The 112389-nt window shown below is 67.1% G+C and carries 104 protein-coding genes and 1 tRNA gene; 67 read left to right on the top strand and 38 right to left on the bottom strand.

All coding sequences use genetic code 11. From position 1 onward, the window contains the following. The 4 genes from ASC93_RS03255 to pyrB all read right to left on the bottom strand — a co-directional run. Positions 1-3015: calcium-binding protein (locus ASC93_RS03255; protein ID WP_307188955.1), on the bottom strand; the 3015-nt coding region annotated here is incomplete at its 3' end. 18 nt (positions 3016-3033) lie between these two features. Beyond that, positions 3034-3567, bottom strand: coding sequence for a hypothetical protein (locus tag ASC93_RS29410; RefSeq protein WP_200958259.1), 534 nt, complete (start codon positions 3565-3567; stop codon positions 3034-3036). Positions 3568-4097: 530 nt separating this feature from the next. Next, entirely contained in the window at positions 4098-4280 is a 183-nt protein-coding gene (locus ASC93_RS31590; protein WP_200958258.1) for a hypothetical protein, read from the bottom strand. Positions 4281-4377: 97 nt separating this feature from the next. Continuing rightward, positions 4378-5349 (bottom strand): aspartate carbamoyltransferase, encoded by a 972-nt coding sequence (pyrB, locus tag ASC93_RS03250; protein ID WP_056436778.1) that lies wholly within the window; start codon positions 5347-5349, stop codon positions 4378-4380. Positions 5350-5602: 253 nt separating this feature from the next. Here pyrB and ASC93_RS03245 point away from each other — a divergent pair, with 253 nt between their 5' ends. The 3 genes from ASC93_RS03245 to ASC93_RS03235 all read left to right on the top strand — a co-directional run bounded on the left by ASC93_RS03245 (position 5603) and on the right by ASC93_RS03235 (position 8090). Continuing rightward, positions 5603-5800 carry a hypothetical protein gene (locus tag ASC93_RS03245; RefSeq protein ID WP_056436776.1) on the top strand — a complete coding sequence of 66 codons (198 nt, stop codon included), beginning with the start codon at positions 5603-5605 and terminating at the stop codon, positions 5798-5800. Between the two features lie 96 nt (positions 5801-5896). Next, positions 5897-6991, top strand: coding sequence for a type IV pilus twitching motility protein PilT (locus ASC93_RS03240; protein ID WP_056436773.1), 1095 nt, complete (start codon positions 5897-5899; stop codon positions 6989-6991). A gap of 115 nt (positions 6992-7106) precedes the next feature. Next, entirely contained in the window at positions 7107-8090 is a 984-nt protein-coding gene (locus tag ASC93_RS03235; RefSeq protein WP_082547724.1) for a pectate lyase, read from the top strand. 44 nt (positions 8091-8134) lie between these two features. Here the strand turns inward: ASC93_RS03235 and ASC93_RS03230 are convergent, their stop codons facing one another. The 12 genes from ASC93_RS03230 to sctU all read right to left on the bottom strand — a co-directional run bounded on the left by ASC93_RS03230 (position 8135) and on the right by sctU (position 16892). After that, complete coding sequence (locus ASC93_RS03230) at positions 8135-8359, bottom strand: hypothetical protein (protein WP_056436767.1); 225 nt, start codon at positions 8357-8359, stop codon at positions 8135-8137. Between the two features lie 46 nt (positions 8360-8405). Beyond that, entirely contained in the window at positions 8406-8861 is a 456-nt protein-coding gene (locus ASC93_RS03225) for a CesT family type III secretion system chaperone (protein ID WP_056436764.1), read from the bottom strand. A gap of 103 nt (positions 8862-8964) precedes the next feature. Further along, positions 8965-9114, bottom strand: coding sequence for a hypothetical protein (locus ASC93_RS31585; RefSeq protein ID WP_200958257.1), 150 nt, complete (start codon positions 9112-9114; stop codon positions 8965-8967). Positions 9115-9215: 101 nt separating this feature from the next. Further along, on the bottom strand, positions 9216-9449 hold the full coding sequence (locus tag ASC93_RS03220; protein ID WP_056436761.1) for a hypothetical protein: 234 nt from the start codon (positions 9447-9449) through the stop codon (positions 9216-9218). A gap of 9 nt (positions 9450-9458) precedes the next feature. Further along, the gene (gene hrpD5, locus ASC93_RS03215; protein ID WP_056436757.1) at positions 9459-10442 is read right to left on the bottom strand and encodes an HrpD5 family protein; all 984 of its coding nucleotides are present in this window, start codon (positions 10440-10442) and stop codon (positions 9459-9461) included. 43 nt (positions 10443-10485) lie between these two features. Further along, entirely contained in the window at positions 10486-11334 is an 849-nt protein-coding gene (locus ASC93_RS03210; protein ID WP_056436753.1) for a hypothetical protein, read from the bottom strand. Continuing rightward, positions 11331-11591 carry a type III secretion system export apparatus subunit SctS gene (gene sctS, locus ASC93_RS03205; RefSeq protein ID WP_056436750.1) on the bottom strand — a complete coding sequence of 87 codons (261 nt, stop codon included), beginning with the start codon at positions 11589-11591 and terminating at the stop codon, positions 11331-11333. Before sctS ends, ASC93_RS03210 begins: the two co-directional genes overlap by 4 nt. Before the next feature lie 4 nt (positions 11592-11595). Continuing rightward, complete coding sequence (gene sctR / locus ASC93_RS03200; RefSeq protein WP_056436747.1) at positions 11596-12243, bottom strand: type III secretion system export apparatus subunit SctR; 648 nt, start codon at positions 12241-12243, stop codon at positions 11596-11598. Next, on the bottom strand, positions 12227-13270 hold the full coding sequence (gene sctQ / locus ASC93_RS03195) for a type III secretion system cytoplasmic ring protein SctQ (RefSeq protein ID WP_056436745.1): 1044 nt from the start codon (positions 13268-13270) through the stop codon (positions 12227-12229). The genes sctR and sctQ overlap by 17 nt, the downstream gene beginning before the upstream one ends. Positions 13271-13278: 8 nt before the next feature. Then, the gene (sctP, locus tag ASC93_RS03190; RefSeq protein WP_056436742.1) at positions 13279-13896 is read right to left on the bottom strand and encodes a type III secretion system protein SctP; all 618 of its coding nucleotides are present in this window, start codon (positions 13894-13896) and stop codon (positions 13279-13281) included. Between the two features lie 12 nt (positions 13897-13908). Continuing rightward, positions 13909-15825 (bottom strand): FHIPEP family type III secretion protein, encoded by a 1917-nt coding sequence (locus tag ASC93_RS03185; protein WP_056436739.1) that lies wholly within the window; start codon positions 15823-15825, stop codon positions 13909-13911. Positions 15826-15839: 14 nt separating this feature from the next. Further along, complete coding sequence (gene sctU / locus ASC93_RS03180; RefSeq protein WP_056436736.1) at positions 15840-16892, bottom strand: type III secretion system export apparatus subunit SctU; 1053 nt, start codon at positions 16890-16892, stop codon at positions 15840-15842. Positions 16893-17105: 213 nt separating this feature from the next. Here sctU and ASC93_RS03175 point away from each other — a divergent pair, with 213 nt between their 5' ends. The 10 genes from ASC93_RS03175 (at position 17106) to sctC (ending at position 26372) form a co-directional block, all read left to right on the top strand. Continuing rightward, a complete protein-coding gene (locus tag ASC93_RS03175) occupies positions 17106-17576 on the top strand; it encodes an HrpB1 family type III secretion system apparatus protein (RefSeq protein ID WP_082547723.1) in 471 nt (156 codons plus the stop codon). A 9-nt stretch (positions 17577-17585) separates the two neighbouring features. Further along, entirely contained in the window at positions 17586-17993 is a 408-nt protein-coding gene (locus ASC93_RS03170) for a hypothetical protein (protein ID WP_056436730.1), read from the top strand. A 1-nt stretch (position 17994) separates the two neighbouring features. Continuing rightward, positions 17995-18762, top strand: a complete 768-nt coding sequence (sctJ, locus tag ASC93_RS03165; RefSeq protein WP_056436727.1) for a type III secretion system inner membrane ring lipoprotein SctJ — start codon at positions 17995-17997, stop codon at positions 18760-18762. Further along, a complete protein-coding gene (locus ASC93_RS03160; protein ID WP_056436724.1) occupies positions 18759-19367 on the top strand; it encodes a type III secretion protein HrpB4 in 609 nt (202 codons plus the stop codon). Before sctJ ends, ASC93_RS03160 begins: the two co-directional genes overlap by 4 nt. Beyond that, positions 19364-20146, top strand: coding sequence for a type III secretion system stator protein SctL (gene sctL / locus ASC93_RS03155; RefSeq protein ID WP_162251786.1), 783 nt, complete (start codon positions 19364-19366; stop codon positions 20144-20146). The genes ASC93_RS03160 and sctL overlap by 4 nt, the downstream gene beginning before the upstream one ends. Continuing rightward, complete coding sequence (gene sctN / locus ASC93_RS03150; RefSeq protein WP_082547721.1) at positions 20143-21465, top strand: type III secretion system ATPase SctN; 1323 nt, start codon at positions 20143-20145, stop codon at positions 21463-21465. Before sctL ends, sctN begins: the two co-directional genes overlap by 4 nt. Next, positions 21462-21959 (top strand): hypothetical protein, encoded by a 498-nt coding sequence (locus tag ASC93_RS03145; RefSeq protein WP_056436718.1) that lies wholly within the window; start codon positions 21462-21464, stop codon positions 21957-21959. The genes sctN and ASC93_RS03145 overlap by 4 nt, the downstream gene beginning before the upstream one ends. Continuing rightward, entirely contained in the window at positions 21956-22786 is an 831-nt protein-coding gene (sctT, locus tag ASC93_RS03140; protein WP_056436715.1) for a type III secretion system export apparatus subunit SctT, read from the top strand. Before ASC93_RS03145 ends, sctT begins: the two co-directional genes overlap by 4 nt. A gap of 208 nt (positions 22787-22994) precedes the next feature. Beyond that, complete coding sequence (locus ASC93_RS03135) at positions 22995-24443, top strand: helix-turn-helix transcriptional regulator (RefSeq protein WP_082547720.1); 1449 nt, start codon at positions 22995-22997, stop codon at positions 24441-24443. Between the two features lie 12 nt (positions 24444-24455). Further along, positions 24456-26372 (top strand): type III secretion system outer membrane ring subunit SctC, encoded by a 1917-nt coding sequence (gene sctC, locus ASC93_RS03130; protein ID WP_229412583.1) that lies wholly within the window; start codon positions 24456-24458, stop codon positions 26370-26372. 64 nt (positions 26373-26436) lie between these two features. Here the strand turns inward: sctC and ASC93_RS03125 are convergent, their stop codons facing one another. Together ASC93_RS03125 and ASC93_RS03120 are read right to left on the bottom strand one after the other, a co-directional pair. Continuing rightward, complete coding sequence (locus ASC93_RS03125; RefSeq protein WP_157201718.1) at positions 26437-27429, bottom strand: hypothetical protein; 993 nt, start codon at positions 27427-27429, stop codon at positions 26437-26439. Positions 27430-27728: 299 nt separating this feature from the next. Next, positions 27729-28232 carry a hypothetical protein gene (locus tag ASC93_RS03120; RefSeq protein WP_056436705.1) on the bottom strand — a complete coding sequence of 168 codons (504 nt, stop codon included), beginning with the start codon at positions 28230-28232 and terminating at the stop codon, positions 27729-27731. A gap of 320 nt (positions 28233-28552) precedes the next feature. Between ASC93_RS03120 and ASC93_RS03115 the strand changes: the two genes are divergently transcribed. Continuing rightward, the gene (locus tag ASC93_RS03115; RefSeq protein ID WP_056436702.1) at positions 28553-29452 is read left to right on the top strand and encodes a hypothetical protein; all 900 of its coding nucleotides are present in this window, start codon (positions 28553-28555) and stop codon (positions 29450-29452) included. 2 nt (positions 29453-29454) lie between these two features. Next, a complete protein-coding gene (locus tag ASC93_RS03110) occupies positions 29455-30549 on the top strand; it encodes a type IV pilus twitching motility protein PilT (RefSeq protein WP_056436699.1) in 1095 nt (364 codons plus the stop codon). On the opposite strand, the gene ASC93_RS03105 is transcribed toward ASC93_RS03110, so the two are convergent. Both ASC93_RS03105 and ASC93_RS31275 read right to left on the bottom strand, forming a co-directional pair. After that, a complete protein-coding gene (locus ASC93_RS03105; protein ID WP_056436696.1) occupies positions 30546-31856 on the bottom strand; it encodes a diguanylate cyclase in 1311 nt (436 codons plus the stop codon). The two genes, ASC93_RS03110 and ASC93_RS03105, sit on opposite strands and share 4 nt — an antisense overlap. Beyond that, complete coding sequence (locus tag ASC93_RS31275; protein WP_162251785.1) at positions 31853-35041, bottom strand: hypothetical protein; 3189 nt, start codon at positions 35039-35041, stop codon at positions 31853-31855. Before ASC93_RS31275 ends, ASC93_RS03105 begins: the two co-directional genes overlap by 4 nt. A gap of 253 nt (positions 35042-35294) precedes the next feature. Between ASC93_RS31275 and ASC93_RS03095 the strand changes: the two genes are divergently transcribed. The 4 genes from ASC93_RS03095 (at position 35295) to ASC93_RS03080 (ending at position 42477) form a co-directional block, all read left to right on the top strand. Next, entirely contained in the window at positions 35295-37091 is a 1797-nt protein-coding gene (locus ASC93_RS03095; RefSeq protein WP_056436690.1) for a hypothetical protein, read from the top strand. A 51-nt stretch (positions 37092-37142) separates the two neighbouring features. Further along, positions 37143-41297: a hypothetical protein gene (locus ASC93_RS03090; RefSeq protein ID WP_056436688.1), complete on the top strand. Its 4155-nt coding sequence runs from the start codon at positions 37143-37145 to the stop codon at positions 41295-41297. 80 nt (positions 41298-41377) lie between these two features. Beyond that, the gene (locus ASC93_RS03085) at positions 41378-41836 is read left to right on the top strand and encodes a toxin co-regulated pilus biosynthesis Q family protein (protein WP_056436685.1); all 459 of its coding nucleotides are present in this window, start codon (positions 41378-41380) and stop codon (positions 41834-41836) included. A 107-nt stretch (positions 41837-41943) separates the two neighbouring features. Further along, on the top strand, positions 41944-42477 hold the full coding sequence (locus ASC93_RS03080) for an RNA polymerase sigma factor (RefSeq protein ID WP_056436682.1): 534 nt from the start codon (positions 41944-41946) through the stop codon (positions 42475-42477). Positions 42478-42492: 15 nt separating this feature from the next. On the opposite strand, the gene ASC93_RS03075 is transcribed toward ASC93_RS03080, so the two are convergent. Further along, complete coding sequence (locus ASC93_RS03075; RefSeq protein ID WP_056436679.1) at positions 42493-43230, bottom strand: response regulator transcription factor; 738 nt, start codon at positions 43228-43230, stop codon at positions 42493-42495. Between the two features lie 255 nt (positions 43231-43485). Between ASC93_RS03075 and ASC93_RS03070 the strand changes: the two genes are divergently transcribed. The 7 genes from ASC93_RS03070 to ASC93_RS03040 all read left to right on the top strand — a co-directional run bounded on the left by ASC93_RS03070 (position 43486) and on the right by ASC93_RS03040 (position 49788). Further along, entirely contained in the window at positions 43486-44355 is an 870-nt protein-coding gene (locus tag ASC93_RS03070) for an STAS domain-containing protein (protein ID WP_056436676.1), read from the top strand. A 9-nt stretch (positions 44356-44364) separates the two neighbouring features. Continuing rightward, positions 44365-44721 carry an STAS domain-containing protein gene (locus ASC93_RS03065; RefSeq protein WP_036230674.1) on the top strand — a complete coding sequence of 119 codons (357 nt, stop codon included), beginning with the start codon at positions 44365-44367 and terminating at the stop codon, positions 44719-44721. Next, on the top strand, positions 44721-45188 hold the full coding sequence (locus tag ASC93_RS03060) for an anti-sigma regulatory factor (RefSeq protein ID WP_082547715.1): 468 nt from the start codon (positions 44721-44723) through the stop codon (positions 45186-45188). Before ASC93_RS03065 ends, ASC93_RS03060 begins: the two co-directional genes overlap by 1 nt. Beyond that, positions 45176-46204: an ATP-binding SpoIIE family protein phosphatase gene (locus ASC93_RS03055; protein ID WP_056436673.1), complete on the top strand. Its 1029-nt coding sequence runs from the start codon at positions 45176-45178 to the stop codon at positions 46202-46204. The genes ASC93_RS03060 and ASC93_RS03055 overlap by 13 nt, the downstream gene beginning before the upstream one ends. Continuing rightward, positions 46201-47526, top strand: a complete 1326-nt coding sequence (locus ASC93_RS03050) for a sensor histidine kinase (protein ID WP_056436670.1) — start codon at positions 46201-46203, stop codon at positions 47524-47526. The genes ASC93_RS03055 and ASC93_RS03050 overlap by 4 nt, the downstream gene beginning before the upstream one ends. A gap of 10 nt (positions 47527-47536) precedes the next feature. Further along, a complete protein-coding gene (locus ASC93_RS03045; RefSeq protein WP_229412581.1) occupies positions 47537-49438 on the top strand; it encodes a response regulator in 1902 nt (633 codons plus the stop codon). A 161-nt stretch (positions 49439-49599) separates the two neighbouring features. Beyond that, entirely contained in the window at positions 49600-49788 is a 189-nt protein-coding gene (locus tag ASC93_RS03040) for a hypothetical protein (RefSeq protein ID WP_056436957.1), read from the top strand. A gap of 75 nt (positions 49789-49863) precedes the next feature. On the opposite strand, the gene ASC93_RS03035 is transcribed toward ASC93_RS03040, so the two are convergent. Then, complete coding sequence (locus ASC93_RS03035) at positions 49864-50052, bottom strand: insulinase family protein (RefSeq protein WP_056436665.1); 189 nt, start codon at positions 50050-50052, stop codon at positions 49864-49866. Positions 50053-50505: 453 nt separating this feature from the next. On the opposite strand from ASC93_RS03035, the gene ASC93_RS03030 reads away from it, so the two are divergent. From ASC93_RS03030 to ASC93_RS03020, 3 genes are all read left to right on the top strand, one after another. Continuing rightward, entirely contained in the window at positions 50506-51267 is a 762-nt protein-coding gene (locus tag ASC93_RS03030) for a DUF2807 domain-containing protein (protein WP_056436663.1), read from the top strand. 44 nt (positions 51268-51311) lie between these two features. Continuing rightward, positions 51312-51926: a tetratricopeptide repeat protein gene (locus ASC93_RS03025; protein WP_056436660.1), complete on the top strand. Its 615-nt coding sequence runs from the start codon at positions 51312-51314 to the stop codon at positions 51924-51926. Between the two features lie 170 nt (positions 51927-52096). After that, entirely contained in the window at positions 52097-52423 is a 327-nt protein-coding gene (locus tag ASC93_RS03020) for a KGG domain-containing protein (protein ID WP_056436657.1), read from the top strand. A gap of 155 nt (positions 52424-52578) precedes the next feature. Here ASC93_RS03020 and ASC93_RS03015 read toward each other — a convergent pair whose 3' ends face one another. Continuing rightward, positions 52579-53109 carry a hypothetical protein gene (locus tag ASC93_RS03015; protein WP_157201717.1) on the bottom strand — a complete coding sequence of 177 codons (531 nt, stop codon included), beginning with the start codon at positions 53107-53109 and terminating at the stop codon, positions 52579-52581. Positions 53110-53402: 293 nt separating this feature from the next. Between ASC93_RS03015 and ASC93_RS03010 the strand changes: the two genes are divergently transcribed. From ASC93_RS03010 to ASC93_RS02875, 29 genes are all read left to right on the top strand, one after another. Further along, positions 53403-54389, top strand: a complete 987-nt coding sequence (locus tag ASC93_RS03010; protein ID WP_056436651.1) for an NAD(P)H-quinone oxidoreductase — start codon at positions 53403-53405, stop codon at positions 54387-54389. Positions 54390-54491: 102 nt separating this feature from the next. After that, complete coding sequence (gene tpiA / locus ASC93_RS03005; protein ID WP_082547714.1) at positions 54492-55238, top strand: triose-phosphate isomerase; 747 nt, start codon at positions 54492-54494, stop codon at positions 55236-55238. 186 nt (positions 55239-55424) lie between these two features. Next, a complete protein-coding gene (secG, locus tag ASC93_RS03000) occupies positions 55425-55871 on the top strand; it encodes a preprotein translocase subunit SecG (RefSeq protein ID WP_056436648.1) in 447 nt (148 codons plus the stop codon). A 210-nt stretch (positions 55872-56081) separates the two neighbouring features. After that, positions 56082-56166: transfer RNA gene (locus tag ASC93_RS02995), tRNA-Leu, on the top strand. 296 nt (positions 56167-56462) lie between these two features. Continuing rightward, positions 56463-56822, top strand: coding sequence for an NADH-quinone oxidoreductase subunit A (locus ASC93_RS02990; RefSeq protein WP_056436645.1), 360 nt, complete (start codon positions 56463-56465; stop codon positions 56820-56822). A 3-nt stretch (positions 56823-56825) separates the two neighbouring features. After that, positions 56826-57302, top strand: coding sequence for an NADH-quinone oxidoreductase subunit B family protein (locus tag ASC93_RS02985; protein WP_036230641.1), 477 nt, complete (start codon positions 56826-56828; stop codon positions 57300-57302). Between the two features lie 18 nt (positions 57303-57320). Further along, a complete protein-coding gene (locus tag ASC93_RS02980) occupies positions 57321-57914 on the top strand; it encodes an NADH-quinone oxidoreductase subunit C (protein WP_056436644.1) in 594 nt (197 codons plus the stop codon). After that, positions 57914-59167 carry an NADH-quinone oxidoreductase subunit D gene (locus ASC93_RS02975; RefSeq protein WP_056436641.1) on the top strand — a complete coding sequence of 418 codons (1254 nt, stop codon included), beginning with the start codon at positions 57914-57916 and terminating at the stop codon, positions 59165-59167. The genes ASC93_RS02980 and ASC93_RS02975 overlap by 1 nt, the downstream gene beginning before the upstream one ends. Before the next feature lie 18 nt (positions 59168-59185). Next, on the top strand, positions 59186-59662 hold the full coding sequence (gene nuoE, locus ASC93_RS02970) for an NADH-quinone oxidoreductase subunit NuoE (RefSeq protein ID WP_056436638.1): 477 nt from the start codon (positions 59186-59188) through the stop codon (positions 59660-59662). Continuing rightward, positions 59659-60954 carry an NADH-quinone oxidoreductase subunit NuoF gene (gene nuoF, locus ASC93_RS02965; protein ID WP_056436635.1) on the top strand — a complete coding sequence of 432 codons (1296 nt, stop codon included), beginning with the start codon at positions 59659-59661 and terminating at the stop codon, positions 60952-60954. The genes nuoE and nuoF overlap by 4 nt, the downstream gene beginning before the upstream one ends. A 21-nt stretch (positions 60955-60975) precedes the next feature. Next, entirely contained in the window at positions 60976-63306 is a 2331-nt protein-coding gene (gene nuoG / locus ASC93_RS02960) for an NADH-quinone oxidoreductase subunit NuoG (protein ID WP_056436632.1), read from the top strand. A 20-nt stretch (positions 63307-63326) separates the two neighbouring features. Next, entirely contained in the window at positions 63327-64412 is a 1086-nt protein-coding gene (gene nuoH / locus ASC93_RS02955; protein WP_056436629.1) for an NADH-quinone oxidoreductase subunit NuoH, read from the top strand. A 13-nt stretch (positions 64413-64425) separates the two neighbouring features. Next, a complete protein-coding gene (nuoI, locus tag ASC93_RS02950) occupies positions 64426-64914 on the top strand; it encodes an NADH-quinone oxidoreductase subunit NuoI (protein WP_029757430.1) in 489 nt (162 codons plus the stop codon). A gap of 25 nt (positions 64915-64939) precedes the next feature. Beyond that, entirely contained in the window at positions 64940-65590 is a 651-nt protein-coding gene (locus ASC93_RS02945; RefSeq protein ID WP_056436626.1) for an NADH-quinone oxidoreductase subunit J, read from the top strand. Continuing rightward, positions 65587-65895 carry an NADH-quinone oxidoreductase subunit NuoK gene (gene nuoK / locus ASC93_RS02940; RefSeq protein ID WP_029757428.1) on the top strand — a complete coding sequence of 103 codons (309 nt, stop codon included), beginning with the start codon at positions 65587-65589 and terminating at the stop codon, positions 65893-65895. The genes ASC93_RS02945 and nuoK overlap by 4 nt, the downstream gene beginning before the upstream one ends. Before the next feature lie 45 nt (positions 65896-65940). Further along, complete coding sequence (nuoL, locus tag ASC93_RS02935; RefSeq protein ID WP_056436623.1) at positions 65941-68088, top strand: NADH-quinone oxidoreductase subunit L; 2148 nt, start codon at positions 65941-65943, stop codon at positions 68086-68088. 16 nt (positions 68089-68104) lie between these two features. Further along, a complete protein-coding gene (locus tag ASC93_RS02930) occupies positions 68105-69631 on the top strand; it encodes an NADH-quinone oxidoreductase subunit M (protein ID WP_056436620.1) in 1527 nt (508 codons plus the stop codon). A 24-nt stretch (positions 69632-69655) separates the two neighbouring features. Then, positions 69656-71182 carry an NADH-quinone oxidoreductase subunit NuoN gene (nuoN, locus tag ASC93_RS02925; RefSeq protein WP_056436617.1) on the top strand — a complete coding sequence of 509 codons (1527 nt, stop codon included), beginning with the start codon at positions 69656-69658 and terminating at the stop codon, positions 71180-71182. 7 nt (positions 71183-71189) lie between these two features. Beyond that, positions 71190-71510 (top strand): DUF2818 family protein, encoded by a 321-nt coding sequence (locus tag ASC93_RS02920; protein ID WP_056436614.1) that lies wholly within the window; start codon positions 71190-71192, stop codon positions 71508-71510. Between the two features lie 22 nt (positions 71511-71532). Beyond that, the gene (locus ASC93_RS30325) at positions 71533-71706 is read left to right on the top strand and encodes a hypothetical protein (protein WP_157201716.1); all 174 of its coding nucleotides are present in this window, start codon (positions 71533-71535) and stop codon (positions 71704-71706) included. 64 nt (positions 71707-71770) lie between these two features. Then, on the top strand, positions 71771-72328 hold the full coding sequence (locus tag ASC93_RS02915; protein WP_056436611.1) for an NUDIX domain-containing protein: 558 nt from the start codon (positions 71771-71773) through the stop codon (positions 72326-72328). Between the two features lie 326 nt (positions 72329-72654). Continuing rightward, positions 72655-73359: a 2-C-methyl-D-erythritol 4-phosphate cytidylyltransferase gene (gene ispD, locus ASC93_RS02910; RefSeq protein WP_056436608.1), complete on the top strand. Its 705-nt coding sequence runs from the start codon at positions 72655-72657 to the stop codon at positions 73357-73359. Between the two features lie 31 nt (positions 73360-73390). Then, positions 73391-73903, top strand: a complete 513-nt coding sequence (gene ispF / locus ASC93_RS02905) for a 2-C-methyl-D-erythritol 2,4-cyclodiphosphate synthase (protein WP_056436605.1) — start codon at positions 73391-73393, stop codon at positions 73901-73903. Between the two features lie 118 nt (positions 73904-74021). After that, positions 74022-75245 (top strand): MFS transporter, encoded by a 1224-nt coding sequence (locus ASC93_RS02900; protein ID WP_056436602.1) that lies wholly within the window; start codon positions 74022-74024, stop codon positions 75243-75245. Between the two features lie 5 nt (positions 75246-75250). Beyond that, positions 75251-75559 (top strand): hypothetical protein, encoded by a 309-nt coding sequence (locus ASC93_RS02895; RefSeq protein ID WP_056436599.1) that lies wholly within the window; start codon positions 75251-75253, stop codon positions 75557-75559. A gap of 79 nt (positions 75560-75638) precedes the next feature. Beyond that, the gene (locus tag ASC93_RS02890; RefSeq protein WP_056436595.1) at positions 75639-76193 is read left to right on the top strand and encodes an NADPH-dependent FMN reductase; all 555 of its coding nucleotides are present in this window, start codon (positions 75639-75641) and stop codon (positions 76191-76193) included. Beyond that, positions 76183-76626 carry a VOC family protein gene (locus ASC93_RS02885; RefSeq protein ID WP_056436592.1) on the top strand — a complete coding sequence of 148 codons (444 nt, stop codon included), beginning with the start codon at positions 76183-76185 and terminating at the stop codon, positions 76624-76626. Before ASC93_RS02890 ends, ASC93_RS02885 begins: the two co-directional genes overlap by 11 nt. Beyond that, positions 76623-77516, top strand: coding sequence for an ion transporter (locus tag ASC93_RS02880; RefSeq protein ID WP_056436589.1), 894 nt, complete (start codon positions 76623-76625; stop codon positions 77514-77516). Before ASC93_RS02885 ends, ASC93_RS02880 begins: the two co-directional genes overlap by 4 nt. A gap of 90 nt (positions 77517-77606) precedes the next feature. Further along, positions 77607-79556: a bifunctional diguanylate cyclase/phosphodiesterase gene (locus ASC93_RS02875; RefSeq protein ID WP_056436587.1), complete on the top strand. Its 1950-nt coding sequence runs from the start codon at positions 77607-77609 to the stop codon at positions 79554-79556. An 8-nt stretch (positions 79557-79564) separates the two neighbouring features. Here the strand turns inward: ASC93_RS02875 and ASC93_RS02870 are convergent, their stop codons facing one another. Together ASC93_RS02870 and ASC93_RS02865 are read right to left on the bottom strand one after the other, a co-directional pair. Next, the gene (locus ASC93_RS02870; RefSeq protein ID WP_056436584.1) at positions 79565-83569 is read right to left on the bottom strand and encodes a hybrid sensor histidine kinase/response regulator; all 4005 of its coding nucleotides are present in this window, start codon (positions 83567-83569) and stop codon (positions 79565-79567) included. A 14-nt stretch (positions 83570-83583) separates the two neighbouring features. Next, positions 83584-86322: a TonB-dependent receptor gene (locus ASC93_RS02865; protein ID WP_162251784.1), complete on the bottom strand. Its 2739-nt coding sequence runs from the start codon at positions 86320-86322 to the stop codon at positions 83584-83586. Positions 86323-86581: 259 nt separating this feature from the next. Here ASC93_RS02865 and ASC93_RS02860 point away from each other — a divergent pair, with 259 nt between their 5' ends. Beyond that, entirely contained in the window at positions 86582-87115 is a 534-nt protein-coding gene (locus ASC93_RS02860) for a phasin family protein (protein ID WP_229412580.1), read from the top strand. Between the two features lie 23 nt (positions 87116-87138). Here ASC93_RS02860 and ASC93_RS02855 read toward each other — a convergent pair whose 3' ends face one another. Continuing rightward, entirely contained in the window at positions 87139-88380 is a 1242-nt protein-coding gene (locus ASC93_RS02855) for an acyltransferase family protein (RefSeq protein ID WP_056436574.1), read from the bottom strand. 377 nt (positions 88381-88757) lie between these two features. On the opposite strand from ASC93_RS02855, the gene ASC93_RS02850 reads away from it, so the two are divergent. Further along, positions 88758-90908, top strand: a complete 2151-nt coding sequence (locus ASC93_RS02850; protein WP_082547713.1) for a hypothetical protein — start codon at positions 88758-88760, stop codon at positions 90906-90908. 63 nt (positions 90909-90971) lie between these two features. Then, on the top strand, positions 90972-91907 hold the full coding sequence (locus tag ASC93_RS02845; RefSeq protein ID WP_056436566.1) for an SMP-30/gluconolactonase/LRE family protein: 936 nt from the start codon (positions 90972-90974) through the stop codon (positions 91905-91907). A gap of 6 nt (positions 91908-91913) precedes the next feature. On the opposite strand, the gene ASC93_RS02840 is transcribed toward ASC93_RS02845, so the two are convergent. After that, positions 91914-93023: a Gfo/Idh/MocA family protein gene (locus tag ASC93_RS02840; RefSeq protein ID WP_056436952.1), complete on the bottom strand. Its 1110-nt coding sequence runs from the start codon at positions 93021-93023 to the stop codon at positions 91914-91916. 188 nt (positions 93024-93211) lie between these two features. On the opposite strand from ASC93_RS02840, the gene ASC93_RS02835 reads away from it, so the two are divergent. Continuing rightward, positions 93212-94819: a protease pro-enzyme activation domain-containing protein gene (locus ASC93_RS02835; RefSeq protein ID WP_056436564.1), complete on the top strand. Its 1608-nt coding sequence runs from the start codon at positions 93212-93214 to the stop codon at positions 94817-94819. Positions 94820-94831: 12 nt separating this feature from the next. Here ASC93_RS02835 and ASC93_RS02830 read toward each other — a convergent pair whose 3' ends face one another. Beyond that, positions 94832-95542: a LytTR family DNA-binding domain-containing protein gene (locus tag ASC93_RS02830; protein WP_056436560.1), complete on the bottom strand. Its 711-nt coding sequence runs from the start codon at positions 95540-95542 to the stop codon at positions 94832-94834. Then, positions 95530-96609, bottom strand: coding sequence for a sensor histidine kinase (locus ASC93_RS02825; RefSeq protein ID WP_229412579.1), 1080 nt, complete (start codon positions 96607-96609; stop codon positions 95530-95532). Before ASC93_RS02825 ends, ASC93_RS02830 begins: the two co-directional genes overlap by 13 nt. Positions 96610-96699: 90 nt before the next feature. On the opposite strand from ASC93_RS02825, the gene ASC93_RS02820 reads away from it, so the two are divergent. Then, the gene (locus tag ASC93_RS02820; RefSeq protein ID WP_056436552.1) at positions 96700-97011 is read left to right on the top strand and encodes a hypothetical protein; all 312 of its coding nucleotides are present in this window, start codon (positions 96700-96702) and stop codon (positions 97009-97011) included. 3 nt (positions 97012-97014) lie between these two features. Here ASC93_RS02820 and ASC93_RS02815 read toward each other — a convergent pair whose 3' ends face one another. The 4 genes from ASC93_RS02815 to ribA all read right to left on the bottom strand — a co-directional run bounded on the left by ASC93_RS02815 (position 97015) and on the right by ribA (position 100835). Beyond that, positions 97015-97662, bottom strand: coding sequence for a dihydrofolate reductase family protein (locus ASC93_RS02815; RefSeq protein ID WP_056436549.1), 648 nt, complete (start codon positions 97660-97662; stop codon positions 97015-97017). 69 nt (positions 97663-97731) lie between these two features. Continuing rightward, entirely contained in the window at positions 97732-98700 is a 969-nt protein-coding gene (locus ASC93_RS02810; protein WP_056436546.1) for an FHA domain-containing protein, read from the bottom strand. After that, positions 98697-100127 carry a serine protease gene (locus tag ASC93_RS02805; RefSeq protein ID WP_056436543.1) on the bottom strand — a complete coding sequence of 477 codons (1431 nt, stop codon included), beginning with the start codon at positions 100125-100127 and terminating at the stop codon, positions 98697-98699. The genes ASC93_RS02810 and ASC93_RS02805 overlap by 4 nt, the downstream gene beginning before the upstream one ends. A 60-nt stretch (positions 100128-100187) precedes the next feature. Beyond that, on the bottom strand, positions 100188-100835 hold the full coding sequence (gene ribA / locus ASC93_RS02800) for a GTP cyclohydrolase II (protein ID WP_056436540.1): 648 nt from the start codon (positions 100833-100835) through the stop codon (positions 100188-100190). 273 nt (positions 100836-101108) lie between these two features. On the opposite strand from ribA, the gene ASC93_RS02795 reads away from it, so the two are divergent. After that, positions 101109-103394 (top strand): ATP-binding protein, encoded by a 2286-nt coding sequence (locus tag ASC93_RS02795; RefSeq protein WP_056436538.1) that lies wholly within the window; start codon positions 101109-101111, stop codon positions 103392-103394. On the opposite strand, the gene ASC93_RS02790 is transcribed toward ASC93_RS02795, so the two are convergent. Beyond that, entirely contained in the window at positions 103367-105544 is a 2178-nt protein-coding gene (locus tag ASC93_RS02790) for a bifunctional diguanylate cyclase/phosphodiesterase (RefSeq protein WP_056436535.1), read from the bottom strand. The genes ASC93_RS02795 and ASC93_RS02790 overlap by 28 nt on opposite strands. Before the next feature lie 69 nt (positions 105545-105613). Beyond that, entirely contained in the window at positions 105614-107242 is a 1629-nt protein-coding gene (locus ASC93_RS02785) for a family 43 glycosylhydrolase (RefSeq protein WP_056436532.1), read from the bottom strand. Between the two features lie 197 nt (positions 107243-107439). Between ASC93_RS02785 and ASC93_RS02780 the strand changes: the two genes are divergently transcribed. Continuing rightward, entirely contained in the window at positions 107440-109500 is a 2061-nt protein-coding gene (locus ASC93_RS02780) for a beta-galactosidase (RefSeq protein ID WP_229412578.1), read from the top strand. Between the two features lie 7 nt (positions 109501-109507). Here ASC93_RS02780 and ASC93_RS02775 read toward each other — a convergent pair whose 3' ends face one another. The 3 genes from ASC93_RS02775 to ASC93_RS02765 all read right to left on the bottom strand — a co-directional run bounded on the left by ASC93_RS02775 (position 109508) and on the right by ASC93_RS02765 (position 110989). Then, positions 109508-109888 carry a response regulator transcription factor gene (locus ASC93_RS02775; protein ID WP_056436525.1) on the bottom strand — a complete coding sequence of 127 codons (381 nt, stop codon included), beginning with the start codon at positions 109886-109888 and terminating at the stop codon, positions 109508-109510. A 76-nt stretch (positions 109889-109964) separates the two neighbouring features. Further along, positions 109965-110666: a pirin family protein gene (locus ASC93_RS02770; RefSeq protein ID WP_056436522.1), complete on the bottom strand. Its 702-nt coding sequence runs from the start codon at positions 110664-110666 to the stop codon at positions 109965-109967. Between the two features lie 101 nt (positions 110667-110767). Beyond that, a complete protein-coding gene (locus ASC93_RS02765) occupies positions 110768-110989 on the bottom strand; it encodes a DUF3820 family protein (protein WP_056436519.1) in 222 nt (73 codons plus the stop codon). Between the two features lie 61 nt (positions 110990-111050). On the opposite strand from ASC93_RS02765, the gene ASC93_RS02760 reads away from it, so the two are divergent. Together ASC93_RS02760 and ASC93_RS29385 are read left to right on the top strand one after the other, a co-directional pair. Continuing rightward, on the top strand, positions 111051-111473 hold the full coding sequence (locus ASC93_RS02760) for a DUF1810 domain-containing protein (protein WP_056436517.1): 423 nt from the start codon (positions 111051-111053) through the stop codon (positions 111471-111473). A gap of 92 nt (positions 111474-111565) precedes the next feature. Continuing rightward, the coding region (locus tag ASC93_RS29385) for an NYN domain-containing protein (RefSeq protein ID WP_157201728.1) at positions 111566-112389 on the top strand (824 nt) is incomplete at its 3' end.

Genomic DNA, 112389 nt, shown 5'->3' with positions numbered 1-112389 from the left:
GGTGTCGTTGCCGGAGCTGCCATTGAGGCTGTCGCTGCCTGTGCCGCCGGTGATCGTATCGTTACCACTGCTGCCGTAGATGGTGTCGTTGCCCTCCAGCCCGTTGATGCTGCCAGCGTAACCACCTGTGGCGCTTAGTGTATCTGCTCCGGCGGTGCCAATGATTGGCTTGCTGATTACTGAGGCAAAATCCCACGTCGTACCGTCGGCAAAGCGAATTTGCTCTACGCGGTTCTGGCCGAAGTAGTTAGAAATCCGAACCGTGTCACCGGTATTAAAGGCAAGTACCAGATCCAGGTTCTCGGCATTAATGCGCGTGTTGCTCGGATCGAGGCCCGCTCCCAACTGCAGCACATCGACGCCTGCGTTCGCGTTCTCGTAGACAACGTCGTGTCCATCACCAGCGTGGAAAATATAAAAATCGTTGCCATTTCCGCCGCCTAAGGTGTCATTGCCGCCACCGCCGAACAACAGGTCGTCGGTATCACCCCCGTTGAGCAAGTTACCGTTCGCCCCGGCGATATGAACGTGCAGTGCATTGAGCGTGTCCGTTGTAATGGCACTGCTGCGCAGGGTAGTTTCGAGCGGTGACCACGCGTCGAAACCGGCGCCGGCCAAGATCGGTTGCGCGTACTTCGCAATGTCGATCCAGTCGGTCAGGCCGTTGATCGCGTTGTCGGCTACGCGCGCCTTGAGTGCGGCGTTAAGCTGATCGAGATTAAGGTGCGCACCATCGGCGTCGAGATCGATGTGGATGGTGTCGAGCAGAGGTTGTAGGCGGGTTTGCAATACAATCGGACCATATACTGAATCCTTCAATGCATCAAACGATTGCTGCAACTGGTTTGTCTGGCCGCCAACCAGGTTCACGGTCGCGGTGCGAACGCCCTGTGAATCGGGTGCGCTCAACGTAATGCCGGTCGCGCCTGTTTGCGATTCGCCGGGCAGTGCGAAGAAATAGTGGCCATTAAAGGCTTCAAGGATATGCAGTTTGGTTTCCCACTGCGCTTGCTGCGCGGCGCTGGCCCATACGACCTTGATTTGCGCCGGGTTGCGGTCCTGCATATATGGGATCAATGGCGAAGTATCGGCCCACGCCAGCAGCAGGTCGTCGAGCGCAGCTTGCTGTTCGGCGCCTGTGTGGGCAGCGGCAAACGCAGCGAGCTTCGCCTTTAACGTATTGCGTGCCGCCGTATCAAGGCTGGCTGCCTGTCGTAGTTCGCGTACCAGTCCCGAACCTCGCACGCTGGGCAGTTGCTGCGCGTCTGCGTCGATCGGAATGGCATCGGTGAATTGGGAATGGAAGGTATCTTGTGCAAGGTTGACGTCACCTAATCGGCTGGTTTCGCTCAATGTGCCGGTCGCGCCATCGGTTTTGATGTAAGTGCCAAGGTCGGCGACCACATTGCCATTGGCTAATCTCACACTGTTGACGGTCTTGGCGGCATTGAAGCTGGCGATGTCGGCGTCAGACATCGTGAAAAGTTCATTCGCTTGCGAAATGCCGTCCTGGTTGAGATCGCGCCAGATGCGCAGCTTGCTCCAGTTGGCATCTGTGCTATCGACTTTTCCGTCGCCGTTTGTATCTTCCTGCACCAGCGCGGCAAAGCCGTCAGCGGCAAAACCTCCAACATACAAAGGCGTGGCGTCGCCGAAGAGTTCGTGGCCGTTGTCGATCACGCCGTTGTTGTTGCGGTCCATGACGAGAAATCCATCATCGGGCTTGACCCAACCGGAGATTGTCTTGATGCCACCGCCGTTGTGGTCGAATTTGACGTTCGATTGCGCCGGACCGATGGTTTCCAGCCCGTCGCCGTCGAGATCCAGGATCAGGGGATCGCGGGTGACAGTTCGGGCCGATGAAAAGCTTGAACCGACAAGGTCGGAGATAAGTATTTCGGCACCGGTTGCAGCCAGCATTGCGGCACCGACGCTGGCCCCTATTGTCAGTACCGCGGCTACGCTGGCACCTAGCGGCCCGGTAAGATAAAGGGGCGCAAGTGCCGATCCGACAATTTCACCGGCCAGCAGACCGGCGCTCATGCTCGCGCCGAATGTAGCCGTCCATTCGGCCAGCAGCGAACCAGCCTTGGCGGTGTCGCCTGCTTGCACGGCCGCGCTGGCGTCGTTGACAGTTAAAAGGAAATCCACGACGGCCGCAGCCGTACTGAGCTTGGATAATCCTTTTGCCGCCAGGTCGATCTTGGACAGATAATCGATGTTCGCGAGCAATGCCGTCTTGTTTACTTCGGCCAGGCTGCCCATCGCTGCGGCACCGGACAATTTTCCCGGCATGTCGTCCGGGAATGCCGGTGCCACCGGGCTTAAGCCATCGGAGAGGAATTTGCCTGCGTCGACGAGCAAGGTGCCGTCCGCATTTTTGATGATATCCAGATCGGCGGTCGCTTTCCACGACAAAAGGCCAGTGGCACCTTGCAGCTTTAAAAGAGCATCGCTATTCACGGCACCGCCCAAATCGTGATAAAGAGCGGTGAGCGCCTCGCGCGGCACACCGTTGACGGTGGTAACGTGCGTGTTCTCCAGCAGGGCTGGCAATTCGATCTGGGCAAAAGTGCGGTTCGGGCTGGCGAACGGCGTCAGGGTTTTGACCTCGCCGGTGGTGGCGCTGACAAAACGACCCGAGGCGTCGGCCCAAGGGCCAGACTTGGCGTCATATAGCCAGTCGGCGGCGGGGCCCCGGTAGGTAGGCGCTTGGAGTTCGATTAAATCAATCCCATGTGCATCTGCCACCTTGGCAAGAAACGCATCGGATTTCAAAAATTTTGCAGCTTCAGTGTTGTCAATTACACGAATATCCTCACCATTTGCAAGCATCCCATTGATAATTCCGGTGGATGAAATGCCCGGGGCGATAGGTCCACTATAAAGAACTGTAACTTTGCCTGTTGCTGATACATCCACTTGGGTGGCAAGGGCTCGTAATGAGTCAAGTGTAATATAGGCATCCGGATTGGTATTAAGCAGTGAGATTGCTTGTGCGGAGGTCAGGATCATGTTAGTTGGTTTTCCGCATCAAACGTCCAAAGTCACCGAATATTCCGTATTGCGCGCGTAAACGCCTCCACCTTTGTACGCCGTTAGCGAATTCTTCAAGTCGGTCAGAATATCATTGCGTCTGGCTTCAAGATGCGGAGGAATGTAAATATGATGAAGCTTCCAATGTGCCCAGCCTGATTCACCTCTTCTTCCTCCTGCGTCTAGTAAGTGAAGCTCTATGGTTATGAGTTCCCTCTCCCAATATAACGTCCATGTCGATTCATTTCGGAACTCGTCGCGTCCCCTTGCAACGCAACGCAAATAAACGTCGCGATCGCGATCAATTGTCCATTGATCGGAGTTGGTTCCCCCTGCGATGTATTTTTTATTGACTTCTTCGATGCCGTATTTCTTGATGTCCGCTTCGGGGATAAATTCATTGATAAATGCCATATTGACTTTCTTTTTCTGTTTTTTAAACGTTGAAGATCGATGGATTTTTTTTGCGGAGACGAAAACGTCGTCATGTTTTTGTGTTGCCAGGTTCTCTGCAGCACGATTGAAATGCACTTGCGTCCTTTTTTAGGTGCGAGGAGCGAGCAGTACGAAATTTCATTTTTGATCGGCCGCACCTGGTTTTTCACCTCTTGGTGAGTGGCGTTTTATGGAAAGTCGCTCTTCCAATACGGCCGTCATTCCAGGGCCCTCAATACCTAAAGAAGGACTGTGACTTTGCCGGTTGCCGATACACCCACTTGATTGGCAATAGTACGCAATGAGTCAACGGTTGTATAGGCGTCTGGATTGGTGTGTAGGAGTGTAATGGCTTCTGTGGAAGTCAGGCTCATGTAACGTTAGTCTCCGCATCAAACGTCAAGAGTGACGGAATATGTCGTGCTGGCTGAATACACGCCGCCATCTTTGTACGCGATTAAAGCATCCTTCAGATCTGCCAGAATAACGTCTCGCATATTTTGAAGATGCGGAGGAATATGGATAAGGTGAAGCTTCCAATGCGTCCAGCCTGGCTCGCCTCTTTTTCCGCCACCTCCAATCATGTGCAATTCTTTTGGAATCAATTCCCCGTCCCAGTAGAATGTTCACGTCGATTCACTTCGATATTCTTCTCTCCCGCGTGCTACGCAACGCAAATAGATATCGCGATCTCGATCGATCGTCCATTGGCCCGACTTCGTCCCTCCAACGATGTACTTCTTATTGATTTCCTCAATACCGTACTTCTTAATATCCGCTTCGGGAATGAATTCGTTGATGAATGCCATATTATTCCTCTCCTCTTGATTTGTGGAATTGTAAGGATCAAGAGCGGCCCGTGTAATTCGGTTTGGTTTGCCCGCTTCTTTACATGATTCATGGTAACTACATTTCTGGAACAAGAGACTTGTCGAAGTCCGTCTCCTTGCCCAGCACCAATAGCAATAGCGCCATCCTGATCAGGATACTGTTCGCCGCCTGGCGAAAATAGGCGGCGTTCGGCAGGCTGTCGACGTCGGTGTGCAGCTCGTCGATGCGGGGCAGGGGATGCAGGATTACCACGTCCTTCCGGCAGCAGGACTCCAGTTTGGCGCGGGTTAATACATACTTGCCGCGCACCGCTGCCAGCACGTCCCTGTCGTCGATCCGCTCGTCCTGGATGCGCGTCCAGTAGACCACATCGGCCTCCTTCAGCGCGGAGTCCAGGTCGCTCGTCCGGATCGCTTCGAATCCCTGGTCGCGCACGCTGCGGAGAATCGGATCGGGAATCTGGAGTTCGGGCGGCGCGACGAACAGGAAACGCACGCCCGCATGGAGGCATAGCAGGATCACGAGCGAAGGCACGCATCGGCCAAACTTCAAATCGCCCACCAGGGCGATCGTCACCCCGTTGACGCCGCGACCGGGCCGTTCCTCGATGATGGTGAACAAATCCTGCAGCGCCTGCGTGGGATGTTCGCCGGAGCCGTCACCGGCATTGATGACCGGCACGCTGGAATACGCGGCCGCATCCCTGGCGGCGCCGAGCTGGTGATGGCGCATCACGATCACGTCGCAATAGGACTGGATCATGGTAATCGTGTCGGCCAGCGTCTCGCCTTTGGCCAGCGACGAGTTGACGGTCCCGGTCGTACTGTTGACCTGGCCGCCCAGGCGCATGAACGCGCTGGCGAAACTCATCCGTGTCCGCGTGCTGGGCTCGAAAAACAGATTGCCGAGGATGTAGCCGTCGAGAATTTTGCTCCTGGCCTTCCGTGCGGCGACGGGCTTCATCCGGCGCGCCAGGTCGAACAGGGTATCCAGCCCGGCAAGGTCGAATTGATTCACTGAAACGATACTGCGGTTCTCGAATTCCAAGGCATTCTCCGTTGTCCAGCAGGCCGGTCAACCGCGCATCCTAGAAGAGAACCTGGCAAAGATCCAGACGCCACCTCGGAGAAATATTCACTGTGCATCGCTTTGAAAGCAGGTTGACGGCATATCGACAGCAAACTGCAAGCTTGTCGGGCCGGGCGCGGCACGGAACCGCCTCCGACCTGGTGGCCACTCACGGTACGACGCGCGCCAGACCCGATGCGGCGCGGTGCGTAACCATGGACGAGGAGAAGACATGTTCAAGTTGTATTGCGTGGCACGCCGGGCGCTGATCCACTGGCAAATCCACCGGCTCGAGCGGAAGGCGGATCATATCGTCGCAGCACGCCAGGCCGCGCTCGACCGGCTCAAGGAGATCCAGCGCGCCTGCGTCGAAAAGCAGGTGCGGTTGCGCGGGTATGCCTACCACCTGGGCGCGCGCGACGCATGGTGATGGCGGTCCGCGCCACCTGGCTCGACCGCCGGACGTCTGGTCAGCCAAAGGCAGCCGCGCTATACTCGAACAAGTCCTACATTACCCAGGTGCACCATGTCCGACGATTTTTCGATATCCCGTGAATTACTGGAGGAGCTGATCTCCCTCGTCAATTCCGGCCAGAGCTTCTCGGATATTCATATCGAGCAGGACATGCCCGTGATGATCAAGTCGCCGCGCGGGTGGCGCCAGGTCGGCACCGAACCGGTCACGCTCGAGGACATGCTGCCCGTGCTGAACGCCATCGACGAGGATTGGGAGGACAAGATCGTCGAAAGCGCGATCGACCGGCCGTTCATCCTCACCGACTACCGGCTGCGCTGCAACGTGTTCCGCTCCTCGTCCGGCTCGAAGACCACCATCTCGATCCGGCGCCTGCCGCTGCGGCCCATCGCGCTGGAGCACACGGGCCTGCCGCATTACGTCAAGACCGTGCTCGAGGCGACGCGCGGCGTCATCCTGATCACGGGGCCGACCGGCTCGGGCAAGACGACGACGATCGCCTCGATGCTCGACCAGATCAACGCGACGCGCAGCGCCCACATCATCACGATCGAAGAGCCGATCGAATATCAGCTGCGGCGCAAGCAGTCGATCGTCTCGCAAAAGGAAGTCCCGACCGACACCGCCACGTTCTCGTCCGGCCTGCGCGAGGCGCTGCGCCAGAAGCCGGACGTCCTGATGGTGGGCGAGATCCGCGATTTCGACACCGCCGACACCGTCCTGCACGCGGGCGAATCCGGCCACCTCGTGCTCGCGACGATGCACACGAACAGCGCCGTCAGCGCGATCTCCAAGCTGCTGGGTTTCTTCCCCGCCGAGCAGCGCGAGCAGCGCGCGGCCGCGCTGTCGAATTCGCTGGTCGCGGTGGTTTTCCAGACCCTGCTGCCGACCGAGCAGGGCGACGACGTCGTGCTCGCCTACGAAATGGTGTTCAACAACAACCAGCAGGTGGCGCAGTACGTCGCCGACCCCGGCAAGCTGCACCTGATCGCCGACTTCATGCGCCGCAAGGAAGACAGCATGTCGCGCAGCCTGAACGACGTCCTGGCCCAGCTGATCGCGAAGAAGGCGGTCAACGTCAAGGATGCCATGCGCGCCGCCTACAACCGTCTCGAGCTGCACGAGATGGTCAACGCCAAGCGCTGACACCCGCACCCGCTTCGCACGCGGGCGCGCCGCTTCGCCGGCCCCGCCCGCCGGCGGCGCATGTGCCGTCATCCTGTAGAGGGACCCTCCCTCAACCAACCGTACAGGTACCGACATGAGCACGTGCGTGCATGCCCATTATCCCCCACAGAGTCTTCCCGACTTCCCCAGGCCCCCGGCCGGGCCGTCCCCGCAGCAGCAGACGGACGAATGGGTCAGGCGGCTCGACCACTTGTCCGTCAAGCTGAAGCAGCAGGCCAGGGACGACGACCACGAACACCGGCCCAAGCGCACGGCCAGTGTGCCGGCGGCGCCCTATAACGATGCGGACGGCGAACCTGAAACCAAGCGGAAGAAGACGTCCCGGCCGCCGGTGCACACCCACGTGCCCGACGGCGCCAGGCCGGAACGCGGCCAGCCGATGCCGAAGCCGACCGGCGTCGTCGACGTCGACAAGCCCATCATCGTGAAGGCCGGCGAGACCTTCGACGGCGGCGGCAAGTACTACCGGCCGACGAAGGCGCTCGGCGACGGTTCCCAGGGCGAGCACCAGCAGCCGGTGTTCATCCTCGAACCGGGTGCGACGCTGAAGAACGTCCAGTACTCGGGCGCCGACGGCATCCACCTGATCGGCAGCGCCAACCTCGACCACGTCGTCAACCGCGACATCGGCGAGGATGCCATCACGATCGACGGCGCGAAGAACCGCATCCACGACGCGAAGCTGTCCGGGATGTCGGTCGACGACATTCCGAAAGGGCCGGCGCAGGTCGTCATCACGAACAGTTCGTTCTACAACGGTTCCGACAAGGTGGTGCAGGACAATGGCGACGCCGAGGTGCTGATGAGGAACGTCTACGTCAACGGCGCCGGCAAGGTGTTCCGCACGAACGGCGGCCAGCCGATCACGACGAAGCTGACGGTGGAGGATTCGACGTTCGAGAACGTCAAGGAATCGCTGTTCCGCACCGATTCGAAGACGTCGAGCGCCAGTTTCTCGGGCATCGACGATGGCGGCATGAAGATGGATGCACTGACGCCGGATGCCGCCCGGATCAGTGGCACCGACAAGGTCTCGTACAAGCCATATTCGGGGTGAGGTGAAAGCGGGCGGCGCGGCAGCGTCGCCCGTGCCGGGCGGGATCAGAAGGCGTCGGGATCGTCTTCGTTCATTTCGGCGCGGCGCCGCTTGGCGCCTTGCAGGACCTTCTGCAGCATCATGATGCCGAGCGTGCCGATGGCCTGGTCCAGGGCGTCCTGGTCGGCCTTGTCCTTGTCCTTGTCTTTGTCCTTGCTCTTGTCCTTCGTCTTGTCGGTCTTCTCCGGCGGCGAAGGCGGTTTGCTCCCGGTCCTGCTCGTGGATGTCATGTCGTTCTCCTGAAAGTGTCGGTTGCCGGTGGAGGGGAAAGGCGGCTCATGCGCGCAGCCAGACGTAGTCGCCGCGTGCGAGGTTCTCGAACATGTCGTCGCGCGCCTTGAAGATGTTGTCGCGCCAGTAGCGCCCGTGTTCGACGTAGTGCTCGATCATGGCGAGCAGCCACTTGCCGTCGACCTCCTCGTTGAGTGCCACGCGGGCAATCAGGACGATGGCGCCGGTGTCGACTTCCAGGCCGAGCTGCGCCTGGTCCTGGGCGTAGACGGCCAGGTTGGCTTCGAGCAGCAGGCGGAACACCCGCAGCGTCCGGCCCGCCGTGACGACGCCGTACTGGAACGTCACGTACACCGCGTCGCCGTCTTCCTCGAAATGGTCGATCGCCACGTCGAAGCTGTCGATGTCGAGCACGCCGCGCGCGAGCACCTCGTCGGCGCCGGGCACGTCGCGCAGCGCGCAGATTTCGTGGATCAGTTGATCGCGTCGTTCGAGGCTCATCGTTCTTTTCCGTCGCACCGGTGAAATAAAAAAAGGCCGGCCGGGAGCGGGTTGCGGCTCCCGGCCGGCGCGCCATGCGCGGCCCGATGGCGCGCCGTCGACCTTACTGGACGATGTCCTTGGCCGCCTTCAGGCCCATGGTGCTGATCTTGGCATGCAGGGTGGCCAGGTTGATCGCATTTTCGGCTGCGGCGGCGGCCTCGATCGCTGCGATCTGGGCGCCGGTGTTCAGAGTGACGGGTGCGTCTGCCATGATGTTTCTCCTGAAAGTAAGTGGATTACTGCTGGATATGTGTGCGGTATTGCCGCACACGCTGGTTTGCCGGCCGTGCGCTTGGCACATGGCTGGCGGAACTACTGGATCGCCAGGCGGCACAACTGGGCCGCGGCGCGGAATCCATCGGCCACCGCGCGCCCGGCCTGGGCTTCGGTGCTCGCCGTGTCGGTCGAGCGCGCGGCGCAGGCGTCGGCCAGGCTGTCGAGGGCCTGCGCCGCGGCGCGGACCTCGTGGTGGCGCCTGGCCTGGGTGCCCGCCTGGGGCAGGTCGTCGAGCACGTCGATCAATGCTTCGGTCATGACTTCGTACATTGCGGTCTCCTATTGCAAGGTGGTGTTGCCGGAAGCGTCGGCCAGGAAGTTCTTGGTGCCGTCGCTCGATTCGATGTAGCGCACGCTGTCCGCATGCAGGGCCGAATCGACCTTGCCCGCGACGGCCAGTTCGTCGATTCGCTCGACCTTCACGCCGACCGTGAGCGCCAGCGGCGCCATGTCGTTGCGGAAGCGCTCGACCACGTCGCGCACCGCGGCGGGCTGGCGCGCCGTGCCGGCCACCTCGAAGCGCGCGGCGCCGGCGTAGCGCACCGTGACGTGCGGCTCGTGCAGCGATTCGGCCAGTTCGCGCGCGATGTCGTCGGCCGGCTTGACCTGCCAGCGCAGGCGGCTGCCGGCGACGCTGCGCAGGCTGGCGTGCGCCTTGCGGGCCGCCGCGGCGTTCGCCACGATGCCGCTGGCGACGAAGCCGTCCGGCTGCTCGCGCAGCTCGATGCCGGGCTCCTGCAGGCGGTCGAGCGCGCCCCGCACGTCGGCGATGCCGACCCGGGCGAGCGGATGCGTGGCCGCCTGCGACGTCTTGCCCACGGCCAGCGCCAGGGCGCCGGCGCCGACCGAGCCGACCAGCATCGCCACCAGCCCGGTACGCGTCCACGAGGCACGCGGGGCGGGCGGTACGCGCACAGGTTCGTCCGTGGCGGCATCGGCATCGGCGGCGGCCGGCGCGGCGAGCATCGTTTCGAGCAGCTGCACGTCCGACGGCCACGGCGCGTCGGACGGTCCGGCGCACAGCACCACGTCGCCGAAGCGGCGCGGCGTGAAATCGTCCAGCGTCGACGGGGCACCGGCCGTGCCCGCGGCGGCGATCGTTACCCGGTCTTGCGTGTCGGTTGCCAGTTGCATGGTGCCCTCGTTCCAGTCCTGGATCAGGATGTCGGCCGTCGTTTCCGCACCGATCGACATCGTCGCTGGATTCAACTGTATCCGGGCGCCGGCGTGGAAGCCGGTCAGGATGCGAAGTTCTTTGGTCATGAACGAATCTCCTATTCAGTGTGATGCGGTTGCGGCAGCCGGATCACCAGCCGCGGCCGCGGCGGATCAAAGCGGCGAGCGCGGACATGCCGAGCGCGCGGCCTTCGCGTGTCCGGTGGCGCCCCAGGTTCAGCAGGACGATCGGCAGCAGCAGGTTGATGGACTCCTCGGCGTCCGACGGCGGGCGTCCCGCGCCGGCCGGCCTGGCCGCGGCCAGCAGGCGGTCGCGCACGTCCGCCAGCGTGGCGGGACGCGTGCGCTCGGTCTCCGGGATCGCGAGGAATGCGCGCACGATGGCGAGGATCGGGTAAGTCGGGCTGGCGGCCGGGCCCGCGCCCGGCGCGGCGGCGCGCTTCACCACCGCGGGCAGCGCCAGCAGCGCGCGTTCGGCGCGGGCCCGGGCGTCCTTGGCCGTGGCCGCGGCCCGCCACTGGGCGAGCAGGCGGTTGTCGTCGCGCGCCGGACGCGCCACCGCGCGCATCGTCCAGCGGGGGGCGGTGCGCGGCCCGGCATCGGCGGCGGCCTGCTGCCGGCCGAAGCCGCCGGCGCCGCCGGGGTCGCGCCCCTGCGACGACGACTGCTGGTCGCGCGCGTTGCGTTCGCCGGTCTGCGCCACCTGGCGGTCGTCGCGCAGCAGGTGCTGCTCGAGCATCATGAGCAGGTCTTCGCTTTCGGCGCCGGGATCGGCGCCGTGCGGATTGTCGGCGTCGCGCTTCTTGCGGCTGGCCGCGCGGCGCCGGGCCGCCAGGCCGGGCCCGTGGCGGCGCAGGTGCGGCAGCAGCGGCAGCGGTTCCTGCGCCGCCGGCTGGTCGGTCTGGGTGGCCGGCCGGGGCGTGTCCGGCGCGGCGGGGAGGGGCGGCAGCCAGCCGCCGCCGATGCGCGGGATGCTCATACGAACATGACCTCCCACAGGCTGCGCGCGAAGCTCAGCACCGCCATGCCGCCCCAGGGCGCGCTGACCATGATGGCGACGGTGACGATCACCAGCTTCACGCTTTGCGAAATGCTCGAGTCCTGCAGCGACGTGATCGCCTGCAGGAAGGCGACGGCGAGGCCCGTGAGCGCGGCCACGGCGACGGCCGGCAGGGACACCATCAGGCACAGCTTCAGTGCCTGGGCGGTCAGGTGGGTGAGGTTATCGTATTCCATGACGTCACTTGTAGGTGGAGATCAGGCCGTGGACCAGCATCGACCAGCCGTCGAGCGAGACGAACAGCAGCAGCTTGAACGGGATCGCCACGTTCGTCGGACTGACCTGCGACAGGCCGAGCGCCATCAGCACGTTTGCGACGACGAGGTCGATCACGATGAACGACAGGTACAGCAGGAAACCGATCTTGAAGGCGGCGGTCAGCTCGCTCAGGATGAACGCCGGCGCCAGCACGATCAGGTCGTCGTCCTTGAGTTCGGCCGCGCGCGCCGGCGGCCAGATCTGGCGCGCAGAACGCAGGAAGAACGCCTTCTCGCGCGCCGTCGCATGGGCTTGCAGGAAGGCGCGGAACGGCTCGCGCCCGGCGTCGAGCAGCGGCATGACCTGGGCCCCGGCCGCGCCTTCGCCGGACAGGTGGGCGCGGTGCATGGCGTCCATGCCGACCGGCGCCATCACGAAGCACGTCACGATCAGGGCGACGCCGTTGAGGACCGAGTTGGGCGGCACGCCTTGCAACCCGAGCGCGTTGCGCAGCAGGCCCAGCACGACCACGATCTTGGTGTAGGACGTGACCACCATCGCCACGAACGGCAGGACCGCGAGCGCGAGCGCGGCGATCAGCAGCGAGCCGACGTCAGGCGCGGCGTTCATCGGCGCTCGCGATACGGCGGATGTGCAGGCCGAGCTGGTCGCCGATGGCGACGAGCTCCCCGAAGGCCAGGGTCTGGCCGTGCGCCACCAGGCGGATCTCGGCGTCGGCCAGCGCGACCGGCAGGGTGAGGAGATAGCCCGGCTGCAGGGCGGCGATCTGCCCGATCGGCAGGTTCACCGTCACCACTTCGATGTGGACCGGCAGTTCGACGTCGCTGACGTCGATCGGGGTGGAGGCGGCGTCCGGCGCGGCGCGCAGGGACAGGTCGGGATCGTGGCTCATGGTGGCGGGATGGCTTTCCAGGATGACGTTGCGGGAATCGATGCGTGCGCGCGCATGGACGGCGTGACCGTTGGCGGCGCCCCACAGCAGGGTCGCCCGGTCGAGTGTCGCGTGCGGCGCGAGGCCGGGTGCGGCCGGCCAGCCGAGCAGCACGTCGCCCGCGCGCAAGGTGCGCAGCAGCGCGGGCGTGGCGTGGCGGGTGCGCAGGCGCAGCGTGGTCGGCAGGGTGAGCGAGGCCAGCGCCGGGGGCAGGGCGGCGCGGCCGCGCGGACCGATGCGCTCCGCCAGCGCGGCGGCCAGCGTGCCGGACACCGCGGCCACGGTGGCCGTGGCGGTGGCGCCATCGTGGTCGTATTCGAGGTGCAGCACGCCGGTGCGGCCGGCGGGCGGCGCGGCCAGGCGCAGGTCCTGCACGGCCGGCCGCGTCATGCCATGGCGCGCCAGCGCTTCCAGCGGGCCCGCCAGGTACAGGCTGGCCACCGCGGCGCGGCACGCTGCGTCCGGTTCGAGGGCGATCGCCTCGAAGGCGGCGCCGGCCTCGACGTGCACGTGCAACTCGCCCTGGCCGCTGGCGATGGTCAGCTGCGCCGTCTTGCCGGTGCGCGGCTGCCCGGCGGGCACGGCCCGCACGCTCCCGTGCAGCGCGCCGCGGGCGTCGTACAGGGCGCGCGCCAGGCCGGCCAGCGCCGGCGTGTAGTGGCGCAGCCTGTCCGCGAGCGCAATGGTTGCCGTTGTGGTTTGCATGGGCTTCCTCAGTTCACTTCCACATGGACCGTGATGCGCGCGCCGGGGCGCGCTTCAAGGTGAGCTTCAAGTCGGCTGCGCAATGCGCTGCCGTGGTCACAGATTAGCTGGCGGGCCCTGGCGTCGCGGGCGTCGAAGCGAAGCGCTAGCGTGCCGTCCGAAAGCAGCAGGTGGAGCCGGGTGTGCGGCAGGATGGCCGGGTCGAGTTCGACCACGACCTCCCAGCGCCCGCCCGCGTGCTCCAGCGCGGGGCTGGTGCAGAAGCGGGCGATGCGTTCGGCCAGGTGATCGGCCACCAGCTCGGCCTCGGCGGCGCGGGCGCAGTGGGCGACGAGCCGTGCGCCGATGGCGCGGGTCGAGACGTCGCGCGCGGCGCCGGGCACCCGCGGGCGCGGCGGCGGAGGCAGGGCGCCGACACGGTCCGGCGCATGGCCGTCGCCGCCGTGGCGTTCCTGGCCTGCCTCGTCGCCGTCGTCGCGCGCGCCGTCGTCGCCGGCGGGCGCGCCCCGGTCCGGCCGGTCCAGCGCCTGGCGCGCCTGGTCGAGCAGCTGGCCGAAGCGCGTGCCGGCGGCCGGCGGTTGCGCCACCACGATGCGCAGTTCGCGCGGCGAGCGGATGCGGGTCATCGGTGCCTCCCGTTACAGGCCGAGCTGGCCGACGGGGCGCAGGTCGATGTCGCCCAGTTCCTGGAACGAATACACCTGCAGCCAGTGCAGCCGCTGCGCGATCATGCGGCGGAAATAGCGCCGGATGTCCATCGACGTGACGACCGCGAGATTCGGCGGCGGATTGGCGCCGACGAGGTGTTCCAGCGACGCCAGCAACCGGTCGATCTGCTGCGGTTCCAGCGTCAGGTAATTGCCGGCCGGGGTCTGCTTGATCGCCTGGCGGATGGTCTGCTCGACTTCGACGTCCAGCACGATCGCAGCCAGCTGGCCGCCGCCGGCGGCGCGGTGGGCGATGAAGCGGCCGAGGTCGCCGCGCACGTATTCGGTGAGCAGCAGCAGGTCCTTTTCCTTGGCGCCCCAGTTCACGAGGCTCTCGAGGATGGCGCGCTGGTTGCGGATCGGGACGTGTTCCTCGAGCAGGCGCTTGAGGACCTCGGCGATGCGCAGCACCGGCATGACTTTCTGGACTTCCGCGACGAGGCCCGGATACTCGGTCCCGACCCGGTCGAGGATCCACTGGGTTTCCTGGACGCCGATGAACAGGTGGGCATGCGCCCGCACCGCCGCGCCCACGGCGTCGGCCAGCGCGCGTTCGGGACGCTCGGGCCGGGCCGGCAATTCGGTCGCCGGCTGCGGGACGTCGTGCAGCATGATCTCGTACGCCAGGCCGGCGAGGGCGTCGGCCGTCCACACGGCGGCGCGCGGGAACGGCAGGCCCAGTTCGTCGACCAGCGCGGTGCGGGCGATGTTGAATGCGCGGTTCAGCTCGGCGGTATCGAGGCGCTGCGCGAGCGCGGGGGAGAGGCGCACGGACAGCGGCGCGGAGAATGCCGGCGCCTGCGCGCCGATGGTCGGGGCCTGGCCCTTGGCGCCGTCGGCGCGCAGCGCGGACAGTTCCGGGCCGGCGGCCGGTTCGCGGTCGAGGACCCGCTTGCCCATGATGCGCGCGCCGGCGAACAGCGCGGCCGCGAGCACGAGGAACATCGGCCACGGGAAGCCCGGCACGAGCGCGAAGCCGAGCAGCATGGCCGCCGCGCTGTACAGGGCGCGCGAATTGGTGCCCAGCTGCTTGACGATCTCCGTGCCGAGCGAGCGCGGCTTGCTGTGTTCGTCGGACACCCGGGTGATGAGCACGCCGGCCGCGACGGAAATCAGCAGCGAGGGAATCTGCGACACCATCGCGTCGCCCACCGACAGCACGGCGAAGCGGTCGGCCGCCTCGGCCGCCGACATGCTGTGATAGGTGACGCCGATGACGATGCCGGCCACGATGTTGACCATGGTGATCACCAGCCCGGCGATGGCATCGCCCTTGACGAACTTCATGGCACCGTCCATGCCGCCGTGCAGCTGGCTCTCGATCGACAGCATGGTGCGGCGGCGCTGCGCCTCCTCGGCGGTCAGGTTGCCGGCGCGTACGTCGGCATCGATGCTCATCTGCTTGCCCGGCATCGCGTCCAGCGTGAAGCGGGCGCCGACCTCGGCCACCCGTTCCGACCCCTTGGCGATGACGATGAACTGGACGATGGCGATGATCAGGAACACCACGAGGCCGACGACCAGGTTGCCGCCGACGACCAGCTCGCCGAAGCTTTCGATGATGTGGCCCGCCTCGGCGTGCAGCAGGATCGACTTGGTGGACGCGATGTTCAGCGACAGCCGGAACAGCGTGGTGAACAGCAGCAGCGACGGGAACGAATACAGCGACGTCGCGTTCGGGATGTACAGCGTGACCATCAGCAGCAGCACGCTGATCGTGATGTTGAGCGCCAGCAGGCCGTCGATCAGGACGGTCGGCAGCGGCAGGATCATCAGGGCGATCACCGCGACGATGAGCACGGCGATCGAGACTTCCCCTCCCAGGTCGTTCAGGCGGAATGATTTCATGGGCGTCCTCTTTGTCATGGGTTGGGGCTCGGGGCCCGCATGTCCTCGACCCACGCCAGCACGGCGGCGACCGAATCGAACAGCGGTTCCGGAATGGCATCGTTGACCGCCACGAGGTACAGCGCGCGCGCCAGCGGCGGGTTGCCGACGATCGGCACGCCGAAGCGCATGGCCTGCTCGCGGATCACCCTGGCGTCGCCGTCGACGCCCTTGGCGATCACGCGCGGCAGGCCCGTCTCGCCGGGGTCGTAGCGCAGCGCCACCGCGTAGTGGGTCGGGTTGACGACCACCACGTTGGCGTTGGCCACCGGTTCGTTCGGCGCGGCGTTGGCGAATTCGCGCCCGAGCTTGCGGCGCTCGTTCTTGATGTGCGGGTCGCCCTCGGAATCCTTGTTCTCGCGCTTGACCTCGTCCTTGCTCATCTTGTGGTCGCGCACGAACAGCCAGTGCTGGATGCCGTAGTCGGCCACGCCGACGATCGCGTACAGCACGCCGGCCACGCCGAACACCTTGCACAGCACGCCCCAGGCGACGTCGGCCAGGCCCCCGACCGGCTGGTACACCACCCCGAGCACCAGCGGCACCAGCAGCATGCCAGTGCGGTACAGCACGGCGCCGATCAAGAGGGCCTTGAGCACCGACTTGAGCAGGTCGATCAGGGAACGCAGCGAAAAGATGCGCTTCAGGCCCGACGCCGGGTTGATGGCGTCGAACTTGAGTTCCAGCGGCTTGAACGACGTCTGCAGGCCGACCTGGGCGACCAGCGCGCCCACCGCGGCGAGCGCCGCGACGGCCACGACCGGCAGCACCAGGATCAGCCCGTGGGTGGCCGCGGCGACGAGCGCGTCGGCCACGCGCAGGTCGTTTTGCGCGCGCTTGACGTCGAGTCCGTCGAGCAGCAGCAGGCGCAGTTGTTCTGCCATGCGCCCGCCGGCGAGCGAAAAGCCCAGCCAGGCGCACAGCAGGATCGCGGCGAACGGCAGGTCGGTACTCTTGCTCGTCTCGCCGTCGCGGCGCGCGTCGCGCAGCTTCTTGTCGCTGGGTTGTTCGGTTTTTTCGTCGGACATGGCGTCCCCCCTTCCGATCGGCATTGTCGGCGGCGCGGCGCGGCCGGCCGGCGGCCCGCGCGAAGCGGCGGCGGCGCATGCGAAGTCCGGCGCGGCGAAGCCGGGTCTTCGTTTGGCGCGCGGGGATTTCGGCTCCGGCCCGCGGGAACGGCCGGCCGGCCGGTAAGGTGTCGGTCATGCCGCGCCGTGCGGCCCACCCAACAGGAGCGAACCATGCCCGTGTCCCAATGCAGTAACCGCCTGATAGCGGCGTTGATCGAGGTCTTGATGTTCGGCGCCAAGCATGGCCATCTCGAGCAGTCCGAACGGGTCCTGACCGCCTTGCACATCCTGCGTCCGAATTTCGTCGAGCTGCACGCCTACGACGCCTGGATGCTGATCCGCCGCCACGACTTCGCCGGCGCCCTGCGCTACCTGCGCGACCTCGAACAGCGCCCCCTGCGCGGCGCGTTCGGCCCCTACGTCAGCGCCCTCCTGGCCGTGGCGCTGTACGGGCTGCAGGATCCGTCGTGGCGCTCGTACGCCAACGACGTCATCAACCGCAACGAGGACCAGGATTCCGTCGACATCGTCAATGCGCTGCTGGGCAAGGCCAGCACGCGCCGCGCCGCTGCCGGCGCCGAGGCGCCGGTCGACCTCGCCGAATTGCAGAAGATGATGCAGCAGCGCCACCTGCGTGCCTAGGAGCCCGCCATGACGATCCCCATCCAGCCCCTGCCGCCGATCTCCACCCTGGCGCCGCCGTCCGCGCCGCAGCCGGCAACCCCGGCGGGCCCGCGCGCGCAGCCCGCCAGCGAACTGGTCGACCTGTTCCGCAGCAAGCTGGACGCCGCGCGCCTGGCGCCCCCGGAGGCGTCGCGCGCGCACGGCCCGTCGGCGATGACCGAGGCCGTCACGCGCCAGGACCAGGCCTTCGCCGAATTCGGCGGGCGGGTCGACCGGTTCGCCGCCGAGGCGCCCTTCATGTCGCAGCAGGAACTCGTTGGCGCCACCACGAAGATCCAGTTCGAGGCGGCGCAGATGGCGTGCAAGATGTACGGCGGCCAGATGGTGGCGCAAGGCGTCAAGACGTCGGTGCAGACTTTGATGAAGAACCAGTGATATGGCCACCCATGTGAAAGTGCTGAAGGCCGGCGTGCTGGCCTGCGCCATGGCCTTGCTGCTGAGCGGTTGCAGCAAGCAGCTGTTCGCGCACCTGCCCGAGCGCGACGCCAACGAAATGCTGGCGGTGCTGCTCGACGCCCAGGTCGACGCCTCGAAGCAGTCCGACGACGGCGGCAAGACCTGGAACGTGGAGATCGACGGCGACCAGTTCGCCCGCGCGATGGACGTGCTGCGCGCGCACGGGCTGCCGCACCAGCGCTTCCAGAACCTGGGCGACATGTTCAAGAAGGACGGCCTGATCTCCACGCCCACCGAGGAACGCGTGCGCTTCATCTACGGCGTGTCGCAGCAGCTGTCGGAGGTCCTGTCGCGCATCGACGGCGTGGCCTATGCCAGCGTGCAGATCGTCCTGCCGAACAACGATCCGCTGGCCGCCACGGTCAAGCCGTCGTCGGCGGCGGTCTTCATCCAGTACCTGCCGGGCACGGACGTGGCCACGCTCACGCCCAACCTGAAGAACCTGGTGGTGCACGCGGTCGAGGGGCTCACCTACGACAACGTCAGCGTCACGATGGTGCAGGGCATGGCGGCGCCGGAGGCCTTGCGCGAGTCGAACCAGGGCTCCGCGGCCTGGCGCTGGGGTGGCGCCGCGCTCGGCCTGCTTGCGCTGGCCGCCGCGCTGGCGCTGCTGGCGCGCCGCTTCGGCATCTCGCTCAAGGGGGCCGTCCAGCGCGTGCTCAAGCGTTCCGGGACCCACGCCGTATGAACGCCGTGCCGCTGCCGCCGGAACGCCTGGCCGGCTGGCTGGCCGCCTACGAGCGGCGGGTGGCGGCGCTGGCGGCCGCGCTGGGCGAACGCGCCTGCCGCCGCCTGGGCGTGCCTGTGCCGCCCGGCGCGGAACGCCCCTGGTATGGCGCGCGCGCCGACTGGCTGGGTGCCCCGGCGCCCCTGAGCAGCTTCGGTCCGCACGCCAACCGCCTGGCCCTGCTCGACGAGGACGCGTTGCGGCGCGTGCTGTCCGCCTTGCGCCTGTATCCCGCGCGCGGCGCGCTGCGGCGCATCGTATCCGGCGCGCAGCGGCGGCTGCTCGCCGGCGCGGTCGGCGAACAGGCTTTCGACACGCTGGTGCGGCTCGGCCTGCAGGCGCCCGGCGCCGGCGCGGCGCCGCCCGACGGGGCCGATGCGCTGGCCGCCGGCGGCCACGCGATGCTCGTCGCGGACGGGGCGTTGACCCTGGACGTCGCGGCGCGGCTGGTTGCCTTGACCCTGCAGGGCGCGGCGGACGCGCGCCCCGCCACAACCGGCGCGAGCACGCCTTTCCTGGCGGACGCCGCGCTGATTTTTCCGGAGTTCACATGGTTATTTGGTTGAGATCGCCGCGTGGCGGGATCGGTGTTGGACAGGATGTCCTGCGTGCCGGCGACATGGCCGGCCTGGTCGCCCTCGACGGCGCCGCCGAGCAGTGCCGCCGACAGGTGGAAGAACTGATCGCCGCCGCCGAAGAGGAAGCCGAGGCGCTCCGGCAAGCCGCGCGCGCCGAGGCCGTGCGGATGATGGAGGCGGCGCGTGCCGAGTACGACACGGCGGAGCAGCGCGGCTACGAGGCCGGACGGGCGCGCGCGCTGGAAGCGGCGCAGGAAACCATGCTGCGCGGCGCGGAGGACGGGCATGATGCGCTGCTGGCGCTGCGCGACCGCATCGCCGACGTCGTGCTGCGCACGGTCGCGCGCGCGCTGGGCGACGCCGACAGCGAGGCCCTGTTCGCGCGCATCGGCGCCGACCTGTCGCGCCACCTCGACGATGCCTCGTACCTGTCGGTCCGCGTGGCGCCGGAAGACGTCGCCGCCGCGACCCGGGCGTTCGGCGCCGTGTGCGCGGCGCACCGCTGGCAGCTGAACCCGGCGGTGACCGCCGATCCCGACGCGGAAGCGGGCAGCTGCGTGTGCGAATGGGACCATGGCATCGTGACCGGCGGCCTGCCGCTGCTGCTGGACGCGCTCGAACGGGCCATCGGCGCGCTCAGGGCCGGCGGCGCGGCGCTCGACGTGGACGCCGCCGAGGTGGGCGAGGAAGAGGAAGACGAGGAAGAGGACGAAGAAGACGAAGAAGACGAAGCTGCGTACGGCGGCGCCGATTGGGACACGCCATGAACGACGCCATCGCCTTCCTCGACGCGCTGGGCGGCGCGCTCGATAACGCCGCGGCGGTCGTCCGGCACGGCAAAGTGGTCGAAGCCGTCGGCACGCTGCTGAAGGTCGGCGGCATCGACGTCATGCTGGGCGAACTGTGCGAACTGCGCGACGCGCACGGCACCCTGCTGCAGCGCGCCGAGGTGGTCGGTTTCACGCGCCAGTTCGCGCTGCTCGCGCCGTTCGGCGACGTGACCGGCCTGTCGCGCGCGACCCGCGTGGTCGGCCTGGGCCGCCCGCTGTCGGTGCCGGTGGGCGAAGCGCTCCTGGGGCGCGTGCTCGACGGGCTCGGCCAGCCGATCGACGGTACGCCGCTGCCGCCGGACGCGCTGCTGCGCCCCGTGATGGCCGCCGCGCCCGATCCGCTGACGCGGCGCATGGTCGACACGCCGCTGGATACCGGCGTGCGCGTCATCGACGGCCTGCTGACGGTCGGCGAAGGCCAGCGCTTCGGCATCTTCGCGCCGGCCGGTGTCGGCAAGAGCACCCTGCTCGGCATGCTGGCGCGCGGCGCGGCCTGCGACGTCAACGTGATCGTCCTGATCGGCGAACGGGGCCGCGAGGTGCGCGAATTCATCGAACTGATCCTGGGCGAGGACGGCATGGCGCGCAGCGTGGTCGTGTGCGCCACGTCCGACCGCTCCGCCATCGAGCGCGCCAAGGCGGCGCACGTCGGCACCGCCATCGCCGAGTACTTCCGCGACTGCGGGCTGCGCGTGTTGCTGATGATGGATTCGCTGACCCGCTTCGCCCGCGCGCAGCGCGAAATCGGCCTGGCGGCCGGCGAGCCGCCCACCCGGCGCGGCTTTCCGCCGTCGGTCTTCGCCGAACTGCCGCGCCTGCTCGAGCGGGCCGGCATGGGGCCGGACGGTTCCATTACCGCCTTTTATACGGTGCTGGCCGAGGACGAGGAGGGCAACGACCCCGTCAGCGAGGAAGTGCGCGGCATCCTCGACGGGCACATGGTGTTGTCGCGCAAGGTGGCGGCGCGCAACCGCTATCCGGCCATCGACGTGCTGCACAGCCTGAGCCGGGTCATGACCCTGGTCGCCACGCCCGAGCACTGCGCCGGCGCCGGGCACGTGCGCAAGCTGCTGGCGAAGTACGACGACGTCGAGCTGCTGCTGCAGATGGGGGAATACCAGCAGGGCACGGACCCGCTGACCGACGAGGCGATCGCGCAGCACGACCCGCTCGACGACTTCCTCAACCAGCGCACCGACGACTTCGCGGACGGCGCGGACACCCACGAATTCGTCGCCGGGTTCGCACCGCAATGAGCGCGGCGGCCATCGGCAAGTGGCGGGCGATCGTCGCCGCCAAGACCCGGCGCCGCGAGCGCATCGAGGAAGAAGCCGCGCGCGACCGGCGCGCGCTGGCCGAGCGCGAGGCCGCCCGCGACGCGGCGCGGCGCGAGGTGGAGCAGGCCCAGGCGCGCTGCGGCGACCACGCCGACGGCATGGCCGCGCGCTTCCGCGGTGCCGCCGCGCTGTCGGTGCCCGACTACGTGCGCCACGAAAACTGGCGCGTGGCGCTCAAGGACGCGCTCGACGCGGCCCGCAAGGAAGAGCAGAAGGCGGCCGGCGCCGTGGAGCGCCACCAGGAAAGGGTGCGCGCCGCGGAAGCCCGGCTGGCGCGCGCCGGCGCGGCGCTCGACCGGTGCCGGGCCAGGCTGGACGAGGTGCGCCGCGCCGCTGCCCACGCCGCCGAACTGGCCGCCGACGAGGAAGCGGTGGACAACCTGCTGGCCCGACGTTATGCGAGCAAACGATGACCTACGATACCCACGCCTGGCTCCGTGCCCTGATGGACTGGTACGGCGCCTACCACACGCTGATCGTGCTGGTGCTGCTCACCGGCATCCGCATCATGGTGGCCTTCATCGTGCTGCCGGCCACCGGCGACAGCGCGTTGCCGGGCACCGTGCGCAACGGCGTCGTCTACGTGCTCACCTTCTTCGTCGCGTCCGGGCAGTCGCCGCAGGCGTTCGAGACGGCCGGCAGCGCGATGCTGATCGTACTGGCCTGCAAGGAGGCCTTCCTTGGCCTGGCGTTCGGCTTCGCGGCCGCGCCGGTGTTCTGGATCGCGCAAAGCGTCGGCACGCTGATCGACGACATGGCCGGGTTCAACAACATCCAGATGACCGATCCGCTGCGCGGCGAACAGAGCACCCCGGTCTCGAACCTGCTGCTGCAACTGGTGACGACGCTGTTCTATGTCGGCGGCGGCATGAGCTTCCTGCTCGGCGCGCTGTTCCAGTCGTATCAATGGTGGCCGCCGCAGGTGATGCTGCCCACGCTGGCCAGTACGGCCGAAGCGTTCCTGATCGGCCGCACCGACACCGTGTGGACCGCGCTCGCCAAGCTGGGCACGCCGGTGATGCTCGTACTGGTGCTGGTCGACGTCGGCCTCGGCATCATGGCCCGCTCGGCCGACAAGCTCGAGCCGAACGCACTGAGCCAGCCGTTGCGCGGCATGATCGGCATGGTCATGCTGATCGCGCTGGTGGCCGTGTTCGCGTCGCAGGTCGTGGGCGACGTGCTGCTGGGCGATCTCGGCTCCCAGCTGGCGAAGGGCATGCTCGGCGCGCCGGGGCCGTAGGGTGGGCACCCCGTGCCCACGCGCGACGTAAGCGCGACGATGGCGTTGGCGTTGGCGTTGGCGTTGGCTCGGCCTCGTATGAACCGAGAGTTGAGGTTTGTTGTGATTTGCGCTGCGGTTTGTTGAGATTTGTCGAGGCGTATCGCGCTTACCATGATCTTGTCGCCGGGATAACCCGGCCGCAAACAGATCAACCGGGAGGTGCACCATGTTTTCGACCATTTATTTCGCTCTGTGTTCCGGACTTGCGCAACGCGGCACCTTGCCCGGCTATGCGGCCGCCATCCTCGACGGCGCCGCCGAGCGCGCCTACTGCACCGTCGATGAGGTACTCGACAGCGCGGCGCGCAAGCTGGGCGAAGTCGACGTCGCGCGCCTGGTGGCGGCGGGCGACGCATCGCTGCTGCTCGGTTACGACGAAGACGCCGAGGACCTGTACCGGCGCGCGCAGAAATTCACTGTCAACGACAACGACCGCCTGCGCATCATGTCGTGCCGGAACACGGGCTGGCAGCTGATGATGCGCGACCGCTATGCGACGACGGCGAAATGCTTCGCCCGCATCGTGCAGGACGGCGCCGCCACGGCGGGCGAGCGCATCGAGGCCCTGATCGGCGTCGCGCTCGTGCAGCATCAACTGGGCCTGCAGCGCGACGCCGACAATGCCTTGCTGGAGGCCGCCACGCTGGCCGATGGCCACGCGGAGCCGGGCTGGCGCATCGTGATCGGGCTGCTGGCGCGCGAGTTCGACGTCCAGCTGCGCATCCGCACCTCCACCACCTTGAACGACCACGCCTTCTGGAGCTCGGCGCAGCTGGTCCAGACGTACGCCGGCAACCAGCGCGCCGACGTCACGCGCAGGCTCGCCGCCACCACGGCCATCCTGGCGCCGCTGCCCGCCCTGATCACGCAGCGCAACGATTATCTCGAGCGCCTGGCCGCGCTGGCCGACGGCGACCGCCTGGCCGCCGCGCCGCTGATCGCCATCGCGCACCACGGCCACAATTTCCGCAGCGGCATCCAGGGCCTGCTGACCAAGATCGATATCGCGCTGGCGGCGTTCGCCGGCGGCCTCGACGACGTGGCCGAGGCCGTGATGGGTAAACTCAACCGCACCGAAACGGAGCTTGGCACGCGCCGCTGCAACTTCGACTACCTGTATTGCGTGGCACGGATCGCCGCGCGCCAGGGCAATCCGGTCCAGGCGCTGAAGCTCTACGCCAATTACACGGCCGAGGCGCTGCGTTGCCTGCGCAGCGAGGCGCCCGAATCCGGCGCGATCCATCCGCAGCCCGGCCGTGCGCTGGCCGTCGACGACCTGTCCGCCCGCCTGCCGGCGAAATACCGGCGCGCCTACCGCCACATCGTCGAGAACCTCGAGCGCGCCGACCTGAGCACGCGCGAAGTCGCCGCCCAGATCGGCGTGACGGAACGTGCGCTGCAGATGACCTTCAAGAGCTCGATCGGCATGACGCCGGGCGGCTTGATCCGCAAGCTGCGGCTGGAGGGCATCCGCGACGAATTGCTCAGCGACGCACGGGTCAACGGCTCGATCGTCGATACCGCCAGCCGCTGGGGCGTGAAGAGCCGCTCCGTACTGGCCAAGGGATACCGGCGCCAGTTCCACGAGTCGCCGTCCGAGACCATCTACGGTTGAGGTGCCGCCGTCATGAGCCCATCGACTCCCGCACGCCGGCGCCGGCCCTCGCGGCTCGCCATGTTCCTGGCGGTCGCCGCCGCCGTCGCGGCCATGACCGCGTCCGCTCCCGCCCACGCCGAGCGCATTCCGTGGCAGGGCAACCGTTTCGAATACGTCGCCGACCGCAAGGACCTCAAGGACGTGCTGCGCGATTTCGGCGCCAGCCAGCACGTGATGACCTGGATCTCGCCGCAGGTCGAGGGCAACGTCACTGGCCGCTTCAACAGCGCGCCACAGCAATTCCTCGACAAGATGGTCGCGTCGTTCGGCGTGCTCTGGTACTACGACGGGGCGGTGCTGCGCATCTACGGCGCCAACGAGGCGCGCAGCGCCACGCTGGGCCTGCAGCATGCGAGCACCGCCGACCTGCGCCAGGCGCTGGCCCGGCTGCAGATCGACGACCCGCGCTTCCCGGTGCGCTACGACGACGTGTCGCGCACGGCCGTCGTGTCGGGGCCGCCGCACCTGGTCGACCTGGTCAGCGACGTCGCGCGCCTGATCGACCATGTCCAGGTCTCGGGCGATACCGTGGTCGTGAAGCGTTTCCCGTTGCGCTACGCGTCGGCCACCGACAAGACCATCACGATCAACGGACGCAGCGTGAGCGTGCGCGGCGTCGCTGGCCTGTTGCGCGGCCTGTACGGGCAGCAGACCCCTGGCACCGGCGCCGAACCGGCACCGGTGCGGCGCGACACCTACCGGCTGCCGAGCATGCGCGAAACCCAGGACGACGCGGCTGCGCGCCTGCCGAGTAACCGGGTGCCGCCGCTGCCCGCGCTGTCCGGACTCGGCGCCATGACGCCGCCCGGCGCGCCCGCCGCCGCTCCCTCCGGCGTTGCTCCCGGTCTGCCGCCCGGGGCGCCGCCGCTCGCGCGAGCGCAGGAGGAGGAACGCGCGCCGGCCGCCCAGGCCGGGCCGTCGATCGAAGCGGACCCGCGTGGCAACGCCATCCTGGTGCGCGACCGGGCCGGGAACATGGCCGCCTACGCCAGCCTGATCGAGTCGCTCGACATGCGTCCAGGCGTGCTCGAGATCGACGCGACCATCATCGAAATCACCGACAACGCCCTGAACGAACTGGGCATCGACTGGCGCCTGCACTCGGGCCACCTCGACCTCCAGACCGGCAACGGCCAGCTGCCGCAGGCGGCCAATCCCGACTCGCTCAACCCCGCCGGCTTCGGCGTCGTTCCGGTATCGGGCGCCTTGCCGGCCACGCCCCAGGGCGCCGTGCTGACGACGGTGATCGGCAACGCCGGCCGCTACCTGCTCAACCGCATCAGCGCCCTGCAGCAGAAGGACCAGGCGCGCGTGACCGCCAGCCCGCGCGTCGAGACGCTCGACAATGTCGAAGCGCTGATGGACAGCAAGAAGACGTTCTACGTGCAGGTGGCCGGCTACCAGTCCGCCGACCTGTACAGCGTGTCCGCCGGTGTGTCCCTGCGCGTGCTGCCGTCGATTATCACGGCGCCCGGCGGGGCCCAGCAGATCCGCATGGACGTGCACATCGAGGACGGCAAGCTCACCACCCAGCAGGTGGGGCAGCTGCCGGTGGTGAGCAACAGCACCATCGACACGCAGGCCCTGATCACCGAAGGCGAGAGCCTGCTGATCGCGGGCTATTCCGTCACCCAGGACGACAATACCGAAACGGCGGTGCCGGGCCTCTCGCGGCTGCCCGTGATCGGCGACATGTTCCGCTATCGCAAGCACGAAGGGCAGCACTATCAACGCATGTTCCTGCTGACCCCGCGGGTGCTGTCGCCGGCCATCGGGGGCATCGGCGCGACGGAAAGCGCGCGCCAGGCCGTGTTGCCGGCCCCCGTCAAGAAGCCGCGCCTGGCCTGCCGCTTGAAGCGCGCAGCCGTGCCCGCGGCCGCGCCCTGACACGCTGCCGGCCAAACGAAAACGGCGCCCTCGCGGGCGCCGTTTTCATGTCGGCCGCAGGCTTTTACACCCGCTTGACGTTGCGGGTGAACGCATCGCTCTTCGTCGGCAGGACGAAGATCCTGGGCGACTTGTCGCTGCCCTTGTCGTCGTCCTTGCCGTCTTTTTCGTCCTTCTTGTCCTTCTTGTCCGCTTTCTTGTCGTCCTTGTGCCCGGTCTTGTGCTCGCCTTTCGGCGGCTTCGACGGCTCCGTCGACACGCGACTCGTCGTGTGGCCGCCTTTCTTGCCGCGTCCGCCCGGGACGAGGGACGCCGCCGTCAGCACCGCGGCACCGCCGAAGATCGCGTCGCTGGCGGTGCCGTTCGCCAGCGCGGTCGCGCCCGCGTTCGTGCCGGTTTCCACCGCCGACTTGACCACCTTGCCCACACTGCCATGCATCAGGCCGGCAATCGCGCCGTTGATCTTGTCGTTGCCGATGTGCAGGGCCGACAGGGTCGAGGCCGCGATCGTGGTGCCCATGCCTTCCGGGGTCAGGTCGGCGGCCAGGTTGAGGGCATCCTCGCCGACGTGGCCGAGTTCGCCCATCATGCCCTTGAGGTCGCCGTGGGCCAGGTCCTTGACGGCGCTGAGCGAGTGTTCGACGATGCCCTCGGCCGAATTGACCAGGTCCTTCAGGCCGGCGTCGGTGCCCTTGTTGATCGCATCCTTGACGGTCTCCAATCCTTTTTCGACATCCTCGACGAGATGGTCGAAGCCTTTGCCGAGGTGGAGGTCGCCGAGCGTCTTGAGGGCCATGTCGGCGGTGCCGGTGGCCGCGTCCGCCGCCGTCTTTTCCAGGTCCGAGCCGAGCTTGGCCAGGTCCTGCAGCGCCAGTTTCATGTTGCCCTCCATGAGCGCTTCGGTCAGGTCGAGCGCATCCTTCAACACGTTCAGGACGTCGTGCGCCAGTTTCTTCGCGAGGTGCTCGACGCCGTGGGCGACCGCGCCGGCGGCCTTCTCGATATCGTGGCCGAGATGCTGGAACGCGTGTTTCATCTTTGTAAATATACTGCTCATGCTGTGCTCCTCGATGCGCAGGCGCGCGTTGGGTTACGGGAGAATGAAAAGGTCTGGCCGCGCAGAATCGCGAACGCGATCCTCCTGGACCATAGCGTAAGAGAATGGTCCTTCCCGGCCGGGGCGGGATGCGAAGACGTGCGGTTGGCGCCGAAGTCCGGCCGGCGCTTCGTCGAACGGCCCGTCGACCATGCCGGCTGTCTGCGTTCGTCGGGGACGAGCCGCGCGCCAGGGAACGCGGCCGCGGCAGCGACGCGGGGCGTGGATGCGGACGGCGCGTCCACGGTTTGACCGCCGGCTCAGACGCCGCCGTTGCGGCGTCGGCGCGGCAGGAACCGGTTGGGCAGCCCGGTCAGCAGGTTGGTCATCCGGCCCGCAAAGTACGAATGACGGTTCGCGCGCGCGAACGGGTCCGCGTAGACCGGGTTCGGATTGTGGTTGAGGTAGTAGAGCGGCTGCTGGGGCGCATGCGTTTGCGACGTGTGATTGAGGACGAACTGCGGCTGCGGCTGCGGCGGTGTGGCCGGCGCGGGTTCGGCCGCTGGTGCCGGCGCGGGCTGCGTCATGTGACTGAGGACGAACAGCGGCTGCTGCGGCGTGGCCGGTGCAGGTTCGGCCGTTGGTGCCGGCGCGGGCTGCGTCATGTGACTGAGGACGTACGCCGGCGCCGGCGGCGCCTGTTCGCGCCGCATGCGTTCCGAGAACGCCGCGAGCTTCGCGCCCAGGTCGGCGCGCGCGTGGCCGCGGTTCACCGACCCGGTCGAATAGGGCTGCGGCGCGCGCGCCTGCAGTTCCGGCGCCACCGGGCCACCGGGGGCGGGACGCGTGGCGCGGGCGGGCGGGGGGGGCCGGTGCCGGGGACGACGGGCCCGGGTCGTTCACCGGTCGAAAATAATCCGTGATGCGGGTTTGTGGCATGGGGACCCCAGGTGGTTGGTCGGTACGTCCAGCTTGGGGCGCCGCGTGCGCGGGGTGCGGCGGGGAAGCGATCCGGCCGCGCCGCCAGCGAAGTTTCGCATTCCCGCCGCCGCGCTTCGCATCGACGCGGCCGGCCGCCCGCCGGCGGGGCTATCGTGGCGCCACTGCCGACCAGCGCGGCCCACCCGAGAAAGCGAGAAACCCCATGAGCGCAGCGACCGACCCCCGCGTGCAATCCCTCATCGAGACGATCGACACCTGCCTGGCGCAGGCCGAACGCCTGCCCGGCGCGGCGGCGCACGACGCGATATTCGACAGCGTGCCGGCCCTCAAGGCGCGCATCGTCGACACGCTGGCCGGCGATGCGCAGGCGGAGGCGCAGGCCCTGGCCCACCTGGCCGCCATGTTCGAGCGCTTCAAGCAGCGCCGTCCGGTCGCGCGGCTGCCGTATTCGCCGCTCCTCGACGGGCGCTACCCGTTCCGCGACGCGGGGCACCGGCCCATCCACATCGTCGCCGTGGCGGACGGGCCGGACCGGTTCGGCGCGTGCGAGGACCCGCGCCGCGAGGCGGTGCTGCCGTTCCTCGATCCCGACGCGGGCGCGGCGGCGCTGGCCGCCGCCTACCACGACCGCCTGGTCTGCCGCGCCATCGCCGGCGCCGACCTGGCCGATCCGCGCGAGCGCGTGCTCGTGGGGCAGCTCGGCGTGTTCGCCGCGCGCGACCTGCGCAGCGGCGAATGCCTGGGCGTGTACGGCGGCCAGCTGCTGACGCCGGCCATGTACTTCGCGTGCGCCGACGACGCGTTCATCCTGTCCGCCGTGTCGGGCGGGAACTTTGCATTCGTCGACGGCGAGAACATCCTCGCGATGGCCAACACCCGGCTCGCCTACGATGCCGCCGGCCTGCCGGTGGCCCAGGCGGGGGACGGCTACAACATGACGGTGGCGCGCTTCCACGTCATTGCCGAAGGCGGCCGCCGCTTTTCGATCGGCGCGTTCTTCGCCGCCGGCGACGTCGCGGCGGACACGGAACTGCGCTGGAACTACGGCCACCCGGCCGAGACCATCGCCGCCGTGTACCGACCCATGTACGTCGCCGGCTAGCAATGCCCCACGCATTCAGCCTTGTCCGCGACTTGCTGGACGAACTCGTGTCCCTGGTGAATTCCGAGCAGAGTTTTTCGGACATTCACCTGGAGCAGGACATGCCCATGATGATCAAGACGCCGCGCGGCTGGCGCCAGGCCGGCGCCGAACCGGTCACGCTCGAAGACATGGTCCCGGTGCTGGGCGCGATCGACGAGGACTGGAAGAACAGGATCGCCGACCGCGCCATCGACCGGCCGTTCGCGCTGACCGACTACCGGCTGCGCTGCAACGTCTACCGGTCCGCCGGCGGCGCCAGGGTCACGGTGTCGATCCGGCGCCTCCCGCGGCACCCCATCCCGCTGGCGCAGACCGGGCTGCCGCCCCACGTCCGGGTGATGGTCGAGGCGACGCGCGGCGTCATCATGGTCACCGGCCCCACCGGCTCGGGCAAGTCGACGACGATCGCGTCGATGCTGGACCACATCAATGCCACGCGCAGCGCCCACATCGTCACCATCGAGGAACCGATCGAATACCAGCTGCAGCGCAAGCAGTCGATCATTTCGCATAAAGAAGTGCCGACCGACACGGCGACCTTTTCGTCGGGCCTGCGCGAAGCGTTGCGCCAGAAGCCGGACGTGCTCATGGTCGGGGAGATCCGCGATTCGGACACGGCCGAGACGGTCCTGCATGCCGGCGAATCGGGCCATCTGGTGCTTGCGACGATGCACACCAACAGCGCGGTCGGCGCGCTCAGCAGGCTGCTCGCCTTCTTCCCGGCCGAGCAGCGCGACCAGCGCGCCGCCGGCCTGGCACGCTCGCTGGTCGGCGTGATTTTCCAGAGCCTGGTGCCGAGCGAGCAGGGCGACGCCGTCGTGCTGGCCCACGAAATCCTCTTCAATCACAACCAGCAGCTGGCGCGCTTCATCGCCGATCCCGACAAGGTGCACCAGATCGAGGACGTCCTGCGGCGCCGCGAAGACACCATGTCGCGCAGCCTGAACGACGTGCTGGCGCAACTCGTGGCGCAGAAGACGGTCGCGGCGCGGGACGCCATGCGCGCGGCCTACAACCGTCTCGAGCTGCACGACATGCTGGGCGGCATGCGCTAGCCGAGTCCGGCCTCCGCCTGCGCCAGCGCGACGCGGTTGCGGCCCGCGTGCTTGGCGTCGTACAGGGCCGTGTCGGCCAGGCGGAACAGGCCGGCGGGATCGGCGCCGCCGCCGGCGGCGTCCAGGTCCGCCACGCCGGCGGAAAAGGTGGCGTGGAATATCGTCTCGTCGGCCTTGAGGGACAGGGTGCCGAACAGTTCGCGGATGCCGTCGAGCACGCGGGCCGCCGCCGCTGCGGTCGTCCCCGGCATGATCACGGCGAACTCCTCGCCGCCGTAACGGCCGATCAGGTCGCCGTGGCGCAGGCGCTGCTGCAGCATGTGGGCGATCGCGCGGATGACCTGGTCGCCCACCGGGTGGCCATAGGTGTCGTTGATCTTTTTGAAGTAATCCAGGTCGACCAGGGCGAGCGCCAGCGGGCTGCCGTCGCGTTTGCCGCGCGCCATTTCGCGCAGCAGTTGTTCCTTGATGGCGACGTGGTTGTACAGGCCGGTCATGCCGTCGCGCATGATCAGGTCGCGCAGCGCGCGCGAACGCTCGACGCGCAGCATGACCGCGAGCGCCAGGTCCGCCCGCGCGCAGGGGGGCGCCAGGAAGTCGTCCACGCCGGCCGCCACGGCGCGCCGCCGCGCGGCGGGATCGCCGTCGTCCGACAGCACCAGCACGGGCAGGTCGAGGAAGCCGGGGTCCTGGCGGATCAGCATGGCCAGGTCGATGCCGCTGCAGGCGGGCGTGTCGACGTCGATCACGATGGCGTCCGGATGATGCCGGCTGAGCGTGGCGACCAGGTCGAGCGGCTTGTGCAGGCGCAGCGCTTCCATCCCGGCCTGCGCGAGCGCCCCTTCGATGCCGTCGAGGCGGGCCGCATCGCTGGCGACGACCAGCACCCGGCAGGGCGGCCGGTCCAGGCGCTGCACCAGCGCCTCGATCCGTGCCTTCAGTTCGTCGATCTCCAGCGGCTTGGCAAGGAAGCCATCCACGCCGGCGCGGGCCACGGCGAGCCGCGTCTCGAACTTGTTCAGCGGGGCCAGCCACAGGATCGGCACCGGCACCGCGCACTGCGCGCGGATGGCCGCCGCGCAGGCCGGATCGCTGAACCGGCCGCCGCGGCCGGCCGGGTCGACGACGATGCAGCACAGGCCTTGCTGCGCGGCGAGCTGGTCGATCCGCGTCGCGACCGCCACGTCGAAGCCTGCCGCGCGCAGCTGCAGCGCGGTGTCGCGGGCGAGGAGGGCGTTGTCGCCGAGCAGGCAGATGCGCCTGGCCGGCTTCGGCGCAAGCGCCGGTGCGTCGGAAAGATGCGTCATGGAAGCTCGGCCGGTGGAGCCGGGCGCTCGGCGCGCAGCACGCTCAACTGGTGCGGATGCGCGACCTCCGACACTTGCTGGCCGGTCACCATGAAGTTCGGTCCGACCGCACGCGACTGGCCGGTGATTTCCAGCGAATAGAAAAAGCGCTTGTCCCAGCTCCGGTCCGATTCGAGCAGGGCGCTGATCTGCGCATTGCGCATGGCGATCTGCGCCGCCTGGTCCTGGCTCGGCTGCGCGTGCGGCGCCACCAGCGCGTCGCGCAGTTCGCGCAGCACGTTGACCTGGCGGGCCGCATCCGGGCGCAGCCATACACGCTCGGCGAACACCTGGTTGCCCGCCGTCGCATCGCCCTCCACGCGGGCCAGGTACATGTCGATCGGCTCGGCCGGATCGGGCGCGTCGGGCGGCTGGTTGGGGTAGACCGCATCCCAGCCGGCGCGGCGGCTGTCGACGTAGCGCTTCATGTCCTTCATGCTGGTAAAGGTCGTGTCGCGGTAGGTCAGGGCCGGATCGATGTGGCCGTCCTCCTCGGCGATGCGCCATACCGAGCCGGTTTCCGACTGCAGGATCGTGGTGCCGAAGCCGATCACCGACGCGCTCGGCAGCGACATCGAGGCGACATGCCCGGTCTCCCCGGAAAAGTCGCCCAGCGGCGGGGCGGCGGCGACCAGGGTGGCCGCGACGCCGACCTGGCGCGCGCTCGCGCTGCTGGCATATTCGGCGCGCAGCGGTCCTGGTGTTTCCTGCCGGCGCACCCGCGTCGACCAGGTCTTGGTGGCGCCGGCCTGGAGATTCGGCCCCACCTTGTAGCCGTTATGCTGGAAGCGCGGGCCCGCGGAAGCGCCGATCGAACTCGATACCGAGCTGGCGCGCGACTCGAGCCAGTTGAGCGACACGTCGGGGTCCTTGTAGAACGTATGCGACAGCGCATCCCACATGGCGTTGACGTCGGTCGGCAAGCCACCGCCCGGTCCGCTTGCGGTGGCGGCATCGACCACCGACAGCAGCTTTGCACGCCACGGATCGGGATGGCCGGCCGGCGCCGGGCCGATCGGCTGGAAGCGGCAGCGCACCATCACCCCTTTCGGGCTGGAGGCGTCGACCATGAGCGGCAGCGCCTGCAGCGTGCCGCTGGCGACGAGACGCTTGCCCAGCAGGGTGACGCCGGCGGTGGCGCTGGCGCCCAGGTGGCCCGAGACCCGCCGGTCGCTGCCGATGAACAATTGGCCGTGGTTGGCCGACGAGCCGCCGTTGATCATCGCCATGCGGCCGTGCATCAGCTTGACGTCCGGACCCGCCAGCACGAAGGGAACGAACGGGATGTGCTTGATCACCGGGAGGTTGAGCATTTCCGCCACGTTGAAGTTGATGCCGTACTGGCCGCCGTTGGTCAGCCGCACGTCATACGTCATGCGCGGCTCGGTGATCACGCGCTTGAAGTTCTGGAGCACGGTCTGCGGGGTGGAGGCGTCGAGCGGCACTTCGCCGTTGTGCTCCAGCGTGGCCAGCTGGTCGGCACCGGCGTGCAGGGCGGCGGCTTCGTCGGGCGCGGCGCCATCGGCGACGTCCGGCGCGCACTGCCCGATCCACCGGCGCAGGGTGGCCACGTCGAGCTGCGCGCCGCCGCGCGGGCGCAGCACGGAGCGGGTCCCCTTGAGCTCCCGATAGGCGGGACTGAGTTTGACTTCGCTCACGCTGACGCCGGCCAGTTCGGCGGCGCGCGCGGCGATGGCCTTGCGCATGGCGGGCGTGACGGTCGTCTTGTCGCGCCAGCCCTTGTGCGCGGTGCGCGTGTACCACTGCTCGAGCGCGGCGCCCTTGAGCGCGGCGCTGATGCGTCCGTCGAGCGGGGCGGTGCCGCGCGCCTGCGCCCGTTCGGTCAACACGTCGCCCAGGTCCTGGATCACCTTGGCCTTGAGGAAGTCGTCCTCCGGCTGGCGCAGGCTGGCCCCGCCGGTCCCCATGGACAGGGCCGACATGGGCGACTTGTTGAAGCCGAATGCGCGCCGCAGGGCGCCCAGCATGCCGGGATTGCTGGCGCGCCGTGCATAGCGCGACAACTTGAACATGCGCGCCTGGGCCCGCGCCAGCGGGGTGCCCGGGCCTTCTTCCGTGAAGCCGCAGCGCCACGAGAAATAAGCGTTCTTGAGATGGCGTTCGGGTTCGGCTTCCGGGGTGGCCGCCAGTTGATGCGCAGCGAGGAAGGCCTTGGCCGCCAGGCTGACGTTGCCCTTCATCGGCGCCGGCGGCGCCTGCGACGGCGTGCCGTGCGGCCGGTCGTGCGGGGCCAGCGCCGCCACGGCAATCGCGCTGACCTCGGCCAGGCTGGCCGGGCGCGGCGCGCCCTCGGGCAAGGCATCGATCAGGGTGTTGGCGGCCGTGAAGGCCAGGCGCTGGGCGTCGTTGCGCATGGCTGCGTCGAGCGCGGTATCGGCGGGCCGCGGGCGGTCCAGCGCGCACAAGGCGTTCAAGGTCGAATGGCCGAGCGCCGTGGCGGCCAGCCGGCGCGCCAGCTCGAACGCGCCATCCTCGACGGCCAGCGGCGCGGGAGCGGCCACCAGTCCGTCCAGCGCGGCGCGCGCGGCGGCGGCGTCGTTGCCGAAGGCCTGGGACATGCGCCGCAGCACCAGCTCCTGGCGCCCGGCCGCTTCGGCCGCCACATCGGCGCCGGCGTGCGCCGGCGCCGCCAGGTAGAGGCGCAGGTCGGCTGCGATCCGGGCCGGCAGCACATGGCTGTCGCCCACGCCGGCGCGATTGAACAGGGCAGCGGCCACGGCCTCGGTGCCGCCCGGTTCGACGATGGGCATGTCCGGCGCCACCCGCGCCGGACCGGTCTGGGCGGCGCCGCCGACGGTCTGGGCGACGTTGCGCCCGTGGCGCAGGGCGACCGCCTGCGTGGTGGCGCGCGGGTCCGGCTTGTGCGCTTCGTCGGGCGCGAGGCCGAGCTTGGCGCGCGCTGTCATGGGGCGCGCCTTGGTGACACTGCCGAGCACGGAGCTCGACGTGGTCATCGGGCGCGGGGCGAGCTTGCGCTTCATGGCCGCGATCCAGCCGTCGTTGCGGCGGCTGGGCGAGGGTCGGGTCGGCTCGGGGCGCGTGGGCTGCACCGGCGTGTCGTTCGGGTGGGCGATCTCGTGAATGTCGGATGAGCTGGCGCCGGAAAGTCGGGTCGGGGTTGGCATGAGCGTCTCTGGAAAGTGGGCGGCGCGTGCACGGGGCAGGCTGCCGAGGCAGGCCAAGTATGGGGCGGCGCCGCGCGCGGGCGGCGGGCGCGCGGCGAACTCCCGTGTCCGCCAGCGAAGCGCCGCGCGAGCCTGGCCGGCGCTTCGCTTGCGGTGGCCCCGCTTCGCTGGCGGCGCCGCGCGCACGCCAGTGCCTGATTAAGCTTTCCTCGCGCCGCACAGCCGTTGTGCGGCTCTTATTTAAGGAAACCAAATGACACGCGTTAACGAAGCACACTCGCATTCGTCCCTGCCGACACTGGACCCGGCAGGAAACCAGCCATCCACCTCGCGTCCTCCGCGCGCCTCGCGCAGCAAGGGCGGCTCGGCGCTGGCCGCGCCGGGCGCCCCGGGCACCTCGGCGCCGAAATCCTCCGCGGGTGCGGGCAACCGGGTCCGGATCGCCACGACCCGCATTTTCGACGACCTGAGCGCATCGGTGAAGGTGGCCGAGCTGCCGGCGCAGGCCGAGGGCGCGCACCCGGGCTCCCCGCGCAAGTCGGCCGAGCTGGTCGGCGTCGTGACCACCACGCTCGAGAAGATGAAGCAGGGCGACGTGCAATCCCGCCTGCCCGGCGCGCATGCCGACAGGCTCACGACCGGCCACTGGATGTCGGATTCGCACTTCCACCCCACCAACTACACCCAGCAAGGCATGGTGCCGCGCCAGATGCTCGAGATGATGGACCAGGTGGGCATCCACCGCTCCGTGATGTCGCCGATTCCGACCGACGTCATGCCGTGCGGCGACCACGGCGATCACAACCACATCCCGGCCGAGTCGTACTATGTGCCGGCGCAGTTCGCCAACATCAAGCCGCAGGAATTGACGGCCGAGGTCGAGCAGACCATCAAGGGCAGCGCGCACCTGATGCTGAACCAGCAGGTCGATGCGGACACCGCGCTGTTCATGAATATTTCCAGGCTGAGCCACGCGGAGCGCGACCGGCTCGATCCGATGGTCACCGGCCTGCACCTGGGTTCGCCGTTGAGCCCGCAGGCGCTGCTGTTCAAACTGGCCACGCATCCGGGCATGTTCACCGGCGTGGGCGAGGTGACGATTCACAAGGAACTGGTGCAGAGCCAGTATGAAGGCGCGCGCCAGGCGAACCTGACCGACAACGTGCAATCGTTCAAGAACCTGGTGGCGACGGCCGGCGTGGTCGGCATGCCGGTGGTGCTGCACTGCGACGTCGACTCGACCGCCAACCAGCGCGCCAACGGCGTTGGCCAGCCGGAGCATCTGGACAATCTGAAACAGCTGTTCGCCTCGCCCGAAACGCGCGATACGACCATCATCTGGGCGCACTGCGGCGGGGTCGGACGCTTCGTCCAGAAGCCGGTCGACCATGCCAACAACCTGCGCGCTATCCTGTCGAACCCGGAAATGAAGCACATCAACATCGACATTTCGTGGTCGCGCGTGGCGCGCCAGATCGTGCTCAAGACCGACGCCGAGGGCAAGGAAGTGCCGGATCACGAATCGGTGCAGGCCTGGGCGCAGTTGATCAACGATCATCCCGACCGCTTCCTGTTCGGCTCGGACGCGCTCAATCCGCAGGAAAAGGCGACCTGGGAAGAGACCGGGGTTCTCTACCAGCCCCTGCTGGACAAGTTGACGCCCGAGGCGCGGATCGCCGTCAAGACCGGGAACTACGAGCGCCTGCTGGTCGATGCGCGCCCGAAGGTGCGCGCGTTCGAGCAGCACGTGCTCACGCCGGAATTCGTCGAGCAGCGCCTGCGCGCGTCGGGCGACAGCCGTGTCAATGCCGGGCCCCACATCGATCCGGGCGCCTTGCGCGCGGCACGCGACGCGGCGTACGCCGGCGCGGGCGTGGACGTGAACGGGAAACGGCTTGCCGCCGCGCCGCGTCCGAAGGAGACGCCGGCCCAGGTCAAGGCGCATCTGGAGAAGATCAAGGCCCAGCAGGATGCGCGGGTGGCGGCGCTGACCGCCACCGATAAGAAATCGCGGCCGTCCCGTCTGCGCCGGATGTTCGGCGCCACGTAAGCACGTCGCCGCCGTTGCCCTCGTCCCGCAGTCGCACATCAGGAGAGTCAGATGACCAAAGTTAAGGCCCCAACCACGGCGAGCCTTGCCGCCCAGCCGGGCGGCTTGCCGTCGGCACGGACGATCAAGCCGAGCAACAAGATCACGATCAGCAAGCTGGGCGGCACCATCGGCCTGAACATCCTGGGGACGAAGGGCACCGAGAATACGTGGAAGTTCAACGGCGACAAGAAAAAGATCAGCTCGAACTGGCGCACGTACGACCTGCCGCCCGCCAAGACCGGCATGTCCGGCACGAAGAGCCTGGACACGATGCTGGCGCGCGCCGAGCAGCGCAACCGGACGCGCGTGCCGGACCAGGCGCGCCAGGTCGTGGCGCAGACGGACGCCGTCGTCGAACGGCTGGCCGTCCTGGAATCGCGCTTGAAAACGGCCAGCGAGATCGCCGATACGGCGCCGTCCGATTCGCCCATCCATGCGACCGTCGCCACGCTCAAGGGGCTAGTGGCCGAGCTGCGCCAGCAGTCGCAAACGCCCCTGGCCCGGCGCGGCGTCGCGCAGCGCGATATCGCCGCCGACGCCATCGACGACGTGCGTGCGGCGGCCGACCATGCGCTGGCGGCGTTCGCGCACGCGCCGTCCGAGGCGACGAAGACGGCTTACGAGAGTGCGCGCCTCGACCTGATCGGGGCATCCGTGCAAAAGTTTTTCCACGGCTACCGAACCCTCAACGATCACGTGAGCGACCAGGGGCGCGCCAAGGGCATGGCGTTGATGATGCCGGCACTGGCCCGCCAGCTGGAGCTGCCCGCCAAGTACCTGGAGGGCGTGGCTGCGATGGAGGTCGCCGGGCCCAGGCTGGAGAACCGGTCCGCGCCGGGCGAGCTGGACGAGAACCGGGCGGCGGTGCGCGATGCGCTGGTGGGCCGCCGCGTGCGCGACCTCACCGCCGGGCGCGCGTACGAGCTCCCCGGCACGGCGCCGCTGCCGTCGGAAGCGCGGCACTGGCAGGGGGAAGCGGTCAAGCTGCGCGACCTCGGCGACAAATTCTCGATTGCCGACAAGCTGCTCGGCGACACCGTGCCCCCCCTGAAGGCGCGCGTCGTGACCATGCAGCAGACCTGCATGGACGACCTGGTCGCGCACCTGCCCGCGCTGACGGCGATGAATCCGGCGCAGCGCACGGAAACCCGCCAGGTGCTTGCCACGCTCGCCGGGAAGCTGCGCCAGAGCGCGGGCGATACGCTGCACAAGGATGCGGAACTGGCGCCGGCGCAGCTGATGCACATCGTCGACATGGCGGAGAAAGTGACCGGCGGGGATCCGGACCGCTGCATCGACGTCTACAAGTCGCTGGCCGACGACAGCGTGCACCGGATCATCGGTGCCACCGTCGCGAGCCGGACCGCCGGCACGCCGCCCACGCAGGGCGAGCAGGATCTCGTGGCGATCTGGCAGATGGGCGCGCACCAGCTGCCCGATGCCGTCAACTCGCTGCTGGCGGCGAACCCGGAGCACCGCGCCGCCAGGGTCGACTGGCGCGACGTGCAGACGTTCTTCCGCTGCACCCGGGAGCACCAGCGCCTCGCGGCCGAGCCCAACGGCGACGCGGCGCACAAGGCGCGCATGCTCTCGGCGATGACCTCCATGCGCAACGAACTGGCGACCGGCGCGAAACCGGCCGTCGGCACGCCCGAGCGGCGCGACTGGGCCATGGTCAAGAGCGCGGTCTGGCACCACGACAACCTGCAGAACGTGGTGCAGGCCTTCGAAGGCTTCAAGACGACGATGGCGTTGCCGAGCACGATGGTCGACCAGGTCCACCAGCATTTCGACGCCAAGGGGCGCGGCGTGGTGGCGGACGAGGCCAGGGCGCAGTTCACCCAGGTGCTGGCCGATTTCAAGGGGCTCGCCCACGCCACGCTGGCCCGGCCCGGCGCGCCCCTCGCCCAGCAGGGCAATGCCAGGTTGCTGGCGGCGCTGTGCGACTACATGAGCAAGCACCGCGGGTCGGAGAAACTCCTGACCACCGCCAAGCGCGCATTCACGCGCAAGGAAGGCACCTTCAATTCGGGCAGCGAAATCTGGTCCAATCCGCTGAAGGCCAAGGAAAAGAAAGCCATCCTCGAGGCGGCCGGAACGGACGTCTCGGTGGCGCGCGCCGCCGCGCCGCTGCTGCGCGACCTGGAGACGGGGCACGGCGCGCTGGCGCTGTTGCAGGATGCGGTGAAGGGCGTCCTGCCCGAAGCGGAACGGGGCGACACCATGCAACGGCTGGCGTCGCTGGGCAACCTGGTGCGGCTGGCCGAGGGCCGCGCGCTGGAGGGACCGGAGCAGATCCGCACGTTCCTGCACGATGCCATCGACCGCACCGCGCTGGGCGACCGCACCGATACCATCAACGCCAGGCAGTTCAAGATGGCCATTCCGCTGGTCCTGCCGATCCCGTTCGCCAGCCTGAGCGCCACCTTCGGGAGTTCGAAGAGCGCCGGCACCATCGTCAACGTGCAGGCCAATAACGACTGCGTGCAGTTGACCCTGGGGCGCATGTCGGAAAAGGCGGCCAGCACCAGCCTGGGCGCATCGATGGCGCCGGAGATCCTGAGTGCGCACGCGGAAAAGGCACTCAAGAAGACCTGCCTCGACGTACGCTTCCCCGGCATCAGCTGGAAGAAGGAGGAGAAGCAGCGCACCGACCCGGCGGTCGTGCTGAAGTTCTCGATCGAGCCGGTCAAGGGCTTGCGCGACCTCGACGAAGCGCGCACGCAGCTCAAGAAGGCAGTCGACATCCTCGTCGACTGGGACCCGCAAAAGCCGGAATACCAGCAATACGGGTCGGCCTATGAAGCCTTGTGCGACAAGCTCGATTCGCCCTTCACGATCGACGACGAGGTGCGCGAGTACTCGACCGTCAGCAACGAGAATGCGTTCACGCCCGGCCGCGTGGCGCTCAAGTACAACAAGGAAAAATTCGGCGCCTCGCCCAAGGGGAAGAACGACCCGGTGCGCACGGGCGTCGGTGCGACCATGAAGTTCACCGTGAACGAAGACAAGATGGCGTCCAGCAACCAGCAAGAGGCGCGCGAATTCTACGACACCGTCAAGAAGACCTGGATCACGGACGCCTTCTTCGGCATCAACACCCGCCATACCACCGCCGAGGCGAAGAAGAAGACCGGCATCACGGACGGCAAGAAGCTGCTCGGCGTTCCGGTGCAGGCCGGGGCGACGGGCTCGCTCACGGCGAACGTCGGCGGCCGCGAATACAAGGACAAGAAGCCGGTCGGTACCGACAAGCTGAAGGCCTACAAGTCGGAATACGGCGATTACAGCCGCGACATGAACAAGGCGATTGAAGTGCTGCTCGAAGCGATGCCGTCGGTCAGCAACCGCGTCCAGGAAGTCGTCGACAAGGGATTCCGCGACCAGCTCATGGCCCGGCTGGCCGAGCCCGCGCAGGCGAAGTTCGCGGAACGCCAGCAGGACATCGCCCGGTTGCAGGCCGAGATCGCGGTGCTGCAACGCCGGCTCGCCGGCAGCGATCCGCATGCCGAGATCGAGGAAGAACCGTTGCCGGCGTCCGCGGCGGCGGCCCTGGCCACCGAGCTGTCGCTCAAGCAGGACTTGCACACGGCCCTCGTGGAAAAGCTCGCCGGCACGACGGTCGACCAGGTGAAGACACAGATGGTCGACAAGGAAATCGGCAAGATGTGCGGCGAAGTGCTGATGAACTTCGTCCGTGCCCTCATGGAAAACAAGACCGACCGCTTCTCGGTGAAGCTGGAATCGAAGCAGCAATGGGCCCACCGCGGCATCGACGCGGCCATCGCCAATGCCGAGGCGGCGGGACACCATGGGATGGCGGTCGTGATGCGCGCGGTCAATGCGGACATGTTCGAAGGGCAGCGCGACCAGGCGGTCAAGTACCTGGTCGCGGCCGGGGACATGAACAACAAGGCCACCCAGTTCAACTGGAAGACGCCGCTCGTCTTCAAGCGCCGGGAAACCAAGGGCATGACCGAGGACCCGATTCCCGACACCCGCACCGCGACGCTGCAGCCCACCGCCGACCGCCTGGTCGACGTGCGTCACGTCGGCACCCCGCTGACGGATCTCCAGGCCGCGATCGTCAACGAAAGCCTGGCGGAGGTGCGCGCGCAGGCACGCGAGCGCGGGCAGGCCGCGACGACCGGCGGCGCCGCGTGAAACAGCCGGCGCACGGGCGAACCGGATGCGGCGTGGCGCAACTCATCGTGAGTCCGTCACCACTGAACAAGGAGTCCATCATGCATCCGGTAACCCAACCATCGCGCGCCCGTGGCACGCTGTCCGCCGTCGTACTGGGCGCCGCGCTGTGCCTGGCCGGTGCCGGGGCCCGCGCCGAGGGTCCCGCGCCGGCCGCCGGCGCGTTCTTTTCGACCACCCCTGTCAGGCCGCAGGCGCTGGACGACGACGATTGCGACGACGCCGCCGCCGCCGCGCCGCTTGCGGCGGCGGTGTCTTCGTGGGACGTCACGCCGGCCGACAGGACGCTGAAGGCCGCGCTGACGCGCTGGGCCGAGGCGGCGGGCTGGCAGCTGGTGTGGGAGCTGCCGGTCGACTACGCGGTGTCGGCGCGCACCGAGATCAAGGGCAGCTTCACCGCGGCGGTGGAGGCGGTCGCCGGCAGCATGTCGACGGCCGACACGCCCATGAAGGCGATTTTCTACGACGGCAACCGCGTCCTGCGCATCGTCGCCAGGTAAGGCCAAAGCTCAACAATTCTCAATGTCTCAGCAATCCTCACGGATCGGCTTTTTGCGCGAAATCGACGGGTATCTTTGATCCATCGCAACGTTACTGGAGATCGAACATGACGATGGATCCGAATGGCGCCGCCGGCGCACCGCCCGCCCTGGACATGGACCAGCTGTTCCGCACGCATCACCGCCATCTGCTGCGGTTCGTCCAGCGCTACATGCGCAATGCCGAGGACGCGGAAGATGTCGTCCAGCAGACCTTCATCGAAGCGCTGCGGTGCGCGGACCGTTTTGCCGGGCTCTCCAAGCCGTCGACCTGGTTGTTCGGCATCGCCCTGAACCTCGCGCGGCACCAGGTGCGCCGCACCTGCGCCCAGGCCCACGACGCGCTCGACGAAGCGGCGCTGGCGCAGGTGGCCGACGTCCACGGCGATCCGGCGCTGGCGCTGGAGTGGCGCCAGACGGCGGCCATGGTGGACGGGATGCTCGCCGCGCTGCCCGCAGGGATCCGCGCGACGTTCGAAGCGGTGCTCGATGGCGGCTCGACCTATGAAGCGGCGGCCTGCGAATTGCAGATTCCCGTGGGTACTGTCCGTTCGCGCGTGTCGCGCGTCCGGGCCGCGGTGCGCGCGGGATGCGGCCGCTAGCCGGGCATTGTCATGCTATGCCGGCACGTCCGGTCCGGGTTCGGCGCCGGCGGGGAGGGCGCCGGCCTGCTGCCCCGACAGTTCCAGTCGATACCCCTGGCCGTACGCGGTACGGATGCTGACGCCGCGTTCGACGCCCAGCTGCAGCTTCTTGCGCAATTTGTAGACGTGCTGCTCGATCGTGCGGCCGGCCACCTCGCTGTCCGAACTCCAGATCGACGTGCCGATCGTCTCGCGCGAGATATAGACGCCGGGCGAAGAAAAAAACATCCACGCGAGACCGAACTCGCGCGACGTCAACATGATCGGCGTGCCGAGGTAGGCAAACTTGCTGCTTTCGCGGTCGAGCGAAAAACCGGCCAGCTCGATGCGGCGGCGTGCGCTGCGCGGATTGCTGCGGCGGACCAGCGCATGCGCACGCGCCAGCAGTTCGACCGTTTCGAACGGCCTGACCAGCAGGTCGTCGGCCCCGGCATTGAGCACCAGTGCGGCCATGTGGGCATCGCGTACGGGCGACATGGCGAGGACCGGCGTATCGTTGCCGGAGCGGCAGTTAAGCCAGGACACGATCGCGTCATCCGGTGTCGGCGCGACGTCCAGGTCGATGAAGATGAGGTCGAATTTTTGCCGCAGCAAGGCACGGAACAGGACGACCTCGGACGTAAAATGCACGCATTCGGCACCGGCTTGCATGAATGCGGTACGGACCACTTTCAGAACGGCTGTGTTGGTTATGAGACATGCAATATTCATTCGCATCTTTAACTGAGCCCGATTGTTCGGTAGGGGCGACGCCGCTTGATGCGTGCCGGATGGCGAGGTCGACGTGAATGATGACTATCATAATTGCAAACGGTTATTTTGTCCTGTTGAATGAGTCGCCGGCCCCTGTCCAATCGTGCCTTGTCATCCAGGAAATGAATGGTATAGTCGGTCATTTGACAGAATTGCCCGGAGAGTAGATACCTCCAAAGGGCACAACCTTTCACGACCCAAAAAGGACGAAAGATGACGACTCAGGACTACGCCAACCGCATCAGCCAGCTCATCCAGGATCACGAGGCCGACATCGGCGCGGAATGGGGCGAGCAGCTGGAGGCGCTGACCGTGCGGTCGAACGTCGTCTCGAAAGACCAGTTGCGCAAGCACTGCCAGCAGTTCCTGGCCGCGTTCGCCCACGGCACGCGCGGCGGCGAGCTGCAGAACATGGAACATCGTTCGTGGGATGAAGTACGCGACATCCTGAGCGAGATCTCGTCGAGCCGCGCCAGGAACGGCTCGACCCCGAGCGAGACGGCGACCTTCGTGTTCTCGCTGAAGCAGCCGCTGTTCGTGCGCCTGAACCAGGAATTCGCCGGCGATCCGGCCGCGCTGGCCAATGCGTCGTGGACCATCAGCTCGCTGCTCGACAAGCTGGGCCTGTACACCATCGAGGTGTTCCAGCGCGCCCGCGACCAGATCATCGTGCGCCAGCAGCAGGAATTGCTGGAGCTGTCGACGCCCGTCGTGAAGCTGTGGGACGGCATCCTCGCGCTGCCGCTGATCGGCACGCTGGATTCGGCGCGTACCCAGGTCGTGATGGAAAACATCCTGCAGAAGATCGTCGACACCGGCGCCGCGATCGCCATCATCGACATCACCGGCGTGCCGACCGTCGACACGCTCGTCGCGCAGCACCTCATGAAGACCATCGCGGCCGCGCGCCTGATGGGCGCCGACTGCATCATCAGCGGCATCCGTCCGCAGATCGCGCAGACCATCGTGCACCTGGGCGTGAACCTCGAGGACGTCATGACCAAGGCCACGCTGGCGGACGCGTTCGTCGTCGCGCTCGAGCGCACCGGCACGTCGATCGTCAAGCGCCACGCCACGGCATAAGGACCGCGCATGGAACGCATCCCGATTCTCCGCATGGGCGACCTGCTGCTGGTGACGATCCAGGTCGACATGCACGACCGCCTGGCGATGACCCTGCAGGACGACCTGACCGAACGCATCGTGCGCGACCGCGCCAAGGGCGTGCTGATCGACATCTCGGCCCTCGACCTGGTCGATTCGTTCATCGGCCGCATGATCAGCAACACGGCCGCCATGGCGCGCGTGCTCGATGCGCAGACCGTGGTGGTCGGCATGCAGCCGGCCGTCGCGATCACGCTGGTCGAACTGGGCCTCACGCTGCATGGCGTGAAGACCGCGCTCAACGTCGAGAAGGGCATGGCCCTGCTGGGAAAGACTAATTTTTGATGAGCGCGGCTCTCAACAACCCGGTGAGCTTCGAGTCCGACCTGTTCGAGCGGCACCGCCAGCATCGCACCGAACGCACCGCGTTGCCGCTGCGTTCGGACGAGGACGTCGTCGCCTTGCGCAAGCACGTGCGCGAGCGTGCCGTCGCGATCGCGCTGTCGCTCGTCGACCAGACCAAGCTGGTGACGGCGGCCAGCGAGCTCGCGCGCAACACGCTCAAGTACGGCGGCGGCGGCATGGTCTACCTCGACGCGCTGACGGACGGCTTCCGCAAGGGCGTCGGCCTGATCTTCGTCGATGACGGACCGGGCATTCCCGACCTCGAGACGGCGCTGCGCGACGGCTACACGACCGGTGGCGGGCTCGGGCTCGGCCTCGGCGGCTCGAAGCGGCTCGTCGACGAATTCGACATCGATTCCCGTGCGGGAGAGGGCACTGCGGTGTCGGTCGTCAAATGGAAACGCTGATCAGCTCGCTGTATCCGCAGCTTAACTTCCCGATCACCCACGCCAGCGACGTCGCGGCCGCGCGCCGCGCCGGGCAGAAGCTGGCGGACGCCCTCGGCTTCGACGACGTCAAGGCCGGCCGCCTCGCGATCATCATCACCGAAGCGGCCACCAATATCCTCAAGCATGCGGGCGAGGGCACGGTCACGATCATGCGCACCCAGTCCGGCGTCGCGATGCCGGGCGTGGACGTGGTCGCCGTCGACAACGGGCCCGGCATCGGCGACCTCGAATTTTCCCTGCGCGACGGCGTTTCGACGGCCGGAACCGCCGGCACCGGCCTCGGTGCGCTGCGCCGCCAGGCCGACGAATTCGACGTCTGGACGCAGCACGGCCGCGGCGCCGCCTTCTTCATGCGCGTGTGGCGGGGCGCGGCGCCGCCCGAGCCGTGCGGCATGGAGGTCGGGGCGCTGTGCACGCCGCTCGCGGGCGAGGACGCCTGCGGCGACGGCTGGGCCGTCAGTTGCGATCCGGACGGCGCGACGGTGCTGGGCGTGGACGGCCTCGGTCATGGTCCGGAAGCCGCGAAGGCCGCCGCGGGCGCGATCCACGCGCTGGAAAAGCGGCCGTCCGCCGCGCCGGAAGAGGTGCTGCGCACGGCGCATGAGCTGCTGCGCCTCACGCGCGGCGCGGCGCTGTCGGTGGCGCGCATCGATTACGGCGGCGGCGACGTGCGCTTCGCCGGCATCGGCAACGTGGGCGGTCTGGTCTACGACGGCACGGCGCGCCGCGCGCTCGTCTCGCACAACGGCATCGTCGGCCACAACATGCGCAAGGTGCAGGAGTTCGTGGCGCCGTTTCCCCCCGGCGCGCTGTGCGTGCTGTATTCGGACGGCATCCAGTCGCAGTGGGACCTGGGCGATTATCCCGGCCTGCATGTGCGCGCGCCCGCGCTCGTGGCGGCCGTGCTGATGCGCGACTTCATCCGCCGCCGCGACGACGCGATGGTGCTGGTCGCGCGCCGGAGGATGTCGTGAAGAACGTGCAGCGCATCCTCGCCATCGGCCTGGGCAACGAGCAGGACGTCGTGCTCGTGCGCCAGCGCGCGCGCCAGGTGTCGCACCTGCTCGGGTTCTCGCAGCAGGACCAGGTGCGCATCGCCACCGCCGTCTCCGAGGTCGCGCGCGGCGCCTGCCAGGTCGCGTTCGGCGGCCGCGCCGGGTTCCTGATCCGCGACGTCGAGCGGCGCCAGTACCTTGAAGTCACGATCGGCGCGGGCACGGGCGCGCAGGGGCAGTTGCCGGACGACGCCATCGTGACCGCGCACCGCCTGATGGACGACTGCGAGGTGGCGGACGGCATGATCACGATGCGCAAGCTGCTGCCGCCGCAGGCCTGGGTCGGCAGCGGGCGGCTGTCCGAGATCGCGGCGCAGCTGGCGAAGGACAGCCCCGTCGCGAACACGTACAACGAGCTGCAGCTGCAGAACCGCGAACTGGTCACCACGCTGGCCGAGCTGCGCGAGCGCCAGGAAGACCTGCTGTCGCTGACGCGCGAGCTGGAAGACACGAACCGCGGCATCGTCGCGCTGTACGCGGAAATCGAGGACAAGGCCGAGCGGCTGCGCCGCGCCGACGAGATGAAGTCGCGCTTCCTGTCGAATACGAGCCACGAGCTGCGCACGCCGCTGTCGTCGATCCGCGCGCTGGCCAAGCTGCTGCTGGACCGCATGGACGGCGACCTGACGCCGGAGCAGGAGCGCCAGGTGCGCTACATCGAGGCCGCCGCCGCCGACCTGTCGGAACTCGTCAACGACCTGCTCGACCTGGCCAAGATCGAAGCGGGGCGGGTCGAGGTGCACGTGGCGCCGGTCGTCGTCGACAATCTGTTCCGCGCGCTCAAGGGGATGCTGCGCCCGCTCGTCGACGAGGGGCGCGTGGAGCTGGTCTTCGAGCCGGGCGACTTCAGCGCGCCGTTCGATTCGGACGAGGGCAAGATCTCGCAGGTGCTGCGCAACTTCATTTCGAACGCCCTGAAATTCACCGAGCAGGGCGCGGTGACCGTGGCGGCCTGCCACGACCCCGGCGCCGACACCATCACCTTCACGGTGGCCGATACCGGGATCGGCATCAGCCCGGACAACCTGCAGCTGATCTTCGAAGAGTTCAGCCAGATCGAACATCCGCTGCAACGGCGCAGCAAGGGCACGGGCCTCGGCCTGCCCCTGTGCCGCAAGCTGGCGGAACTCCTGGGCGGCCGCGTGGACGTGGTCAGCCAGCCGGGCGTGGGCTCCACCTTCAGCCTCGTGCTGCCGCGCCTCTTCCCGGCCAACCCTGCGCCGCGCAACGATGGAATCTGAGGAACGCATCATGACTACCCCGACTTTGATCCTCAACGTCGACGACAACGACGGCGCCCGCTACGCCAAGACCCGGATCCTGCAGAGCGCCGGCTTCGAGGTCGTCGAGGCGAGCAACGGCACCGACGCGCTGAACGTCGTCAAGCGCGGCGGCGTCGCCCTGGTGCTGCTCGACGTGAAGCTCCCGGACATCAACGGCATCGAGGTGTGCCGCCGCATCAAGGCCGATCCGGACAGCGCGATGGTGCTCGTGCTGCAGACGTCGGCCGCGCTGACGGGCCGCGCCGACAAGATCCGCGGCCTGGAGGGCGGCGCCGACAACTATCTCGCCGCGCCGATCGAGGCCGACGAACTGATCGCCAACGTCAACGCGCTGCTGCGCATGCGCCAGACGCAGAGCGCGCTGCGCGACAGCGAGGAGCGTTTCCGCCAGCTGACCGACAACATCGAGGACGTGTTCTGGATGTTTTCCGTGCCGGCGCGCGCGCTCGAATACGTGAGCCCCGCCTATGCGACGATCTGGGGCCGCCCCGTCGAGACGCTCGAGCGCGAGCCGTCCAGCTGGATCGCGGCCGTCCATCCGGACGACCGCGCGTATGTCGTGTCGCTGTGGGACGCGTTGCCGTCCGCGCCGCATTACGAAGCCGAGTTCCGCGTCATGATGCCGGACGGCTCGCTGCGCTGGGTGCGCGACCGCCTGTTCCCGGTGCGCGACAGCCGCGACGAAGTCTATCGCGTGGCGCGCGTGACGAGCGACATCACGCGCCGCAAGGAGATGGAGGCGCTGCTGCGCGCGGCCGACGCCAACAAGAACGAATTCCTCGCGACCCTCGCGCACGAACTGCGCAATCCGCTGTCGCCGATCCGCAATGCGGCTGCGCTGCTGGGCGCGTCCGGCACCGGCGCCATCGAGCGCCAGGCGCGCGCGCGCGAAGTCATCACGCGCCAGGTCGACCATCTGGCGCACCTCGTCGACGACCTGCTCGACGTGGCGCGCATTTCGGAGGGCAAGATCGCGCTGCGCCAGGAAGAGGTCGAGCTGGGTGGCGTGATCGCGCAGGCGCTCGAAACGGCCGGCCCGCTGATCGCGGCGCGCGAACACACGCTGGAACTGGTCCAGCCCGAGCGCCGCATCTGGCTGATGGGCGACCCGGTGCGCCTGGCGCAGTCGATGGGCAATCTGCTGCACAACGCGGCCAAGTTCACGCCGAAGGGCGGCAGGATCAAGGTCGAAGTCACCTTGCTCGATGCCGTCGTGCGGATCGCCGTGCAGGACAACGGCATCGGCATCGCCGAGGACAACCTGTCGCGCATCTTCGGCATGTTCACCCAGGCCGCCGTCCCGCCCGACCGCGCGCCGGAAGGCCTCGGCATCGGGCTGTCGCTCGTCTCGCGCCTGCTCGAGATGCACGGCGGCCGGCTGGCGGCGACGAGCCCCGGCATCGGGCTCGGTTCCACGTTCACCGTCGAGCTGCCGGTGCTGCGCACGACGGCCCCGGCGGGGCAGGGCGCGGATGCGGCGCAGGCCGCGGCCGGCCAGCCGGCGCCGGCGTCCGGCGGCCGCAAGGTACTGCTCGTCGACGACAATGTGGATGCCATGGAAATGATGGCGTTCCTGCTGGCCGAGATGGGCTACGAGGCGCATACGACGGCGGACGCGGGCAACCTCGTGCAGATGGCGTCGGACCTGCGCCCGGACGTGATCGTGCTCGACATCGGCCTGCCGGGCGTGGACGGCTACGAGCTGGCGCGCATGATCAAGCGCCAGCCGCAGCTCTCGGCGATCCGCCTCGTGGCGCACACGGGCTACGGTTCGCCGGAGGACCGGCGCAAGGCGCATGAGGCGGGGTTCGATGCGCACCTCGTCAAGCCGGCGGAGCTGGAAGACCTGGAGAAAGCGCTCCAGGGTTGACGTCCGTTCGGTGGGCGGAGGCCGCCCACCCTACGGCAAACGACACGTAGGGTGGGCACCCCGTGCCCACGAAGCGCTTGCCGCGCAACGTGCGTCATCGCACGAACATCCGCACGCGATCGGCCTAATCTGGCGCCATCAATGCACCGATGGAGGCCATCATGCCCAAGGGAGCCAGCCCGAAACGCGAGCGCGAGTTCAAGAAGCTCGAGACCGAATTCAAGAAGGAACACCGCTATCCCGGCCGCGAGGAAGAAGTCGCGTCGCGCATCGTGAACAAGCAGCGCGCCGAGCATGGCGAGACGAAGCAGTCGTCGAGCGGCGGTTCGAAGCAGTCGGCCAAAAAATAAGCGCGCCCGAATGAAACAAGCCTCCCGGGCGCGCACCCGGGAGGCTCGCGCGCGCTCGCGCGTCCGCGCCAGCGCTTACTTGTCGGTCACGGTACAGTCCCCGAACGCCTTCAACTGCTCCCCGACGGCCTTCGCGTCGCCGCCGACGACGATCGACTGATTCTCCGGCGCGCAATACTTCTTCGACACGTCGCGCACCTGTTCCGGCGTCACCTTCTCGATCAGCGGCACGTACTGGCCCAGGAACTCGGCCGGCAGGCCCACGAGCCGGTTGCCGATTCTTCAGGGTGGCCGGGTTGAAGTCGAGGGTCTTCATGCGGTCCGCTTCGAGCCGCAGGATCGGCTCCAGCGACGACACCGGCGCCGTCTCGACGTAGTTGGTGAAGTCGGGCCGCGTGGAACCGTTGTTACGGCCGCCGCCCGTGATGGCGCGGTCGAACACCCCCTTCGGCGCGTTCGGCGCTCCCTGGAACACGGATGGCATGAATTGTTGGTGCATACATCGATGACAAACCGTGACAAACGGAGACATTTGGAGGGTATCCGGCGCGCGATAATGACCGGCTCGACTATGCATGCCAGCCACGTCCCTGTGTCGCTCAGGTGGTCATTCTTGCAGTTCGTCGCAATCCCTTGGGTGGAGAGGGCCAGTCCGTTTATCCTGTTTTCAACACGCACCAACCTTTACAAAACAAAAACAGGAATTCGGAGAATCGGATGAACAAGATTTTCGCGCTGGCCCCGGTGGGCGTCGCCCTGTGTGCCGTCCTCGGGGTGGCGCATGCCGCGCCCGACGTCGTGACCGAGACCCGCCCCGTCGACGCCCGCGTCGTGCGGGTCGACGTGGATGGCGCCGTCGACCTGAAGATCCGCCAGGGCGGCACGGCGGCGCTGACCCTCATCGGGGAATCGCGCTACCTGGAGCGGACGGTCACGTCGCAGAACGGCGACACGCTGCACATCGATACGGACATCCGCGGCCACGTGCGCACCGGGTCGCTGCGTGCGGAACTCGTGCTGCCGGCGCTGCGCGCGGTGACGTCGGAGAGCCTGGGGACGACGGACGTGTCCGGCTTCACCGGCGACGAGCTGGAACTGACGCTGGACGGCGCCGGCTCGATGAAGATATCCAGCAACTACCGGCTCGTGCGCGCCAGCCTGGGCGGCATCGGCAGCATGCAGATGCAGGGCCTGAACGGGGAGGGGATCGAACTGAACCTGCAGGGCGCCGGCTACATCTCGCTCAGCGGGCGCGCCAAATGGCTCAAGGCGGACCTCGGCGGCCTCGGCAACCTGGACGCCCAGCAGTGCAGCGCGGACTCGGTCGACATCGACCTGTCCGGCCTGGGCAATGCGCGCGTGACGGCGCGCCAGAGTGCGAACCTGAACCTGTCCGGCATGGGTTCGGTAACCGTGTACGGCAAGCCCCAGAACCGCAAGGTCGCGGTCGACGGGTTGGGCAAGGTGAGCTGGAAATAGCCGTATCTCGAAAAGAAGCAGAAGAATAAAGTCTGAACGAGACAATGAGAAAACTGACCGTTGCGATCCTGTTCGCGCTCGGCCTGCACGGTAGTGCGATGGCGGGCCTCACGGAAGGCGCCAATGCCTACAATGCCCGCAATTACGCGCTGGCCCTGAAGGAAATCACCCCGCTTGCCAGGGCCGGCAACGCGGACGCGGAGCATTTGCTCGGCCTGATGTACTACATGGGCCGCGGCGTGCCGCGCGACTACAAGCAGGCATTTTCGTGGCACTACAAGGCAGCCGTGCAGGGCAAGGCCGATGCGCAATACGTCATCGGCGCCATGTATTACACGGGCAATGCCGTCCCCCAGGACCAGAAACTGGCCGTGCAATGGTTCCGCAAGGCCGCCGAGCAGGGCCATCCGGACGCCCAGTACGCGCTCGGCCTGATGTACCGCTACCACGTGGCGGGGATGCCGCAGGACTTTGTCCTTGCCTATATGCTGTGGAATCTGGCCGCCGCCAACGGCCACCGCAATGCCATCGAGCAGCGCGCCTCGCTCGTCAAACAGATGACCCAGGAACAGGTCGACGAAGCGCAGGCCATGTCGCGCAACTGGAAACCGGGGACGCCGCTGCCGACGTCGTCGCGCACGGGCGGCGGCGGTTCTTGAACAGCAAAGTTGCTGCCTGGTTGTAAGAGCGAAGCTTATGCCCGCATAAGGCAATGTCCTACATGCGCATGGCGAATCCTTGGTGTTCCGGTCGTCTCGGCGGGACTAGGATGATGACCTCTCAAGCAGTTTTCATGAGCTGTACGACAACTCAACCATTGGAGGCAATCATGGCAAACCAGGGTAACAACCAGGGCGGCAACAAGGGCAACAACCAGAGCGGCGATACCAGCAACCGCGGTTTCGCATCGATGGACCCGCAGAAGCAGCGCGAAATCGCCTCGGAAGGCGGCAAGGCCGCCCACGCTTCGGGCAACGCCCACGAGTTCACGTCGGAAGAGGCACGCCGCGCCGGCTCGATGAGCCACAAGAACGACAGCGGCAGCCAGCAAAGCCAGGGCGGCGGCAGCCAGCAGAGCGGCAGCCATACCCGCGGCGGCACGCCGGAGCAGCACGCCAAGGCAGGCTCGCAAAGCCACAAGAACGACAAGAAGTAGCGCGCATGCGCTGAACGCCGCAGGCAGGCGTCGGGGCGGCTCTACCGGGCCGCCCGCAACGGAGTTCGCGTGCACCGGCATTGCCGGCGGCATCGCATTCCTGCCTGTGCCGTTCCGCCACCGTCACCGCCAGCCTTCGGGCTGGCGTTTTTGCGTCAGGCCAGGCCGTGGCGCTTCAGCGACCAGTCCAGCGCATCTTCGACGCCCTCGGCCTTCTTGAATTGCGACATGCGGCTGGCGAAATAACCGCCGAGGCCGGCGCGCATCGCGGGCCCGAGCGGATGATTCGGCGCGGCCGCCAGCGCGCACACCCACTGGATCTCGAACAGATAGGCGTTGCGTTCGGTGTTCGCGAAACCGCATTTTTCGGCCCAGGCGTGCGCGGACTCGTGCAGCAGGACGCCGTAGAGCAGCGGCACGTCGTCCATCTTGCTTTTGTTGACCGCGACGCTGTTGCCCTGTTCGGCATCGACGTTGCCGATCTTCGCCCGATTGACCCATCCGACCACGCGTGCCTGGGCCGCCAGGCTGTTGAGATAGATCGCGGGATTCCCATTCGTCAAAGCCATGCAGTTCTCGACGAGCACGTAACGCAGGCCTCCGAGCGCCGTGCTGACTTTCGGGTCCACGACCAGCATCAGCTGGTCGACGATGGTCTGCAACGCAGGCGTGCTACAGATTGGCATGGTTAATCACCTTTCATGATTGGCGTGCGGCTACGGCAATCGAGGCCGCAAGGGGAGAGTCTGGACTTTCGGCAACATTGGTTCTTTGCGCTAGATCAAGCATGGCGCGCCGGCATGCCCGGCCGGGGCGTTTAGCGGGATGGCCTGCTGTGGCGCTAAACATACTGAAATGATCATGCAACTGAGCATTTCATTGCTCTTTGTTAGCGTTACCAGCCATTTTCTAGCGCAACTCGGCTTGGGCGATCCCGACCGCTGGCGTACAATTGCTCATTATTTAACTAGGGTAAGCCATGCGTGCAATCGAAATCACCCAGCCCGGCGGGCCCGGGGTGCTCCAGCCGTGCGAGCGCCCCGTGCCGCAGCTGAAGCCGGGCGAAGTCCTCATCCGCGTCCTCGCGGCCGGCGTCAACCGGCCCGACGTGTTCCAACGTCTCGGCCAGTATCCCGTGCCGCCCGGCGCGTCCGATCTGCCGGGCCTCGAAGTGGCCGGCGAGATCGTCGACGGCGACCTCGGCGCCAGCGGATTCCATAAGGGCGACCTCGTCTGCGCCCTCGTGCAGGGCGGCGGATATGCCGAATACTGCGCGGCCCCGCTGGCGCAATGCCTGCCGGTGCCCAAGGGCCTGTCGCCGCTCGAAGCGGCCGCGCTGCCCGAGACGTATTTCACCGTGTGGAGCAACGTGTTCCAGCGCGCCGCGCTGGCCGCGGGCGAATCGCTGCTGGTGCAGGGCGGCAGCTCCGGCATCGGCACCACGGCGATCCAGCTGGCGAAGGCGCTCGGCCACCGCGTGTTCGCGACGGCCGGCAGCGCGGACAAGTGCCGCGCCTGCGAAGACCTGGGCGCCGAGCGGGCGATCGATTACAAGACCGAGGACTTCGCGGCTATCGTCAAGGAATTAACGAACGGGAACGGCGTCGACGTCGTGCTCGACATGGTGGGCGGCGACTACGTGGCGCGCGAGATCGGCTGCCTGGCCGACGACGGCCGCATCGTCGTCATCGCGCTGCTGGGCGGGGCCAGGGCCAACGTCGACCTGGGCCAGGTGCTGCGCCGCCGCCTGACGATCACGGGATCGACGCTGCGTCCGCGCCCGGTGGCGTTCAAGGCACAGATCGCGCGCGAATTGCGCGAGCGCGTGTGGCCGTTGCTGGAAGCGGGCACGATCAGGCCGGTCATCCATAAAACCTTCCCGCTCGAGGAAGCGGCCGCTGCGCACACGCTGATGGAAAGCAGCGCGCACGTGGGCAAGATCATGCTGCAAGTCGCCGCAAACTGACAAAAATATAATGAATAATCAATCGACCTACCATGCCATGCCCGGTTTGACCGGTTTTTCAACGCCCGTTACAATAGCGGGTTATTTGACCGTGGGGTTGTGATGCGTGCCAAACTCATCGTAGGCAACTGGAAGATGAATGGCAGCCGTGCAGCCAACGCGACTTTGTTGAACGGGATTGTTGCCGGACTGGATAATGCGCGCGCTTCCTGCGCCGTGTGCGTGCCGGCACCGTTCCTGCAGCAGTGCGAAGACCTGCTGGCCGGTACGCCGGTCGCATGGGGCGCGCAGGACGTCTCGATCCATGCGTTCGGCGCCTACACGGGCGAAGTGTGCGCGAAAATGCTGTCGGAGTTCGCCTGCCGCTATGTGATCGTCGGCCACTCCGAGCGCCGCGCCTACCACCGCGAAGACAGCGCGCTGGTGGCAAAGAAGGCGCTGGCGGTGCTGGCCGAGGGCATGACCCCGATCGTCTGCGTCGGCGAAACGCTGGAGCAGCGCGAGGCGGGCGAGACGGCGCAGGTGGTCGGCGCCCAGCTCGACGCCGTGCTGGAAGCGCTCGACGCGGCGGCGGTGGAAAGAATCGTCGTGGCCTATGAGCCCGTCTGGGCCATCGGCACCGGCCGGAATGCGACGCCGGCCATGGCGCAGGACGTGCACGCGCAACTGCGCGCGCAGCTGAAGGCGCGCAATGCGGAGGCGGCGGACATCGTGCCGATCCTGTACGGCGGCAGCATGAAGCCGGAGAATGCGAAGGACCTGCTGGCCCAGCCGGATATCGACGGCGGGCTGATCGGCGGCGCGGCCTTGAAGGCGGAAGATTTTCTTGCCATCATTCACGCGGCCTGATCGGCCTGGTTCGTTGTCCAGGTTGGCCGCAACATGAACGTCGTTCCCGCGCAGGCGGGAACCCGGGTTTCAGGCGCAGCGGTAACGCTTGCAAACTTGGACCCCCGCCTGCGCGGGGGCGACGTTTCGCAGTTCGCAGCAAAGATTTTTGCAAACGTAGTAGTCAACCTTGGAATGGAATAAACAATGAACGTGTTGTTCAATCTGATCGTCGTCGTACAGGTCGTCTCCGCGCTGGCCATCATCGGTCTCGTGCTCGTCCAGCACGGCAAGGGTGCCGACATGGGCGCCGCCTTCGGTTCCGGCGCGTCCGGCAGCCTGTTCGGTGCCAGCGGCTCGTCGAACTTCCTGTCGAAATCGACGGCCGTCGCGGCCGCGATCTTCTTCGCGTCCACGCTGACCCTGGCCTACTTCGGCAGCAACCGTCCGCACGCGAGCGTGGGCGGCGGCGTGATGGAGCACGTGACCGTCCCCGTGCACAAGGCACCGGCCGGCGCCGGCGATGCCGTTCCGGCGACCACGCCGGCTCCCGCGCCCGCAGCCGGTGCGCCGGCCGCACCTGCACCGTCCGCCACGCAGGACGTGCCGGGCGTCGCCACGCCTGCAGCACCGGCCCCCGCGCCCGCCAAGTAATTTTTGCGGCGCGGCCACTTCCTGCAGGCGCACGCAGGGTGGTGTAGTATTCGGCGGGCTTCGGTCCGCCAGCGCCGGCGACCGGCTTCTCGACTCGGTTGCTGTAAACACGAATTATTGAAAAGTTGAGAAAAAGAGTATTTTTTCTTGGTTTAGCGCAATTTGAGCATTGAAAAATGCTGCTAAGTCAGAGTAGAATACTGGTCTCCAGCCGACGTGGTGAAATTGGTAGACACGCTATCTTGAGGGGGTAGTGGCGCAAGCTGTGCGAGTTCGAGTCTCGCCGTCGGCACCAAGATACAAGAAGCCAGCTAGGGCGCATGAGCTTCCGCTCTGAGGCCTAGCTGGCTTTTTTACGAGGATCTGTCGGAGGCTTTGAAGAACCGTCCCCGCGGCGGCGCTTCTGGCCCGAGAAGCCCGGTCGTACGAACGTGCGGCGAGCCTCGAAGGTCGGGATCGACAATGCGAAACGGATGATTCAGTGTCTCCAGTCGTACGATCCTGGTGTAGGCAAATAGCCAGGATTGCGCGATGCGGTACTGCAGCCCCTGCAGTGTTTTTTTCAACCGATCGTTCAACTAAGGCTTCATCGTGAACCTCGAGAATTACTTCCCCGTCCTGCTCTTCATTGTGATCGGCACCGTCGTCGGCGTCGCCTCGCAACTCCTCGGCCGTGTGGTCGGTCCCCATCGCCCGGATGCGGCAAAACTTTCCCCGTATGAATGCGGCTTCGAGGCCTTCGAAGACGCGCGCATGAAGTTCGACGTCCGGTACTACCTGGTCGCGATCCTGTTTATTTTGTTTGATCTGGAAACGGCATTCTTCTTCCCTTGGGGCGTTTCGATGCGCGACCTGGGCTGGACCGGATTCGTCACGATGATGGTGTTCATCGTCGAATTCGTCGTCGGCTTCTGGTACATCTGGAAGAAAGGTGCCCTTGATTGGGAATAAGCCATGGCTATTGAAGGCGTTTTAAACGAAGGTTTTGTCACCACCACAGCCGACAAGCTGATCAACTGGGCGCGTACCGGGTCGATGTGGCCCATGACGTTCGGCCTGGCTTGCTGTGCGGTCGAGATGATGCACGCGGGTGCCGCGCGCTATGACCTCGACCGTTTCGGCGTCGTGTTCCGCCCGTCGCCGCGCCAGTCCGACGTGATGATCGTGGCCGGTACCCTGTGCAACAAGATGGCCCCGGCACTGCGCAAGGTCTACGACCAGATGGCCGAGCCGCGCTGGGTCATTTCGATGGGCTCCTGCGCCAACGGCGGCGGTTACTACCACTACTCGTACTCCGTCGTGCGCGGCTGCGACCGCATCGTGCCGGTCGACGTCTACGTCCCGGGCTGCCCGCCGACCGCCGAGGCTCTGCTGTACGGCATCATCCAGCTCCAGAATAAGATCCAGCGCACCAATACCATCGCGCGATAATCCAAGCCGGTTTCAACCATGACGACAAAAATCGAAGCCCTCGAACTCGCCCTGAAGAATGCTCTGGGCGAGGGCGCTGCCATTACCGTGGCGCTGGGCGAAGTAACGGTAGTAGTGAAGGCCGCCGAGTATCTGGCCTCCATGCGGAAGCTGCGCGACGACCCCGCGCTGCGTTTCCAGGAACTCGTCGACCTGTGCGGCGTCGACTACTCGTCCTACGGCGAAGGCACGTGGGACGGTTTGCGTTTCGCCGTCGTGTCGCACCTGCTGTCGATCGAGCACAACTGGCGCGTGCGCGTCCGCGTGTTCTGTCCGGACGACGACATGCCGCTGGTCGAATCGGTCACCGGCATCTGGCGCAACGCCAACTGGTTCGAGCGCGAGGCGTTCGACCTGTACGGCATCCTGTTCGAGGGCCACGGCGACCTGCGCCGCATCCTCACCGACTACGGCTTCATCGGCCATCCGTTCCGCAAGGACTTCCCGATCTCGGGCTATGTCGAGATGCGCTACGACCCCGAGCAGAAACGCGTGATCTACCAACCCGTGACGATCGAGCCGCGCGAGAACATCCCGCGCGTGATCCGCGAAGAAACCTACGGGATGAAATAATGGCTGAGCTTAAAAACTACACCCTGAACTTTGGTCCGCAGCACCCGGCAGCGCACGGCGTGCTGCGTCTCGTGCTGGAACTGGACGGTGAAGTCATCCAGCGCGCCGACCCGCACATCGGCCTGCTGCACCGCGGCACCGAGAAGCTGGCCGAGACCCGTACCTACCTGCAGTCCGTGCCGTACATGGACCGCCTCGACTACGTGTCGATGATGTGCAACGAGCACGGCTACGTGCTGGCCATCGAGAAGCTGCTGGGCATCGAGGTGCCGGTCCGCGCGCAGTACATCCGCACGATGTTCGACGAGATCACCCGCATCCTGAACCACCTGATGTGGCTCGGCGCGCACGCGCTGGACATCGGCGCCATGGGCCCGTTCCTGTACGCGTTCCGCGACCGCGAAGACCTGTTCGACGTGTACGAGGCCGTGTCGGGCGCGCGCATGCACGCGGCCTACTACCGTCCGGGCGGCGTGTACCGCGACCTGCCGGACGTGATGCCGCGCCACCGCGAATCGCCGCTGCGCAGCAAGAAGGCCATCGACGAACTGAACGAGACCCGCCAGGGTTCCGTGCTGGACTTCATCGAATCGTTCACGAAGCGCTTCGACGGCTATGTCGACGAATACGAGACGCTGCTGACCGACAACCGTATCTGGAAACAGCGTACCGTCGGCATCGGCGTCGTGACGCCGGAAGACGCGATGGGCATGGGCTTCTCGGGCCCGATGCTGCGCGGTTCGGGCATCGCCTGGGACCTGCGCAAGCTGCAGCCGTACGCGGCCTACGACAAGGTGGAGTTCGACGTCCCGGTCGGCACCAACGGCGACTCGTACGACCGCTACCTCGTGCGCGTGGAAGAAATGCGCCAGGCCAACCGCATCATCAAGCAGTGCATCACCTGGCTGCGCGCGAACCCGGGCCCGGTCATGACGAGCAACCACAAGGTCGCCCCGCCGTCGCGCGTGGACATGAAGACCAACATGGAGTCGCTGATCCACCACTTCAAGCTGTTCACCGAAGGCTTCCACGTCCCGCCGGGCGAGGCCTACGCGGCCGTCGAACACCCGAAGGGCGAGTTCGGCATTTATATCGTCTCGGACGGCGCCAACAAGCCGTACCGCCTGAAGATCCGCACCCCGGACTATGTCCACCTGCAGAGCCTGGATGAAATGGCGCGCGGCCACATGATCGCCGACGCCGTCACCATCATCGGCACGCAGGACATCGTGTTCGGCTCGATCGACCGATAAGAAGGGTAGAAAAAGATTATGTTATCTGAGCAGTGCTTGAAAAAAATCGACCGCGAGCTGGCCAAGTATCCGGCCGACCAGCGCCAGTCGGCCGTGATGGCCGCGCTGGCCCACGCGCAGGTCGAACTGGGCTGGCTGTCGCCGGAAACGATGCACGAAGTGGCCGACTACATCGGCATGCCCGCCATCGCCGTGCAGGAAGTGGCCACCTTCTACAACATGTACAACCTGAAGCCGGTCGGCAAGCACAAGATCACCGTGTGCACCAACCTGCCGTGCGCCCTGTCGGGCGGCGAGCGCGCCGGCAAGCGCATCAAGGATGCCCTCGGCATCGACTGGCGCGAAACCACCGCCGACGGCCAGTTCACGCTGCAGGAAGGCGAATGCATGGGCGCCTGCGGCGACGCGCCGGTCATGCTGGTGAATAACCACCGCATGTGCTCGTTCATGTCGGACGAGAAGATCGACGCCCTGCTGGAGGAACTGAACAAATGACCAGCCTGCACGACCGCCACATCAATCCGCTGATCCTGAAGGACCTGAACGGCGCCAACTGGCACCTGGAAGACTACGTCAAGCGCGGCGGCTATTCCGCGCTGCGCCGCATCCTGGAAGAGAAGATCACGCCCGAGCAGATCATCGCCGACCTCAAGACGTCCGGCCTGCGCGGCCGCGGCGGCGCGGGTTTCCCGACCGGCCTGAAGTGGAGCTTCATGCCGCGCCAGTTCCCGGGCCAGAAATACCTCGTCTGCAACACCGACGAAGGCGAGCCGGGTACGTTCAAGGACCGCGACATCATCCGCTACAACCCGCACTCGCTGATCGAAGGCATGGCCATCGGCGCGTACGCGATGGGCATCACCGTGGGCTACAACTATATCCACGGCGAGATCTTCGAGGACTACCTGCTGTTCGAAGAAGCGCTGGAAGAGGCGCGTGCCGCCGGCTTCCTGGGCGACAGGATCATGGGTTCGGAATTCTCGTTCCAGCTGCACGCCCACCACGGCTACGGCGCCTACATCTGCGGCGAAGAAACCGCGCTGCTGGAATCGCTGGAAGGCAAGAAGGGCCAGCCGCGCTTCAAGCCGCCGTTCCCGGCCTCGTTCGGCCTGTACGGCAAGCCGACCACGATCAACAACACGGAAACGTTCGCGGCCGTCCCGTTCATCCTGAACATCGGCGCCGAGAACTACCTGGGCCTGGGCAAGCCGAACAACGGCGGCACGAAGATCTTCTCGATCTCCGGCGACGTCGAGCGTCCGGGCAACTACGAAGTCCCGCTGGGCACGCCGTTCGCCAAGCTGATGGAACTCGCGGGCGGCATGCGCGGCGGCAAGAAGATCAAGGCCGTCATCCCGGGCGGTTCGTCGGCGCCGGTCGTGCGCGGCGACGTCATGATGCAGACCGACCTGGACTACGACTCGATCGCCAAGGCCGGTTCGATGCTGGGTTCGGGCGCCGTGATCGTCATGGACGAGACCCGCTGCATGGTCAAGTCGCTGCTGCGCCTGTCGTACTTCTATTACGAGGAATCGTGCGGCCAGTGCACGCCGTGCCGCGAAGGCACCGGCTGGATGTACCGCATGGTCCACCGCATCGAACATGGCCAGGGTCGTCCGGAAGACATGGATATGCTGAATTCGATCGCCGACAACATCCAGGGCCGCACCATCTGCGCGCTGGGTGATGCCGCCGCGATGCCGGTTCGCGCCATGATCAAGAACTTCCGCGAAGAATTTGAATATCACGTCGAGCACAAGCACTGTCTGGTGCCGACTTACCTCTAAACCAGGTCAGGTAACGATCAAATGGTTGAAATCGAATTAGACGGCAAGAAAGTCGAAGTCCCACCAGGTTCGATGGTGATGGACGCCGCAAACAAACTGGGAACGTACATCCCGCACTTCTGCTACCACAAGAAGCTGTCGATCGCGGCGAACTGCCGCATGTGCCTCGTGGAAGTGGAAAAAGCACCGAAGCCGCTGCCTGCCTGCGCCACGCCGGTCTCGCCGGGCATGATCGTGCGCACGCACAGCGACAAGGCCGTGCAGGCGCAGAAGTCCGTCATGGAATTCCTGCTGATTAACCACCCGCTGGATTGCCCGATCTGCGACCAGGGCGGCGAATGCCAGCTGCAGGACCTGGCCGTCGGCTACGGCAAGAGCGGCTCGCGCTATGAAGAAGAAAAGCGCGTCGTGGCACCGAAGGAAGCCGGTCCGCTGATCTCGATGGAAGAGATGAGCCGCTGCATCCAGTGCACCCGCTGCGTGCGCTTCGGCCAGGAAGTCGCCGGCGTGATGGAATTCGGCATGGTCGGCCGCGGCGAGCACTCGGAAATCACGACGTTCGTCGGCAAGTCGGTCGACTCGGAAGTGTCGGGCAACATGATCGACCTGTGCCCGGTCGGCGCGCTCACGAGCAAGCCGTTCCGCTACTCGGCCCGTCCGTGGGAACTGCAGCGCCGCCGTTCGGTGTCGCCGCACGACTCGCTGGGTTCGAACCTGATCGTCCAGGTCAAGGGCGGCAAGGTCATGCGCGTGCTGCCGCTGGAAAACGAGAACATCAACGAGTGCTGGATTTCCGACAAGGACCGCTTCTCGTACGAAGCCCTCGATAACGCCTCGCGCCTGACCGTGCCGATGCTCAAGCAGGACGGCAAGTGGATCGAGACCGACTGGCAGACGGCGCTGGAATACGTCGCCCACGGCCTGCGCAACATCCGCCACGAGCACGGCGCGGACAGCATCGCCGCCGTCGCCACGCCGCATTCGACCGTCGAAGAACTGTTCCTGCTGCAGAAAGCCATGCGCGGTTTCGGCATCGAGAACGTCGACTTCCGCCTGCGCCAGACCGACTTCGCGCTGGATGGCGCCGTCGTGCCGCACCTGGGCATGCCGGTCGCCGAACTGTCGAACCTGAAACGCGTGCTGGTCGTCGGCTCGTTCCTGCGCAAGGACCACCCGCTGGCCGCGACGCGCCTGCGCGCTGCCGTCAAGTCGGGCGCCAAGCTGTCCATCGTGCACGGTTCCTTTGATGACAACCTGATCCCGACCGCGAACCGCCTGATCGCCGCTCCGAGCGACTGGCTGGCGGCGCTGTCGGAAATCGCCGTCGCCATCGCCGCCGCCAAGGGTGTCGCAGCCCCGGCCGGCTTCGAAGGCGTGACCGCCGGCGACGTCGCCAAGGGCATCGCCGCCACGCTGGCCGTCGAGCACGCCGCGGACCTGCCGGGCGCCGTCCTGCTGGGCAATGCCGCGATGTACCACCCGCAGGCATCGAAGCTGCACGCTGTCGCGCAGTGGATCGCGGAACAGACCGGCGCCAAGTTCGGCTACTTCGTCGACGCCGCCAACACGGTCGGCGGCTACCTGGTGAACGCCACGTCGAAGAACGCCGCCAACCTGTTCGCGCAGCCGAAGAAAGCGTACGTGCTGCTGAACGCCGAGCCGGAACTGGATGCCGCCAACCCGCAGCAAGCCGTGAAGGCACTGAACGGCGCCGAGATGGTCGTCGCGATGTCCGCGTTCAAGCACGGCATGGACTACGCCGACGTGCTGCTGCCGATCTCGCCGTTCAGCGAGACCGCCGGCACCTTCGTGAACTGCGAAGGCCGCGCACAGAGCTTCAACGGCACCGTCAAGCCGCTGGGCGAGACCCGTCCGGCCTGGAAAGTGCTGCGCGTGCTGGGCAATCTGCTGGGCCTGCAAGGTTTCGACTACGAGAATTCGGAAACGATCCGCGACGAAGCCCTCGGCAAAGGCAACACGGACCTGTCGGCGAAGCTGAACAACGTGGCGAAGCTCGCGCCGGCGGCGGCCTCGTTCGGTAATGGCGAGCAGGTGGAACGCCTGGCCGACGTGCCGATCCACTTCGCCGACGCCGTCGCGCGCCGTTCCGAACCGCTGCTGCGCACGGCCGACGGCCAGGCGCCGCTGGCGACCTTGTCGGCCAAGCTGGCCGACAAGCTGGGCGTCAATGCCGGCGACAAGGTCACGGTATCGCAAGGGCAGGGCAGTGTGGTCTTGACCGCCAACATCGACGCGCGCCTGCCGGCGAACGTCGTGCGGGTCGCGGCCGCCCACGAATCGACTTCGGTACTGGGCGACATGTTCGGTCCGATCAACGTAGCTAAAGCATAAAGCAGGGGAGCCCAAGCAAAATGTCGGTACCTGACATGATCAACAACCTGAACAGCGGCGGCGCGAGCCTGCTGGGCCCTGCGGCCTGGCCCCTCGTGTGGACGCTGCTGAAAATCGTCGTCGTCCTGCTGCCGCTGATGGGCCTCGTCGCCTATCTCGTGCTGTGGGAGCGCAAGCTGATCGGCTGGATCCACATCCGTATCGGCCCGAACCGCGTGGGCCCCGGCGGCCTGCTGCAGCCGATTTCCGATGCCCTCAAGCTGCTGCTCAAGGAAATCGTGATCCCGGCGAAAGCGACGCCGAGCCTGTTCGTGATCGGCCCGCTGATGACCATCATGCCGGCGCTGGCCGCGTGGTCCGTCATCCCGTTCGGCCCGCAAGCCGCGCTCGCCAACGTGAATGCCGGCCTGCTGCTGCTGCTGGCGATCACGTCGATGGAGGTGTACGGCATCATCATCGCCGGCTGGTCCGCCAACTCGAAGTACTCGTTCATGGGCGCCATGCGCGCATCGGCGCAGATGATCTCGTACGAAATCCCGATGGGCTTCGTGATGGTCGTCGTGCTGATGGTGTCGGGCTCGCTGAACTTCTCGGACATCGTCGGCGCACAGGCCCGCGGCTGGGCCGTCGACCACGGCATCAACCTGCTGTCGTGGAACTGGCTGCCGCTGCTGCCGCTGTTCGTCATCTACATCACGTCCGGCCTGGCGGAATGCAACCGCCACCCGTTCGACGTGGTGGAAGGCGAATCGGAAATCGTGGCCGGCCACATGGTGGAATATTCCGGCATGTCGTACGCGATGTTCATGCTGGCCGAGTACGCCAACATGATCCTCGTCGCCACGCTGGCATCGATCATGTTCCTGGGCGGCTGGGCCGCACCGTTCTCGTTCCTCGAATTCGGCGGCGGTTTCGGCGGCTTCTTCTGGCTGTTCGCCAAGATGTTCCTGATCGTCTCGCTGTTCATCTGGGTCCGCGGCACGTTCCCGCGCTACCGCTACGACCAGATCATGCGTCTCGGCTGGAAAGTGTTCATTCCGCTGACCCTGATCTGGCTGGTGCTGGTCGCCGGCTGGATGCAGACGCCGTGGAACATCTGGAAGTAAGGAAGCACACAAAATGACACGAGTTAAAGAGATCCTCGGCAGCCTGATGCTGTCCGAGCTCATCAAGGGCCTGGCCCTGACCGGCAAATACGCGTTCTCGCGCAAGATCACGGTCCAGTACCCGGAAGAAAAGACCCCCATCTCGCCGCGCTTCCGCGGCCTGCATGCGCTGCGCCGCTACCCGAACGGGGAAGAGCGCTGCATCGCGTGCAAGCTGTGCGAAGCCGTGTGCCCGGCGATGGCCATCACGATCGAGTCGGCGCAGCGCGAGGACGGCACCCGCCGCACCACGCGCTACGACATCGACCTGACCAAGTGCATCTTCTGCGGCTTCTGCGAAGAATCGTGCCCGGTCGATTCGATCGTCGAGACGCAAGTGCTGGAGTACCACGGCGAAAAACGCGGCGACCTGTACTACACCAAGGAAATGCTGCTGGCCGTGGGCGATCGCTACGAGAACGACATCGCCGCCGCGCGCGAAGCCGATGCCAAGTACCGCTAACAATAAAAGGGCTCCTGCGTAAGTCATGGATTTCACAACTGTTCTGTTCTACGTGTTCGCGGCCGTGATGGTGCTGGCCGGGTTGCGCGTCATTACCGCCAAGAACCCGGTGCACGCCGCGCTGTTCCTGGTGCTCGCGTTCTTCAACGCTGCCGGTATCTGGATGCTGCTCAAGGCCGAGTTCCTGGCCATCGTGCTGGTACTGGTCTACGTCGGCGCCGTCATGGTGCTGTTCCTGTTCGTCGTGATGATGCTCGACATTAACATCGACCGCATGCGCGAAGGCTTCTGGGGCTACCTGCCGGTGGCGTCGGGCGTCGGCGCGCTGATCGTGCTGGAGATGGCCGCCGTCCTGTGGCGCGGCTTCCTGGGCCAGGGCGATGCGCCGGCGGAAAGCGCCGTGGGCCACATCGGGGGCACGCGCGAACTGGGCCGCCTGATCTATACCCAGTACATCTACGGTTTCGAGATCGCCGGCCTGATCCTGCTGGTCGCCATCATCGCCGCCGTGGCGCTGACCCTGCGCAAGCGCAAGGACACCAAAGCCATCGACCCGGGCCTCGCCGTCCGCGTCAAGCGTAACGACCGTCTGAAGATCGTCAAGATGCAGACGGTGAACCAGAAGGCGATCGACGACGCTGCCGTTGCCGCCGCCGCGAACAAGGAGACGCAATGACTTTATCGCTCGCTCATTACCTGATCCTGGGCGCGATCCTGTTCGCGATCTCCGTGATCGGCATTTTCCTGAACCGGAAGAACATCATCATCCTGCTGATGGCCATCGAACTGATGCTGCTGGCGGTGAACCTGAACTTTGTGGCGTTCTCGCATTATCTGGGCGACGCGGCAGGGCAGATCTTCGTGTTCTTCATCCTGACTGTCGCGGCCGCCGAATCGGCGATCGGCCTGGCGATCCTGGTGGTCCTGTTCCGTAACCTGGACACGATCAACGTGGAAGACCTCGACAGCCTGAAGGGCTAAGCGGTTTGTCTGTCAACCTCCTGATAAATAAACAAAAGGTTCAATATGGCGGGGCAAATTAACCCTAACCTCTTGCTGGCGGTGCCACTCGCGCCGCTCGCGGGCTCGGCGATCGCCGGCCTGCTCGGCACCAAGTTCTTCGGCAACGTGGTCGGCCGGGTCGTGTCGCATTCCGCGACCATCCTGGGCGTCTTCATCGCCATGGTCATCTCGATCATGACGCTGAACCAGGTGATCGACGGCGCCACGTATAACGGCGACATCTACACCTGGATGACCGTCGGCACCATGAAAATGTCGGTCGGCTTCAAGATCGACGCGCTGTCCGCGATGATGATGTGCGTCGTGACCTTCGTGTCGCTGATGGTCCACATCTACACGATCGGCTACATGGCCGAAGACGAAGGCTACAACCGCTTCTTCTCGTACATCTCGCTGTTCACGTTCTCGATGCTGATGCTGGTCATGGCCAACAACTTCCTGCAGCTGTTCTTCGGCTGGGAAGCGGTGGGCCTGGTCTCGTACCTGCTGATCGGCTTCTGGTACACGCGTCCGACCGCGATCTTCGCGAACATGAAGGCGTTCCTCGTGAACCGCGTCGGCGACTTCGGCTTCATCCTCGGCATCGGCCTGCTGCTGGCCGCCACCGGCACGATGAACTACGACGAGACGTTCGCCAAGGCCGGCGCGCTGTCGGCCATGTTCGTGCCCGGCACGACCTGGCCGCTGCTGACCGCCGCCTGCATCTGCCTGTTCATCGGCGCGATGGGCAAGTCGGCGCAGTTCCCGCTGCACGTGTGGCTGCCTGACTCGATGGAAGGCCCGACCCCGATCTCGGCACTGATCCACGCCGCGACGATGGTTACCGCCGGCATCTTCATGGTGACCCGCATGTCGCCGCTGTTCGAGCTGTCGGACACCGCGCTGTCGTTCATCGTCGTCATCGGTTCGATCACCGCGCTGTTCATGGGCTTCCTGGGCATCATCCAGAACGACATCAAGCGCGTCGTCGCGTACTCCACGCTGTCGCAGCTGGGCTATATGACGGTCGCGCTGGGCGTGTCGGCGTACAACGTCGCCGTGTTCCACCTGATGACCCACGCGTTCTTCAAGGCGCTGCTGTTCCTCGGCGCCGGCTCCGTCATCATCGGCATGCACCACGACCAGGACATGCGCAACATGGGCGGCCTGCGCAAGTACATGCCGATCACCTGGATCACGTCGCTGGTGGGTTCGCTGGCACTGATCGGCACCCCATTCTTCGCCGGCTTCTACTCGAAGGATTCGATCATCGAAGCCGTCCACGCCTCGCACCTGTGGGGCACGGGCTTCGCGTATTTCGCCGTCGTTGCCGGCGTGTTCGTGACCGCGTTCTACTCGTTCCGCATGTACTTCCTCGTGTTCCACGGCGAGGAGCGCTTCGGCAAAGGTCATGGCCACGGCGATGCGCACGACGACCACGCGCACGGCGACGCGTCGCACCGCCACGACGCGCACGACCAGGCGAAGGCCGCCCACGGCCACGACGCCCACGCCGAGCACGATTCGGACGCGCACCACGAAGAAGAGCACGACGACCATGGCCACCACGGCCTGGCCCCGGGCCAGAAGCCGCACGAGTCGCCGCTGGTCGTCACGCTGCCGCTGATCCTGCTGGCGATCCCGTCCGTCATCATCGGTTTCTTTGCGATCAAGCCGATGCTGTACGGCGGCTTCTTCAACAACGTCATCACCATCAATGCCGAGCGCCATCCGGCGATGGAAGAGCTGGCGCACGAGTTCAGCGGCCCGGTCGCGATGGGCGTGCATGCGTTCACGTCGCTGCCGTTCTGGATCGCGCTGGCCGGCGTCGTCGCCGCGTTCTACTGCTACATGATCAATCCGCGCGTGCCGGCGGCCTTCTACAAGGCGCTGCGTCCGATCCACACGCTGCTGGACAACAAGTACTACATGGACAAGTTCAACGAGATCGTCTTCGCCGGCGGCGCACGCCTGCTGGGCAAGGGCCTGTGGCAAGTGGGCGACCGCGCGCTGATCGACGGCCTCGTCGTCAACGGCTCCGCGAAGCTGGTGGGCTGGTTCTCGACCATCGTCCGTACGTTCCAGACTGGTTACATCTACCACTATGCGTTCGTGATGATCCTGGGCGTGCTGGGTACGCTGCTGTACTTCTTCCCGTTCTGGCACGCTTAAAAGAGAGAAAAACAAGATGCAGTCTACGATTTCTACCTTTCCTCCTTACCTGAGCCTGTCGGTCTGGTTGCCGATCCTGTGCGGCATCATCGTGCTGGCAGTCGGTCGCGACAGCAAAGCGGGCTTCACCCGCCTGCTGGCGCTGGCGGGCGCGGTGGTCAGCTTCCTGCCGACCATCCCGCTGATGACGCAGTTCAGCAACACGGCCCACGGACCGCAGTTCGTGGAGAAGGCCGCCTGGATCGAACGTTTCAACATCCAGTACTACCTGGGCATCGACGGCCTCTCGCTGTGGTTCGTGCCGCTGACCGCATTCATCACGATCATCGTCGTGATCTCGGCCTGGGAAGTGATCCAGGAGCGCGTGGCCCAGTACATGGGTTCGTTCCTGCTGATGTCGGGCCTGATGATCGGCGTGTTCGTCGCACTGGACGGCCTGCTGTTCTACTTCTTCTTCGAAGCCACCCTGATCCCGATGTTCATCATCATCGGCGTGTTCGGCGGCCCGAATCGCGTGTACGCGTCGTTCAAGTTCTTCCTGTACACGTTCATGGGCTCGCTGCTGACGCTGATCGCGATCATCTACCTGTACAACAAATCGAACGGCAGCTTCGACATCCTGGCCTGGCACAACCTGCCGCTGACGATGAAGGAACAGGTCCTGATCTTCGTGGCCTTCCTGATGGCGTTCGCCGTCAAGGTCCCGATGTGGCCGGTGCACACCTGGCTGCCGGACGCCCACGTGGAAGCGCCGACCGGCGGCTCCGTCGTGCTGGCCGCGATCATGCTGAAGCTGGGCGGTTACGGCTTCCTGCGGTTCTCGCTGCCGATCGCGCCTGACGCGTCGCACTACCTGGCACCGCTGATCATCGTGCTTTCCTTGATTGCCGTGATCTACATCGGCCTGGTCGCGATGGTGCAGGTCGACATGAAGAAACTGGTCGCGTACTCGTCGATCGCCCACATGGGCTTCGTCACGCTCGGCTTCTTCATCTTCAACGAGATCGGCGTGCAGGGCGGTATCGTGCAGATGATCTCGCACGGCTTCGTGTCGGGCGCCATGTTCCTGTGCATCGGCGTGCTGTACGACCGCATGCACTCGCGCCAGATCGCCGACTACGGCGGGGTCGTCAACGTGATGCCGAAGTTCGCCGCGTTCTCGGTACTGTTCGCGATGGCCAACTGCGGCCTGCCGGCCACGTCGGGCTTCGTGGGCGAGTTCATGGTCATCCTGGGCGCCGTCAAGTTCAACTTCTGGACGGGCCTGCTGGCCGCCACCGCCCTGATCCTGGGCGCGGCGTACTCGTTGTGGATGGTCAAGCGCGTCGTGTTCGGCAAGATCGGCAACAAGCACGTGGCCGAGCTGGTCGACCTGAACGGCCGCGAGTTCTTCATGCTGGGCGTGCTCGCGATCCTGACGATCTACATGGGGCTGTATCCGGCACCGTTCACCGATTCGATGCAAGTGTCGGTGGCGGACCTGTTGCAGCACGTCTCGGTCAGCAAGCTGCCGACGGCAGTGGCTGCGGTCGCCGCGCACTGAGTCGATAGAGGCTACAACAACGATATGAATCCGATGATTAACACCCAAGCCGTGCTGGCCGCCAACAACCTGGGGCCGGTCGCTGCAGAAATCTTCCTGGTCATCGCGTCCTGCGCCATCCTTCTGATCGACATGTTCCAGAAGGACGGCAAGCGTACGCTGACCTACATCCTGTCGCTGCTCACCCTGGTGGGCTGCGCGGTGATCACCTACGCCGACTTCAAGGCCGGCACGACGACCTACACGTTCTACAACATGTTCGTGTCGGACCCGATGGCGAACCTGCTCAAGCTGTTCACCTACCTGGCCGTGGGCGTCACGCTCGTGTACTCGCGCCAGTACACGGCCGAGCGCGGCATGATGTCCGGCAATCTGGGCGGCGAGTTCTACGTGCTCGCGCTGTTCACGATGCTGGGCCAGATGGTCATGATCTCCGGTAACAACATGCTGCCGATCTACCTGGGCCTGGAACTGATGTCGCTGTCCCTGTACGCGCTGGTGGCCCTGCGCCGCGACCACGCGATCTCGACCGAAGCCGCGATGAAATACTTCATCCTGGGTTCGCTCGCGTCGGGCTTCATGCTGTACGGTATCTCGATGATCTACGGCGCCACCGGTTCGCTGGACATCACGACGATCGCCAAGCTGGTGTCGAGCAACGCCGCCAACCACACGATCCTCGTGTTCGGCCTCGTGTTCGTCGTGGCCGGCATGGCCTTCAAACTGGGCGCCGTGCCGTTCCACATGTGGGTCCCGGACGTGTACCAGGGCTCGCCGACCGCCGTCACCCTGCTGCTGGGCGCCGCGCCGAAGCTGGCCTCGTTCGCGATGATGATCCGCATCCTCGTCGAGGGCCTGCTGCCGCTGGCGATCGACTGGCAGCAGATGCTGCTGGCGCTGGCCGTGCTGTCGCTCGTGATCGGTAACCTGACCGCGATCGCGCAAGCCAACCTGAAGCGCATGCTCGCGTACTCGACCATCGCGCAGCTGGGCTTCGTCCTGCTGGGCATGATGGCCGGCGTGGTCGGCAGCCGCGACGCCGCGAATGCCGCGAACATCGCCACCGCCTACAGCGCCTCGATGTACTACACGATCACCTACGTCCTGACCACGCTGGGCAGCTTCGGCGTCATCATGATGCTGGCGCGCTCGGGCCACGAAGCGGAACAACTGGCCGACTTCAAGGGCCTGGCCAAGCGCAGCCCGTGGTACGCGCTCGTCATGACCGCGCTGATGTTCTCGCTGGCCGGCGTGCCGCCGATGATGGGCTTCATGGCCAAGTGGGCCGTGCTGGACGCCGTCGTCGGTTCGGGCCAGCTGTGGCTCGCGGTCGTCGCCGTCGCCGCGTCGCTGGTGGGTGCGTTCTACTACCTGCGCGTCGTGAAAGTCATGTGGTTCGACGAGGTGGCCGATGCGTCGCCGATCTCGACCCCGCTGGACATGCGCGTCGTGCTGTCGCTGAACGGCATCCTGGTCGTGATCCTGGGCATCCTGCCGGGCCCGCTGCTGGCGGCTTGCCTGTCGGCCATGACCCTGACCCTGAAGTCCTAAGGCCGCGGTGGACGTCTCCCTGGCCAGCTGGTTGGTGATCGCGGTCGCACTTGCGTTCGCCAACCTGCCGTTCCTCAACGAGAGCGTGCTCGGCTTCATTCCCGTGAAGCCGGCACAGAACAAGGCGCACGCGAAATACTTCGTCGTGCGCCTGCTCGAGTTGATTGTTTTATACTTTGTCGTCGGCGCGCTGGCCCACGCCCTCGAATCCCGCATCGGTACCGCGTTCCCCCAGACCTGGGAGTTCTACGCGATCACCGCCTGCATGTTCCTCGTGCTGGCCTTTCCAGGTTTCGTCCTGCGCTACCTCCGCAAGCGCCGCGGCTGATGCCGCGCGCGACTGGTACTCGGTGCACAAGATCACGCCTTCCGGCGTCGACAGCGTGATCGCCGGCACGCCGGGCGCGTACGGCGTGCGCCTGGGTGCCCCGGGCAGCCTCGGCGCCATCGATGCGCTGACGGTGGGCATGGACGACAACATCTACGTGATCAGCGAGAACGCGGTGCTGCGCATCGTGCCGTAGCGCGCGGGCACCGGTCCGGGTCGTTTGCCTTATACTGCGGGCTCACGACCCAACCGGACCGCCCATGGACGATCATCTCAAAGAAACCAGAGTCGACGGCGAACTCGCCTACGACGGTCACTTCCTCAAAGTCTCGCGCGACCGCGTCAAGCTCCCTGACGGCAAGATCACGCAGCGCGAATTCATCCGCCACCCCGGCGCCGTCGTGATCCTGGCCTTGTTCGACGACGGCCGCGTGCTGCTCGAACGCCAGTTCCGCTATCCGAACGAGCAGGTGTTCATCGAATTCCCGGCCGGGAAGATCGATCCGGGCGAAGCCTCGCTCGCCTGCGCCAAGCGCGAGCTGGAAGAAGAGACGGGCTACACGGCCACCGACTGGCACTTCGTCTGCACCATCCACAACGCCATCGCGTATTCCGACGAGCACCTCGACCTGTTCCTCGCGCGCGGCCTCAATGCAGGTGAGGCGAAGCTGGACGACGGCGAATTCCTCGAGACCTTCACCGCGACCATTCCCGAGATGCTCGACATGGTCAGGAAAGGCGACATCACGGACGTGAAGACCGTGATCGGCACGTTCTGGCTGGAGAAGTTCGCCGCCGGCACCTGGACGCCGGCGTAACGCTCGCCGCGTGCGTGTGCGACGAGATACTTGCGCGCGAAATGCGCCATCTCAAGTCCTGCCTGCACGATCTGCCGAAAGTGGAAGGGCGGGCGCTTCGCCGGCAAACCGTTGTATGCGCGCGCCGCCGAGTCGCGGACACTGCTGCAGCGCGACGTCGACCGCGGCCGGATGCCGTACATTAGGGTAAGGCCGAGAAGGCAAGGCCGAGACAGGCCGCGATCGACTGTCCGCGGGAATACGCGCGTCCCAGCAAAGTTTGCCAAGGTGAGGTACAGTCTATTATTGGATCGACAAGACGTTTCCGATCGTAGCGTAAAATTTACATGACTCAAGCACCACGTTATTTCGCCCTGATTCCCGCCGCCGGCGTCGGCGCCAGGATGGGGGCCACGAGCCCCAAGCAGTACCTGAAAATCGGCGGCAAACCGATGCTCAGGCATACGCTCGACGCGTTCCTGTCCAGCGAGCTCATCGCGCACACCTTCGTCGTCGTGAGTCCGGACGACCCCTATATCGACGCCGTCGCGCCCCATCACGGCGTGACGGTCCTGCGCTGCGGCGGCGCCAGCCGCATGGAATCCGTGCGCAACGGCCTCGCGGTGCTCGCGAACACGCTGTCCGGCCCGGACCTGGTGCTCGTGCACGACGCGGCCCGTCCCGGCCTCACGGCCGAACTGATCGAAAAGCTGATCAAGGACACGGGCGACCACCCGGCCGGCGGCCTGCTGGCGCTGCCGGTCGTCGACACGGTCAAGCGCGGCATCGACGGTGAAGCGTGCGGGACCGTACCCCGCAACGGGCTGTGGCTGGCCCAGACCCCGCAGATGTTCCGCTACGAACTGCTGCGCGAGGCGCTGTCCGCGGCCACCGACCCCGATTCGATTACCGATGACGCCAGTGCGGTTGAAGCCCTCGGATTGAGCCCAAGATTGGTGGAAGGGCATCCCCGCAATCTCAAAGTGACGCTGCCGGACGACATCCGGATCGCCGAGATGTACCTGGCAGTGTCCCAACCCGAATTCGTCTGACGTATAACGTATAAAGCGTGTAAAGAACATCATGGCTCTCGCATCGTACAACCCGACCCCGCCGTTCCGCATCGGTACCGGCTATGACTGCCACGCCCTCGTCGAGGGCCGCAAACTGATCGTGGGCGGCGTCACCATCCCGCACCGCCTGGGCCTGCTCGGCCACTCGGACGCCGACGTGCTGCTGCACGCCATCGTCGACGCCATGCTGGGTGCCGCCGGCCTCGGCGACATCGGCAAGCACTTCCCGGACACCGACCCGATGTTCGCCGGCGCCGATTCGCGCGTGCTGCTGCGCGAAGCGGCCAACCGCGTGCTGGGCACCGGCTACACCATCGGCAACATCGACGCGACCATCATCGCCCAGCAGCCGAAGATGGCGCCGCACATCCCGCAAATGGTGTCGCGCATCGCCGAGGACGTCGGCGTGTCGCCGCAGCAGGTGAACATCAAGGCCAAGACGAACGAAAAGCTCGGCTTCCTCGGCCGCGAGGAGGGCATGGCGGCGCAGGCGACCGTGCTGCTGATCCGCGCGGCGGGCTGATATCACGGTTGGGTGGCGGACGTTCGCGGTCCGCATGCAGTCGCGTGGGCGCGGGGCGCCCACCCTACGATCGTTTCCGTTGTAACATCGTTGGTTCTGACCAACCAACGGGGACGACATGACAACGACCACGCCGCGCGCCGCCTGGGGCCTGATCCTCACCGCCAGCGCGATCCTGATGATCACGATGGCCGCGCGCCTGACGACGGGCCTGTTCCTGTCGCCGCTGAACACGGCGACGGGCCTCGGCGTCGCGTCGATCAGCTTCGCGATGGCCATCGGCCAGTTCATGTGGGGCGCGTCGCAACCCATCTTCGGCGCCGTCGCCGACAAATACGGCGCGGCGCGCGTCATCGTGCTGGGCGCCGTGCTGCTGGCCGGCGGCCTCGCGGCCACGCCGTTCGTGTCGACCGAATGGGGCCTGCTGGTCACCCTCGGCATCCTGTCGGCCAGCGGCGCCGGCGCCGGCAGCTTTTCGATCCTGATCGGCGCCACGGCGCAGCGCCTGCCGCCCGAGCGGCGCGCGTTCGCGTCCGGCTTCATCAACGCGGGCGGCTCGTTCGGCCAGTTCGTGTTCGCGCCGCTCGTGCAGGTGCTGATCGCGACGGCCGGCTGGATCACGGCGATGCTGGCGCTGGCCGCGACCACCTTGTTCACCATCCCGCTCGCGTGGCCGCTGCGCGGCAGGCCGCCGGCGCAATCCGGCGCCGGCCACGGCGCGCCGTCGTCCGAGCCGACGCTGGGACGCCAGGTGCGCGCAGCGCTGCGCGACCGCAGCTACCTGTGCCTGCACGCCGGCTTCTTCACCTGCGGCTTCCACATCGCCTTCCTCGTCACGCACCTGCCGGGCGAAGTCGCGCTGTGCGGCCTGCCGGCGGGCGTCTCCGCGACGGCGCTGGGCCTCATTGGCCTCTTCAACATCGCCGGCTCGCTGACGGCCGGCGCGCTCGCGCAGCGCTGGCGCATGAAATGGCTGCTCGCGCTGATGTACGGCAGCCGCGCAGTGATCATCGCCGCCTACCTGCTGGCGCCGAAATCGGCGTGGACCTTTTATGTGTTCGCGGCGGCCCTCGGCTTCACGTGGCTCGCGACGGTGCCGCCGACGGCGGGCCTCGTCGGCAAGCTGTTCGGCACCCGCTACCTGGCGACCCTGTTCGGCCTCACGCTGCTGTCGCACCAGATCGGCGGCTTCTTCGGCGCCTGGTTGGGCGGCCTCGCGTTCGTGCGCTTCGGCGACTACACGTGGATGTGGTACGCGGACATCGCGCTGGCGCTGGCCGCGAGCCTGGTCAACCTGCCGATACGTGAAGCGAAGCCGCACGCCGCGGCCGCGGCCGCGTAACGCCGATGGCGCGCGATCCGTGGGCCTACCGCGACGTGGCCGTCGAATCCGTGCCGGACGCGCGCACGGGCCGGCTGCGCATCAAGCCGATGGCGGGGCAGGCATACGCCACGTCCATGCGCGTGCAGTGCGCGCGCGCGCTGTCCGACCCGGAGCGCTATCCGGCCGGCACCCGCTTCCTCATCCGCGCCAGATTGACGGACCGCGCGGGCGGGCCGCCGTTCCTGTATGCGTGGCACGGGGACCCCGTGCGGGTGCTGACGCCGCGCGCGGCGCGCACCTTCCTCGACGAATACCGGCGCCGGCGCATCTGAACGGCGCGTCCGCACGGTCTTGGCGGAAAGTCGTTACACTTTGGACTCCGTACGACCCATCAAGAACGAAAGGACCGTCATGGCAACTCGCAAGATCGCAGTACTCGTCGGCAGCCTGCGCAAGGACTCGTTCACCCGCAAGCTGGCCAGGAGCCTGATGCTGGTGGCGCCGCCCACGCTCGAACTGGAGATCGTCGACATCTCCCAGCTGCCGCTGTACAACCAGGATGACGAGACCGAGACCCCGCCCGCCACGTGGACCGAATTCCGCAACCGCATCCGCGAAGCCGACGGCGTCCTGTTCTGCACCCCGGAATACAACCGTTCGCTGCCGGGCGTCCTGAAGAACGCCATCGACGTCGGTTCGCGCCCGTATGGCCAGGCCGCGTGGACGGCCAAGCCGTGCGCCGTCGTCAGCAACTCGCCGGGCGCCCTGGGCGGCTTCGGCGCCAACCACGCCGTGCGCCAGTGCCTCGTCTTCCTCAACATGCCGTGCATGCAGTCGCCCGAAGCGTATATCGGCGGCGTCGGCGCCAAGTTCGACGGCGACAACCTGACCGACGAGGGTTTGAAAACCTTCCTGCAGCAGTTCATGGAATGCTTTGCGACGTGGGTGGAGCGCCATGCCGACTGACTTCGTCCGCACGCCCATCGCGATCCGCGAGATCGACCACATCGTGCTGCGCGTCGTCGACCTCGCGCGCATGCTGCAATTCTATGGCGACGTGCTGGGCTGCCGCGAAGTGCGGCGCCAGGACGAGATCGGCCTCGTGCAGCTGCGCGCCGGCAGCTCGATGGTCGACCTGATCCCCGTCGACGGCAAGCTGGGTGCGGCGGGCGGCGCCGCGCCGGGGCCGGAAGGGCGCAACGTCGACCATTTCTGTTTCCGCGTCGAGCCGTTCGACGAAGCCGCGATCCGTGCCCACCTGGCCGCGCACGGCATCGAGGCCGGGCCGGCCGCATCGCGTTTCGGCGCCGAGGGCGAAGGACCGTCGATCTACCTGCAGGACCCGGAAGGCAATACGATCGAGCTGAAAGGGCCGCCCACCTCGCCGCACGGATCATGACGCACGAGGGCGACGACGGCGACGGCGCGCGGGCATACGTGCCGCAGTCGCCCGCCGAGTACGGGAAGCCGCCGGCCGGGCTGCGGCGGCGCATGTACGACGTCATCTTCGAGGCCGACACGCCGGCCGGCCGCCGCTTCGACATCGCCCTCGTGCTCGCGATCCTGCTCAGCATCCTCGTCGTCGTGCTGGACAGCGTGCCGTGGCTGCACCGCGACCACGCCACGCTGCTGAACGGCCTCGAATGGGGCTTCACGGCGCTGTTCACGGCCGAATACGCGGCGCGGCTCGCGTGTGTGCAGCGACCGTGGCGCTACGCCACCGGGTTCTACGGCGTGATCGACCTGCTGGCCGTGCTGCCTTCGTATTTCTCGCTCCTGATGCCGGGCACGGAACTGCTGCTCGACATCCGCATCCTGCGCCTGCTGCGCGTCTTCCGCATCTTCAAGCTCACGCTCTACATCGAGGAATACACGCGCCTCGGCGAAGCGCTGTCCGCCAGCCGGCGCAAGATCCTCGTGTTCCTGTCCGTCGTGCTGATGGCGATCCTGATCCTCGGCACGATCATGTACGTCGTCGAGGGACCGAAGAACGGCTACACGAGCATCCCGGTCGCGATGTACTGGGCGACCGTGACGATGACGACGGTGGGCTATGGCGACATCACGCCGCACACGAACCTGGGGAAGGCCATCGCGTCGTTCATGATGCTGCTCGGCTGGGGGATCCTCGCCGTGCCGACCGGGATCGTGACCGCCGAACTCTCGGCGCATCGCAACGATCGCCGCCGCGGCGCGGCGCGCCCCGCGCGCGCCTGCGCCGCCTGCGGCAGCAAGGGCCACGAGGCCGATGCCAGGTTCTGCAAGGATTGCGGGGCGGCACTGTCCTGAAGTCTTCGTTGTCTCGATGTCAGAATTTGTTAGAATCTAGTTGCAAGCGTGTGTCCCTGCGAGTGTTGTTGTCAGTGGACGGATTCGATTATGGCGATCTCTGTCGTGCCACCGGATGTGGACACCCCAACCGTCCTGATCGTCGACGATACGCCCGCCAATGTCGGCATCCTGGTGGAGTATCTCGAAGGTCGCCGGGTTCGGGTGGCGGTCGCGCAGGAAGGCGAGGAGGGATTGGCGCGTGCCGAATTCGTCCAGCCCGACCTGATCCTGCTCGATGTGATGATGCCCGGCATGGACGGTTTCGAGACCTGCCGCCGCCTGAAGGCCGCCGCCGGCACACGCGACATTCCAGTCATTTTCATGACCTCGCTGTCCGAGACCCACGACAAGCTCTCGGGCTTTTCGGCCGGCGGCGTCGACTACATCACGAAACCGTTCCAGCTCGACGAAGTGTGGGCGCGCGTCACGACGCACCTTGCCCTGCGCAGCGCGCAAAAGCGCCTGGCCCAGCAAAATACGCAGCTGCAGCAAGAAATTGCCATGCGCCGGCGCGCGGAAGCGGACTTGCAGGCCGCGAACGATGCGCTCGAAGCGCGGGTGGCCGAACGCACCGCCGAGCTGGTCCGCACCAATGCCAGCCTGGAGCAGAAGATCGCCGAGTACAACCAGGCGGAGCGGCGGATCGACTACATGGCGCACCACGACGCCCTGACCGGGCTGCCCAACCGCCTGCTGCTGGAAGACCGGATCAACCAGGCGATCGCGCAGGCGCGCCGCCACCAGCATGAAATGGTCGCGCAGCTGCACATCGACCTGGACCACTTCAAGACCATCAACGATTCCCTCGGCAACCAGATCGGCGATCGCATGCTGCAAGCGGTCGCCACCCGGCTCCAGCAATGTACGCGTGAAGGCGACAGCCTCGGCTGCCTGGGCGGCAATGCGTTCGGGGTCTGCCTGTCCGCCCTGCCGACCAGTAACGACGCCGCGCTGGTGGCCAGCAAGGTCCTGGATTCCCTCAGCCGGCCGTTTGCCGTCGACGGCCACGAGCTGCACGTCAGTGCCAGCATCGGCGTCAGCCTCTTTCCGTCCGATGGCGGCGACGCCTCCGCGCTGCTGCACGCGGCCCATGCGGCCATGTACAAGGCCAAGCAAAAGGGGCGCGGGAACTACCAGTTCTTCACGGCGGCCCTGCACGAAGCGGCCAGGCGGCGCATGGCGGCGACCAACCAGTTGCGCCAGGCGCTCGCCCACGACGAGTTCTCCGTGTACTACCAGCCCCAGGTGGACATGGAAAGCGGGCGGATCTTTTCGGCCGAAGCGCTGCTGCGCTGGACGCCGCCGGGCAAGGCGCCGCGCTCCTGCGTGGAGTTCATCGCCATTGCGGAAGAGACCGGCATCATCGTGCCGATCGGCGAATGGGTGTTGCGCCAGGCTTGCGCGCAGCTCAGGCGCTGGCGCGACGGGGGGCATCCCGAGATGCGGATCGCGGTCAACCTCTCGGCCCGGCAGTTTGCCCAGGCCAATCTGACGAACTTCGTGGCGCAGGTGCTCGAGGAAACGGGCATCCCGGCCGATGCGCTCGAGCTCGAAATCACCGAAAGCGTGACGATGCAGCCCAGCGACGACAATATCGCGGTCCTGCACCAGCTGAGCAATATGGGCGTGCAGTTGTCCATCGACGACTTCGGCACCGGCTATTCGAGCCTCGCCTATCTGCAGAACTTTCCCATTCACGCGCTCAAGATCGACCGCTCGTTCGTCATCGGCATCAACGAGGAAACGCACGATGCCGCGATCGTCGCCGCCATCATCGCGATGGCGCACAGCCTGCACCTGAACCTCATTGCGGAAGGGGTCGACAGTGCCGAGCACGTCTCCTTCCTGACGGCGCACGGCTGCCTGGCCGCGCAGGGGTTTTATTACAGCCAGGCGGTGCCGGCCGAAGCCTTGACCGCACTATTGGACCAAAGGAGTTTGACGCCGACGGCGGACGGCAAGGGAAACGCGACGATGCGCCGGAGCCTGTCGAAATAAGCGGCGCGTCATTGCTGCGGATTCCCGGTCCGCAGCGCGCCGTGCGCCGCGCGACACCGCTCGACAAGGGCGAGAATGGCTTTCGACTGGTAGCTTTCCGCCAGCGCGCGCAACTGCTGGGCGAAGGGGGCATAGCGTGCGTCCAGGTCATTCAGGTAGTCGGCCCGTGCACACAGGCTTTGCATATTGCCCGCCCGCGCGAGCTGGTACAGCGTCTCGATCTCGTCCGGCGGGGGCACGATGACGTCGGCCGCCTGTCCGGGCTCCCGGGCTTCCGGCGCCCGTTCCGGGGCGGTGATCCACGCCAGGGACAACAGGTCGCCCATGGTCTTCAGCAGCAGATCGTTGTCGATCGGCTTGGGCAGGAAGGCGTCGGCGCCCGCCGCGTAGCATTGCGCTTCGTCCTCGCGGGTGGCGCTGGCGCTGGACACGATGACGGGTATCCCGGCGCGCTGCGGGCGCTGCCGGATCCTGCGCGTCGCTTCCCGCCCATCCATCACCGGCATCATCACGTCCATCACGATGAGGTCGGGGTCGATGGCGTCGAGCAGATCGAGGCATTCCTGGCCGTTCCCGGCGTCGAGCACCTCGAACCCCAGCGGTCGCAGTGCATCGATCAGGAGGACGCGGTTCTGCGCCAGGTCGTCCACCACGAGTACCCGCTTGCGCGGACCTTGATACCCGACGATCTGCGGGGCGGGCAGGACGGCGCGCGCCGCCGGGACGGCCGGCAGGTCCAGCTCGAACCGGAACAGGCTGCCCTTGCCCGGCTGGCTCGCGACCTCGATATTCCCGCCCATCATGCGAATCAGTTGCTGGCTGATGGCGAGGCCCAGCCCGGACCCGCCTTCGCGCCGCCGCATGTCGCCGGCCTGTTCGAAGCGCTCGAAGATGCCCGCCATCTGTTCGCCGGTCATGCCGACGCCGCTGTCGGCCACTTCGAAGCGCAGGCGCACCATGCCGGCGGGGGCGGCAACCTTCAGCACACGCAGGCTGACCTCGCCGTGGTCGGTGAACTTGACGGCATTGCCCAGCAGGTTCAGCAAGACCTGGCGCAAGCGTTTCTCGTCGACCGTCACGGCGGCCGGCACGTCCGGCGCCACGCACCTGAACGACAGGTGCTTCTCCTTGGCCTTCACGCGGATCATCTGCGTCACCAGGTCGAGCAACGCGGCGAGGTCGCAGTCGGTCGGATACAGGCTCAGTTTGCCGGCCTCGATCCGCGCCAGGTCCAGGATGTCGTTGATGAGGTTGAGCAGGTGCTGGCCGCTCTGCTGGATGGTCGCCAGGCCGGCGGCCTGGCGCCCGCTCAGCTGTTGGGAGTCGCGCCGCAGGATCTGTGCATAGCCGAGGATCGCGTTCAGCGGCGTGCGCAGTTCGTGGCTCATATTGGCCAGGAAGGTGCTCTTGACCTGGTTGGCGATTTCCGCCTTTTCCTTGGCGATCTGCAGGTCGTGCGTGCGCTCGTCGACGATGCGTTGCAGCTTGCGCGCCTGCGCCTGCAACTGGCGCACGCGCATCCGGTAGAGCGCGTAGGTCAGCGTCAGCGCCAGGACCGCCATCAGCACGCGGAACGTCCACGTCTGCCACCACGGCGGGGTGATGGTGATGGCGAGCGCCGCGCCGGTGTCGTTCCAGACCCCGTCGTTATTGGACGCCTTGACGCGGAAGACGTAATTGCCGGGAGACAGGTTGGTGTAGGCCGCCTCGCGATGCGCGCTGTCGACATAGGTCCAGCCCCGGTCGAAGCCTTCGAGCTGGTAGGCGTACCGGTTCTTGGCGGGCCAGCGGTAATTGAGGGCGGCAAACCGGAATCCGATGCTCGACTGGCGGTAATCGAGCGTGACGGCCTTGGCGAGGTGGACGCTGGTGGCGAGCGGGGAGTGGGGGCCGGCAACGACCTTGTGCTTGAACAGCGATAACTCGGTGATGTACACCGGCGGCGCATCCGGATTGTCCCTGAAGGAATCCGGATGGAAGCTGGTCAGGCCGTCGGTGGTGCCGAAATACATGGTGCCGTCCGCGGCGCGGTAGGCCGAATGGTTCCAGAACTGATTGCTGGGCAGGCCGTCGCGCGCATCGTAGACCCGGATCTTGCCGGAAGACGGCGCGATGCGCACCAGGCCCTTGTCCGTGCCGGCCCAGATATTGCCCTGGTCGTCCGGTTCGAGCGACATCACATAATTGCTCGGCATCCCTTGCTGCACCGTGTAGGCGGTGAACCTGCCGCTGTGCGCAGCGTAGCGGTTGACCCCGACGTCGGTCGCGACGAGGATCGTGCCGTCGGGCAGCTCGGCCAGGTCATTGGCGATCTGGGTGCTGAGGCCGTCCCGTTCCGTAAAATTGGTGAACTTGCCGCTGGCGGGATCGAAGCGGCTCAGGCCCGCGTCGGCCGCCACCCAGATCGACCCGTCCCGGGCCGCCAGCACCGCATTCGTCAGGTTGCTGGCCAGGCTGGCCGGCGCGGCCGGGTCGTGGGTATAGATGGTCAGCACCTTGCGCTTCGGGTCGAAGCGCTGCAGCCCGACGCCATAGACCGACATCCAGAGGATGCCGTTGCGGTCGATCGCCAGGTCGCTGATGGTGCTGTCCGACGTGGCCCCCTGCGGTGCGTACCGGCTCAGCGCGACCCGCTCGAAACTGTCGGTGCGCTCGTCATAGCGGTCGAGGCCGGCTCGGGTCGTCAGCCAGACCGTGCCGTCGGCGTCGACGACGATGGCGGTGATCGCCACCTCCGACAGGCTGCGCGGGTTGCCGGGCTCCGGCAGGTAATGGCGCGACGTGCGGGTGGCCGGGTCGTAGCGCACGGCGCCCGCGTCCTCGCTGACGGTCCACAGGCGCCCGTGGCGGTCGGTCGCCATGCCCGACACCAGCATGCGCCCGGACGTCGAGGACAATCCCGTCTGCTGGAACATGGAGTGGAAGCGCCCGGATTCCTCGTCGAAGCGGACCAGGCCGTTGAAGGTGGCGATCCACAGCGCGTGATCGCGCGACTCCGTCATGTATTCCGTCATGTTCGACGCCACGCTCAACGGGTCGCCCGGATCGTAGCGGTAGTGGATGAATTTGCCGGTGCGCGGGTCCATGCGGTGGATGCCGCCGCCCCAGTGCGACGTCCAGAGCTGGCCGCGGCTGTCGCGCATCACCTTCAGCACCGCATTGTTGGCCAGGCTGCCCGGGTCGTTGGGATCGTGCCGGAACAACGTGAAGGTGCCCGCCCGCGGATCGAAATGGTCGAGACCGCCATCGGTAGCGATCCACAGCGTGCCGTCGGCGTCGAGGAACAGTCCCTCGACCGAATCGTTGGCCAGCGAGTTGGGGTTGCGGTCGTCGTGGCGGTAATGGCTGAACTTGCCGGTGGCCGGATTCAGCCGGTCGAGTCCGCCGCCATAGGTGCCGACCCACAGCATGCCGTCCTTGTCCTGCACGACCTGGGTCGGGATCGGATTCGCCAGGCTGTCGGGCCGCAGCGGGTCGTGCCGGTAGACCGTCGCCACGCCCGTCTTCGGATCGAGGCGGGACAGCCCGCCCTGGCTCGACACCCACATCATGCCGTCCCGGTCCTCGAACGCGAACCAGACGTTGTTGCCGGCGATGGTATCCGGCTTGCGGTCGTCGTGCCGGAAGAATGTGAATCGCTCGGTGGCGAGGTCGAGTTTCAGCAGCCCGTTCCCCCACGAGCAGAACCACAGGTTGCCATCCCGCGAATGGGCGATGGTCTGGTAGAACTGGGCGACGCTCCGTTTGACGTCGGGCGGCACCGGGCGATAGACGGTGAAGTCCGAGCCGTCGAATTTCGCGATGCCGTTGCGGGTGGTCACCCAGATGAAGCCGTACTTGTCCTGCGCGACGTCGAAGGCCACGTTGTTTGCCAGGCCGTCGCTGACGCCGAAGCGCTGGAACGCTTCGGTATAGCGCGTCGTGCCCCCGGCACCCCACGCCGGCAGGGCCGTCAGCATCGCCACGATGACCCATCCGTATCCGGTCGGGTGCTTGTCGCGGTCTGCATGCATAGGGGCTCCGGTGTTCAGAAATCGTGTTTCAGACCGACGTTGAAGGTTCGGCCGATCGCACCGCTCAGGTGAAAGGACGGATTGAAATTCAGGTTGATGTAGGCACTCGGGTCCAGCGGCGCGATACGGTCGAACACGTTACCGATGGAAACGTACATCTCGGTGTGCTTGCCGAACCGGTGGCTGCCGTGGAGGTCGACGGCGGTGAACGACGCGACCCGGCAGCCGGCCGGCGCCGGCGCGCCGTCGGCGAACTGGTTGAAGCAGGGGGCGGCGAGGTTGTCCTTGTTGAGGTAGCTGCCGATGTACGACACGGACGCGGACAGGCGGTTGGCCGCGCGTTCCCAGCTCAGCACGGCATTCACCCGGTTTTTCGGCGTGCCCGTGTTGCCGCTGACGACCATCGGCCCATGGGTGCCCGCATAGTCGACCGTCGGTCCCCCGGCAAACTGCTTCTTGTAATAATCGAGGTAGGTCCACGTGAGCCTGGCGCCCAGCGTGCCGAAGCGGCCGATCGGCCGGCGGTGGCTGACGTCGACATCGATCCCCTGCAGCCGCGAGCGCGAGTTGTTCTGGAAGGGCGCGCTCACCTCGAGCACATTGCCCTGGGCATCGCGCACGACGGACGCGCCCTTGAACGCCGCGCTGTCGGCCAGGATGGCGTACGGATCGGCGCCGTTGATCTCGTCGCTGCGTTCGAGCCACCAGTACGTCGCGCCCACGGTCGTCGCGCGCCGCGGCTCGTAGATGGCGCCGAGGGTCACCATCCTCGACGTCTCGGGTTTCAGGTCGGGATTGCCGATCGTCCTGACGACGCTCAGGAAACCGTGCCCGGCCAGGTCGAGCGCCGCGGCGTTCGTATTGGCGGCGCCCTGCTCGACTTCGTTGGGCGCGCGGAATCCGGCGGCATAGGTGCCACGCAACACCAGCTGGCGCCATGGGGTCCACTTGACGCCGAACTTGGGTGTGACCGATGTCTCCGAATCGCGCACCTTGTCGACGCGCACCGCGCCGTCGAGTTCCAGCTGCCTGGACACCGGTGCCAGGGCTTCGGCGAACGCCGAGGCCACCGTCTGCTTGCCGCTGTAGACATAGTAGGGCCAGCCGACGATGTCGCCGGTATCGGTGTACGGCGGGGCGGGCGCGTCCAGCGTTTCGTGCCGGTATTCCGCACCGACCGACAGCGCCAACGGGCCGCCCGCCAGCGCCATCAATGCGCGCGAAGCCTTGAAATCGAGCATCGTCAGCGTCGACACGTTGTCGGTCGAGATCTCGGGCGACAAGGCTTGATAGAACGCGGGCGGGTTGAGGCCGGCATTGGCGCCGAGGCGGTAGTAGCCGAACGGCCCCGTGCCGGCCAGCCCCGCCCGCAACACGCTGTCGCGGATGAACCCGCGCAGGACCCGCGTGGTCGTGGTGCGGCCATACAGCAGGCCCGTGTCGTAGCGCCAGCCGGCCCACTCGCCCCCGACACCGACCAGCGCGCGCCAGACCGTGCTGTCATGCTCGAAGCTGCGCGGCCCCGCATCGGCGGTCAGGTAGCTGAGCAAGGCGTCGGCGCCCAGCGGGTTGTCCGGGTGCGCAGCCGGCAGCGGCAGCCGGGTATTGTCCTTCACCGCATCGGTGGCGGGATCGATCCACAATTCGTTGACGCCGGTCGGACCGAAGACCCACGTCGACCTCGTATCGGATGCAAACCTGCCGAGCTCGACATAAGGCTCGACATTGCCCGCCAGCCGCATCGTCCCGCGCAGGTAAAGATTCAGCTTCCTTTCCTCGGGCAGGACGGCGCCGTATTCCCTGACGCGGTCGTAGGGACAGCCGCCCAGGCCGGCGGGCAGGGCGATGGTCGACGTACAGCCCGGCAATTGCCGCCACGCGAGGGGCCCCGTCGCCGGGCTGACCGCGCCGAAGCGGTTCGGGTTCGCCGTCCCGCTCGCATTGTCGAACCAGCCGCCGATATTCGGGCCGATGCCGCCCGCCGTGAAGCCATAGCCGTACGGCCGCAGGTCGCCGTTGCCGATCCATGCGCGGCCGGTCCTGTCTCCGCTGGGCACGCCGTTCCGGCGCGAGGCTTCGACGTTGGCGAACACGTTGTAGCCGTCGGTGTCCAGGTTGCCGGTGCCGCCCGTCAGGCTGGCGCGCGGCATGGCGCCGCCGCCGCCTTCCGTCCATCCATAGCTGACGTCGGCCGACGCGCCCTGGTACTGCTTGCGCAAAATAATGTTGACGACGCCGGCGATCGCATCGGAACCGTAGATCGCCGAGGCGCCGTCTTTCAGCACTTCGATGCGGTCGACGACATCGAGGGGAATCGCGCTCAGGTTGACGAACGTGCGCTGCACGTCGTCGGCCAGGCCGTAGTGCACCATCCGGCGGCCGTTGACCAGGACCAGCGTGGCATTGACGGCCAGCCCGCGCAAGGCGACGCCGCTCGATCCCATGGCGAATCCGCTGACGTTGCCGAGGCCGATCGACCCGTTGTTGTCGACCGTGAGGGCGCGCACCACATCGGACAGGTTCGTCTTGCCCGACTGCGCGATGTCCGCGCGCGTGATGATGTCCACCGGCGACGGGGTTGCGGCATCGGTGCGCATCAGGCGGGTGCCGGTGACCTCGACGACCGCCGTGCCGCGCGCACCGCCGGCCGGTGCCTGGTCCGCCTGGGCACACGCAAGCGCGGCCCATGACACCAGGCTCGTTGCGAGTGTGAACGCGGCAATGTTCCGGAGAGTCAGTTGATGCTTCAACATGTGCCCCTCGTCGTTGAACGATACCGATGACGGCGCGATGCAGGTCATTATAGTCCGCGTTCGTCAATACGCGCTTTGGGGTCCGCGATCGCCGCCGCCTGGACGCACGCAAGCCCGCGCGATTAGTCCAGATCAAATGAAGTCTGCCTCGCGACCTTAGTCTGTGAGCTTCGTGCCGCGGCGGATGCTGCGGCCCGTTCAACCGACTCTTTTTGCGAGGCACACCATGTATCCATTTCCACAAACGATCGCGCCGGCGGTGCGAACCCATATCGATGCCCAGACCGCATTCCTGAACGACATGTCGAAGTCGCTGTTCAGGTCATTCCAGCAGATGTGCGACCTGAACATCCAGCTGGTGCAGACGATGCTGGAGGAAACGACGCTGGCCAGCAAGCACGTGCTGAGCACGGATCGCCAGTCCGAGCTGCTGAGCGCCGCCGCCGCGCGCACCCAGCCCGCGGCCGACAAGCTGCGCGCCTACCAGCAGCACATTGCGCGCCTGGCGGCCGATGCCCAGGTCGAGATGGCCCGCGTCACCGAACAGCACGTCCAGAACACGACCCGCACCGCCCGCGCCCTGGCCGACGAGGTGGCCCGCGACGCCACCGAGCAGACCGAGCGCGGCCTGCGTGCCCAGCAGGAAGCCGCGCGCCAGTTCAGCGATCCGTTCATGCGGCCGGGTAACGGTGCCGCCCAGCCGCAATCCACATCCCAGCAACACGTGCCGGCGGGCGCCCAGCAGGCCGGCCAGCAGGGTGGCCAGCAACAGCGTTCCGCCACCACGCACTGACACCGCATTGCGCGGCGCGGCGGTCAGGCCGGCGCGGTCGCGCCTGCTGCGGTGCCGACTGCCGTGCCTGCTGCCGTGCCTGCTGCCTCGGCCGGGGATGCCGTCGGGGCACGCGGCCCGAGGCCGAACAGGGGCCGCAGCAGCGGCACCCGGCGCACGATCTCGAAGCCGGTGAAGCTGAGCACCGTCACGAGCACGACCAGCAGCATGGCTTCCAGGCCGGGCGCGCGGTGCAGGGCTTTCAGCGCATGGGCCAGCACGACGATCAGGGTCTGGTGCAGGATGTAGACGGGGAACACGGCCTCGGTCAGGTAACGCCGGGCCGGGCCGTCGCGGTCCAGGTGGCGCTGTGCGAAGCCGCACGCGGCCAGGATCGCGCTCCACGCCATCAGCACATACACGGCGCGCATCGGATAGACGAGCAGCTCCCAGCGCGTGCCCGCGATGGCGCCGTGGTCCAGCGCGTACCAGATGATGATGGCTGCCCAGCCGGCCAGGGCGAGCGCCAGGCCCGGCCAGCGCACCCCCGCGACACGCGGCCAGATGCCCGGCACGCGCGCCATCAGGGCGCCGAGCAGGAAGACGGTCAGGTAGTGCGCATGGTTGTACCAGTCGTCGATGAGCGCATGGGTGATCGGAAAGCGGTCCAGCATGATCATGCGCGCCAGCGCGAGCACGGCGGCCGGCAGCACGACGAGTTTCCAGCCCGTCAGCGCATGGCCGAGGCGGGCGGCGAGGCGGTCGAAGCGCGGCCCCAGCGCCAGCATGAGCAGTGCGAGCACGACCGTGTACGCCCACAGGTAGGCGACGAACCACAGGTGGTTCCAGGTCGGCAGGATCAGGCAGCCGTCCTTGCAGAAGCCGTGGTAGCCGTGCACGTATAAACGCATGAAGTCGCCGTAGCTGCCCGCATAGCCGAGCTTTTCGATGACTTCGCAATACGACTGCGGCGGCACGATGACGAGCATGCCGAACACCAGCGGTATCAACAGGCGCCAGCTGCGCTTGCGCAGGAACACGAGGGGTTTCAGCTTCGCCAGCATGCAGCTGGACGCGACGCCGGACACGAGGAACAGCAGCGACAGGCGCCACGGCGACGACAGCGCCATGTACGGTTCGAGGAATTCGCTCGCATGGGGGCTCTTCACGTGCCAGTCCCACGTCACGTAATACATGCCGACGTGGTAAAGGATCAGCAGGAAGAAGGCGATGATGCGCACCCAGTCGAGGAAGTGATAGCGCGGCAGCGGGCGGGTAGTCGTCATGATGGATCGTCCGTGGTTGGTTGTGGAGATGACGACGTCAGACTAGTGGTCCGCGTTCGCACGGGCGAGCGGAATGTGGCGAGGCGGGAGCGGGGCGGGGCGAGCCGGACGACGCCCGCGGCGTGGTCGCTGGGGCAGGCAATCCGATCTTCAGGGCGAGGCAATCAGGCAAAAAAAAGCCCGCACGGGGCGGGCTGAATCTATTTTCTTGGAGGAAGATAGAGGAGACGGTTCGGATTATCCGGGGATGGCGGAAATAAATCCAATTGGGATTTCACATATCGATTATATAAACCGCAAATGATGCGGCTGAGCTGCCGCAGCCGTCGCAATAATTGGTGACTATTTCGGATATGCATGCGATCTAGAATGGCGGCATGAATAAGCCTATTGCCACATTCCCCTTGCGCCACCTCACCCGCGCGCTGTCCATCCTGTTCATGGTGATACCGCTGGCGCACGCCAGCGATGCGAGCGATCTCGTCGACAAGGACTGGATCGAAATCGACAGTCCGAATTTCCGGGTCGTCACGGAACAGCCGGAAGCCGTCGCGCGCCGGATGATCGTCGACCTGGAAAACCTGCGGTATATCTCGAATCGCGTGCGCGGCGCGCAGTCGCTGGACGGGCCGCCGCTGACGATCGTGGCGATGGGCAGGAGCAGCTTCTCGACACTGGGCCTGCACAAAAACCTGGCCGGCGTATTCAGCCTGTCGCGCTACGGTTACGCGGCGCTGGCCAGGATCGAAGATTACGCCACGTCGGCCGATACGAGCGATTGGGCGCGCGCGACGATCCTGCATGAGTATCACCATTTCCTGATGCATTATTCGCCCGAAACGACGTCTTATCCGCGGTGGTATGACGAAGGGATGTCCGAATACTGGTCGTCGCTGGTGATCCAGGACGGCATGGCGTGGTTCGGCCATCCGGTGGAAGGCAGCGGGCGCGAAGCGTGGCTGGTCGACCGGATGGGCAGGGTCGATCTCGACACGAAATGGCTGTTCAATACGACCAGGCTGAAATTCGACGAGACAAGGAGCGGCACCGCCGATACGGCGCGCTTCTACGCCCGCGCGAAATACGCGATCCATTACTTCAATTCGAGCCCCGAGCTGCGCCGGCAACTCGCCCATTATCTGCGCTTGCATAATATGGGGTTGTCCGAGGACCAGGCCGTCCGTTTCGCATTCAAGAAGTCTTATGCTGAACTCGACAGCGACATGCGGAATTATGTGCAGCGCCACCTGACGGCGCGCGGTTTTTCGACCGGCAAGGACGGGCTCGATCTGCCGCAAGTGCCGGTGAAGGTCACCAAACTCGATCGTGCCGCCACCTATGCCGTGCTGGCGGACGTGGTGCCGCGCTTCGCGAAGGGCGACCGCAAGGTGGCGAAGGAGCTGATCGAGACCAATCTCAAGCTCCATCCGGACGATGCGAAGGCCAACGCGATCGCCGTCAATCGCGGCGTCGTCGACGATGGCATGGCGCGCCTGGCGACGCTGCTGCAACGCTACCCGAACGATCCCGTGCTGCTGGCCGCACGCGCCGAAAGCCTGCGCATGACGGCGGTCGCCATGCGCGACACCGGGACACCGGGCTGGGAAGCCTTGCTGGAGGAGGCGCGCCCGCTGTATCGCCGCGCCATCCAGGCGGACCCGGGCAATTCGCTGGCCTACTATGGCCTCGGTTACCTGTACACGCTGGCGCCCGACAGCGGGCCGGCGCAGGAAGGCATCGCTGTCCTGGACACCGTGGTCATCTATGAACCGGCGCCGGGCAGTTTCCGCGCGCTCGCGCAACTCTACCTCCGGAACCATGCGTTGCCGGAAGCGCTCAAGAGCATGCGCAGCGCCGTCGCGTTCGGCGCCGCGGGCGACCATCCGCTCGACGCGCTGTGGATGGAAAACCTGGAACTCCTGGCCGACATGGAGAGCAGCGCGACCCCGGCGGGCGCGGGATTGCGCTACAAGAGCGAGGCCGTGTACGAAGGCGCGCTGGCCGATGGCAAGCCGCACGGCAAGGGCAAATGGACGCGCCTGAACGGCAGCTACTACGAAGGCGATTTCGTGCACGGCCTGCCGTCGGGCCACGGCAAGCTGGTGAGCGAGCGGGGCGTCGCGTACGAAGGCGAATTCGTGGAGGGCATGGCGCACGGAAAAGGTCGCATCACCTTCCCGGCCGACAGCAAGATGGTCTCGTATGAAGGCGGCGTCGACGCCGCGCTGCCCGCCGGGGCCGGCGTCCTCGTGACGAAGGAGGGCCGGCTGGAGACGACGTTCCTGCGCGGCGAGGCGCATGGCGAGGGCACCTTCGTGCCGGCCGGCGGCAGCGCACCGATTCGCGGGAAATGGCTGTACGGCGACTATCAATGGCCGGCAGCGGACAATGTCGTGTTCACCGGCGGCATCGATGCGGACGGCCGGCGCCACGGCATGGGCTGGTGCCACGCGGCGGCGTCGCCGAAGATCGAACCATGCCGCTACAAGGACGATCGCCGGGTTGCCGAGGACGCGGAGGACGACTGACTACATCGCGGGTCGGACAAGCGCTACAATGAATTTCTCCGATCATCGAACGAAAGGCATCCCATGCAGCTCCGCACCGTCCTCGCACTTTCCGGCCCCCTGCTGGCGCTCGCCTGCGCCGCCGGCGCCCACGCCGCGCCGGCCTGCGGCCCGGCGCCGTCCGGCGAACTGCGCGCCGAGCGCGTCGCGGCCGTGCGGCCGTCGCGCAGCGAGGCCGGCCTGTACGAGGGACCCGTGTGGATCAGGGACGCCCTGTATTTTTCCGATTTCAGCTTCGCGCCCGGCTTCCCGTCGCGCATCCGCAAGCTGGCGCTGGACGGCACCGTGAGCACGGTCGTCGAGGACAGCGGCAGCAATGGCCTGGCCGTCGATGCGCATGGCGACATCGTCGCGGCCACGCACAAGTACAAGGCCTTGTCGCGCTATGCGCTCGCGGACGGCAAGCGCACGACCATCGCCGGCAACTACAAAGGCCAGGTGTTCGATTCGCCGAACGACATCGCCATCGCCAGGGACGGCACGATCTATTTCACGGACCCGGATTTCCAGAAGGCGGCGGCACCCGGCGGCCAGCCCGTCACGGGCGTGTATCGGGTCGGCACGGACGGCAAGGTGACGCTCGTCGACGGCAGCCGGCCGAATCCGAACGGCGTCTCGCTGTCGCCCGCCGGCGACGTGCTGTACGTGAACGCGGGCGACGGCTTCCTGCGCGCCTACCCGATCGTGAATGGCGTGCCGGGGCAGGGGCGCGACATCGTGAAGGGACTCGACGTCCCGGACGGCATGGCCGTCGACTGCCACGGCAATCTCTACGTGAGCGAGCACCCGGCCAGGCGCGTGCGCGTGTTCTCGCCGGAGGGAAAAGAGCTGGCGACGATCCGCACGGACGCCAACGTGACGAACGCCGCGTTCGGCGGCGCCGACGGCAAGACGCTGTTCCTGACGGGCGCCGGCGCGATCTGGCGGATCCGGCTGGACGTCACCGGATCGCCGTATTGATGCCGTTCAGGCCTTGAGCACCACGCGCTTCTGCTCGCGCGCCGAGCGGTAGATCGCTTCGATGATGCGCAGGTCGCGCAAGCCTTCCTCGCCCGCGACGATCGGCTCGCGGTCCTGCAGCACGCATTGCGACATGTGGTCGAGCTGGCCGGCCCATTGCGTGGCGCCGGGGCCGGGCCGCGGGGTGATCTCGTTCTCGCGGCCGTTGCCCACCCACAGCCGGTTGCCGTGGTAGCCGGTGGCCGGTTCCATTTCGATGCGTCCCTTGTCGCCCATCAGCAGGATGTGGTTCTGGTTGGCGCTGTACATCGACATGCACGAGCCGACCACGCCGGACGGGAATTCGAGCTGGAAGCCGATCATGTCTTCCACTTCGCGAAAGCGCGGGTCCTTGCGGTCCGTCGTTTCCTGGGCGTAGACGGCGGTTGGCTCCTCGCCCGTCATGTAGCGCGCCGCGTTGAGGGCGTAGATGCCGATGTCCATCATCGACCCGCCGCCCGCCAGCGCCTTTTTCAGGCGCCACGCGTTCGGGTCGCGGAACGTGTAGCCGTGCTCGGAGCGGAAGTAGCGCAGCTTGCCGATCTCGCCCGCGCGCGCGCGGCGCACGGCTTCCAGGTTGTACGGCTCGAAGTGGCAACGGTAGCCGATCATGAGCTTCTTGCCGGCCTGGCGGCAGGCCGCGATCATCGCCTCGCATTCGGCCGACGACACGGCCATCGGCTTTTCGCACAGCACGTGCTTGCCGGCCTTGGCCGCGCGGATCGTGTACTCGGCGTGCATGCCCACGGGCAAGCAGACGTAGACGACGTCGATGTCGGGATTGTTGCGGATGTCGTCGTAGTTCTGGTAGTTATAGATGTTCTTTTCCGGGACGCCGTATTCCTGCGCCACGCGCTTCGCCTTGGCCGGGTCGCCGCTGACCAGGGCGACGAGGCGGCTGTTCTGGCAGTTCTTGAATTGCGGGATGATGATGCCCAGGCCGTACGAGCCGAGGCCGACGATCGCGTAGCCCAGTTTGCGATCGGGCGGGGCCGCCCATGCCATGTTGCCCACCGCACCCGCCGCCAGCGCGCCGCCGGCGGCAAGGATCAGATCACGCCGATTCCTGTCGATCATCATGTCTCCTTATTGATATGTTAGCGCTCACAGTCGCGCGATTATTTTAATACGAATGCAAGCTCGTGCGGTGATGTCATCGCACGTCAGCATTCGGAATTATCGCCAATCAATAAGCAGATCCGGCCCGCGCGCACACTGGCAGATGGTGCCCGGACCCGCCGGGCCGTCTTTCAACGAGGTGAATCATGGTCAAACTCCAGGGCAGCGTGCCCGCAACCATCGCCGACTTGCGGTCCCTCGGACCGGCACCGGCCAACGAACGCTTCGAGATCACCGTCCTCGTGCGCCGGCGTGCACCTCTGGCGGCGCATCCGCTCGATACGAAACCCGGCCAGCGCAACTACCTGACGCGCGCCGAGTTCGCCGCACGGCACGGCGCCAGCGACGCCGATCTCGATGCCGTCGCCGCCTTCGCGCAGCAGGCCGGCCTCGTCGTCGTCGAGCGCCGGCCGGCGGCGCGCAGCATCGTGTTGTCCGGCACGGCCGGCCAGGTCAGCGCCGCGTTCGGCACGACCATCGAGCACGTCGAGCACGCGGCCGGCATCTCGCGCCGCCGCACGGCGCCCGTGCACCTGCCGCCCGAGCTGGACGGCATCGTCGAAGGCGTGTTCGGCATCGAGGACGTGCCCATCGCGCGGCCGCATTTCAAGTTCTCGAAAGATTCGGCGCAGGCGGCGCAGCTGGCGTCGATGCCTTCCGGCGCGGCGCCGTCCGACGCGCAGGCGACGTCGGGCTACACCGGCGTCGACCTGGCGAAGCTGTACGACTTTCCGGCCGGCCTGGACGGCAGCGGCCAGTGCATCGCCATCGTCGAGCTGGGCGGCGGCTATCGCAGCAAGGATCTCAAGGCCTACTTCAAGAGCCTGAACCTGGCGACGCCCAGCGTGACGACCGTCTCCGTCGACGGCGGCAAGAACAGCCCGTCGCTGCCGTGGAGCGCGGATGCCGAGGTGATGCTCGACATCGAGGTCGCCGGCGCCGTCGCGCCCAAGGCGCACATCGCCGTGTATTTTGCGCCGAACAGCGAGCAGGGCTTCGTCGACGCGATCGCGGCCGCCGTCCACGACGACGTCCACAAGCCGTCCGTGATCTCGATCAGCTGGGGCGCGCCGGAATCGGAGTGGACCGAGCAGGGCCTCGCGGCGATGAACCAGGCGTTCGAGTCCGCGGCCGCGCTGGGCGTGACGGTGTGCTGCGCGGCGGGCGACGCCGGCAGCGGCGACCAAAACCCGGACAACGGCACGCCGGACGGCCTCGCGCATGCCGACTTCCCCGCGTCCAGCCCGTACGTGCTGGGTTGCGGCGGCACGCGCCTGACCGTCGGCGGCAGCACGATCGAGAGCGAAACCGTGTGGAACGACGATCCCACCAGCAGCGCCACGGGCGGCGGCGTCAGCGACGTGTTCGACCTGCCGGCCTGGCAGGCGGATGCGGGCGTGCCGGCGTCGGTCAATCCGGGCGGACGGGTCGGGCGCGGGGTGCCCGACGTGGCCGGCAATGCGTCGCCCGCGACGGGCTACCGGGTGCGCGTCGACTTCATGACGTACACGATCGGCGGCACGAGCGCCGTGTCGCCGCTGTGGGCGGGCCTCGTCGCGCTGCTGAACCAGAAGCTGGCGCAGCCGGTGGGCTGGCTCAATCCGCTGCTGTACGGTCCGCTGGCGGGCAGCGGCGCCATGCGCGACATCACGAGCGGCGACAACGGCGCTTATCCGGCCAAGGCCGGCTGGGATGCGTGCACGGGCTGGGGTGCGCCGGTCGGATCGAAGCTGCTGGCCGCGCTGGAAAGCTGAGCCGCGGCCGTCCTATAGCCGCGCCATCACGTCGGTGCGGTACTGGCGGCTGCACGGCACCCGTGCGCCGCCGCGCAGCTGCAATTCCCCGTCGCCCTTGTCCAGGGCGACGATCCGCTCGATCCAGCCCACCGCCACGGCTGCGCGCCGGTGGCAGCGCACGAAGCCGGCACCCAGCCGTTCGACGAGGCCGGCGAGGGTCTGGCGCAGCAGCGGAGCGCCTTCGGCCGTGTGCAGCACGACGTAGTTGTCGGCCGTCTCGATCCACTGGATGTCGGCGACGCGCACGATGCGCGTGACGCCGCGTTCGCTCACCAGCAATTGTTCCAGCGGCGCGGGCGGCAGGGCGGCCTGTCCGTCCTGCCGCGCCTGCAGTTTTTTTCGTAATCGGGCCAGCGCGCGGCCCAGGCGTTCGCCATCGTAGGGCTTGAGCAGGTAGTCGATGGCGTCGGCGTCGAATGCCTGGCACGCATAGCGCTCGTACGCCGTGACGAACACGACGAGCGGCGCCGGTTCCGGCAGCGAGGCGGCCAGTTCGATGCCGGACAGCTCGGGCATCTCGATGTCGAGCAGCAGCGCGTCCGGGCGGAAGGCGGCGATGCGCTCCAGCGCTTCGATGCCGTCGGCCGCTTCGTCGACGGCGGCAATGCCGTCCTGCTGCGCGAGCAGGTGGCGGAGCTTGGCGCGCGCGGGGCGCTCGTCGTCGACGATCAGGAGGCGCACGGCACTCTCAGCTCCGCGCGCACGCCGCCCTGCGGCCGCGCCGTGATGTCGAGCCGGCCCGCGTCGCCGTACAGCGCCTGGATGCGCGCGCGCAGGTTCGACAGGCCGATGCCGCCGGGCCGCTCCGACGCCGTCAGCTTGCCGGCATCGTCCTCGACGCCCAGCACCAGCGCGTTGCCGTCGCGGCGGGCGTAGACGTCGATATGGGTCTGGCCGCGGCGCCGTTCGACCGTGTGCTTGAACACGTTTTCCAGCAGCGGCTGCAGGCTCATCACCGGAACGTCGCGGTCGAGCAGCGTGTCGTCGACCTGCCAGGCGATGTCGACGCGGTCGGCGAAGCGCTCGGCCATCACGTCCGCGTAGCCGCGCGCGAGGCGCAGCTCGGTCGCGAGCGGCGCGGCGTGGCGGTCGCCGAGGGCCAGCGTTTCGCGCAGCACGTCGGCGAGCTGCGTCAGCGTGGCGTCGGCGCGCGCGGGGTCCGTCCAGATCAGCGCCGACACCGTGTTCAGCGCGTTGAACAGGAAGTGCGGCTGCATCTGCTGGCCCAGGCGTTGCAGCTGGGCCTGGCGCAGCAGGGTGTTCGACCGTTCCGCCCGCAGCCGCGCGTCGAGCAGGGCGCGGTACGACAGGACGCCGAAGCGGATCGCCATGAACAGCCAGAAGAAGATCGTGATCTTCATCGATTCGTACAGGAACAGCTGCGGCACGGGATCGTGGCGATACGTCTGGCCGACCAGCGCGTACACGGCGTCGCGGATGCCGAAGGCCAGGGGCACGAAGGCGATCCAGTACATCAGCAGCCAGCGCGCCTGGTGCGCGAACCAGCGCCGCGGCATGCCGAGCAGCGCCTCGTCCCCGTGCGACCAGCGCAGATGCACGAAGGCGAGCACGCTGATGACCAGCGCCGACGAGCCTTCCCACAGGAGCGGTTTCCAGATCGCATGGCTTTGCTCGTTGCGCATGAAGTCCTGCACGGCGACGAGCATCATCAGGATCCAGAACAGGACCCAGGCGGAGACGAAGACGGCATTGCGGCGCAGGAAGGTCATGCGGCGATGATCGGTCATCCTTGTGCGATTGTCAAAAGGCACGGCGGCGGCATCCGCGCCGCGCTTCTGCTAACGTCGAGCCGAAGCCACCAATCACAGGAGGAACTCATGGAACGTTTCCTGTTCGTGTACCACGGCACGCCCGGCCCCGATGCGGCCACGCGCCACGACCGGTCGCGCTGGTCCGCCTGGTTCGACGGACTCGGCTCGCGCGTCGTCGACCGCGGCAGCCTCACGCACAGCGCCGTCGAGGTGCCGCGCCGGCTGCTGGGGCCGAAGGAATCCGCCAGCTCGCTGTGCGGCTACTCCATCGTCGAGGCGACGGATTTCAACGAGGCCGTCGCGATCGGCGAGCGCTGTCCCATCTTCGACGAGGACGGGTCGGTCGAGATCGCGCGGCTGACGATCCCGCTCACCTGAGCGTCAGCCGCGGCTCAATACCACGTGCGTGGCCGCCCGGGTGGGCACGTGTTCGGTGCATTTGAAGCCGAGCGCGGGCAGGTCGATCCCGGCCAGCAGCGCCTCGCCGGCGCCCAGCAGCACGGGCGCGACGGCCAGGTGCATCTCGTTGACGAGCCCGGCCTGCAGGTACTGGCGGATGGTGGACACGCCGCCGCCCAGGCGCACATCCTTGCCGCCCGCGGCTTCCCGTGCGCGCCCGAGCGCGGCCTCGATGCCGTCGGTGACGAAGTAAAACGTCGTGCCGCCCTTCATCGCGAGCGGCGCGCGCGCGTGGTGCGTCAGGACGAACACGTCGCAGTGGTAGGGCGGTTCGTCGCCCCACCAGCCTTTCCACTCGTCGTCGGGCCACGGGCCGCGGACCGGGCCGAACATGTTGCGGCCCAGGATCCAGGCGCCGATGTTCTCGAAGCCGCGCGCGGCGAAGTCCTCGTCCGGGCCGTCGGTCCCCTTCGTTTCGTCGCCCAGCATGCGCTGGAAGGTGCGCGTGCCGCGGAACCACTGGTGCAGTTGGCCGCCACGTTCGCCCAGCGGGTTCTGCAAGCTCTGGTTCGGGCCGGCGCCGAAGCCGTCGAGGGACATGGAAAAGCAGTGGACTTTGAGTCTGGACATCTCGTCTCCTGGTGGGTGAAGGTCTGTTGATACGACGAACCGTGCGGCCGATTTCGACAATATGCCACATTAATTTTCGATCTCGTCGTCGCCCGGCTTGCGCCCCCGGCTGCGGTCGAGCGGCCCCTTCATCGCCTCCACCTCGCGCATGAACTCGTCCACGCCATGATCGGGACTCAGCCGGACGGCCGGCGGCATCAGCACCGGCATGTACAGTTCGTCCAACCAGCGTCCCGTGCGCTGCACGTTGCCGGCCAGGATCAGGCTGGAACAGAGCACGGCGAGGCCGGCGCAGATCCAGCGGTAGCGGACGCGGTTTTGCGGGCGGATCGTGCACAAGTGAAAATAAATCATCCCGGCCAGCAGCAGCGTCGCCACGTGCGACGCGTAATGCGTGAACCCTTCGGCCGAGAACGCGTAACCGAGCGTGCTGCCCAGCAGCGCATAGCCGGCGATGGCCGCCGCACCGCAGCCGGACACGAACAGGTGGCGCCCGAGGCGCGCGTGGCGGCCGAACAGGCGGTTCGCGAACGCCCACACGCCGCCCCACAGCAGCGCCGCGGCCAGGCCGCCCGCGAGCGCCTCGGCGTAGCGCGCCCACGCGAAATAGTCGGTGTCGCCGAGCCAGCGCGCCAGCAGCGCGACGGCACCGGCGAGCACCAGGCCGACGCTGCCCGGCAGCACGCCTTCCCAGCCGTGGAAGGTGCGGTCGAGGAGTTCCGGCGCGACCGGAAAGTCGGCCGCGCGCACCCGCAGCGGGGTGTGGCCGATGCGTACGACCGTGTCGCCGGACAGCGCGGCCTCGTGCAGGCGACGGCCAGCGACGACGATGCCGTTGCGGCTGCCGAGGTCGCGCAGCAGCAGGCGGCCGGCCGCATCCAGGTCGACGACGGCATGCGCGGCGGCCGCGTAGTCGTCGTCCAGGATCACGTCGTTGTCGTAGCCGCGCCCGATGCGGATGGGCAGGCCGGCCACGCACTGGCGCTGCAGCACGTCGCCGTTGCGGGCCAGCAGCTCGACGAACCAGGGCCCGTTCATCGGCGGCTGCGCCCGAGCGCGGACAGGAAGGCGCGCGTGGCGCGCAGGCCGTTGTCGTACGAGACGCCGGCCAGGTCGAGGCGGCTCTGCAGGCTGGCGTGCGGATCGTCCGTGCTGGCGGCCAGCAGGGTGAAGTTGTACAGGCCCGCGAACTTGCGGTAGGCGCGCACGCACGTCACCGCGCGCACGGGCAGGGTGGCCGTGTGCACGAACATCTCGGTGCAGGCCGGGCGCGTGAGGCGGGTGTCGCGGCCGGCGCCGATGCTGTCCACGCGGAAGCGGCTGCTGGCCAGCACGGCGAACTGCAGCGGATGCAGGGCGCTGGAGCGGAGCACCTGGTGCGTCATCGACACGTGGCCCGTCTGCTGGCTGTCCGACACATACACGGCCGCTTCCATCGCGCAACTGACGGCGTCGAGCGTGTACTCGGCCTCGGCGCGGAAGTTCGAGCGGCCCCAGCAGCGCAACTGCTGCGATTCGCGCACGGGCACCTGGTACGGCCCCATCGCGCGCATCGAGAGCGGTTCCGCCAGCAGGCGGTCGATCAGCGCGCGCTGGTGCGCCAGCAATTGCTGGCCGATGAGCGGGTTGAAATCCTTGGGCGGATGCGGCTGCTGTTCCGCCTTGCGCAGCAATTCCTGGGCATACCTGACGGGAACGAGGAAGCTGACCAGTTCGCCGTCGCGCCGCTTGGAGACGTTCACGCCCGCCACGACGCCCGCCGCCGTCACCGTGGGACCGCCGCTCATGCCCGAATTGATGGGCCCCGTGAAGATCAGCTGCTCATAAAAGCTGCGCGTGACGATGCCGTTGTACGCCCCTTCCGAGATGGCGAAGCCGAGGTCGAGCGGGTTGCCGAGCGAATACAGGTACTGGCCCTGCGCGAGTTTCACGGGCTTGTCCGGCACCTTGAAAAAACCCGTGCCGTCGCGGTCGACGCGCACCACGGCCAGGTCGTGCAGCACGTCGACGGCCAGCAGTTCGACGGGGCCGCTCTTGCCGTCGGTGTCGACGTATGCGCCGACGTAGACGTCCGGATCGAGGGCCATCTGCGACACGACGTGGTAATTGGTCAGCACGAGGTTGCCGGTCCCGACGAGGAAGCCGGAGCCGACGCTGGACTGGCTGCGGCCGTTCCTGAGCAGCATGCGGATCTGCAGCAGGTCGGCCCTGGCGGCGGAATACAGGGTTTGCGCGGCGCTGGACGGCGTGGGCAGCGCGGCCGTCTCGTCCGTCTCGCCCGGGCCGGGCGCGGGCGGCGTCGTGGCGGGCGGCGTGGCGGGCGGGATCACGAGGGGCGGCTGCGGCGCCGGTTTCGCGCGCTGGGCGGCGGTGCCGGCCTTGCCCGCGGCAACGGCAAGCGATGCGGCGGCGCCGAGGATGACGGCGGTGACGGCGAAGGCGCGGACGGCGGACGGGAAGCGCATGGCATCCTCGGGCTGGCAAGAGGTTGACACCATCTTGCCAGAACCGCGCGCGGCAGGCGCTTACGCTTCGCTGTCGAGCGCGGCTTCGGTGACCGGGTTCATCATGTGGCCCAGCTTGGCCTGCTTGGTGTTCAGGTAGTTGTCGTTGTAGACGTTGCGGTTGACGAGCAGCGGCACGCGCTCGGCGACCTTGATGCCCAGCTTGCCGAGGGCGTCGATCTTGCGCGGGTTGTTCGTCATCAGGCGCACGGATTCGATGCCGAACTGTTCCAGCATCGGCAGCACCAGTTCATAGTTGCGGGCGTCGGCGTGGAAGCCCAGCTGCAGGTTGGCTTCGACCGTGTCGGCCCCCGCTTCCTGCAGGCGGTAGGCGCGGATCTTGTTGACGAGGCCGATGCCGCGGCCTTCCTGGCGCAGGTACAGCAGGATGCCGCGGCCCTCGTCGGCGATGCGGCGCAGCGCCGATTCCAGCTGGGCGCCGCAGTCGCAGCGCTGCGAGAACATGACGTCGCCCGTCAGGCATTCCGAGTGGATGCGCGCCAGCGGGGCGTCGCCCGTCGCCAGGTCGCCCAGCGTCATCGCCAGATGCTCCTTGCCGGTCGCATGCTCCACGAACGCATGCAGGGTGAACTGCGCCCACGGGGTCGGCAGGCTGCACGACGTGACGTAGTCGACGAGGTTGGAAGGCGCGGGGGCATTGTCTTGCATGGCTTTTCCTGGTGCGATGGCGTAAAAACTGATCAAGTAACAGGCGAGTTTACCGGAAATCAAGTAACAGGCGAGTTTACCGGAAATCGGGCATGGCCGTGCGTTAGGCCTCGGCGCCGGCCCATTCGATATGGGTACTGCTGGTCGGAAATACAACAGCCTGGCCGAAAGGCGGCTCAATGTTCACTTGGAGCAACACTTTCCCCGCGCGGAATGTGACCTGTGCTAGGCTGGCACCAGCGTCCATACGACGCGCGTTCTTGTCCGTTTGCCATGCCGAATCCCCTGAAACTCTTGCGCCGCCTGCTGCCGCGCGCCCTTGGCGCCTGGCTTGCGCTGGCCTTCGTCGCGCTGTCCATCGTCCTCACGCTGGTCCTCACGTCCCTCATCGAACGCAAGTCGTCCGAGCAGGTCGAGACGAGCATCGGCCACGGCCTGGCCGAACTGGCCATGCAGACCTCGGACAAGCTGGAGCGCGGCATGTTCGAACGCTACCGCGAGGTCGGCCTGCTGGCCCGGCGGCCGCTGCTGGGCGCGGACCAGCCGCCCGCGCGCCGCCGCGCGACGCTGGACGGCATCCAGAAGAGCCTCGGCTACTACAGCTGGATCGGACTGGCCGGCCTGGACGGCAAGGTGCAGGTCGCGGCGCAGGGCGTGCTCGAAGGGGCGGACGTATCGCAGCGCCCCTGGTTCCGCAACGCGCAGCGCGGCGTCCACGCGGGCGACGTGCACGAGGCGATGCTGCTGGCGCGCTACCTGCCCAGGCAGAAGGAACCCTGGCGCTTCGTCGACGTCGCCTTCCCCTACGTCGACGAGCACGGCGTCACGCGCGGCGTGCTGGGCGCGCACCTGTCCTGGCAATGGGCGCGCGACGTCGAGCGCTCCGTGATGGCCGGGATCGCCGCCCGGCGCCAGGTCGAAGCCCTCATCGTCGATACCGACGGCAACGTGCTGCTCGGGCCGCACGACGTCGTCGGCACGCGCCTGACCCTGCCGAGCCTCAAGGCGGCGCACGCGCAGCACCGCGGCGGCTATGTCGTCGAGACGTGGCCGGACGGCCGCGCCTACCTGGTCGGCTACCAGCTCGGCCACGGCTACGGCGACTACCCGGGCCTGGGCTGGACCGTGCTGGTGCGCCAGAACGCGGACGACGCGTTCGCGCCCGTGCGCCGCCTGCGCGAATACGGCCTGGCCAGCGGCGTGCTGCTGGCCCTGCTGTTCTCGCTGGCCGGCGTGATGCTGGCGCGCCGCATCACGCGGCCGCTGGGCGATCTCGCCGATGCCGCGCAACGGATCCGGGCCGGCGAAACCGTCCGCATCGAAGTGAGGCGGGGCGGCTATGCCGAGGTGCGCGCCCTGGGCACGACCCTGAACGCGCTGGTGGCGAACCTGGTGCGCCGGCGGCGCGCGCTGGAGGAGTTGAATGCGACCCTCGAACAGCGCGTCGCGCGCCGCACGCACGAGCTGGAACAGGCGCTGGCCAGCGTGCGCACCAACGAGCAGCGCATCGCCACCATCATCGAGACGGCGCACGATGCCTTCATCGGGATCGACATGCGCGGCCGCATCTGCGACTGGAACTCCGCGGCCGAACGGATGCTCGGCTGGTCGCGCGACGAAGCCCTCGGCCGCGCCGCGTCGGACCTCGTGATCCCGGAACGCTTCCGCGCCCGTGTGCGCGCGCTGCTCGCCGATTTCCGCGCGACGGGCACGCTGGAGCTCCTGGGCCGGCGCGTCGAACGCTTGCTGCTGACGCGCGACGGCATCGAGATCCCCGTCGAGCTGACCCTGGGCCTGGCGGGCACCGGCGACGACCTGTTCTTTTCCGCCTTCGTGCATGACATCTCGGCGCGCAAGGAGGTCGAGCGCATGAAGGACGAATTCGTGGCGACCGTGTCGCACGAGCTGCGCACGCCGCTGACGGCGATCTCGGCGTCGCTGGCGCTGCTGGCGGACGGCATGGCGGGCGAGCTGCCGCCCGACGCGCAAGGCCTCGTCGACGTCGCCAACGCCAGTTCGGAGCGGCTCGTGCGCCTGGTCGGCGACGTGCTCGACATCCAGAAGATGGACGCCGGCGGCATGGCGTTCGAACGGGCGGTGCAGCCGCTGCTGCCGCTGGCGGAAGACGCCGTCGCGGCGATGCAGAGCTTCGCGGCCCGCTCCGGGATCGCGTTGTCGTGCGTGGCCACGCCCGGCGCCGAAGGGGCGCGGGTGGACGTCGACGGCGACCGTCTGGCCCAGGTGCTGACCAATCTGCTGTCGAACGCGATCAAGTTTTCCGGGCCCGGATCGACGGTGCGCGCGCGGGTCGAGGCGCGCGGCGATAGCGCGCGGCTGGCCGTGGCCGACGAGGGCACGGGCATTCCGGAAGCGTTCCGCGAGCGCGTGTTCCAGCGCTTCGCCCAGGCCGACGGCGCCGATTCGCGCCGCCGCGGCGGCACCGGCCTCGGGCTCTCGATCTGCCGGACGATCGTCGAGGAGCTGGGCGGCAGCATCTGGTTCGACAGTGCCGAGGGCATCGGCACCACGTTCTACGTCGAGCTGCCGCTCGCCGCCTGATACGCGCCCGCGTTCGGGCGGCCGTAGTGGCGCTCGAATTCGTCCAGCGCCACCGGCCGCCCGAGCAGGTAGCCCTGCATCACGTCGCAGCCGTGCGCCGTCAGGAACGCCTGTTGCGCATCCAGTTCCACGCCCTCGGCGATCGTCGCCAGGTGGAGCTTGCGCGCCAGCGCGATGATGGCTTCGACGATCGACGACGCGTTCGGATCGTTGTCGACGTCCTGCACGAACGAGCGGTCGATCTTGAGCGCCGCGAGCGGAAACCGCGCCAGGTACGCCAGCGACGAATAGCCGGTGCCGAAATCGTCCAGCGCGAAGTGCACGCCCAGCCCGCGCAACTGCTGCATGCGCTCGACCAGGTCGGCCGGGTTGCGCGCGAACACGCTCTCCGTCAGTTCGAGCGTGAGGCGGTCGGCGGGGGCGCCGGTCGCGGCCAGCAAGGTGGCGACGGCGTGCGGGAAATCGGGGTCGCGCAGCTGGTGCACGCTGATGTTCACGGCCAGCTTCAGCGCGCGCAGGCACGGCGCGCGGGCCCAGCGCGCCAGCGCGTGGCAGCCCTGTTCCAGCACGTCCATGCCGAGTGCCGCGATCAGGCCGCCCGATTCGGCGGCGCCGATGAATTCGCCGGGCGCGACCAGGTCGTTCGCGCCGCGCTGCCAGCGCACGAGCGCCTCGCCGCCCACCAGGCTGCCGTCATGCCCGAACTGCGGCTGGCAGTACAGCACGAACTGGCGGTCCGCGATGCCCGTGCGCAGCGCGGCCGCCAGCGCGGCCTGGCGGTCGACCGCCGCCTGCATGCCGGGATCGAAGAAGCGCAGCGTGTTGCGGCCTTCTTCCTTGGCGCGGTACATCGCGAGGTCGGCCTGGCGCAGCAGGGCGTCGATGCTGGTGGGGGCGCCGTCGAACAGCGTGGCCCCGATGCTCGGGCTGCTGGCGCACTGGCGCCCGGCCAGCTCGAACGGCTCGGCCAGCACGTCCAGCAGCTTGCGGCCCACGGCATGGACCTCGGTCGTCGCCTCGGCCGGCGACTGGCCGAGGTTTTCCAGCACGATCACGAATTCGTCGCCGCCCAGGCGCGCCAGGTGGTCGCCTTCGCGCAGCGTCCGGCGCAGCCGCCGCGCCACCTCGCGCAGCAGCAGGTCGCCCACGTCGTGGCCCATCGTGTCGTTCAGCAGCTTGAAATTGTCGAGGTCGAGGAACAGCAGGGCGCCGTGGCGGCCGGCGCGGCCGTTGCGCGCGAGAATCTGGCCCAGCTCGTCGAGCAGGAAGCGCCGGTTCGGCAGGCCCGTGAGCTGGTCGAAGTACGCCAGCTCGTGGATGCGGTGCTCGACCTGCTTGCGCTCCGTGAGGTCGGTGTTGGTGCCGGACAGGCGCACGGCCTTGCCGGCGCCGTCGCGCAGGATGAAGCCGCGGCTCAGGATCGGGACGTAGTGGCCGTCGTGGTGGCGCAGGCGCAGTTCCATGCTGTAGGCCTGGCGCGGCCCGGGCAGCAGTTCGTCGAGCAAGGCGAGCACCCGCAGCCGGTCCTCGGGGTGGGTGAGGCGCACCCACGCGTCCACGTCGGCCTGCTGTTCGTCCGGCACGTAGCCGAGCATCTCCCACCAGCGCGCCGAATAATAGATTTCGCCGGTGGCGAGGTCCCAGTCCCACGGCGCGTCGGTCGAACCCTGCAGCGCGAGGCGCATGCGCTCCTCGGACTTGTGCAGGGACTGTTCGGCGTACTTGAGGGCCGTGCAGTCCGTGAAGCAGACGACGATGCTGCGCACGTCGCCGCGCTCGTCGCGTTCCGGATACGCGTTGCAGATCGCCCAACGCACGTCGCCCTCGTCGGGACGGGGCACGCCGACGACGAGGTCCGACACCTTGGCCCCCGTGCGCAGCACCGCGTTCGCGGGATATTCCGCCGGCGGCATGCGGGTGCCGTCGGCGCGCACGAAATGCCACGCCGCGTCGCCGCCCTGCGTACCCTGCAGCTGATGGTCGCTGCGCCCGAGCAGCGCCAGTGCCTGGCGATTGGCGGCCACGACCCGGCCGGCCGCATCGTGCATCACGACGCCGGCCGGCAGGTGGGCAAGCAGTTCGTCGAAGCGGCGCTGGGCGTCGTCCAGGACGGCGCCGGCGGCGTTGATGCATGGCGGGTTCGCGTGCATGTAGACTTTTGGTTACGATCTCCCCGCATGCTAGCAGTTCCCGAACGGCCGTGGCGCGCGCTCAGGCGGTCATGTCGCCGCCAGTGCACGGTAGCGGAAATCGCGCAGCCGCACGGTGCCGGCGCCTGCCGCGTACACGCCCACTTTCAGGCTCAGGAAGCCGCCGAACACGTTGTGGTGGATCCCCGACACTTCCATGCGCGTGCCGTGCAGCGTCCATGTCCTGCCGCCGTCGAACGAGTAGTGGAACGTGATGACGTTGTCAGCGTTGGTCAGGCGCACGCGCACGCTGGAGATGGCTTGCGGCCGGCGCGCCCACGGCTGTTCCTCGGCGTACTGCCAGGTCTTGACGGTGTCGGGCGTGAAGCCGAGGCCGACGAACGCTTTCGGGTTGTAGAACAGCAGCAGGCCGCCTTCGGCCGCGCCGACGAGATCGAGCGTGATCTCGGCCTCGTACGACCGGTCGCCGACGCCGCACGTGAGCGGGGCGCTGTCGGCGGGCGACGTGCCCTTGCCCCTGATTTCCAGGCCGCCGCCGGCAAAGCGCACGCGCGTCATTTCATCCGGCGCCGGGTCGTGGAACGCCCACTGCACGCCGAAGCGGTCCCTGGTGAAATCGTCGGACAGCGCGAATCCGCTCGGTCCCGCCTTGCCGCCGCGCGGCTTGGGCAATGCCTTCGATAAATCGCCGCCTTTGGCGCGGAACCAGCCGTCGGCCGTCCACTCCATCGGCTCCAGCAAGGTCTGGCGGCCCAGCGTGCGGAAGCCGTTCTCGTAGCCGTGGTAGACCATCCACCAGTCGCCGCCCGGGCCCTCGACGAGCGACGCGTGGCCGCGCGACCACCACGGCTCCGCGGTGCCCGTGGTGCGCACGAGCGGATTGTGCGGGCAGTGTTCCCACGGCCCGTGGATCGATTTCGAGCGGGCCGCGATCACCATGTGCCCAGTCACCGGACCGGCCGTGCCGCCCACCGCCGTGATCAGGTAGAAGTAGTCGCCGTGGCGCAGCAGCTTGGGGCCTTCGGGCGCGAAGTTCTCGACGACCCAGTCGTCCGGATAGCGCCACGGCTGGTACGCGGGTTCGACGGGGCCGGCCGCCGCCAGGCCGTCGTCGGCGAGGCGCACGCGGCGGATGCCGTTGACGAACAGGTAGCGCTTGCCGTCCTCGCCGACGACGTGGCCGGGGTCGATGCAGCCGGAGATATTGAGGTCGACCGGATCGCTCCACGGTCCCTCGATATGGTCGGCCCAGATGGCGTAGATCGACCACGCGTTGCCGTCCGGCGCGGCCGGGATGTAGATGAAGTAGCGGCCGTCGTGCTTGCACAGGTCGAGCGCCCAGATGGTGCCCAGCGGTTTTTTCAGGGCGGGGCCCACCGGCGCCCAGTTCACGAGATCGGTGGAATGCCAGATCACGATGCCCGGATACGAAAAGAAGGACGAGAAGGTCATGTAATAGTCCTTGCCGTCCTTGAGGATCGTCGGGTCCGGGTGGTCGCCGGCGATGATCGGATTGATGTACGTGCCGTCGCCGCGGTCGGCCTTGCGCTGGCCTTCGATGCCGCGGCCCCAGCGCGGGGCGGCGGGCGGGCAGGCGGCGGCCGTCGGCGCGGCGGCGGCCGGGGCGATGGGAAGGGATGCGGCGCCGGCGCCGGCCAGCAGGGTCTTGAACGCGGTGCGGCGGGATTGGTTGGTCAAGCGGGTCTCCAGTGTCGTGCGTGATGGGCGATTCCAAGCGTATATGAAAACGATTTCACGAGCAAGGCGAAGGGGCGTGTCCACGGGCGCCGCATGGTGAATTTCATGGGCGGCGCTGGCGGTTTTCGTAATTGCGGTGCGGAGCGGCCCCTCTCATCATGCACAATAATTGCCGCTCATATATCCGTGACGATTCCGTGAACCTCTCGCACATCGCCGCCGCCTGCACGCTGGCACTCGCGGCGCTCGCTCCTGCCGTTTCCCGGGCGCAAAGCGCCGATGGCCATCCCGGGTGGCCCGGCGCCGGCCAGCTTTTCGTCGGCACCAATTACCAGCCCTTCGACCGCACGCGCGCGCAGATCGAGCACGACATCCAGCGCATGAAGCAGGCCGGCTTCAAGGTCGTGCGCATGGGCGACCTGTCGTGGGATTCGTTCGAACCCGCCGACGGCAAGTTCGACTTCAGCCTGTTCGACTGGATCATGGACCGGATGCAGGCCGCCGGCCTGAAGGTCCTCATGGACATCCCGGGCCAGCCCGCGCCGATCTGGCTGCACAAGAAGTACCCGGGCGTGGACATCGTCGACCAGCACGGCGTGCGCCTCGATCCGGCCGAACGCTATATGGACGACACCAGCGATCCCGATTACCGGCGGCTGCTGGTGCGCCTGGCGGACACGATGACCCGGCGCTACGCGAAGCATCCGGCGCTGTTCGCCATCGGCTACAACAACGAGAGCGGCAACGGCATGGTGTCGTACTCGGAGGCCGACCGCCAGCGCTTCATCGCCTGGCTCAAGCACAAGTACGGCACCGTGGCGGCGCTGAACGAGGCCTGGGCCACGCAGCGCTGGTCGCGCCGCCTCGACAGCTGGGACGAGGTGCGCCTGCCGTACATCGAAGGCGTCGGCCCCTACGAGCGCTACCTCGACATGCGCCGCTTCTGGTCGGAGCAGACCATCCAGGTGCTCGAACTGCTCGAGGCGGTGCGCGCGAAGAACGTGCCGGACAAGCCGGCCATCTCGAACCTGTGGGACAGCGCCGGGCGCAAGGGCTTCGATTACCTGGCCACCTACCGCCATTACGTGAGCTACGGCGCGATGGGTTTCTACCCGGGCGATCCGCTCGGCGCCGCGTTCGAGTCGACGATGATGCGCGCCGGGATGAACGCGCCGATCTGGTTCAACGAGTTCACCGCCGGCGGCCCCGGCTACTACGGCACGCCCGGCCGCTCGCGCATGTGGGCGTACTTCGGCCTGCTGGTGGGCGCGCAGGCGGTGATGCCGTGGACCTGGCACAGCCACCACGGCGGCGAGGAACAGGCGCTGTTCGGCCTGATCGACCACGACGACCGCGCCTCGTGGAAGCTCGACGAATTCGCGACGATCGCCAAGGAATTCGCCACACTGGAAAAACTGGGCTTCCCGCGCCTGCAGCAGCCGAAGGTGGCCATCGCCTACGCGTTCGACAACATGATCGCCACCAACCTGCCCAGGGAGGGCGTGAACAACACGGTGCGGCCCTACATCAACCCGGGCTCCATGAAGCAGGCGCACGGCGCGTACGAGCCGCTGTTCAAGGACAACATCGACGTGGCCGTGATCCACGTCGGCCACGAAGACCTGGGCCGCTACAAGCTGGTGATCGTGCCGGGCCTGTACCTGCTCGACGCGGTGTCGCGGGCCAACCTGCGCAAATTCGTCGCGGACGGCGGCACGGTGATCATGACCGCGCAGTCGGACAAGGTGAACGACGACAACCAGTGGTTCGACACGCCGCTGCCCGGCGGCCTGACCGACGTATTCGGCCTGCGCACCAATGCGTTCTACAGCGCCGGCGCGCTGCAGACCACGATCGGCGGCGTCGGCATCGAGGCCGACCTCGGCCCCTACGAGGTGCTGGAGCCGTCCACCGCCGAGGTGCTGGCGCGCTTTGCGAACGTCGACGGCAAGGTGCCCGCCATCACGGTCAACCGCTTCGGCAAGGGGCGCGCGATCTACGTCGCCACGGCCGCGCAGCCACAGATCATGGGACCGTTGTACCGCCAGCTGTACGCGAGCCTGGGGCTCGCGCCGGGGCCGAAGACGCCCGACGGGGTCTATGCGCGCGTCGTCGACGGCCGTACGCTCTACGTCAACACCACCGCGGAACCCCGCGACGTGGCGCTCGACGGCACGATGAACGGCGTGCTCTCCGGCAAGCGCTGGTCGGGCGTGCTGCGCCTGGAACCGTTGGGCGTCGATCTGCTCGAGAAGTGACCTGCCGTCAGGAAACGACGAGGTAGCGGCGCAGGCGCGCGAGCAATTCCTGCGGCTGGAACGGCTTGATGATGAAATCGTTGGCGCCGGCGTCGAGGGCGCGCACGGTGTCGCGTTCCGTGTTCTTGGCGGTCAGCATGAGCACGGGGACGCCTTCCCAGCCGGCCTGCGCGCGGATCAGGCCGATGATCTCGAACCCGTCCACGTAGGGCAGCATCACGTCCAGCAGCACGAGATCCGGCGCCGGCTGCGACACGACGTGCTGCACGGCCGCGCAGCCGTCCGCCACGTGGATCACGCGATACCCCTGGCGCTCGAGCATGAAGCCGAGCACGTGGGCGATGTGGACGTCATCCTCGACGACGAGGACGCTGGGTTGTGCACGCATGCCGGCAAGCCCGTGAGTTGCTTTTGGGCTTCATTATATCGAGGCGATCCGGCATGCGACGCGCGGTTGTTGCCGGTCAGGCGGGCAGGTCGAAGAACAGCAGTTCCGCCGCCTCGGCCTTGTCGAACACGACGCGTTCCTCGCCGCCGATCTTGAGCGCGTCGCCATCCTTCAGCGGCACGCCGTTGACGCTGACGTCGCCGCGGATCACGTGCACATACGCCAGCCGTTCACGGTCGAGCGCGTGTTCGACGGTGTCGCCTTCGTCCAGGATGGCGGCGTAGATCGATGCGTCCTGGTGGATCAGCACGGATTCCTGGCGGCCGTCGCGCGAGGCGATCAGGCGCAGCTTGCCCTTCTTGCTGTCCGGCGAGAAATGCTTTTCCTCGTAGCTGGGCGGGATGCCTGTCGTGTCCGGCTGGATCCAGATCTGCAGGAAGTGCACGGGTGCCGTCTTCGAACCGTTGAACTCGCTGTGGCGCACGCCGCTGCCGGCGCTCATGCGCTGCACGTCGCCGTAGTGCAGGACGGAGCCGGTGCCCATGCTGTCCTTGTGCTCCAGCGCGCCGTCCAGCACGTAGGAGATGATCTCCATGTCGCGGTGGCCGTGCGTGCCGAAACCGGCGCCGGGCGCGACGCGGTCTTCGTTGATCACGAGCAGCGGGCCGAAGCCGCTGTGGCGCGGGTCGTAGTAATCGGCGAACGAAAAGCTGTGTTTCGACCTCAGCCAGCCGTGGTCGGCGGCGCCCCGTTCTTCGCTCCTGCGGACTTCCATCATGATGTGCTCCTTGTTGTTTGCCTGTCGATGGAAGCCAGTATAGGGACGCCGGGCGGCAATGAAAAACGAGTAGTTTTACGGCCTGGGATCGAAAAAATCGATCATCGCATCGGGCGGCCCCGCAGCGGGTCCAGCAGGCTGCGCAGATTGTTATGGTCGAGCTCGTACATGAGGGCCAGCAACTCGCCCAGTTCGCCCTTCGGAAAGCCTTCGCGGGCGAACCAGCCCAGGTAGTGGCCGGGCAGTTCGGCGATCGTGCGGCCCTTGTACTTGCCGTAGGGCATTTCGCGGGTGAGGAGGAGCGTGAGGTGTTCGGGTTTCATCGTGGCGCCACTTTAGCAAATCCCGCGATCGGCGTAGCATGCGCCGGAGAGGAGAGAGACCATGGCATCCGACTTCAACCTGGAACGCTTCATCGAAGCGCAGAACGGCGTCTACGACACGGCACTGGCCGAGCTGCGCGCCGGCCACAAGCGCACCCACTGGATGTGGTTCATCTTCCCCCAGGTCGAGGGCCTGGGGCACAGCGCGATGGCGCAGCGCTACGCCATCCGTTCCGCCGACGAGGCCGCCGCCTACCTCGCGCATCCCGTGCTGGGCCCGCGCCTGCGCGCCTGCGCGACGGCCGTGGCGGGCCATCACGACCGCGGCGTCGACGAGATCTTCGGCCACCCCGACAACCTGAAATTCCAGTCGTCGATGACCCTGTTCGCCGACATTGCGCCCCATGAAGCGATCTTCCAGGCCTGCCTCGACCAGTTCTTCGACGGCCGCGCCGACCCGGCCACGCTCGAGCGGCTGGGCTGAGCGTTTTCGCGCCGGACGCGTCCGCGGCGGCGTTGTCAACGTTGTTGCGTATAATCGCTGGTCAGCTTGTCCACAACCACACAACAACACACATGGCTTCATCTTCAGACAATATCAGCATGGCGGTGTTCTGCGACTTCGAAAACGTCGCGCTCGGCGTGCGCGATGCGAATTACGAGAAGTTCGACATCAAGCCCGTCCTCGAACGCCTGCTGCTCAAGGGCAGCATCGTGGTCAAGAAATCCTATTGCGACTGGGATCGCTACAAGGGCTTCAAGGCGACGATGCATGAAGCGAACTTCGAACTGATCGAAATCCCCCACGTGCGCCAGTCCGGCAAGAATTCGGCGGACATCCGCATGGTCGTGGACGCGCTCGACCTGTGCTACACGAAGTCGCACGTGAACACCTTCGTCATCGTGTCGGGCGACTCGGACTTTTCGCCGCTCGTCTCCAAGCTGCGCGAGAATGCGAAGCGGGTGATCGGCGTGGGCGTGAAGCAGTCGACGTCCGACCTGCTGGTCGCGAACTGCGACGAATTCATCTTCTACGACGACCTCGTACGCGAGCAGCGCCGCGCCGCCGCCAAGCGCGACGAGCGCAAGGCCCAGCCCGCGCCGGGCCGCCGTCCGTCCGACGAGAACAACCGCAAGCGCGAAGAGATGGAAGCGCGCAAGCTGCAGGCGCTGGAGATGGTCGTCGAGACCTTCGACGCGCTCGTCTCCGAACGGGGCGACACGGGCAAGATCTGGGCGTCGCTGCTGAAGGACACGCTGAAGCGCCGCCGCCCGGATTTCTCCGAGACCTATTACGGCTTCCGTACCTTCGGCAACCTGCTGGAAGAGGCGCAGACGCGCGGCCTGTTCGAATTCGGCCGCGACGAAAAATCCGGCACCTATGTCTACCGCGGCGCGAA

Origin of the sequence: Massilia sp. Root335 (assembly GCF_001425685.1) — a bacterium.
GTDB lineage: Bacteria > Pseudomonadota > Gammaproteobacteria > Burkholderiales > Burkholderiaceae_D > Telluria > Telluria luteola.
This window is presented reverse-complemented; position numbering and strand designations above follow the sequence as displayed.

Coding starts and splice junctions, on each gene's coding strand:
- sctQ (WP_056436745.1), bottom strand. CDS start 13,270: ATGCAAACCACAACGGCAACCATTGCGCTCGCGGACAGGCTGCGCCAC.
- nuoK (WP_029757428.1), top strand. CDS start 65,587: ATGACTTTATCGCTCGCTCATTACCTGATCCTGGGCGCGATCCTGTTC.
- ASC93_RS02765 (WP_056436519.1), bottom strand. CDS start 110,989: ATGAAACCCGAACACCTCACGCTCCTCCTCACCCGCGAAATGCCCTAC.
- ASC93_RS03085 (WP_056436685.1), top strand. CDS start 41,378: ATGCATCCGGTAACCCAACCATCGCGCGCCCGTGGCACGCTGTCCGCC.
- ASC93_RS02900 (WP_056436602.1), top strand. CDS start 74,022: ATGACAACGACCACGCCGCGCGCCGCCTGGGGCCTGATCCTCACCGCC.
- tpiA (WP_082547714.1), top strand. CDS start 54,492: ATGCGTGCCAAACTCATCGTAGGCAACTGGAAGATGAATGGCAGCCGT.
- ASC93_RS02980 (WP_056436644.1), top strand. CDS start 57,321: ATGACGACAAAAATCGAAGCCCTCGAACTCGCCCTGAAGAATGCTCTG.
- ASC93_RS03070 (WP_056436676.1), top strand. CDS start 43,486: ATGACGACTCAGGACTACGCCAACCGCATCAGCCAGCTCATCCAGGAT.
- ASC93_RS02870 (WP_056436584.1), bottom strand. CDS start 83,569: ATGCATGCAGACCGCGACAAGCACCCGACCGGATACGGATGGGTCATC.
- ASC93_RS03115 (WP_056436702.1), top strand. CDS start 28,553: ATGAGCGCAGCGACCGACCCCCGCGTGCAATCCCTCATCGAGACGATC.
- ASC93_RS02845 (WP_056436566.1), top strand. CDS start 90,972: ATGCAGCTCCGCACCGTCCTCGCACTTTCCGGCCCCCTGCTGGCGCTC.
- ASC93_RS03245 (WP_056436776.1), top strand. CDS start 5,603: ATGTTCAAGTTGTATTGCGTGGCACGCCGGGCGCTGATCCACTGGCAA.
- ASC93_RS02790 (WP_056436535.1), bottom strand. CDS start 105,544: ATGCACGCGAACCCGCCATGCATCAACGCCGCCGGCGCCGTCCTGGAC.
- sctP (WP_056436742.1), bottom strand. CDS start 13,896: ATGACCCGCATCCGCTCGCCGCGCGAACTGCGCATCGTGGTGGCGCAA.
- ASC93_RS02805 (WP_056436543.1), bottom strand. CDS start 100,127: ATGCGCTTCCCGTCCGCCGTCCGCGCCTTCGCCGTCACCGCCGTCATC.
- ASC93_RS02930 (WP_056436620.1), top strand. CDS start 68,105: ATGCAGTCTACGATTTCTACCTTTCCTCCTTACCTGAGCCTGTCGGTC.
- ASC93_RS02985 (WP_036230641.1), top strand. CDS start 56,826: ATGGCTATTGAAGGCGTTTTAAACGAAGGTTTTGTCACCACCACAGCC.
- ASC93_RS03025 (WP_056436660.1), top strand. CDS start 51,312: ATGAGAAAACTGACCGTTGCGATCCTGTTCGCGCTCGGCCTGCACGGT.
- ASC93_RS03175 (WP_082547723.1), top strand. CDS start 17,106: ATGCCCGTGTCCCAATGCAGTAACCGCCTGATAGCGGCGTTGATCGAG.
- ASC93_RS03045 (WP_229412581.1), top strand. CDS start 47,537: ATGACTACCCCGACTTTGATCCTCAACGTCGACGACAACGACGGCGCC.
- ASC93_RS02835 (WP_056436564.1), top strand. CDS start 93,212: ATGGTCAAACTCCAGGGCAGCGTGCCCGCAACCATCGCCGACTTGCGG.
- ASC93_RS02890 (WP_056436595.1), top strand. CDS start 75,639: ATGGCAACTCGCAAGATCGCAGTACTCGTCGGCAGCCTGCGCAAGGAC.
- ASC93_RS31590 (WP_200958258.1), bottom strand. CDS start 4,280: ATGGCATTCATCAACGAATTCATTCCCGAAGCGGATATTAAGAAGTAC.
- ASC93_RS03065 (WP_036230674.1), top strand. CDS start 44,365: ATGGAACGCATCCCGATTCTCCGCATGGGCGACCTGCTGCTGGTGACG.
- ASC93_RS02880 (WP_056436589.1), top strand. CDS start 76,623: ATGACGCACGAGGGCGACGACGGCGACGGCGCGCGGGCATACGTGCCG.
- hrpD5 (WP_056436757.1), bottom strand. CDS start 10,442: ATGACCAAAGAACTTCGCATCCTGACCGGCTTCCACGCCGGCGCCCGG.
- nuoI (WP_029757430.1), top strand. CDS start 64,426: ATGACACGAGTTAAAGAGATCCTCGGCAGCCTGATGCTGTCCGAGCTC.
- ASC93_RS03090 (WP_056436688.1), top strand. CDS start 37,143: ATGACCAAAGTTAAGGCCCCAACCACGGCGAGCCTTGCCGCCCAGCCG.
- nuoN (WP_056436617.1), top strand. CDS start 69,656: ATGAATCCGATGATTAACACCCAAGCCGTGCTGGCCGCCAACAACCTG.
- ASC93_RS03145 (WP_056436718.1), top strand. CDS start 21,462: ATGAGCGCGGCGGCCATCGGCAAGTGGCGGGCGATCGTCGCCGCCAAG.
- ispD (WP_056436608.1), top strand. CDS start 72,655: ATGACTCAAGCACCACGTTATTTCGCCCTGATTCCCGCCGCCGGCGTC.
- ASC93_RS03240 (WP_056436773.1), top strand. CDS start 5,897: ATGTCCGACGATTTTTCGATATCCCGTGAATTACTGGAGGAGCTGATC.
- ASC93_RS03080 (WP_056436682.1), top strand. CDS start 41,944: ATGACGATGGATCCGAATGGCGCCGCCGGCGCACCGCCCGCCCTGGAC.
- ASC93_RS02855 (WP_056436574.1), bottom strand. CDS start 88,380: ATGACGACTACCCGCCCGCTGCCGCGCTATCACTTCCTCGACTGGGTG.
- ribA (WP_056436540.1), bottom strand. CDS start 100,835: ATGCAAGACAATGCCCCCGCGCCTTCCAACCTCGTCGACTACGTCACG.
- sctU (WP_056436736.1), bottom strand. CDS start 16,892: ATGTCCGACGAAAAAACCGAACAACCCAGCGACAAGAAGCTGCGCGAC.
- ASC93_RS02760 (WP_056436517.1), top strand. CDS start 111,051: ATGGCATCCGACTTCAACCTGGAACGCTTCATCGAAGCGCAGAACGGC.
- ASC93_RS03235 (WP_082547724.1), top strand. CDS start 7,107: ATGAGCACGTGCGTGCATGCCCATTATCCCCCACAGAGTCTTCCCGAC.
- ASC93_RS03225 (WP_056436764.1), bottom strand. CDS start 8,861: ATGAGCCTCGAACGACGCGATCAACTGATCCACGAAATCTGCGCGCTG.
- ASC93_RS02775 (WP_056436525.1), bottom strand. CDS start 109,888: ATGCGTGCACAACCCAGCGTCCTCGTCGTCGAGGATGACGTCCACATC.
- nuoH (WP_056436629.1), top strand. CDS start 63,327: ATGTCGGTACCTGACATGATCAACAACCTGAACAGCGGCGGCGCGAGC.
- ASC93_RS02850 (WP_082547713.1), top strand. CDS start 88,758: ATGAATAAGCCTATTGCCACATTCCCCTTGCGCCACCTCACCCGCGCG.
- nuoL (WP_056436623.1), top strand. CDS start 65,941: ATGGCGGGGCAAATTAACCCTAACCTCTTGCTGGCGGTGCCACTCGCG.
- ASC93_RS02795 (WP_056436538.1), top strand. CDS start 101,109: ATGCCGAATCCCCTGAAACTCTTGCGCCGCCTGCTGCCGCGCGCCCTT.
- sctR (WP_056436747.1), bottom strand. CDS start 12,243: ATGAACGCCGCGCCTGACGTCGGCTCGCTGCTGATCGCCGCGCTCGCG.
- ASC93_RS02865 (WP_162251784.1), bottom strand. CDS start 86,322: ATGTTGAAGCATCAACTGACTCTCCGGAACATTGCCGCGTTCACACTC.
- ASC93_RS03055 (WP_056436673.1), top strand. CDS start 45,176: ATGGAAACGCTGATCAGCTCGCTGTATCCGCAGCTTAACTTCCCGATC.
- ASC93_RS03105 (WP_056436696.1), bottom strand. CDS start 31,856: ATGACGCATCTTTCCGACGCACCGGCGCTTGCGCCGAAGCCGGCCAGG.
- ASC93_RS02825 (WP_229412579.1), bottom strand. CDS start 96,609: ATGACCGATCATCGCCGCATGACCTTCCTGCGCCGCAATGCCGTCTTC.
- ASC93_RS02875 (WP_056436587.1), top strand. CDS start 77,607: ATGGCGATCTCTGTCGTGCCACCGGATGTGGACACCCCAACCGTCCTG.
- sctJ (WP_056436727.1), top strand. CDS start 17,995: ATGGCCACCCATGTGAAAGTGCTGAAGGCCGGCGTGCTGGCCTGCGCC.
- ASC93_RS02915 (WP_056436611.1), top strand. CDS start 71,771: ATGGACGATCATCTCAAAGAAACCAGAGTCGACGGCGAACTCGCCTAC.
- ispF (WP_056436605.1), top strand. CDS start 73,391: ATGGCTCTCGCATCGTACAACCCGACCCCGCCGTTCCGCATCGGTACC.
- ASC93_RS02975 (WP_056436641.1), top strand. CDS start 57,914: ATGGCTGAGCTTAAAAACTACACCCTGAACTTTGGTCCGCAGCACCCG.
- ASC93_RS03110 (WP_056436699.1), top strand. CDS start 29,455: ATGCCCCACGCATTCAGCCTTGTCCGCGACTTGCTGGACGAACTCGTG.
- ASC93_RS03015 (WP_157201717.1), bottom strand. CDS start 53,109: ATGCCAATCTGTAGCACGCCTGCGTTGCAGACCATCGTCGACCAGCTG.
- ASC93_RS03075 (WP_056436679.1), bottom strand. CDS start 43,230: ATGAATATTGCATGTCTCATAACCAACACAGCCGTTCTGAAAGTGGTC.
- ASC93_RS03030 (WP_056436663.1), top strand. CDS start 50,506: ATGAACAAGATTTTCGCGCTGGCCCCGGTGGGCGTCGCCCTGTGTGCC.
- ASC93_RS03125 (WP_157201718.1), bottom strand. CDS start 27,429: ATGAGCAGTATATTTACAAAGATGAAACACGCGTTCCAGCATCTCGGC.
- ASC93_RS03040 (WP_056436957.1), top strand. CDS start 49,600: ATGCCCAAGGGAGCCAGCCCGAAACGCGAGCGCGAGTTCAAGAAGCTC.
- nuoE (WP_056436638.1), top strand. CDS start 59,186: ATGTTATCTGAGCAGTGCTTGAAAAAAATCGACCGCGAGCTGGCCAAG.
- sctC (WP_229412583.1), top strand. CDS start 24,456: ATGAGCCCATCGACTCCCGCACGCCGGCGCCGGCCCTCGCGGCTCGCC.
- sctT (WP_056436715.1), top strand. CDS start 21,956: ATGACCTACGATACCCACGCCTGGCTCCGTGCCCTGATGGACTGGTAC.
- ASC93_RS02815 (WP_056436549.1), bottom strand. CDS start 97,662: ATGTCCAGACTCAAAGTCCACTGCTTTTCCATGTCCCTCGACGGCTTC.
- ASC93_RS03020 (WP_056436657.1), top strand. CDS start 52,097: ATGGCAAACCAGGGTAACAACCAGGGCGGCAACAAGGGCAACAACCAG.
- ASC93_RS03095 (WP_056436690.1), top strand. CDS start 35,295: ATGACACGCGTTAACGAAGCACACTCGCATTCGTCCCTGCCGACACTG.
- sctS (WP_056436750.1), bottom strand. CDS start 11,591: ATGGAATACGATAACCTCACCCACCTGACCGCCCAGGCACTGAAGCTG.
- ASC93_RS03060 (WP_082547715.1), top strand. CDS start 44,721: ATGAGCGCGGCTCTCAACAACCCGGTGAGCTTCGAGTCCGACCTGTTC.
- ASC93_RS03010 (WP_056436651.1), top strand. CDS start 53,403: ATGCGTGCAATCGAAATCACCCAGCCCGGCGGGCCCGGGGTGCTCCAG.
- nuoF (WP_056436635.1), top strand. CDS start 59,659: ATGACCAGCCTGCACGACCGCCACATCAATCCGCTGATCCTGAAGGAC.
- nuoG (WP_056436632.1), top strand. CDS start 60,976: ATGGTTGAAATCGAATTAGACGGCAAGAAAGTCGAAGTCCCACCAGGT.
- ASC93_RS31585 (WP_200958257.1), bottom strand. CDS start 9,114: ATGGCAGACGCACCCGTCACTCTGAACACCGGCGCCCAGATCGCAGCG.
- ASC93_RS03170 (WP_056436730.1), top strand. CDS start 17,586: ATGACGATCCCCATCCAGCCCCTGCCGCCGATCTCCACCCTGGCGCCG.
- ASC93_RS03135 (WP_082547720.1), top strand. CDS start 22,995: ATGTTTTCGACCATTTATTTCGCTCTGTGTTCCGGACTTGCGCAACGC.
- ASC93_RS02810 (WP_056436546.1), bottom strand. CDS start 98,700: ATGAACGGGCCCTGGTTCGTCGAGCTGCTGGCCCGCAACGGCGACGTG.
- ASC93_RS02945 (WP_056436626.1), top strand. CDS start 64,940: ATGGATTTCACAACTGTTCTGTTCTACGTGTTCGCGGCCGTGATGGTG.
- ASC93_RS03185 (WP_056436739.1), bottom strand. CDS start 15,825: ATGAAATCATTCCGCCTGAACGACCTGGGAGGGGAAGTCTCGATCGCC.
- ASC93_RS02895 (WP_056436599.1), top strand. CDS start 75,251: ATGGCGCGCGATCCGTGGGCCTACCGCGACGTGGCCGTCGAATCCGTG.
- ASC93_RS03230 (WP_056436767.1), bottom strand. CDS start 8,359: ATGACATCCACGAGCAGGACCGGGAGCAAACCGCCTTCGCCGCCGGAG.
- ASC93_RS03210 (WP_056436753.1), bottom strand. CDS start 11,334: ATGAGCATCCCGCGCATCGGCGGCGGCTGGCTGCCGCCCCTCCCCGCC.
- ASC93_RS02885 (WP_056436592.1), top strand. CDS start 76,183: ATGCCGACTGACTTCGTCCGCACGCCCATCGCGATCCGCGAGATCGAC.
- ASC93_RS03160 (WP_056436724.1), top strand. CDS start 18,759: ATGAACGCCGTGCCGCTGCCGCCGGAACGCCTGGCCGGCTGGCTGGCC.
- ASC93_RS02770 (WP_056436522.1), bottom strand. CDS start 110,666: ATGATGGAAGTCCGCAGGAGCGAAGAACGGGGCGCCGCCGACCACGGC.
- ASC93_RS03220 (WP_056436761.1), bottom strand. CDS start 9,449: ATGTACGAAGTCATGACCGAAGCATTGATCGACGTGCTCGACGACCTG.
- sctN (WP_082547721.1), top strand. CDS start 20,143: ATGAACGACGCCATCGCCTTCCTCGACGCGCTGGGCGGCGCGCTCGAT.
- secG (WP_056436648.1), top strand. CDS start 55,425: ATGAACGTGTTGTTCAATCTGATCGTCGTCGTACAGGTCGTCTCCGCG.
- ASC93_RS02840 (WP_056436952.1), bottom strand. CDS start 93,023: ATGATCGACAGGAATCGGCGTGATCTGATCCTTGCCGCCGGCGGCGCG.
- ASC93_RS31275 (WP_162251785.1), bottom strand. CDS start 35,041: ATGCCAACCCCGACCCGACTTTCCGGCGCCAGCTCATCCGACATTCAC.
- ASC93_RS02820 (WP_056436552.1), top strand. CDS start 96,700: ATGGAACGTTTCCTGTTCGTGTACCACGGCACGCCCGGCCCCGATGCG.